Source organism: Streptomyces sp. 7N604, from assembly GCF_052245475.1.
Classification (GTDB): domain Bacteria; phylum Actinomycetota; class Actinomycetes; order Streptomycetales; family Streptomycetaceae; genus Streptomyces.
On record NZ_JBQQBX010000002.1, the window covers coordinates 115344 to 230686 of the forward strand.

Annotated in this window: 92 protein-coding genes and 6 pseudogenes (2 of these 98 cut by a window edge); 33 read left to right on the top strand and 65 right to left on the bottom strand. The window is 71.3% G+C overall.

What is annotated here, in order from left to right; all coding sequences use genetic code 11:
• Positions 1–638: the final stretch of a helix-turn-helix domain-containing protein gene (locus ACTWP8_RS02755; protein WP_443320539.1), read on the top strand. It extends 892 nt beyond the left edge of the window; 638 of the gene's 1530 nt are visible here — the last part of the coding sequence; the start codon falls outside the window, past its left edge; its stop codon occupies positions 636–638.
• A gap of 170 nt (positions 639–808) precedes the next feature.
• Positions 809–1009 carry a type II toxin-antitoxin system VapB family antitoxin gene (locus ACTWP8_RS02760; protein WP_443320540.1) on the top strand — a complete coding sequence of 67 codons (201 nt, stop codon included), beginning with the start codon at positions 809–811 and terminating at the stop codon, positions 1007–1009.
• 73 nt (positions 1010–1082) lie between these two features.
• Here the strand turns inward: ACTWP8_RS02760 and ACTWP8_RS02765 are convergent, their stop codons facing one another.
• Positions 1083–1844, bottom strand: coding sequence for a class I SAM-dependent methyltransferase (locus ACTWP8_RS02765; RefSeq protein WP_443320541.1), 762 nt, complete (start codon positions 1842–1844; stop codon positions 1083–1085).
• A gap of 133 nt (positions 1845–1977) precedes the next feature.
• Between ACTWP8_RS02765 and ACTWP8_RS02770 the strand changes: the two genes are divergently transcribed.
• Positions 1978–2577: a TetR/AcrR family transcriptional regulator gene (locus tag ACTWP8_RS02770; protein WP_443320542.1), complete on the top strand. Its 600-nt coding sequence runs from the start codon at positions 1978–1980 to the stop codon at positions 2575–2577.
• Between the two features lie 78 nt (positions 2578–2655).
• Here ACTWP8_RS02770 and ACTWP8_RS02775 read toward each other — a convergent pair.
• Positions 2656–2874 (bottom strand): annotated as a pseudogene (locus tag ACTWP8_RS02775) (polysaccharide deacetylase family protein); the annotation flags it as partial.
• Here ACTWP8_RS02775 and ACTWP8_RS02780 point away from each other — a divergent pair.
• Positions 2864–2995: a hypothetical protein gene (locus ACTWP8_RS02780; protein ID WP_443320714.1), complete on the top strand. Its 132-nt coding sequence runs from the start codon at positions 2864–2866 to the stop codon at positions 2993–2995. The pseudogene ACTWP8_RS02775 and the gene ACTWP8_RS02780 overlap by 11 nt on opposite strands.
• 20 nt (positions 2996–3015) lie before the next feature.
• On the opposite strand, the gene ACTWP8_RS02785 is transcribed toward ACTWP8_RS02780, so the two are convergent.
• Positions 3016–4293: an ABC transporter substrate-binding protein gene (locus ACTWP8_RS02785; RefSeq protein WP_443320544.1), complete on the bottom strand. Its 1278-nt coding sequence runs from the start codon at positions 4291–4293 to the stop codon at positions 3016–3018.
• Positions 4294–4464: 171 nt separating this feature from the next.
• On the opposite strand from ACTWP8_RS02785, the gene ACTWP8_RS02790 reads away from it, so the two are divergent.
• Genes ACTWP8_RS02790 through ACTWP8_RS02800 form a run of 3 tightly spaced genes read left to right on the top strand, consistent with a single transcriptional unit; the run spans position 4465 to position 8080 of the window.
• Positions 4465–4965: a PadR family transcriptional regulator gene (locus tag ACTWP8_RS02790; RefSeq protein ID WP_443314506.1), complete on the top strand. Its 501-nt coding sequence runs from the start codon at positions 4465–4467 to the stop codon at positions 4963–4965.
• Entirely contained in the window at positions 4962–5750 is a 789-nt protein-coding gene (locus ACTWP8_RS02795) for an ABC transporter ATP-binding protein (RefSeq protein WP_443320545.1), read from the top strand. The genes ACTWP8_RS02790 and ACTWP8_RS02795 overlap by 4 nt, the downstream gene beginning before the upstream one ends.
• A gap of 5 nt (positions 5751–5755) precedes the next feature.
• Positions 5756–8080 carry an ABC transporter permease gene (locus tag ACTWP8_RS02800; RefSeq protein ID WP_443320546.1) on the top strand — a complete coding sequence of 775 codons (2325 nt, stop codon included), beginning with the start codon at positions 5756–5758 and terminating at the stop codon, positions 8078–8080.
• Between the two features lie 50 nt (positions 8081–8130).
• Here ACTWP8_RS02800 and ACTWP8_RS02805 read toward each other — a convergent pair whose 3' ends face one another.
• The 3 genes from ACTWP8_RS02805 to ACTWP8_RS02815 form a co-directional block, all read right to left on the bottom strand.
• A complete protein-coding gene (locus tag ACTWP8_RS02805; RefSeq protein ID WP_443320547.1) occupies positions 8131–8640 on the bottom strand; it encodes an ATP-binding protein in 510 nt (169 codons plus the stop codon).
• A gap of 290 nt (positions 8641–8930) precedes the next feature.
• The gene (locus ACTWP8_RS02810) at positions 8931–9344 is read right to left on the bottom strand and encodes a RidA family protein (RefSeq protein ID WP_443320548.1); all 414 of its coding nucleotides are present in this window, start codon (positions 9342–9344) and stop codon (positions 8931–8933) included.
• A complete protein-coding gene (locus ACTWP8_RS02815; protein ID WP_443320549.1) occupies positions 9341–10594 on the bottom strand; it encodes an acyl-CoA dehydrogenase family protein in 1254 nt (417 codons plus the stop codon). Before ACTWP8_RS02815 ends, ACTWP8_RS02810 begins: the two co-directional genes overlap by 4 nt.
• A gap of 133 nt (positions 10595–10727) precedes the next feature.
• Here ACTWP8_RS02815 and ACTWP8_RS02820 point away from each other — a divergent pair, with 133 nt between their 5' ends.
• Together ACTWP8_RS02820 and ACTWP8_RS02825 are read left to right on the top strand one after the other, a co-directional pair.
• Entirely contained in the window at positions 10728–12401 is a 1674-nt protein-coding gene (locus ACTWP8_RS02820) for an AMP-binding protein (RefSeq protein WP_443320550.1), read from the top strand.
• 4 nt (positions 12402–12405) lie between these two features.
• The gene (locus ACTWP8_RS02825) at positions 12406–13242 is read left to right on the top strand and encodes a PaaX family transcriptional regulator (protein WP_443320551.1); all 837 of its coding nucleotides are present in this window, start codon (positions 12406–12408) and stop codon (positions 13240–13242) included.
• 7 nt (positions 13243–13249) lie between these two features.
• On the opposite strand, the gene ACTWP8_RS02830 is transcribed toward ACTWP8_RS02825, so the two are convergent.
• The 9 genes from ACTWP8_RS02830 to ACTWP8_RS02870 all read right to left on the bottom strand — a co-directional run bounded on the left by ACTWP8_RS02830 (position 13250) and on the right by ACTWP8_RS02870 (position 26099).
• On the bottom strand, positions 13250–15532 hold the full coding sequence (locus tag ACTWP8_RS02830; protein WP_443320706.1) for a bifunctional salicylyl-CoA 5-hydroxylase/oxidoreductase: 2283 nt from the start codon (positions 15530–15532) through the stop codon (positions 13250–13252).
• A 32-nt stretch (positions 15533–15564) separates the two neighbouring features.
• Entirely contained in the window at positions 15565–16392 is an 828-nt protein-coding gene (locus ACTWP8_RS02835; RefSeq protein ID WP_443320552.1) for an enoyl-CoA hydratase family protein, read from the bottom strand.
• Between the two features lie 135 nt (positions 16393–16527).
• The gene (argF, locus tag ACTWP8_RS02840) at positions 16528–17547 is read right to left on the bottom strand and encodes an ornithine carbamoyltransferase (protein WP_443320553.1); all 1020 of its coding nucleotides are present in this window, start codon (positions 17545–17547) and stop codon (positions 16528–16530) included.
• 177 nt (positions 17548–17724) lie between these two features.
• Positions 17725–18957: an arginine deiminase gene (locus ACTWP8_RS02845; RefSeq protein WP_443314496.1), complete on the bottom strand. Its 1233-nt coding sequence runs from the start codon at positions 18955–18957 to the stop codon at positions 17725–17727.
• Positions 18958–19260: 303 nt separating this feature from the next.
• Positions 19261–21357: an ATP-binding protein gene (locus tag ACTWP8_RS02850; protein WP_443320554.1), complete on the bottom strand. Its 2097-nt coding sequence runs from the start codon at positions 21355–21357 to the stop codon at positions 19261–19263.
• Between the two features lie 110 nt (positions 21358–21467).
• A complete protein-coding gene (locus tag ACTWP8_RS02855; protein WP_443320555.1) occupies positions 21468–22805 on the bottom strand; it encodes a cytochrome P450 family protein in 1338 nt (445 codons plus the stop codon).
• A 334-nt stretch (positions 22806–23139) separates the two neighbouring features.
• A complete protein-coding gene (locus tag ACTWP8_RS02860) occupies positions 23140–24546 on the bottom strand; it encodes an NAD(P)/FAD-dependent oxidoreductase (RefSeq protein WP_443320556.1) in 1407 nt (468 codons plus the stop codon).
• Positions 24547–24924: 378 nt separating this feature from the next.
• Positions 24925–25134: a hypothetical protein gene (locus tag ACTWP8_RS02865; RefSeq protein ID WP_443320557.1), complete on the bottom strand. Its 210-nt coding sequence runs from the start codon at positions 25132–25134 to the stop codon at positions 24925–24927.
• Positions 25135–25226: 92 nt separating this feature from the next.
• Positions 25227–26099, bottom strand: a complete 873-nt coding sequence (locus ACTWP8_RS02870) for a helix-turn-helix transcriptional regulator (RefSeq protein ID WP_443320558.1) — start codon at positions 26097–26099, stop codon at positions 25227–25229.
• Between the two features lie 256 nt (positions 26100–26355).
• On the opposite strand from ACTWP8_RS02870, the gene ACTWP8_RS02875 reads away from it, so the two are divergent.
• Both ACTWP8_RS02875 and ACTWP8_RS02880 read left to right on the top strand, forming a co-directional pair.
• The gene (locus ACTWP8_RS02875) at positions 26356–27195 is read left to right on the top strand and encodes an SDR family NAD(P)-dependent oxidoreductase (RefSeq protein WP_443320559.1); all 840 of its coding nucleotides are present in this window, start codon (positions 26356–26358) and stop codon (positions 27193–27195) included.
• Positions 27196–27328: 133 nt separating this feature from the next.
• A pseudogene (locus tag ACTWP8_RS02880) lies at positions 27329–27463 on the top strand (short-chain dehydrogenase); the annotation flags it as partial.
• Positions 27464–27675: 212 nt separating this feature from the next.
• Here ACTWP8_RS02880 and ACTWP8_RS02885 read toward each other — a convergent pair.
• Together ACTWP8_RS02885 and ACTWP8_RS02890 are read right to left on the bottom strand one after the other, a co-directional pair.
• The gene (locus tag ACTWP8_RS02885; RefSeq protein WP_443320561.1) at positions 27676–28416 is read right to left on the bottom strand and encodes an SDR family oxidoreductase; all 741 of its coding nucleotides are present in this window, start codon (positions 28414–28416) and stop codon (positions 27676–27678) included.
• Positions 28417–28771: 355 nt separating this feature from the next.
• On the bottom strand, positions 28772–29479 hold the full coding sequence (locus ACTWP8_RS02890; RefSeq protein ID WP_443320562.1) for an SDR family NAD(P)-dependent oxidoreductase: 708 nt from the start codon (positions 29477–29479) through the stop codon (positions 28772–28774).
• 100 nt (positions 29480–29579) lie between these two features.
• Here ACTWP8_RS02890 and ACTWP8_RS02895 point away from each other — a divergent pair, with 100 nt between their 5' ends.
• Positions 29580–30455, top strand: a complete 876-nt coding sequence (locus tag ACTWP8_RS02895) for a helix-turn-helix transcriptional regulator (RefSeq protein WP_443320563.1) — start codon at positions 29580–29582, stop codon at positions 30453–30455.
• Positions 30456–30674: 219 nt separating this feature from the next.
• Positions 30675–31544, top strand: a complete 870-nt coding sequence (locus ACTWP8_RS02900; RefSeq protein ID WP_443320564.1) for a helix-turn-helix transcriptional regulator — start codon at positions 30675–30677, stop codon at positions 31542–31544.
• A 45-nt stretch (positions 31545–31589) separates the two neighbouring features.
• On the opposite strand, the gene ACTWP8_RS02905 is transcribed toward ACTWP8_RS02900, so the two are convergent.
• Together ACTWP8_RS02905 and ACTWP8_RS02910 are read right to left on the bottom strand one after the other, a co-directional pair.
• Entirely contained in the window at positions 31590–32999 is a 1410-nt protein-coding gene (locus tag ACTWP8_RS02905; RefSeq protein ID WP_443320565.1) for an amidohydrolase family protein, read from the bottom strand.
• A gap of 220 nt (positions 33000–33219) precedes the next feature.
• Positions 33220–36687, bottom strand: coding sequence for an NACHT domain-containing protein (locus ACTWP8_RS02910; protein WP_443320566.1), 3468 nt, complete (start codon positions 36685–36687; stop codon positions 33220–33222).
• A 538-nt stretch (positions 36688–37225) separates the two neighbouring features.
• Between ACTWP8_RS02910 and ACTWP8_RS02915 the strand changes: the two are divergent.
• Positions 37226–37627: pseudogene (locus tag ACTWP8_RS02915) on the top strand (helix-turn-helix transcriptional regulator); the annotation flags it as partial.
• 175 nt (positions 37628–37802) lie between these two features.
• Here the strand turns inward: ACTWP8_RS02915 and mmuM are convergent.
• The 21 genes from mmuM to ACTWP8_RS03020 all read right to left on the bottom strand — a co-directional run bounded on the left by mmuM (position 37803) and on the right by ACTWP8_RS03020 (position 75486).
• Positions 37803–38714: a homocysteine S-methyltransferase gene (mmuM, locus tag ACTWP8_RS02920; RefSeq protein WP_443320567.1), complete on the bottom strand. Its 912-nt coding sequence runs from the start codon at positions 38712–38714 to the stop codon at positions 37803–37805.
• Between the two features lie 87 nt (positions 38715–38801).
• A complete protein-coding gene (locus ACTWP8_RS02925; RefSeq protein WP_443314480.1) occupies positions 38802–39725 on the bottom strand; it encodes an LLM class F420-dependent oxidoreductase in 924 nt (307 codons plus the stop codon).
• Between the two features lie 19 nt (positions 39726–39744).
• The gene (locus tag ACTWP8_RS02930; RefSeq protein ID WP_443320568.1) at positions 39745–40215 is read right to left on the bottom strand and encodes a DUF6099 family protein; all 471 of its coding nucleotides are present in this window, start codon (positions 40213–40215) and stop codon (positions 39745–39747) included.
• A gap of 139 nt (positions 40216–40354) precedes the next feature.
• On the bottom strand, positions 40355–40696 hold the full coding sequence (locus ACTWP8_RS02935) for a nucleotide pyrophosphohydrolase (protein ID WP_443320707.1): 342 nt from the start codon (positions 40694–40696) through the stop codon (positions 40355–40357).
• A gap of 157 nt (positions 40697–40853) precedes the next feature.
• A complete protein-coding gene (locus ACTWP8_RS02940) occupies positions 40854–42107 on the bottom strand; it encodes an AAA family ATPase (protein WP_443320569.1) in 1254 nt (417 codons plus the stop codon).
• Positions 42108–42181: 74 nt separating this feature from the next.
• Entirely contained in the window at positions 42182–42592 is a 411-nt protein-coding gene (locus tag ACTWP8_RS02945) for a cell division protein SepF (protein WP_443320570.1), read from the bottom strand.
• Between the two features lie 181 nt (positions 42593–42773).
• Entirely contained in the window at positions 42774–43424 is a 651-nt protein-coding gene (locus tag ACTWP8_RS02950) for a hypothetical protein (RefSeq protein ID WP_443320571.1), read from the bottom strand.
• A gap of 306 nt (positions 43425–43730) precedes the next feature.
• Positions 43731–46133 (bottom strand): phenylalanine--tRNA ligase subunit beta, encoded by a 2403-nt coding sequence (gene pheT / locus ACTWP8_RS02955; RefSeq protein WP_443320572.1) that lies wholly within the window; start codon positions 46131–46133, stop codon positions 43731–43733.
• A gap of 48 nt (positions 46134–46181) precedes the next feature.
• On the bottom strand, positions 46182–47216 hold the full coding sequence (gene pheS, locus ACTWP8_RS02960; RefSeq protein ID WP_443314474.1) for a phenylalanine--tRNA ligase subunit alpha: 1035 nt from the start codon (positions 47214–47216) through the stop codon (positions 46182–46184).
• A gap of 153 nt (positions 47217–47369) precedes the next feature.
• Positions 47370–48842: a DHA2 family efflux MFS transporter permease subunit gene (locus tag ACTWP8_RS02965; RefSeq protein ID WP_443320573.1), complete on the bottom strand. Its 1473-nt coding sequence runs from the start codon at positions 48840–48842 to the stop codon at positions 47370–47372.
• A gap of 99 nt (positions 48843–48941) precedes the next feature.
• Complete coding sequence (locus ACTWP8_RS02970; protein WP_443320574.1) at positions 48942–55301, bottom strand: SDR family NAD(P)-dependent oxidoreductase; 6360 nt, start codon at positions 55299–55301, stop codon at positions 48942–48944.
• Positions 55302–55321: 20 nt separating this feature from the next.
• Positions 55322–56164 (bottom strand): homoserine O-acetyltransferase/O-succinyltransferase family protein, encoded by an 843-nt coding sequence (locus tag ACTWP8_RS02975; RefSeq protein WP_443320575.1) that lies wholly within the window; start codon positions 56162–56164, stop codon positions 55322–55324.
• Entirely contained in the window at positions 56161–60144 is a 3984-nt protein-coding gene (locus ACTWP8_RS02980; RefSeq protein WP_443320576.1) for a non-ribosomal peptide synthetase, read from the bottom strand. Before ACTWP8_RS02980 ends, ACTWP8_RS02975 begins: the two co-directional genes overlap by 4 nt.
• A 10-nt stretch (positions 60145–60154) precedes the next feature.
• Positions 60155–61510 carry a serine hydroxymethyltransferase gene (glyA, locus tag ACTWP8_RS02985; RefSeq protein ID WP_443320577.1) on the bottom strand — a complete coding sequence of 452 codons (1356 nt, stop codon included), beginning with the start codon at positions 61508–61510 and terminating at the stop codon, positions 60155–60157.
• Positions 61511–61533: 23 nt separating this feature from the next.
• A complete protein-coding gene (locus ACTWP8_RS02990) occupies positions 61534–65421 on the bottom strand; it encodes a condensation domain-containing protein (protein ID WP_443320578.1) in 3888 nt (1295 codons plus the stop codon).
• A 10-nt stretch (positions 65422–65431) separates the two neighbouring features.
• The gene (locus tag ACTWP8_RS02995; RefSeq protein WP_443320579.1) at positions 65432–71719 is read right to left on the bottom strand and encodes an amino acid adenylation domain-containing protein; all 6288 of its coding nucleotides are present in this window, start codon (positions 71717–71719) and stop codon (positions 65432–65434) included.
• A gap of 38 nt (positions 71720–71757) precedes the next feature.
• Positions 71758–72465: a thioesterase II family protein gene (locus ACTWP8_RS03000; protein ID WP_443320580.1), complete on the bottom strand. Its 708-nt coding sequence runs from the start codon at positions 72463–72465 to the stop codon at positions 71758–71760.
• On the bottom strand, positions 72462–72689 hold the full coding sequence (locus tag ACTWP8_RS03005) for an MbtH family protein (RefSeq protein ID WP_443320581.1): 228 nt from the start codon (positions 72687–72689) through the stop codon (positions 72462–72464). The genes ACTWP8_RS03000 and ACTWP8_RS03005 overlap by 4 nt, the downstream gene beginning before the upstream one ends.
• Before the next feature lie 12 nt (positions 72690–72701).
• Positions 72702–73829, bottom strand: coding sequence for a branched-chain amino acid aminotransferase (locus tag ACTWP8_RS03010; protein WP_443320582.1), 1128 nt, complete (start codon positions 73827–73829; stop codon positions 72702–72704).
• A 4-nt stretch (positions 73830–73833) separates the two neighbouring features.
• Complete coding sequence (locus ACTWP8_RS03015; RefSeq protein ID WP_443320583.1) at positions 73834–74598, bottom strand: 2OG-Fe(II) oxygenase; 765 nt, start codon at positions 74596–74598, stop codon at positions 73834–73836.
• Positions 74599–74790: 192 nt separating this feature from the next.
• Positions 74791–75486 carry a formyltransferase family protein gene (locus tag ACTWP8_RS03020; RefSeq protein ID WP_443320584.1) on the bottom strand — a complete coding sequence of 232 codons (696 nt, stop codon included), beginning with the start codon at positions 75484–75486 and terminating at the stop codon, positions 74791–74793.
• Between the two features lie 780 nt (positions 75487–76266).
• Here ACTWP8_RS03020 and ACTWP8_RS03025 point away from each other — a divergent pair.
• Positions 76267–76677, top strand: coding sequence for a response regulator transcription factor (locus ACTWP8_RS03025; RefSeq protein ID WP_443320585.1), 411 nt, complete (start codon positions 76267–76269; stop codon positions 76675–76677).
• A 150-nt stretch (positions 76678–76827) separates the two neighbouring features.
• Positions 76828–77934 (top strand): NAD(P)/FAD-dependent oxidoreductase, encoded by a 1107-nt coding sequence (locus ACTWP8_RS03030; RefSeq protein ID WP_443320586.1) that lies wholly within the window; start codon positions 76828–76830, stop codon positions 77932–77934.
• 94 nt (positions 77935–78028) lie between these two features.
• On the opposite strand, the gene ACTWP8_RS03035 is transcribed toward ACTWP8_RS03030, so the two are convergent.
• Complete coding sequence (locus ACTWP8_RS03035; RefSeq protein ID WP_443320587.1) at positions 78029–78178, bottom strand: hypothetical protein; 150 nt, start codon at positions 78176–78178, stop codon at positions 78029–78031.
• A gap of 130 nt (positions 78179–78308) precedes the next feature.
• Here ACTWP8_RS03035 and ACTWP8_RS03040 point away from each other — a divergent pair, with 130 nt between their 5' ends.
• A complete protein-coding gene (locus ACTWP8_RS03040; protein ID WP_443320588.1) occupies positions 78309–78776 on the top strand; it encodes a hypothetical protein in 468 nt (155 codons plus the stop codon).
• A gap of 49 nt (positions 78777–78825) precedes the next feature.
• On the opposite strand, the gene ACTWP8_RS03045 is transcribed toward ACTWP8_RS03040, so the two are convergent.
• The 4 genes and pseudogenes from ACTWP8_RS03045 to dhaM form a co-directional block, all read right to left on the bottom strand.
• Positions 78826–79653, bottom strand: a complete 828-nt coding sequence (locus ACTWP8_RS03045; protein ID WP_443320589.1) for an alpha/beta fold hydrolase — start codon at positions 79651–79653, stop codon at positions 78826–78828.
• 446 nt (positions 79654–80099) lie between these two features.
• Positions 80100–80274: pseudogene (locus tag ACTWP8_RS03050) on the bottom strand (IS5 family transposase); the annotation flags it as partial.
• A gap of 6 nt (positions 80275–80280) precedes the next feature.
• The gene (locus ACTWP8_RS03055; protein ID WP_443320590.1) at positions 80281–80595 is read right to left on the bottom strand and encodes an HPr family phosphocarrier protein; all 315 of its coding nucleotides are present in this window, start codon (positions 80593–80595) and stop codon (positions 80281–80283) included.
• Positions 80579–80971 (bottom strand): dihydroxyacetone kinase phosphoryl donor subunit DhaM, encoded by a 393-nt coding sequence (gene dhaM, locus ACTWP8_RS03060; protein WP_443320591.1) that lies wholly within the window; start codon positions 80969–80971, stop codon positions 80579–80581. Before dhaM ends, ACTWP8_RS03055 begins: the two co-directional genes overlap by 17 nt.
• Before the next feature lie 61 nt (positions 80972–81032).
• On the opposite strand from dhaM, the gene ACTWP8_RS03065 reads away from it, so the two are divergent.
• From ACTWP8_RS03065 to ACTWP8_RS03095, 7 genes and pseudogenes are all read left to right on the top strand, one after another.
• Positions 81033–81809, top strand: coding sequence for an IclR family transcriptional regulator (locus ACTWP8_RS03065; RefSeq protein ID WP_443320592.1), 777 nt, complete (start codon positions 81033–81035; stop codon positions 81807–81809).
• A gap of 345 nt (positions 81810–82154) precedes the next feature.
• Positions 82155–82931 carry an MIP/aquaporin family protein gene (locus tag ACTWP8_RS03070; protein ID WP_443320593.1) on the top strand — a complete coding sequence of 259 codons (777 nt, stop codon included), beginning with the start codon at positions 82155–82157 and terminating at the stop codon, positions 82929–82931.
• Positions 82928–83926 carry a dihydroxyacetone kinase subunit DhaK gene (gene dhaK, locus ACTWP8_RS03075; protein WP_443320594.1) on the top strand — a complete coding sequence of 333 codons (999 nt, stop codon included), beginning with the start codon at positions 82928–82930 and terminating at the stop codon, positions 83924–83926. The genes ACTWP8_RS03070 and dhaK overlap by 4 nt, the downstream gene beginning before the upstream one ends.
• 131 nt (positions 83927–84057) lie before the next feature.
• Positions 84058–84699 (top strand): dihydroxyacetone kinase subunit DhaL, encoded by a 642-nt coding sequence (dhaL, locus tag ACTWP8_RS03080; protein ID WP_443320595.1) that lies wholly within the window; start codon positions 84058–84060, stop codon positions 84697–84699.
• On the top strand, positions 84696–86384 hold the full coding sequence (locus ACTWP8_RS03085) for a putative PEP-binding protein (protein WP_443320596.1): 1689 nt from the start codon (positions 84696–84698) through the stop codon (positions 86382–86384). Before dhaL ends, ACTWP8_RS03085 begins: the two co-directional genes overlap by 4 nt.
• A gap of 29 nt (positions 86385–86413) precedes the next feature.
• Positions 86414–86587, top strand: a complete 174-nt coding sequence (locus tag ACTWP8_RS03090) for a hypothetical protein (RefSeq protein ID WP_443320597.1) — start codon at positions 86414–86416, stop codon at positions 86585–86587.
• Positions 86530–86817 (top strand): annotated as a pseudogene (locus ACTWP8_RS03095) (aldo/keto reductase); the annotation flags it as partial. The gene ACTWP8_RS03090 and the pseudogene ACTWP8_RS03095, both read left to right, overlap by 58 nt.
• On the opposite strand, the gene ACTWP8_RS03100 reads toward ACTWP8_RS03095, so the two are convergent.
• Positions 86814–87569 (bottom strand): TetR/AcrR family transcriptional regulator, encoded by a 756-nt coding sequence (locus ACTWP8_RS03100; RefSeq protein ID WP_443320598.1) that lies wholly within the window; start codon positions 87567–87569, stop codon positions 86814–86816. The pseudogene ACTWP8_RS03095 and the gene ACTWP8_RS03100 overlap by 4 nt on opposite strands.
• A gap of 138 nt (positions 87570–87707) precedes the next feature.
• Here ACTWP8_RS03100 and ACTWP8_RS03105 point away from each other — a divergent pair, with 138 nt between their 5' ends.
• On the top strand, positions 87708–88760 hold the full coding sequence (locus tag ACTWP8_RS03105) for an alcohol dehydrogenase catalytic domain-containing protein (RefSeq protein WP_443320599.1): 1053 nt from the start codon (positions 87708–87710) through the stop codon (positions 88758–88760).
• A gap of 93 nt (positions 88761–88853) precedes the next feature.
• Here ACTWP8_RS03105 and ACTWP8_RS03110 read toward each other — a convergent pair whose 3' ends face one another.
• Together ACTWP8_RS03110 and ACTWP8_RS03115 are read right to left on the bottom strand one after the other, a co-directional pair.
• A complete protein-coding gene (locus ACTWP8_RS03110) occupies positions 88854–90182 on the bottom strand; it encodes a class I SAM-dependent RNA methyltransferase (protein WP_443320600.1) in 1329 nt (442 codons plus the stop codon).
• A gap of 136 nt (positions 90183–90318) precedes the next feature.
• Complete coding sequence (locus ACTWP8_RS03115; RefSeq protein ID WP_443320601.1) at positions 90319–92463, bottom strand: APC family permease; 2145 nt, start codon at positions 92461–92463, stop codon at positions 90319–90321.
• A gap of 185 nt (positions 92464–92648) precedes the next feature.
• Here ACTWP8_RS03115 and ACTWP8_RS03120 point away from each other — a divergent pair, with 185 nt between their 5' ends.
• Positions 92649–93317 carry a potassium channel family protein gene (locus ACTWP8_RS03120; protein ID WP_443315468.1) on the top strand — a complete coding sequence of 223 codons (669 nt, stop codon included), beginning with the start codon at positions 92649–92651 and terminating at the stop codon, positions 93315–93317.
• Positions 93314–93985 carry a potassium channel family protein gene (locus ACTWP8_RS03125; RefSeq protein ID WP_443315469.1) on the top strand — a complete coding sequence of 224 codons (672 nt, stop codon included), beginning with the start codon at positions 93314–93316 and terminating at the stop codon, positions 93983–93985. Before ACTWP8_RS03120 ends, ACTWP8_RS03125 begins: the two co-directional genes overlap by 4 nt.
• A gap of 95 nt (positions 93986–94080) precedes the next feature.
• Here ACTWP8_RS03125 and ACTWP8_RS03130 read toward each other — a convergent pair whose 3' ends face one another.
• The 3 genes and pseudogenes from ACTWP8_RS03130 to ACTWP8_RS03140 form a co-directional block, all read right to left on the bottom strand.
• On the bottom strand, positions 94081–94839 hold the full coding sequence (locus tag ACTWP8_RS03130) for a DUF3159 domain-containing protein (protein ID WP_443320602.1): 759 nt from the start codon (positions 94837–94839) through the stop codon (positions 94081–94083).
• Between the two features lie 3 nt (positions 94840–94842).
• Positions 94843–95241: an OB-fold nucleic acid binding domain-containing protein gene (locus tag ACTWP8_RS03135; protein ID WP_443320603.1), complete on the bottom strand. Its 399-nt coding sequence runs from the start codon at positions 95239–95241 to the stop codon at positions 94843–94845.
• Between the two features lie 74 nt (positions 95242–95315).
• Positions 95316–95445: pseudogene (locus tag ACTWP8_RS03140) on the bottom strand (DNA-binding response regulator); the annotation flags it as partial.
• Positions 95446–95558: 113 nt separating this feature from the next.
• Between ACTWP8_RS03140 and ACTWP8_RS03145 the strand changes: the two are divergent.
• On the top strand, positions 95559–96101 hold the full coding sequence (locus tag ACTWP8_RS03145; RefSeq protein WP_443320604.1) for a GNAT family N-acetyltransferase: 543 nt from the start codon (positions 95559–95561) through the stop codon (positions 96099–96101).
• A gap of 177 nt (positions 96102–96278) precedes the next feature.
• Here the strand turns inward: ACTWP8_RS03145 and ACTWP8_RS03150 are convergent, their stop codons facing one another.
• From ACTWP8_RS03150 to ACTWP8_RS03160, 3 genes are read right to left on the bottom strand one after another with little or no spacing between them, the layout of a single operon-like run.
• Entirely contained in the window at positions 96279–97067 is a 789-nt protein-coding gene (locus ACTWP8_RS03150) for a DUF3710 domain-containing protein (protein WP_443320605.1), read from the bottom strand.
• Between the two features lies 1 nt (position 97068).
• Positions 97069–97584, bottom strand: coding sequence for a dUTP diphosphatase (gene dut / locus ACTWP8_RS03155; RefSeq protein ID WP_443315474.1), 516 nt, complete (start codon positions 97582–97584; stop codon positions 97069–97071).
• Positions 97581–98165 (bottom strand): PaaI family thioesterase, encoded by a 585-nt coding sequence (locus tag ACTWP8_RS03160; RefSeq protein ID WP_443320606.1) that lies wholly within the window; start codon positions 98163–98165, stop codon positions 97581–97583. The genes dut and ACTWP8_RS03160 overlap by 4 nt, the downstream gene beginning before the upstream one ends.
• Before the next feature lie 59 nt (positions 98166–98224).
• Between ACTWP8_RS03160 and ACTWP8_RS03165 the strand changes: the two genes are divergently transcribed.
• Positions 98225–98668, top strand: coding sequence for a DUF3093 domain-containing protein (locus tag ACTWP8_RS03165; protein ID WP_443320607.1), 444 nt, complete (start codon positions 98225–98227; stop codon positions 98666–98668).
• A gap of 57 nt (positions 98669–98725) precedes the next feature.
• Here the strand turns inward: ACTWP8_RS03165 and ACTWP8_RS03170 are convergent, their stop codons facing one another.
• From ACTWP8_RS03170 to ACTWP8_RS03185, 4 genes are all read right to left on the bottom strand, one after another.
• Entirely contained in the window at positions 98726–99628 is a 903-nt protein-coding gene (locus ACTWP8_RS03170; RefSeq protein ID WP_443320708.1) for a hypothetical protein, read from the bottom strand.
• Complete coding sequence (locus ACTWP8_RS03175; protein WP_360852194.1) at positions 99550–99849, bottom strand: DUF4193 domain-containing protein; 300 nt, start codon at positions 99847–99849, stop codon at positions 99550–99552. The genes ACTWP8_RS03170 and ACTWP8_RS03175 overlap by 79 nt, the downstream gene beginning before the upstream one ends.
• A 397-nt stretch (positions 99850–100246) precedes the next feature.
• Positions 100247–101491 (bottom strand): sensor histidine kinase, encoded by a 1245-nt coding sequence (locus ACTWP8_RS03180; RefSeq protein ID WP_443320608.1) that lies wholly within the window; start codon positions 101489–101491, stop codon positions 100247–100249.
• A gap of 4 nt (positions 101492–101495) precedes the next feature.
• A complete protein-coding gene (locus ACTWP8_RS03185) occupies positions 101496–102149 on the bottom strand; it encodes a response regulator transcription factor (protein WP_443315479.1) in 654 nt (217 codons plus the stop codon).
• A 322-nt stretch (positions 102150–102471) separates the two neighbouring features.
• Here ACTWP8_RS03185 and ACTWP8_RS03190 point away from each other — a divergent pair, with 322 nt between their 5' ends.
• Entirely contained in the window at positions 102472–102645 is a 174-nt protein-coding gene (locus ACTWP8_RS03190) for a hypothetical protein (protein WP_443315480.1), read from the top strand.
• Positions 102646–102821: 176 nt separating this feature from the next.
• Here the strand turns inward: ACTWP8_RS03190 and ACTWP8_RS03195 are convergent, their stop codons facing one another.
• Entirely contained in the window at positions 102822–103622 is an 801-nt protein-coding gene (locus ACTWP8_RS03195; protein WP_443320609.1) for an inositol monophosphatase family protein, read from the bottom strand.
• Positions 103619–104770, bottom strand: a complete 1152-nt coding sequence (locus ACTWP8_RS03200) for a ferrochelatase (RefSeq protein ID WP_443320610.1) — start codon at positions 104768–104770, stop codon at positions 103619–103621. Before ACTWP8_RS03200 ends, ACTWP8_RS03195 begins: the two co-directional genes overlap by 4 nt.
• 493 nt (positions 104771–105263) lie before the next feature.
• On the opposite strand from ACTWP8_RS03200, the gene ACTWP8_RS03205 reads away from it, so the two are divergent.
• Entirely contained in the window at positions 105264–106571 is a 1308-nt protein-coding gene (locus ACTWP8_RS03205; RefSeq protein ID WP_443320611.1) for a D-arabinono-1,4-lactone oxidase, read from the top strand.
• Between the two features lie 446 nt (positions 106572–107017).
• Positions 107018–108085, top strand: a complete 1068-nt coding sequence (sepH, locus tag ACTWP8_RS03210) for a septation protein SepH (RefSeq protein WP_443320612.1) — start codon at positions 107018–107020, stop codon at positions 108083–108085.
• A 512-nt stretch (positions 108086–108597) separates the two neighbouring features.
• On the opposite strand, the gene ACTWP8_RS03215 is transcribed toward sepH, so the two are convergent.
• Positions 108598–109437, bottom strand: coding sequence for a sulfurtransferase (locus ACTWP8_RS03215; RefSeq protein ID WP_443320613.1), 840 nt, complete (start codon positions 109435–109437; stop codon positions 108598–108600).
• A 314-nt stretch (positions 109438–109751) separates the two neighbouring features.
• Between ACTWP8_RS03215 and ACTWP8_RS03220 the strand changes: the two genes are divergently transcribed.
• Positions 109752–110525 carry a VOC family protein gene (locus ACTWP8_RS03220; RefSeq protein WP_443320614.1) on the top strand — a complete coding sequence of 258 codons (774 nt, stop codon included), beginning with the start codon at positions 109752–109754 and terminating at the stop codon, positions 110523–110525.
• 57 nt (positions 110526–110582) lie between these two features.
• Here ACTWP8_RS03220 and ACTWP8_RS03225 read toward each other — a convergent pair whose 3' ends face one another.
• From ACTWP8_RS03225 to ACTWP8_RS03240, 4 genes are all read right to left on the bottom strand, one after another.
• Positions 110583–111248, bottom strand: coding sequence for a thymidine kinase (locus tag ACTWP8_RS03225; protein ID WP_443320615.1), 666 nt, complete (start codon positions 111246–111248; stop codon positions 110583–110585).
• Positions 111249–111312: 64 nt separating this feature from the next.
• Entirely contained in the window at positions 111313–112524 is a 1212-nt protein-coding gene (locus tag ACTWP8_RS03230; RefSeq protein WP_443320616.1) for an alkaline phosphatase family protein, read from the bottom strand.
• Positions 112524–113117, bottom strand: a complete 594-nt coding sequence (locus tag ACTWP8_RS03235) for a DUF5998 family protein (protein WP_443315500.1) — start codon at positions 113115–113117, stop codon at positions 112524–112526. The genes ACTWP8_RS03230 and ACTWP8_RS03235 overlap by 1 nt, the downstream gene beginning before the upstream one ends.
• A 274-nt stretch (positions 113118–113391) precedes the next feature.
• A protein-coding gene (locus ACTWP8_RS03240; protein ID WP_443320617.1) for a bifunctional acetate--CoA ligase family protein/GNAT family N-acetyltransferase crosses the window boundary here: on the bottom strand, positions 113392–115343 show its 3' portion. It continues 922 nt past the right edge of the window; the window shows 1952 of its 2874 coding nt (coding positions 923–2874); its start codon lies beyond the right edge, outside the window; its stop codon occupies positions 113392–113394.

The following is a 115343-nucleotide window of genomic DNA, read 5'->3' on the forward strand; positions in this document are numbered from 1 at the left end:
ACCGCGATGTGGACTACGCGCCCTCCGAGGACCCGGTGGAGGCCATGAGCCTGCTCGCCGCCGCCGTCGTCACGGAGTCGGAGCTGACGATCCGGCGGGTGCCGGTGGAGTTCATGGAGATCGAGCTGGCGGTCCTGGAGGAGATGGGCCTCGACACCGAGCGCAGCCCCGAGTACCCGGCGAACAACGGCCGTACGCGACTGATCGACCTGACCGTACGGCCGTCCAAGCTGCGCGGACCGATCGACAAGATCCACCCGATGCCGTTCCCCGGGCTCAACATCGACAATGTGCCGTTCTTCGCGGCCATCGCCGCCACGGCCCAGGGCTCGACGCTGATCCACGACTGGGTCTACGACAACCGCGCGATCTACCTGACCGATCTCAACCGGCTGGGCGCGGACGTCAAACTCCTCGACCCGCACCGGCTGCTGGTCGAGGGCCCTACGCGCTGGCGCGCCGCCGAGATGATGTGCCCGCCCGCGCTGCGTCCCGCGGTGGTCGTGCTGCTGGCGATGATGGCCGCGGAGGGCACGTCCGTGCTGCGCAACGTGTATGTGATCAACCGGGGTTACGAGGACCTGGCGGAGCGCCTGAACTCGGTCGGCGCGCAGATCGAGATCTTCCGGGACATCTGAACGCCTCCGTTCTCCTTGCCGTAGCGGACGCATGTGCCTGCCGCAGATGAACTCCCAGCGTGCTCCGCCCTGTTGCTGTCCCGTGTCATTGCACCGCAGCGGGGACGAGTCGTCGCCGTGAGTGCGATGCTGTGGCTGTTAGAGTCCCTGTCCGGCTAAGGGGGGCGCTCGTGGCCAAGGTCAACATCAGTCTCGATGCCGAACTGGTGGTGGAAGTGATGGTCCTGGCCGGGGTCGGCTCGCCCCAGGACGCCGTCGAAGCGGTCATGCGTGACTACATCGCCCGGGGGCACCGCACCGAGGCACACACCGAGCTCAAAGACCAGAGCCTGCGCGAGGTCGAGGTCAAACCGCAGGAGCCTCAAGGCTGATGAACGCATCGGCGCCCGCGGGCCGCCTGGTCACGTACTGACCGTGTGCGTGCCGACGCGCCGTGAAGCCGGGTCAGGCTGCGTCGGTTCGCGCCGCAGTGACCGCCACCGCGGTGTACCGCATCGTGAAGCTGCCCCCCATCGCGTCGATCGCTGCCCCGATGCCCGCCAGCAGCTCTTCCAGCTTGGCCGGCGGCAACTGGCCGGCATCGCCACCGGTAGGCAGCTGGTCCAGCCACTCCTCCCGGGTGTAGGCCCGCTCCCAGTCGAACCGCCACTGCTCCGGGTCGCCGAACGCGCCCACCTGTCGTATCCCGTCGGCCGCCCTGGTGAACAGCACCGAGTACCCGTCGAGGGCAGGCATCGCCCAGGGATTGCGCGGCACGTCGGGCATGACCCGGCGGTAGACCCCGGAGAAGGCGTCCGACACCTCGGGCGAAGGCTGGAACACATTCCAGAACACGGCCAGCCGGCCACCGGGCCGTAACACCTGCGCAGCCTTGGCCGCGCCGGCAACCGGGTCAATCCAGTGCCAGGTCTGCCCGGCCAGGACCGCATCGAATGCCCGGTCGGCGGGGTCCCAGGCTTCGAAGGCCGCCACCTCGACCTCAAGCCCGCTTCGGCGCGCGAACTCGGCCATCCGCGCGTCGACGTCGACGCCCAGCACCCTGCAGCCGGCCGCTTGGAACTGCCGGGCTGCTATGCCGGTACCGCAGCCGACGTCGAGAACGTCGGGCCCGGGGCCGGCGGCGACGATCGCGTCCACCATCGCGTCGGGGTAGCGGGGCCGGGCTCGGTCGTAGCGTTCGGGGTCCGAGCCGAACGACTCCGCCATCTGTCGGGCTTGATGAGGCTCGGGTTCGGAATGAAGCGCTCGCTCCGGCGGTATAGTGGGCATGCGCCCACTATGGTGGGCATGTGCCCACTCGTCAACGGGCGGGCCGGCCGGGGAAGGAGGGATGCGCGGTATGCCGACAGGGGTGGCCATGCGCGACGCGCGCGAGCAGCTGTTCGACGCCGCCGAGCGCCTTCTGCTCCGGGACGGGCCGAGTGCGCTGACCAGCCGGGCGGTCACCACGGAGGCGGGCTGCGCCAAGGGGGTCCTGCACCGGCACTTCGCCGACTTCGACGCCTTCCTCGCCGAACTCGTACTGGACCGCATCGGCCGGATCGGCCACCAGACCGCCGCCCTGCGCGAGTCCGCCGGGACGGGCACCGTCGCCGGCAACCTCACCGGCGCGCTGATGGCCCTGTTCGGGTCGGTCGCGGTGGCGATCGTCGGCCTCGTCATCTCCCGGGATGAGCTGCGCGCTCGGCTGCGCCAGGCCGGGTCGGCCGGCGTCCCCGTCCTGACGGAAGCAACGGCCATGATCGCCTCCTACCTGACCGCAGAGCGCGAACTGGGCCGCATCGCGGCGGACGCCGACGTCGACACGCTCGCTCCCACGCTGATCGGGGCCGTGCACCTGCTGTTCGCCGACCGGGAAGGCACCCCGCCGGAGGCTGGAGCCGTCGGCAAGGTCGTGACCACGGTCATCGCAGGCGTTGTGCAAGAACCGCTGCTGTGAACCGCCCAGCAGCAAGCCGCACCCCAGCAGGGGAAGTACGGCTGAACCGACCCAGCTCGCGGCGGAGCCGCTGATCTACGCCACCTTCGCGTCGGTGCGGCCCTGCGGCGGGCGCATCGGCGTGGGCCTGCGCCCGGTGATCTTCTCGATGGCCCGCTGGGGACGGGCGAGTTCCTCGCGTATCCGGTCGTGCGTCACCTCCGTCAGGCGCGGATGCGACCAGGTGTGGTTGGCCACGTCGTGGCCTTCGGCCGAGATCCGGCGGACGGTGTCGGGGTACCGCTCGATGTGCCGTTTCCTCGCGGCCGAGCAGCGTCCGGACGTCGCGCTGCTCGACATCCGGATGCCGAAGATGAACGGCATCGAGGCCGCCTGCGCCTACGAGTTGCGTCTGGTGGTCCCCGGCGGTGCCGACTGACCGCCCGCGAAGTCCGGTTTTCAGTCCTGGTGGACGATCGTCTCGAGCTCACGCGCCAGACGCTCGACGGCGCGCTCCGGTGTCTCCCGCTGCGCCATCGCGTCGTGCACGACCGCCTGGATGGCCAGGTTCACCTGCTCGTACCGTGGGCTCTTCGGGCGTGGTCTGGCCGCGAGCACGCTCTCCCGGAGGGTGGGCAGATACGGGAACTGGCGCACGAGCGCGGGATCGCCGTACAGATCGGCCCACACAGGTGGCAGCGCTCCCTCGGTCAGCACGCGGCGCTGGACCTTCTCGCTCGTCAGATAGCTCAGCAGATCCGCGGCCGACTCCTTGTGCCGCGAGTTCGCGTTGATCGCGAGATTCGAGCCTCCGAGGATGCCCGCGGCGGGCCCGTCCGGCCCGGGCAGCGGGACCACGCCGAACTTCCCCGCCACCTTCGAGTCCCCGCGGCTCGCCAGCCCGTGGACGTACGGCCAGTTGCGCAGGAAGAGCAACCGCCCATCCTGGAAGGACTTCCGGGACTCCTCCTCCTTGTACGTGAGCGCCTTCTCCGGGATCCATCCGTCCCGCACACCCCCGGCCAGGAAGGCCACGCCCTTCCGCGCGGCCGCGGAGTCCACGGTGACCCGGGCACCCTCGTCGGCGAGGACCGAGCCGCCGGCCGACTGCACGGCCTCGGCGGCGTTCACCGTCAGCCCCTCGTACGGAAGGAACTGCCCCGCGTAACCGTCGAGGCCGTACTTCGGCGCGACCGTCTTGGCCAGTCCCTCCAGCTCCGCCCAGGTGCGCGGTGGCTTCTCGCCCTCCCGGTCCAGGATGTCCTTGCGGTAGTACAGCAGGCCCGCGTTCGTCACATAGGGCAGCGCGTGCAGCCGCCCGCCGAAGGTGGCGGTGTCCACCACCGGCGGCAGGAAGCGCTTCGTCGGGAAGCGGTCGGCGTTCAGCGGGGAGAGCCAGCCCGCGGCGGCGAATTCGGATGTCCAGGCCACATCGATGTTGAGGACGTCATAGCGGTCGCTGCCGGACCGCAGGCTCGTGGACATCTGTGCGCGGACCTCGTCCGCGGCCTCCGGCAGCTCGACCAGCGTCACCTTCTCGGCCGGCCGCGCCCGGTTCCAGTCGTCGAGGACACTGCGCAGATAGCCGGTGATGTCCCCGCCCGTCACCAGAGTCAGCTGACCGCGGCCATCGGAGTCATGCGTTTCTCCCCCGGTCGAGGAACACGCGACCGACGACCCCGCGAAGATCAGCGCAGCTGCCAGGAGCCCCCGGCCGGCGGCACACGTCCACCGCATAGGTCCCTCGGTCCCTCCTGGCGCAGCGGTGCCGGTGATTCGCCCGGCGTGAGCACCTGTATACCCGTTATGCATGCGGGATACTGGATGTCGCGGATGTCCACGGGCGGTCCGGCGCACAGCCCGAAACACCCACCGCACGAGAACGTATGTCGGGAAGGAGGCGGCACTGTGCGTCTGCCCCTCCTGGCGCTTCTCTCGAAGGGCCCCGCCCATGGATACGAGCTCAAGCAGACCCTTGAGAGCCTCCTCGGTGCAGCGTACCCCCAGCCGAACATCGGACAGATCTACGTCACCCTCGGTAGGCTGGAGAAAACCGGGCTGATCGAGGGACAGGACGTCGCCCAGTCGGCCCGGCCGAACAAGCGCATCTACCAGCTGACCCCTGCGGGGCGTGAAGCGGTGGCCGCATGGTTCGAGGAGCCGAGCGACGAACCGCGGGTACGGGACGAGTTCTTCATGAAACTCGCCCTCACACCGGACTCGGGTGATCAGATCGCTCTGATCAACAAGCAGCGCCGACACTATCTCAACACCATGCGTGACTTGTCGAAGCTGGCCGCGACCGAGGACCGGGACAACCAGGTCGCGCAGCTGCTGATCGAGGGCGCGATGCTCCACCTGCAGGCGGACCTCGACTGGCTGGAGCGTTGTCAGGAGGAGCTGGAATGAGCCGTGAGGCCCCTCCCGCCGCAGCCGGCGGAACCACGGCTGCCGATACCGGACCCATCGTGCGGGCAGAGGGCCTGGTCAAGACCCACCAGGCCGACGGCAGCCCCGTCAAGGCCGTACGCGGTGTCGACCTGAACGTCGAGCGCGGTGAGTTCCTCGCCATCACCGGACCATCGGGGGCCGGCAAGTCCACCCTGCTCCACCTGCTCGGGGGGCTCGACCGGCCGGACAGCGGCCGGATCTGGCTCGGGGGTCATGAGGTCGACTCCTACAGCGAGGCCCGCTGGGCCGTGCTGCGGCGGCGCAGCATCGGCATCGTCTTCCAGTTCTTCAACCTGATCTCGACCCTGACCGTGGCCGACAATGTCGAGCTGCCCGCGTTGCTCACCGGGACCTCCCCCCGGCAGGCCCGGGAGGGCCGTGCCGAGCTCCTCGCCGACCTCGGCCTGGAGGGCAAGGAACACAGCATGCCGGGCGAGCTCTCCGGTGGTGAGCAGCAGCGGGTGGCGCTCGCCCGCGCACTGGTCAACCACCCCGCCCTGCTGCTCGCGGACGAACCCGCGGGAAGCCTCGACAGCAAGGGCACCCGGGAAGTGCTGCGGCTGCTCTCCCGCTTCCACCAGCGCGGCCAGACCATCGTGCTGGTGACCCATGACGCCCGGATGGCCAGCGCCGCGGACCGGGTGATCAACCTGTTCGACGGCCGGATCGTGGACGAGGCCACGCTCGGCGAGGGGACCCGGCGAGCCGGTGGCGTGTCCGGCACGATCGAGCTGAAGGGCTGAGCAGGATGAGGGCCACGGTGCGCTGGGTGCGCGCCGACCTTCGGGTGCAGCGCGGCGAAGCGCTGTTCCTCGTCCTCGCGACGGCCGGGATCATCGTCTCTCTGCTGCTCGCCGGAGCGTTCCTCGCCTATGCGGCGAACCCCTGGCAGCGGGTCTTCACCCAGTCCTCCGGCGCCCATGTGTGGATCCACACCACGGCGACCGCTGACGCCAGGGCGCTGACCAAGCTCGACGGCGTCGCGGCCGCGGCAGGGCCGTTCCGTACGGCAGCGGCCACCGCCGAGCTCGGGGGGAGCAGCACCGGGGGAGGCAACGCGACACTGGAGCTGCGCGCCACCGCGCCCCAGCCGCCCGACGTGGCCCGGCCGCTCGTCGCCTCCGGTCACTGGCTCACCCGTGACGCCCGGGACGGCATCGTGCTGGAGAGCTCGGTCGCCCGGGCGCTGTGGGCCGAGCCCGGCGACTCCCTGAACGTCCGCGGCTCCGGCGGAACCGTCAGCTCCCTGCGCGTCGCAGGCATCGCCGACACCGCGGAACCGCGCTATCGAGCGGGGGAGACCCCCGGCGTGGGATGGGTACTGCCGGAGACCCTCCGCCAGGTCGCGCCCGACCGCGAGCACCAGGGCCAGACCATCGGGCTGCGGCTCGACGATCCCGAGGACACCGACTTCGCCGTCCAGCGGGCGGTCACCGAGCTCGGCGCCGACCAGGTCACCGAGGTCTCCACCTGGCAGCAGGCCCGGGCCGACGCCGAGGGCGGCGACCGCCTCCTCGGGCTGCTGCTCGGGGTGTTCGGGCTCGGGGCGCTGCTGGCCGCGGCCCTGGCCGTGGCAGGCGCCATCAGCACGCGGATCCGAGGTCATCTGCGGGACATCTCGGTGCTGAAGGCCATCGGATTCACTCCCGGGCACCTCGTCCGGATGTACCTGGTGGAACACCTCGCCCTCGCGCTGGTCGGCGTCGCCTTCGGGGCGGTCCTCACCGAGGTGCTCGGCCCGCGTCTGCCCGGCCGGGTGGGCGAGGCCATGGACCTGTGGCAGGCGCTTCCCGAGCACGCCTGGGTGCCGGCGGCCATCTCGGCGGGCGCGCTGCTTCTCATCGCCGCGATGACGGGGGCGGCCGCCTGGCGGGCCGGGCGTGTTCCGCCGGTGCCCGTCGCCCGGGCCGCGACCCCGGTCAGCCGCCGGATATCCGGAACCGTACGGCGCGCTCTCGGTCTGCACCTGCCTCCCGCTCTGGTGCTCGGCTGGCGCGGTGCCTTCAACCGCTCGGCGCGCTCCATAGCCGCCGTCGGCCGGCTGGCCGTCCCCCTGCTGCTGATCACCGTGGCCCTGGGCGCCTGGACCACCCTCGACGGCTTCGAGCACCGGCCGCAGAAGGTGGGGCTCTCCGCCGCCCTCACCGCGCGCGGCGACGGTCTCGACGAGGCGTCCATGCGTCGCCTGCTGACCGATCACCCCGAGGTGGCGGCGGCCTATCCGGGTTCCGAGGTCGCGGCCCTGGTCCCGGGACAGACCGGAACCATCAGGCTTCGGGGCCTCGGCACGGAGAGCGACCCGTATCCGTTCGTGGCCGCCGAGGGACATGCGCCGCGCGGCCCTGACGAGGCAGTGGCAGGCCAGGGGCTGCTCGATCTGCTCGATGCCGAGGTCGGTGACTGGGTCCGCATGACGGTGCAGGGAAGCCCCCAGGTCCTGCACATCGTGGGGCGCAGCATCGAGCCGGAGGACGGCGGCCGGGTGATCTCCACATCCCTGGACACCCTGCGCGAGCGCGACGCCTCGCTGCGGCCCGACTTCTATCAGCTGGTGCTCGATGACGACGCCGATCCCGGCGCGGTGCGGGGCGATCTGGCCGGGACCGTGGACGGCCGGCTCGACATACGCGAGATCGGCAATCCGTCCGACGCGCTCTCGTCGGTGCGTGGGGTGATCGTCGGGCTGATCTTCGTGCTTGCTCTGATCGGTCTCGCGGAGCTGTCGACGACTATCGCCGCAGGTGTACGGGACCGTCGCCGCGACCTTCTCGCCCTCAAGGCGATCGGGCTCACCCCACGCCAGATCATGGCCGTGATCGTGGCCGGCACCGGCTTCATCGCTCTCGGCGCCAGCGTGGTGGGAATGGCCGCCGGAGTCCTGGCCTCGGACTGGCTGATCGATCTCCAGGGCCGCTCCAGTGGCATCGGCTCGGGTATCGCTCAGCAGCCCTCGCCCGCGCTTCTGCTCACGATCAGCGCGACTGCGGTGGCCGGGGCGGTCGCCGTTTCGGTGCTGCCCGCCGCTCGAGCCGTACGGCAGCGCCTCGCGGACACCTTGAGCGACTCGCTGTGACCGGAAGCAGTCTGTGAGGAAACGCGTCCCCTGGATGAGAGCTGGAACCGCTAAGCCGCGGCGCTGCCTGCCGGTGCGACGCGCAGACCCGCCCGGCTCCGCCAGCCGTCCCGTTCGGCGCGGAAGTCGGTCCAGTTGGCCAGGTGATCGACGATCCCCAGACCGCGGCCGTGCTCGTCCTCGGCCTCGCTGCAATGCGCGCGTGGGGGGCGACCCGATGGGCCGGTGTCCACGACGTCGATGCACAGATCCCGGTCGGTCAAGGACAGGCTCACGGTCATGTCGGTGCCGCCGTGTCGCGCCGCGTTGCCGGCCAGTTCGCCGACGATGAGGACCACGCAGTCCCGGTCCTGCTCGGTCAGCCCCCAGCAGGACAGGTGGGCAGCGGCGAAGCGGCGCACCATACGAACCTGGCGTTCCTCGGCCAGGAGGGCGATCACCGCGCGGTGGGACGCCGCTTCCCGGGGCCCGTACCGGGCCGAAGGCAGAGCCGTGGCGCGCCTGAGGCCGGGACGGTGTCCGCGCGATGCGATGGGGTAGCTGGTCGGTGCCGGAGCCATGAGGTGCCTCGCTGATCTCGGCAGCAGCCCGGAGCGAAGGGTCGACTCCGGTGATGCTCCGAGTCGCCGTGCCGGGTGGTACGTGTCACGAGCGCCCGCTGCAGAACTCCCGTGACGTTGTCCGACGGGATAGCGTTGGCGCATCCCGTGGCCCTGTTGTGCATACATGTTATGTATCGCCGGGATGACGCGTCAACGGGTAGAGGAGAAAAATGGGCGCCTGGAAGTAAATATGTCGTTTCCTGCGACGTTGCACGGGTCGGTGGCTACCGCACACGTAGGTAGTGGCGTCAGGGCAGGACCGCGATGCCGTCCAGCTCCACCATCGCCTGCTCGTCCCAGAGCCTGACCGCGCCGATCACCGCCATCGCCGGGTAGTCGCGGCCCGCCAGACGGCGCCAGATACGGCCGAGTTCGGCGGCGTGCGTACGGTACGCGGCGACGTCCGTGGCGTAGACGGTGACGCGGGCCAGCTGCTCCGGCGCTCCGCCCGCCGCGGCCAGGGCGGTGAGGAGGTTGGTGAGCGCGGTCTCGAACTGAGCGGGGAGGGTGTCTCCTGTGACCTTGCCCTCCCCGTCGAGGGCCGTCTGGCCGGCGAGGAAGACCAGCCGGCCGCCGGTGGCTGTCACGGCGTGGCTGAAACCCGTCGGCGGGGACAGCTCGGGCGGGTTGACGCGCTCCAGGTGCCGCGGTCGCTCGCTCACCGGTACAGCTCCTTCGCGATGATGGTCCGCTGGACCTCGGTCGCGCCCTCGTAGATCCGCGGGGCCCGCACCTCACGGTAGAGGTGTTCGAGCAGGTGCCCCTGCCGTAGCGCGCGGGCGCCGTGGATCTGGACGGCCGCGTCGACGACGTACTGCGCCGTCTCCGTGGCGAGCAGTTTCGCCATGGCCGAGCGCTTGGCGACGTCCGGGGCACCGCTGTCGTACGCGGCCGCGGCGGCGAGGACGAGCAGCCGGGCGGCCTCGGTGCGGGTGGCCATCTCGGCCAGCTGGTGGGAGACGGACTGGAGGTCCTTCAAGGGGGCGCCGAAGGCCGTACGGCGTGCGGCGTGCGCCAGGGCGGCGTCCAGCGCCGCCTGCGCCATGCCGACGGCGAAGGCACCGACGCTGGGCCGGAAGAGGTTGAGGGTCCGCATGGCGACGCCGAAACCCCGGCCGGGCTGGCCGAGCAGGTCGGCCGAGGTGACCGGGACGCCGTCGAAGCGCAGGGTGCCGATGGGGTGCGGGCTGAGCATGTCGAGGTGCTCGCCCGAGAGGCCGGGGCGGTCGGCGGGGACGAGGAAGGCCGTGATGCCCCGGGCCCCCGCCGCTCCGCCCGTACGAGCGAACACGGCGTAGAAGTCGGCCTCGGGGGCGTTGGAGATCCAGCACTTCTCGCCGCTGAGGCGCCAGCCGTGCCCGCCGTCGGGCTCGGCCGCCAGCGCGAGTGCCGCCGCGTCGGAGCCCGCGCCCGGCTCGCTCAGCGCGAAGGCGGCGACGGCCCGGCCCGCGGTGACCTCGGGGATCCAGCGCGCGCGCTGCTCCCGGCTGCCCGACTGGACCACCGGGTACGTGCCGAGGCCCTGGAGGGCGAGCGCCGTCTCCGCCTCCGTGCACTCGGTGGCCAGGGACTCGCGCAGCAGACAGAGGTCCAGAGCGGAGACCCGGCCCGGCCCGCACGCCCCCGGGCCCCCACCCGGACCGGCAACCGCGCCCGGCCTGACGCCCGTACCCCGACCGGCACTGGCCCCCGGGCCGACGCCCGTACCCGGACCGGCGCCCGTACCCGGGCCCGCGCCCGCGTCCGGGAAGATCCGCTGCAGGATGCCGAGTTCGCCGAGCGCCGCGACCATGGGCCGGTTGACCCGGCCGGGCTCGCCCTTCTCCGCCAGCGGCCGCAGCCGCTCCGCCGCCAGCTCGCGCACCTGCGCGCACCACTCCAGCTGCTCCGCCTCCAGCGCGAATGCGGCCATCGACAGCACCTCCTTCTCGGCAGTCTTATCGCGATCTGTTGACTGTCGTCACCATCACGTTACGCTCGTGGACAACCGCACGGCCCTGAAACCACCCCATTCCAGGACCGGCGACCGAGGGGGCGCAACCGCGATGGAGCTCACGCCGCTCAAGCCGTCAGCCCACGAGGACACCTTCGCCCGCGACCATCTGCCGCCGCGGGACCAGTGGCCCGAGCTGCTCTTCGAGCTGCCGGGGCTGCGCTATCCGGACCGGCTCAACTGCGCCGCCGAGCTGCTGGACCGCACGGTGGAGCGGTTCGGGCCCGGCCGGCCCGCGTTCGTCGACGGCTCGGGCGGCGTCTGGTCGTACGGCGAGCTGCGCGGCCGGGTCGACCGGATCGCGCACGTCCTCACCTCGGACCTCGGCGTGGTGCCCGGCAACCGGGTCCTGCTGCGCGGCCCCACCAGCCCCTGGCTCGCCGCCTGCTGGCTCGCGGTGATGAAGGCGGGAGCGGTGGCCGTCACGGTGCTCGCCTCGCAGCGGCCGCCGGAGCTCGCGGGCATCTGCGAGATGGCCAGGGTCCGGCACGCGCTGTGCGACATCCGGTCGGTCGACGACCTGGTGAAGGCGGAGGTGTCCGGTCTGCGCATCGCCACCTACGGCGGGGACGGACCGGAGGATCTCACGTCCCGGTGCGCGGCCAAGCCCGATGTCTACCCGGCGGTCGCCACGTCCGCGGACGACGTGGCGCTGATCGCCTTCACCTCGGGAACCACGGGGCGCCCTAAGGGCTGCATGCACTTCCACCGCGATGTGCTGGCGATCGCCGACACCTTCTCGGAGCACGTGCTGCAGCCGCGCGCCGACGACCTGTTCGCGGGCAGCCCGCCGCTCGGCTTCACCTTCGGGCTCGGCGGCCTCGTGGTCTTCCCGATGCGGGCCGGGGCGGCCGCGCTGCTGCTGGAGCAGGCAGGACCGCGGCAGTTGCCTGCCGCGATCGGCCGGCACAAGGTGTCCGTGCTCTTCACCGCCCCCACGGCGTACCGGGCGATGCTCGAGCAGGTCGACTCGCACGACCTGGCGTCGCTGCGCCGCTGCGTCTCGGCCGGGGAAAACCTCCCTGAAGGCACCTGGACCGCCTGGCACGAGCGCACCGGTCTCCGGCTCATCAACGGCATCGGAGCGACCGAGCTGCTGCACATCTTCATCTCCGCCGCCGACGGCGCGATCCGGCCGGGCACGACCGGAGTTCCCGTGCCCGGCTTCCACGCGCGCGTGGTCGGGGACGACGGGCGGCCCGTACCGGACGGCGAGCCGGGGCTGCTGGCGGTCCGCGGGCCGACCGGCTGCCGCTATCTCGCGGACGAGCGGCAGCGCGAGTACGTCCGGGACGGCTGGAACATGACCGGCGACACGTATGTGCGGGAGCCGGACGGCTGGTTCCGCTACGTGGCCCGCGCCGACGACATGATCATTTCCGCCGGGTACAACATCGCGGGCCCCGAGGTCGAGGACGCCCTGCTGCGCCACCCCGAGGTGCTCGAGGCGGCCGTGGTGGGTCGTCCCGACGAGCGGCGCGGGCAGATCGTGGTGGCGTACGCGGTGCTGCGCGACGGCGCGCGCCGGGACGAGCTCGCGGTCGCGGCCCTCCGGGACTTCGTCCGGGACCGGATCGCGCCGTACAAGTGCCCTCGCGAGATCGTCTTCCTCGACGCCCTGCCCCGTACCGCGACGGGCAAGCTGCAGCGCTTCCGGCTGCGCGGCCTGGAGACCGGGCGCACCGGGCGGACCGGGCGAGCCGGGACAGCAAGCGCTCTAGAGTGATCGCGTGGCAGAGCAGCACACTCCGCGGTCCCTGATCGTCACGTTCTTCGGCGCCCACGGGCGCGGGCGCCGGGCCGAGGAGGGTCCGGACGGACCGGTGCCGATCGCGGCGCTGATCCGGCTCCTGGGCGCCGTGGACGTGGACCCGCCCTCGGTGCGCTCGGCGGTCTCCCGGCTGAAACGGCGCGGGCTGCTGCTCCCCGCCCGCACGGGGAGCGGCGCGGCCGGCTACGTGCTCTCCGGCAGCGCCCGGCAGCTTCTGGACGACGGAGACCGGCGCATCTACGGCCGGCAGCCCGTGCGCCTCGCCGACGGCTGGGTGCTGGCCGTCTTCTCGGTCCCCGAGCAGGAGCGGAACAAGCGCCATCTGCTGCGCTCCCGCCTGGCGCGGCTCGGGTTCGGCACGGCCGCGCCCGGCGTGTGGATCGCCCCGGCCCATCTGCTGGAGGAGACCCGGCACACCCTGGAGCGGCTCGGACTCGACGCGTACGTCGACCTGTTCACAGGACGGCACACCGGCTTCGAGCCGACGGCCCGCTCGGTGGCGCGCTGGTGGGACCTGGACGCGATCGCGAAGCTGCACCGCGCCTTCCTGGAGGAGCACGAGCCGATGCTGCGGCGCTGGGCGGGGCGGCGCACCGTGGACCGCGCGGAGGCGTACCGGGACCACCTGCTGATGCTGGACTCCTGGCGCCACGTGCCGTACGCGGACCCGGGGCTCCCGGCGGAACTGCTGCCCCGCGACTGGCCGGGCGGGCGCAGCGCGGAGGTGTTCGCGGCGCTGCACGCCCGACTGCGCGACGCGGGAGCCGCGTTCGCGGCGGAAGTGGTGTCGGGCTGAGCGGCCCTCACCTCTGTGCGCCCGAGCCGAGGCTGAGCCTGGGCTTGGGCGCGTCCGTGCGGCCGGCCGGGGGCTTGCGGCTGCCCGCGCGGTACGGGAGCGGCCAGGGGGCGCCGGGGCCGGTGTAATCCTGCTCGGCGGCCGCGTGCAGGGTCCAGTGCGGGTCGTAGAGGTGCGGCCGGGCGAGGGCGCACAGGTCCGCGCGGCCCGCGAGCAGCAGCGAGTTGACGTCGTCCCAGGAGGAGATGGCGCCGACCGCGATGACCGGGACGCCGAGGGTGTTACGGATCCGGTCGGCGTACGGCGTCTGATACGAGCGCCCGTACTCCGGCCTTTCGTCGGGGACGACCTGCCCGCTGGACACATCGATGGCGTCCGCGCCGTGGGCGGTGAACGCGCGGGCGATCTCGACGGCCTCGTCCGCCGTCGTGCCTCCGTCGGCCCAGTCGGTGGCGGAGATCCGGACGGTCATGGGCCGGTCGTCCGGCCACACCGACCGTACGGTGTCGAAGACTTCGAGCGGGTAGCGGAGCCGGGCGGCGAGGTCGCCGCCGTAGGCATCGGTGCGCTGGTTGGTCAGCGGCGACAGGAAGCTCGACAGGAGATAGCCGTGGGCGCAGTGGAGTTCGAGGAGGTCGAATCCGGCGCGGGCCGCGCGGCGGGCGGACTGCGCGAACTCCTCGCGGATCCCGGCGAGTCCGGCCGCGTCGAGCACGTGCGGGACCTGGTTGACGCCCGGCCGGTACGGCAGCGGCGAGGGGGCCACCACCGGCCAGTTCCCGTGCGGCAGCGGCTGGTCGATGCCCTCCCACATCAGGCGGGTCGACCCCTTGCGGCCGGAGTGCCCGAGCTGCACGCCGATCGCCGTGCCGGGCGACTGCGCGTGCACGAAGTCGGTGACGCGCCGCCACGCCGCTTCGTGGCCGGGTGCGTACAGCCCGGCGCAGCCCGGGGTGATCCGCCCTTCCGGGCTCACGCACACCATCTCCGTCATCACCAGCCCGGCGCCGCCGAGCGCGCGTGCGCCGAGGTGGACGAGGTGGAAGTCGCCGGGGGTGCCGTCCTCGGACGAGTACATGTCCATCGGGGAGACGACGACGCGGTTGCGCAGGGTGAGACCGCGCAGCCGGAAGGGGGTGAACATCGGGGGCGTGCCGGGCGGAACCCCCTCGTCGCGCTCCACGGCAGCGACGAATCCGGGGTCGCGCAGCCGCAGGTTGTCGTGCGTGATGCGGCGGCTGCGGGTGAGGAGGTTGAACGCGAACTGGCGGGGCGGCTGGCCGAGATACGCGCCGATGTTCTCGAACCATTCGAGGCTGGCGCGGGCAGCGCGCTGTGTCGACTCGACGACTGGACGGCGCTCGGCCTCGTACGCGGCGAGTGCGGCGGGCAGATCGGGCTGCTCGTCCAGGCAGGCGGCCAGCGCGAGGGCGTCCTCGACGGCGAGCTTGGTGCCGGAGCCGATGGAGAAGTGGGCGGTGTGCGCCGCGTCGCCGAGCAGCACCGTACGGCCGTGCGACCAGCGCTCGTTGACGACGGTGCGGAAGGCGGTCCAGCTGGAGCTGTTTCCGCGCAGCTGGCGGCCGCCGAGCGCGTCGGCGAAGATCTTCGCGCACCGCTCGGTCGACTCGGTCTCGTCGCACCGGTCCAGGCCCGCGCTCCGCCACACCTCCTCGCGCATCTCGACGATGACGGTGCTGGCGCCGGCCGCATACGGATAGCCGTGCAACTGCATGACACCGTGCTCGGTTTCGGCGATCTCGAAGCGGAAGGCGTCGAAGGCGAAGTCGGCGGCGAGCCAGATGTAGCGGCAGCGGTGGGTGGTGAGCCGGGTCCGGAAGCTGTCGCGGTGCGCTTCACGCGTCAGGCTGTGCACGCCGTCGGCGGCGACCACCAGGTCGTACGCGGCGGCGAGTCGGGCGGCGGACGGGGCCTCCGTACGGAAGCGAAGCTCCACGCCGAGCGAACGGCAGCGCTCGTGAAGGATCTCCAGCAGCCTGCGGCGGCCCAGGGCCGCGAAGCCGTGGCCGCCGGAGGTGAGCGTGCGCCCGCGGTGCACGACGTCGATGGCGTCCCAGCGGACGAACTCGGCCTGCAGCGCGCGGTGGACGGCCGGGTCGGCGTGTTCGATGCCGCCCAGGGTCTCGTCGGAGAGGACGACGCCGAAGCCGAAGGTGTCGTCGGGCGCGTTGCGCTCCCAGACGGTGATCTCCCGGGCGGGGTCGAGCCGTTTGAGGAGCGCCGCCGCGTACAGCCCGCCGGGCCCGCCGCCGATGACGGCGACCCGCATCGGCCCGGCAGCCGCTCCCCGCCCCGGCACCGCTACCTGCCCTGCCACTTGGGCGGCCGCTTCTCGCTGAACGCGGCGTGGAACTCGGCGTAGTCGGCGCCGTTCATCAGCAGCGCCTGCGTGGCCGCGTCCATTTCGACGGCGGCGGCCAGCGGCATGTCGAGCTCGGCGGTGAGCAGGGCCTTGGTCTGGGCGTGGGCGAGGGCCGGTCCTTCGGCGAGCCGCCGGGCGAGCGCGGCGGCCTCCGCACCGGCCTGGCCCTTCTCCGCGAGGGTGCTGATCAGGCCGATCCGCTCGGCCTCGGGGGCCCGCACCGGCTCGCCGAGCATCAGCAGCCGGGTCGCGTGCCCGAGGCCGACCACGCGCGGCAGCAGATAGGCCGCGCCCATGTCGCCGCCCGAAAGCCCCACTCTGGTGAAGAGGAACGCGAAGCGGGCTTCAGGGTCGGCGACCCGGAAGTCGGCGGCCAGGGCGAGGACGGCGCCCGCGCCCGCGGCGACCCCGTGCACCGCGGCGACCACGGGGAAGGGGCACTCGCGCAGCGCGCGGACGACCTGCCCGGTCATCCGGTTGAAGTCCAGCAGCTGCCCGGTGTCCATGGCCAGGGTGGCGCCGATGATCTCGTCGACGTCCCCGCCTGAGCAGAAGCCGCGGCCCTCGCCGCCGAGCACCAGCGCCCGTACGGAACCGTCCCTGGCGAGCTCGGCGAGCAGGTCGCGCAGGTCGGCGTAGGCGCCGAAGGTCAGGGCGTTGAGCTTCTCGGGGCGGGCGAGGGTGACGGTGGCGACCCCCGCGTCCCTGGTGAGCCGGAGATGCCGCCACTCCTCGGTCGTCCGGGCGGAACCGGTGAACGGGCTCATGGCGTAGGGCCTCCTTCAGCCGGACGGCTGGTGCCTGCCCTCCGAAGTTATCACCCATCCATGACTGTCGTCACGAGTACGCGATACGGGCTTCCGGGAGGCGGCCGCCCCATAACCATGGGTGGGCTTCGCCCTTCATGCTCCCGGCGCCGCCGGACCGGCGAGGGTGGCGACCAGGACCGCCTTGATGGTGTGCATCCGGTTCTCGGCCTCGTCGAAGACGACCGAGTGCTCCGACTCGAAGACCTCGTCGGTGACCTCGAGCGAGGTCAGGCCGTGCCGCTCGTAGATCTCCCGGCCGACCTGGGTGCCGAGGTCGTGGAAGGCCGGCAGGCAGTGCAGAAACTTCACGTCCGGGCGGCCCGTGGCGCGCAGCACGTCCATCGTCACCGCGTACGGCCGCAGGACCTCGATCCGTTCGTCCCAGACCTCCTTCGGCTCTCCCATCGACACCCACACGTCTGTGGCGACGAAGCCGGCCCCCCGCACGCCCTCGGCGACGTCTTCGGTGAGGGTGACCCGTCCGCCGCTGGTGGCCGCCAGCTCGCGGGCCCGCGTCACGATCTCCTCGGCGGGCCAGAGCTGCTCCGGCGCCACGATCCGTACGTCCATGCCGAGGAGGGCGCCGGTGACGAGGTAGGAGTTGCCCATGTTGGAGCGCGCGTCACCGAGGTAGGCGAAGGCGAGCGACTCCAGCGGCTCGTCGCTGTGCTCGGTCATGGTGAGCACGTCGGCCAGCATCTGGGTGGGGTGCCATTCGTCGGTGAGGCCGTTGAAGACCGGGACCCCGGCGTGCGCGGCGAGCTCCTCGACGACCTCCTGGCCGTGGCCGCGGTACTCGATGGCGTCGAACATCCGGCCAAGGACCCGGGCGGTGTCCTTCACCGACTCCTTGTGCCCGATCTGTGAGCCGCTGGGGTCGAGATACGTCGTCGAGGCCCCCTGGTCGGCGGCCGCGACCTCGAAGGCACAGCGGGTGCGGGTCGAGGTCTTCTCGAAGACCAGGGCGATGTTCCTGCCGCGCAGCCGCCGGACCTCGGTGCCCGCGCGCTTGGCGGCCTTCAGCTCGGCGGCCAGCTCGACGAGGTGGCGGAACTCCTCGGCGGTGAAGTCCAGCTCCTTGAGGAAGTGGCGGCCCGTGAGGTCTGTCGCCATCGGGTGGGCTCCTCGGTCACGACTGCGGGTGAACGGCTGGAAGTCTATACGATTCTCTGTATCCCTATACAGGGAGGTCCTGCATAGCGACAGCTGGGTGGAGACACAGGGACCTGCGGGCCATGCGCGACCCAGGGCCCATGGTTCCCGCGGCCGCCGCCTCGCCCTCTGGATTCCCTACGGCTTCACGGGCTCCCGCTCCACCGGACAGCTCATGCAGCGCGGCCCGCCCCGCCCGCGCCCCAGCTCGCCGCCCGGGATCTCTATCACCTCGATGCCGTGCTTCCGCAGAAAGGTGTTGGTGGTGGCGTTGCGGTCGTAGGCCACGACCACCCCCGGCTCGACGGCGAGCACATTGCACCCGTCGTCCCACTGCTCCCGCTCCGCCGAGTGCACGTCCTGCGTGGCGGTGAGGACGCGGATGCCGTCGAGGCCGAGCGCGGCCGCGATGGCGTGGTGCATGTGCTCCGGCGGGTGGTCGGTCACCTTCAGCTCCCGCTCTCCCGAGCCCGGCTCGATGGTGTAGGAGCGCAGCATCCCCAGACCCGCGTACTGCGTGAAGGTGTCTCCGTCGATCATCGTCAGCACCGTGTCGAGGTGCATGAACGCCCGCCCCTTGGGCATGTCGAGCGCCACGATCGACCGCGCGGAGCCCGCCGCGAACAGGCCGCGGGCCAGCATCTCCACGGCCTGCGGGGTGGTCCGCTCGCTCATCCCGATGAGCACCGCGCCATTGCCGATGACGAGCACGTCGCCGCCCTCGATCGTCGACGGATAGGCGCTCTGCCCCTCGGACCAGACATGGAAGGCGCCGGACTGGGTGAAGAGCGGGTGGTACCGGTAGATCGCCTCGAAGTGCATCGTCTCGCGCTGCCGGGCGGGCCAGCGCATGGCGTTGATCGACACCCCGTCGTAGACCCAGGCCGAGGTGTCACGGGTGAAGAGGTGGTTGGGCAGCGGGGCGAGCAGGAAGTCGTCCAGATCCATGACGTGGAACCGGACGGAGACCGGCTCGGGGTGCCGCTCCAGGAACTCCCGCTTGGTCATGCCGCCCACCAGGGCCTCGACCAGCTCGGGAATCGGCAGTTCGTCGAAGGCGGCCCGCAGGTGGTCGGTGGCCAGCGGGCCGTACTCCTTCTCCTGGAAGACCCGGTCCAGCACGAGCCTCCGCGCCTCGGGGATCTCCAGGCTGTCGGCCAGCAGCTCACCGAAGAGGTGCACCTCGACACCGAGCTCGCGCAGTACGTCCGCGAAGCCGTCGTGCTCCTGGCGGGCCCGGCGGACCCACAGCAGATCGTCGAAGAGCAGTGCGTCCTTGTTGCTCGGGGTGAGCCGCTTCAGCTCCAGGTCCGGGCGGTGCAGGATGACGCGGCGCAGCCGCCCGGCCTCGGAATCCACATGGAATGCCATCTCTCCATCCTCGCCGAGGCGGGCGGCCTGCGCGCCGAAAATCTTCTCCGCCGTGACGGCGGAAGCCCGGCGACGGAGTCCGGCGGTGCCGGGCGAGCCGCAATCACGCGCCCCGCCCGCGCCGCGCGGCGACTCGGCTACAGCCGGGGGGCCACCGGCTCGGACTCCAGGGCCGAGCCTTCGCCCGCGCGCATGTCTGTCGACCGGTGCCATGACGCTCGCGCCGGGCACCGCTCAGCCTTCTGGATGGGCGGTGTTCAGGCCCTTCGGCTGCTGGAGGAACGCGGCATGAACCGGTCCGCGTCATGGATGGGGCCGGCTACCGACCGCGTCGTTGATGTCGGGTCGCTTCTGATGCAGGCGGTGCCAGAGCAGGTCACCGACGCGCTGGACGCCGGCGGTGAGGTGCCTTCGGTAGGTGCTCAGCGGCAGGCCAAGCCGTTCGGCCGCAGTTTCCCGCGTCGGCGCGCCACGGAGGAAGGTCATCTCGACGGCTCGGTGCAGTTTCATCGCCTGCGGATCCTCACGCAGGGATTGAATCGTCTGGGTCATGATGGTGTGCAGAGCCTCGGCAGGATCATCGGCCGCCGCATCCCTCACGAGTTCGCTCCGTGCCAGAGGATTGGCGGACAGGTCGTCGGCGCGGTTCAGGGACTGCAGGGCACGGCGAATGTGGCCGTCGAATTCCGGGCGGGACATCATCGCCGGGGCATTTCCGGGTTTCGGCCGACTCCGCCGAGGTCCTGAGATCTCGACCTTTCTGCTGAAATCGAGCCACCGCTCCGCCGGGACGATCCGCCAATCGTGTGCGAACACCGAGTAAAGACGGTTGTCGACACATTCCCGCGTCGGCAGGAGGTGCTGGTCGATATAGCCCATGAGCGGCTCCCAGAAGGCATTCTCGGGCAGCACCACGTACGAGCGGGCCAGCCCTCGCACGTGGATGAACTCGGACACCATGCGGTGCAGGAAGAAATCCATGACCGGGGAGGCTCCCGTGGAGAACTCCTGCCGTGTGATCACCCGGGCGATCAGGAGGTGTTCACGAGGACGCGGTGGCGCTGTGCTCCGGGCATCGTTCCATGCGGCGGCCGTGACGGGATCCGCCGCATTCTCCTCCTCATCCTCCTGAGCGAGGCGGAGAAAGGTGAGGACGGCGACCAGTTCCCCGGTGTCCGAGCGCCGGCAGACCCGGAACGCCTCACGTCGGCGCCGTAACCAGAACTCCATGATCGCGGCTGTCTCCGGCCCCGCGCACGCACGGGCCAGTTCGGTCACCGCCGAGGTGTCGTCCGGCTGCACGCCGTCTTCGTAGATCTCGCCGTCGTCCCGCCAGGTCAGATAGCGGGACAGGAAGCCGTTCCTGCGGTGCAGATGGGTCAGAGCCGAGATGGCCGGCAGGACAAGCGGCCCTTCCGCCTCGTGGGCGCGGTCGACCAGGTGCTGCCGCACCCGGTGATGCATGTCCCGATACCCCTCCGGGTCGCGCCATCGGAGGTCGGCGTCGAGGGCTTCGCGTACGACGTCATGCGGGAAGAGACCGAACGGGCCGGCCTCGACGAACGGCAGCTCGCGCAGCCACGCGAACAGCGCGCCGCTGTCGTGCCCGGGCAGGGCGGCACGCAGAAGCCCCTCGGTGGTGAAGAGAGCATGCGCACAGATCTCCAATACGCTCCGGTGTACGGCCGACGGCACATCACCGACGAGCTGGGCAAGGAGAGTTCCCACCACATCGTGGGCCGGTTCCCACGAGGGCGCCGCCGCCCCGGGCCTGCCGTCGGCCACCGTGGCGGCCAGGCACAGCGCCAAGGGGTGGCCGCCCGCGAAGGCCACAACCGACGGATGCAGCGACGGCGGTACGCCTTGGGCCGTGAGCAACGCGGAGGCCTCCTCGCCGGAGAGGTCCCGCAGACCGACGACCTTCAACGTCCCGCGCCACCGCGGATCCGCCTGCCACATGGGGCCCGGTTTCCGCCGCCCGGCCAGGACGGCCAAGGCGCCCTCAGGCAGCTGGGGAAGGAACTCATCGCGGAGCCATGCTTCGAGACCCTGGCACCGTTCGAAGGTGTCGATCAGCAGCACTGCCCGTGGGTCCCGGAGGGCGGGTGCCGCGTGGGCCAGGAACGCCGCCGGTGAGGCGGCGATCGTACGGCAGTCGATACGCATGACGCGCCGGCCCGCAGCCCATGCCTCATCCTCATACCGCCGCAGAAGGGTCGTCTTGCCCACACCGCCGACACCGTGTAGGTACAGCACGCGGTAAGCGTCCGAGGAGCCCGAGGAGTTCCTGACAAAAGACCGAAACAGGGACAGCTCGCTCGCCCGGCCCACGAAGCCACGCGCCGCCGAGGCGCGCAGGCGGCTGGACAGACGCGGCACCGGCCAGTCCTGCGAAGGCATGACGTCCACTGTACGTTTGCGATCGACGAGCGCATGCCGTGGGGCGCCGCAGGCGCACCGCGTCCGCGGCTCGCACCGACCGGTTCCGCAAACTTCCTCACCGCGTGGCGTCATGCTCCCTTCGAAGCCCCGGACAGCGATGGCTGTGGTGTGTAACGCACCTTCAGGGAAAGCGGACCACGGGTGATTCCTTCCCGTATCCAGGGCAGCGGCTCCTCCGGTGCGTCCCAGGCGAGATCGGGCAGGCGCTCCAGCAGCGCGCCCAGGGCGACGGCACCTTCCATGCGTGCGAGGGGCGCGCCCAGGCAGTGGTGGATGCCGTGGCCGAACGCCAGGTGCTTCACCTGGCTCCGTGTGACGTCCAGTTCCTCCGGACGTTCACCCGCCCCCATGGGAGCGTCCCGGCCGGCGGAGGTGAGGGCTATCGTCACCACGCCACCGCGGGGGATGACCTCACCGCCCAGCACCACGTCCTCGGTCGCGAACCGGGTCGGTGTGTTCTCCAGCGGGGGGTCGTAGCGAAGAAACTCCTCGACCGCGCCAGGTAGCAGTTCAGGATGCTCCCGCAACAACCGTGCCTGCTCGGGGTGTTCGAGCAGGGCGACCACGGCATTTCCCAGCAGATTGACCGTCGTCTCATGACCGGCGGCCATCAGGATCACTGCCGTTCCCAGAAGTTCGGTGTCGGAGAGGCCGTCCTCTCCTTCGTCGTGAACATGGATCAGTTCACTGAGCAGGTCACGCCCAGGATTGCGGCGCTTCTCCTCGAGGAGTCCACGGAGAAAGGTATTGAGCGACAACAGACTTGTGCGCTGAGCATCGGAAGGGTTGCCGATGGCCGTGCGTGTCCAGCTGCGAACGTCGTCCCTGGACTCGGCGGGAATACCGAGGAGCTCCGCTATGACGGCCATGGGCAGGGGGCCGGTGTAGGTCTCGACCAGATCGCTCTTTCCGAGCGGCACAATGCCGTCCAGCAGCTCGTCGGCGATGGCCCGGATCCTCGGCGCGAAGTCCTCGGCCCGGGCAGGAGTGAAGGCACCCGCTACGAGGCGCCGGAGCCGGGTGTGCTCCGGCGGATCGGACATCAGCATGTTGCCGCCCAGACCTGTGCCTGCGAGCAGGATGTGCTGACCCACCGACTTGAGGCGTTCCGCGAAGGGGGCGGGGTCTTTGCCCAGCAGTGGATGCGCCAGAGCTTCGCGGCCCAATTCGTATCCGACGACGAGCCAGCCCTGAAAGCCGTCGGCCCGCCGGACCCGGTGGATCGGGCCGGCAGCCCGCAGCTCGCCATACCGCGTGTGGGCTTCGGCTTTGAATTCAGGGGTGCCGACCAGCGGAAGAGAATCCTTTTTCACGGGCTTCGGGGAGGCATCACGCCTTGTCTCAACCATTGTCAACTTCCGGTAGTCATGAGTACGTTCGCAGGGCTGCTGCCGCTCGGTCGCCACGATCACACCGCGGAACCGGCCATGGGGTGCAGCCCCTGGACTTACCGAAATGATGTGCCAGTCGGGCGGGGGGCCGCCAGACCATTCAATGCCCACTATCCGCTCATTACCGGCTCACTGCGTGTCCGCGCTCACTCAGCGGCGGATGCCAATGCCGCCGCCGTCAGTCCTTTCGCGATACCCCCGGGGCAATGGCTGCCTCGGGAGTGCTGGGTGTACGGCACCCAGGAACGCCGCGCATCACCAGAGACGGGAAACGGAACCCATGGATTACCTGGCTCTGGCGGGCGGCCCGTCATGGGGCTCCGTCGAGGCCCCGGGGCGAGCGTCGTCGTCAGGCCCCTGCCGTATGACCCGTGACCTTCTCCCATTCCTCACGGGAGGGCCCGTTGGAGTAAGGGGCGAAATCCGGGTGTCTACGGAGCCAGTGTTCGACGCGGGCTTGTACCTCGGGCGTACCGAACGCTTCGGCGGGCGTACGCACCAAGTGGCGCGCCTGAGCCCAGGCCCGCATGACCACCGGGTCTTCAAGGCCGCAGGGGAAGCGGGCCGCCGCCAGAGCCGCTGAGGAAGTGGGGGCGTCCGGCGCGAGGGCGAGGCGCTCCGCACCCGCCCGGTCGGCCTCGACTTGCTGGTCGAACCAGGGCTTGAGGGTTCGTACAGCCCACTCATGATGGCCCTGGGCGAAGGCGACGCGGTCACCGGCCTGATGCGCTGTCTGCGCGATGCGCTGAGCCGTGAGCAGCGCCAGCGCGATGCCCTGAGTGAGTGTCGGATTGGTGACGACGGCCGCGTCTCCGACCGCGACGATGCCGGTGGCCACGGGGCCGAGGCTGTCGACGAGCGCGGTCCATCGGTTGTCGAGGCCCGCCATGATCATGACGTCGGTGAGCGGATCCGGGTCGAGGGCGAGCCAGGGACCGGTGGAGGGGAAGCAGCGGGCGAGTTCGTCGAAGACCAGGGGATCGCGCAGGGCCGGCAGAGTCGGATCTGAGACTGACGCCGCTATGGCCACGGCGAGCGTGGCGTTGTCGGAGGGAAAGGCGATGCTGAGGGCATAGGGACTGCTCGACGTGTAGGGCACGCGGCCCGGGTCGGTGGCGCCAGCGGTCTTCATCCGGTACCAGCGGCAGAAGTAGGAGATGCCCACGCGGTGCCTTTCGACCACCGGCGCACGGCATCCAGCAGCCACAAGGCGGCGTGCCAGACGGGAACGCCGTCCGCCGGCGTCGATGACGAGGTCCGCGTGATAAGCGCCCATCGCGGTACGGACGCCCAGCACGTGCGGGACACGGGCGCCATGGTCGATGATGACGTCCTGCACGCGCTCGCCGGTCCGGAAGACGATCCCTCTCTCGCACCGCACCGCCTGCGCCAGGGCGTGTTCCATGACGATGCGGCGCGTCCGGATGAGCACCAGTTCCTCGTCGCCGTCCCGGTACGGGGGACGCTCAGTGAACCAGTCGAACTCGTGCTGCTCCCACGCCCCCAGGTCGAGCATGGACCGGTACGCGTCCCCAGCTTCGGCGTTGAGCACTTTCCGGACCGGGCTGAGGAGCCCGTGAGGCTGGATGGCTTGAGGGATATGGGGGCGGTGCCAGTCGAGGAAGTCCTTCTCAAGGTCACCGCTCGCCCCCTGAGAGTCTTGCTCCAGCACGGTGACCCGGTGGCCACGACGGCTCAGAAACAAAGCCGTGGACAGCCCGGCGATGCCGGCTCCGCTCACCAGGATATGAGCCATGCTCCACCACCCCTTGGCTTCACGTCCTCTGCGCGCACACGGAAGCGGCACGGCCCGCCACGGTCCTGGTCGGGGCGGCTCGCCAGGAGCGTCCGCCCTGGACATCTCGTCTCCGACTCCGCGCGGCGTTCGGGGCGGGCGCCGTGGCGGCGGCCTGAGCCGGGAGAGGCCAGGCGGCAAGGGGGCCAGGAGGGTGCCGGTGAGCACGGTGCTCGCCGCAACTGTCGCATGGGGGGTCTCGATCTTCCGATGACGATGGGGGTTCGGAGCGCTTCGCCTGGACGACTATTCCTGCCGGAGCGGAACGTCCGCATCGGCAAGTCCTGCCTATGCGCAGAGCTCTCACGGACCGGCGTACGCCCAGGGCGCTGGAGACGGTCACCAGGGCACGCAAAGCGTCGAGGAGTAGCCTCCGGCGACGCCCAGCGCTTCGTCCCGCAGCTGCGCGAAGGTGACGGTCCGCTCGCCACCGTCCCCCCGCACATGCACCAGCACCTGGTCGGGGGCGTCCTCGGCCGCGTCCAGCAAGACCCGCAGCAACGTCGTCTCGCCGTTCGGTCCCCCAGGCGCTTTGAACCGCGGTGACATGGCAGCTGCCTGGCTGAAGCCGAGCGTGAGGGGACGGGGCAGGGGCCGCTGCAGGAGCCGGGTGGCAGCGTGGCGCGGGACTGACCAGCCTGTCAGTCGAAAGTGATTGCCGAGTCCGGCGCGATCGGGGCTGCGCTCAGGGAGCCGAGCAGTGCCAGCGCGTCGGCGGACGGGCTGCCGGGTTCGGCTTGGTAGACGACGAGTTGCTGCCCGGGGGCGCTGTTGAGGGTGAACGCTTCGTAGTGCAGGTCCAGGTCGCCGACCGCGGGGTGGCGGAAGAGTTTGGCCTCACGGGTCTTGCCGCGTACATCGTGGCGTGCCCACAGGGTGCGGAAGTCATCGCTTTTCATGGACAGTTCCCCGACGAGTTCGATGAGCCGCGGATCGTCCGGATCGGTGCCGGCAGCCTGCCGCAGGGTGGCGACACACGATGCGGCGGCGTGGTCCCAGTCGCGGTAGAAGTCGTGCGCGGCAGGGTCGAGGAACGTCATGCGCAGCAGATTGTCGCGGTATGCGAATCCCGCGTGCAAGGTGGTGGCGAGCTGATTGCGGGCCAGCACGTCCAAGGCATGGCCCAGGACGAAGGCAGGTGTGTCGCTCCAGTTGTCGATCAGTCGGTGCAGTTGCGGGCTGACGCGTTCCTCCCGGGGCGAGCGGCGCATACGGCGTGCTGTCGGCGTGGCGATCCGGTGCAGGTGCGCCATCGCGTCTTCGTCCAGGCGCAGGGCCTTCGCCACGGCTTCGAGCACCTGCTGCGAGGGGTTCCGTTCCCGCCCCTGTTCCAGGCGCATGTAGTAGTCCGTGCTCACCCCGGCGAGGGTGGCGACCTCCTCACGGCGCAGACCGGGCACCCTGCGCCGGCCGGACGTGGCGAGACCGGCGTCCTCGGGGCGTAGCTGGGCGCGCCGGGCTCGGAGGAAACCTCCCAGCACGTTCTCGACGGCGGGGTGCTTGTCGTTGTCCATGGCGTCGAGGCTAAGGCGGGATGCGGCCCCACGGGTGAGGCGAGCGTGGGTGCCCTGCACCCAGGAATCACACCCCCCTGAAACCCGCGGCCCGGTACCCGGCGGGCCACTGACCACACCGAGATCCGCAGCCTGGGTGTGGTTCTCCCAGGAAACTCTTGGCCTTCCTGTCACTCGGCGCCGTGGACAGACTCGCATTCACCGGCGGACGGACCGCCGGTAAAGCGAAAGAGCAATCTCAGGAAAGAGGCCATTCATGGCTACGTGGTTTGTAACCGGTGCGTCGCGTGGGCTGGGTGCGGAGATCGCCCGGGCCGCGGCCGCGGGCGGGAACAATGTCGTGTTAGCGGTCCGCAACCCGGACCGGATCCCGGAAGACTTCAAGAACGCGGACAACGTCCTGGCCGTCGCGCTGGACGTGACCGACAACGACAGCATCCCGGTCGCCGTCCAGGCCGCTGTGGACCGTTTCGGCGGCATCGACGTCCTGGTGAACAACGCCGGCCGTGGCCTGCTGGGCGCGCTGGAGGAGATCAGCGACGCCGAGGCTCGCTCGCTGTTCGACCTGAACGTCTTCGGCCTGATCAACGTCACCCGCGCCGTCCTGCCCGTGATGCGCAAGCAGGGCTCCGGCAAGCTCGTCCACATCGGCTCCCGCGCCGGCTTCGAGGGCGAGCCGGGTGTGAGCCTGTACTCCGCCTCGAAGTTCGCCGTCGCCGGCATAAGCGAGGCCCTGGCGGTGGAGTTGGTCCCCTTCGGCATCCAGTCGATGGTCGTCGAGCCCGGTGTGTTCCGCACCGACTTCCTGGACACCAGCTCCCTGTCCCTGGCCGCCGAGCGGATCGCCGACTACGACGACACCCCCGCCCACGTGACCCTGGACTGGATCGACAAGGCCAACCACGCCCAGCTCGGCGACCCGGTCAAGGGCGCGGCCCTCATCGTCGAGGTCACCGGCGGCGAGAAACTGCCCACCCACCTCTACTTGGGCCGCGACACTCTGGAGCGCCTGGAGGTCAAGCTCCAGCAGATTCAGACCGACCTCGCCCCCTGGCGCGAGAAGTCCGCCGCCACCGCGCACGACGACGCCGCCTGAGCTCACCGCGCCACCGGGCTGCACCCCGCCCGCGCGCAGGGCTCCTTAAGACAGCCCGGCCGGACCGTCCACTCCCCCTCGCCGGCCCGGCCGGGCCCCGGCCACCACACCCCACCCCCCTTCTGCCGAGGTCGCCGTCCTGGCCCGCCGCAAGGACAAGCTCGACCACATCGTGAAGAACATCGAAGCCGCTGGCGGTACCGCCCTCGCCCTGGCCGTCGATGTCACCGACCGCGAGGGCGCCCAGGCGGCCGCGCAGCAGATCGTGAGCGAACTGGGCACCGCTTGCCATACGCCATCTGGCCTCCACCGCCCTCGCGGAGATGCCCGCGCTCGCCCATCGCTTCGATACGCCGGACGCCGCCACAGCTCTGATCGCCAACCCCGATCACCTCGGTGGACAGGTCGCAGGCAGGGGGGCACCGGCCGGCCCCTGAGCCGCCGTGAGCGGCGGGCCGGGGCCGGTGCCGGTACGCGGCCTCAGGCCGCGCTGGCGGTGGGCCGGACGATGATCTCGCTGACGTCGACGCCGGCGGGCTGGTCGATGGCGAACGCGATGGCCGCGGAGACCGACGAGGCCGGGATGGCCACGCGACGGTAGGTGCGCATCTCTTCACGGCCCACGGGGTCCGAGATGGACTCGGCGAGTTCGGACTCGGTGACTCCGGGAGAGATGGTCGTGACCCGGATGTCGCCGCCGACCTCCTGGCGCAGTCCTTCGGAGATGGCCCAGGCGGCGAACTTGGTGGCGCAGTAGACCGCGGCCGTGGGGGACACGGCGTGGGCGCCGATCGAAGCGACATTGATGATCTGGCCGTGGTGCTGAGTCTGCATGATCGGCAGGGCCGCGGCGATGCCGTGCAGGACACCGCGGATGTTCACGTCGATCATGCGGTTCCACTCATCGAGCTTGAGGGCCTCCAGCTTCGACAGCGGCATCACGCCCGCGTTGTTGATCAGCACATCGATACGGCCATGCTTGCTGTAGGCGGCGTCGGCGAAGGCCCGTACCTGTTCGGCGTCGGTCACATCCAGAGGGTGGTACTCGGCACTGTGGCCGGCCGTATGGAGGTCCTCGGTGAGCTCCTTGAGCCGCTCGGTGCGGCGGGCGCCCAACACGACATGGTGACCTCGCGCGGCGAGCAGCCGGGCGGTTGCCTCCCCGATACCGCTGCTGGCGCCGCTGATGAGAACGATTTTCCGAGCGGTTGATACGGCCATGAATGAGACTCCTTGAAGCGGAAGCGGAAGCGGCGACGCGCCGGGACGGCTCGTCCTGCGTTTACGGTCGCCTCACTGGCGCGAGGTAACCAGGCCGCCGTTCGTCCAGGTGCGGCGATCCTGGGTGCGCCGCACCTCTCCTCATGGCAGGAGGGGACCCGGCCGCCACGCGGCACGTCCGCCGCCCCGTCAAAGGCGGCGGCCTCCCGATGGCGCCTATCGGGCCCGATCGTGGGGTGCGGGAGTGATCGTGCTTCCGGCTCGGTGTCGGTCCCTGCGTGGGGCGGCCCGGAGGGCCGAATGGGGCTGATGAGGTGGTGCCGGGTGGCCGGCGGTGCAGCGGCTGCCGGGAAGCTCACCAGGGCACGGGTCCCGAGGCTCCGAGGAAGGTGCCGGTCGGCGCGTCCGGGCCGGCGGTGGCCGCGGCGGCGATCACTGCGGCTCCCTCCTCGACGCTTTGCGTGCCCTGGTGACCGTTGAGGTCTGTTGCGGTGAACCCGGGATCGACGGCAGTAAGCCGGATTTGGGGGTATTTCTGCGCATACAGCACGGTCAACATGTTCAGGGCCGCTTTGGAGGAGTTGTAGGCGAGAAGCGGGGCCCAAGCCGGAAGGATGGCGGTGTAAGCGGCCGGATCGGCGTTGATGGCGAGCGATCCGAGGCCACTGCTGACATTGACGATGGCCGGGCTGTTCGCGACCTCGAGCAGGGGCAGGAAGGCGCGAACGGTACGCACTGCTCCGAAGACGTTGGTGTCGTACACCTGCTGAAGATCTGCGGCCGTCAGTTCGCCGGTCGGCGAGGCCGGACCGGCGATGCCGGCGTTGTTGATGAGAACGTCGACGTGTCCGGCCTCGGCCCGCACGGCTTCGGCCGCCGCGGTGACGGACTGGTCATCGGTGATGTCGATCAGCAGCGGGCGGGCCCCCAGGGCCCTCGCGGCCTCCTCGCCCCGGCGGGCGTCACGCGCGCCCACGTATACGGTGTGTCCCTGCTCGATGAGCCGACGGGCGGTCTCAAAACCGAGCCCTTTGTTCGCTCCGGTGATTACGGTGACTGTCATGTCCTTCAGCGTGCGCGCCGTGCACGTGCACAGACAGAGCCCTGACCAGCGGGGGGTCCGGCAGTACCAGGCTACGGCGGGATGCCGGGCGGATAATGGCATGGTGAGCGAAGACCACGCGGCCCTGGGCACAGCATTGCGCCAATGGCGCGACCGGACCAGTCCCCAGGACATCGGACTCCCGACGGGCGGTGTCCGGCGCGCGCCCGGACTGCGGCGAGAAGAGCTGGCCCAGCTGGCCGGCCTCTCCGTCGACTACGTCGTCCGTCTGGAGCGAGGCCGCGCCACCTCGCCCTCCGCCCAGGTCCTCGCCTCCCTCTCCCGCGCCCTGCGCCTCTCGGAGTCCGAGCGCGACCACCTCTTCCGGCTCGCCGGTCAGGCCCCGCCTGCCGCCGGACACATCTCCCCGTACATCCCGCCCAGCGTCCAGCGGCTGCTCGACCAACTGCGGCACACCCCGCTCAGCGTCCACGACGCCTCCTGGAACCTCATTTCCTGGAACCCCCTGTGGGCCGCCCTCGTCGGCGACCCGTCCGCCTGGCGAGGAAAGGAACGGAACATCGCCTGGCGGCACTTCACCGGCCTGCCCAGCCGCGCCACACACACCCACGAGCAGCAGGTCCGGTTCGAAATAGCTCTCGTCTCCGATCTCCGCTCCGCCACCGCCCGCTACCCCCGGGACAAGCCACTGCGATCACTGATCGCCGACCTGCGACGCGAAAGCGACCGCTTCGGCGAGCTGTGGGCCTCCCACACCGTGGGCTTCCACACCACCGACAGCAAGACCGTCCACCACCCGGACCTCGGAGCCGTCACCGTGGACTGCGACACCCTCACTGTGCCCGGCAGCGACCTGCGCATCGCCGCCTACTCGGCACCGCCGGGCACCGCGACGTCGGAGCAGTTCGCGCTCCTGGCGACCATCGGCACCCAGGCCATGCCACAACCCGCCGACGATTCCAGCCGGAGACGGTAGACGGTAAGGGAGAACGACGGCCGGCCGCGCCTCCAAGTCAAAGCACGCTGGCGCCGGGAGCGAGCAGGCTGGTGAGCTCGGCGCGGTCTCCGACGCCGTGCCGGACTGGGTCGCGTACTTCGACGCCGCCGAGCACGCCGGCGCCCGTGCCGTCTCCGCCACCCCGTTATTCGCTGATCGCGGCGCCCGGCCGCAATCCCGATCGCCTAGCCTGGTGCCATGAGCGACGCATCGCCATTGGGCCAGTTCCTCAGAGCGCGGCGCGAAGCCCTCAGCCCGGACGATGTGGGGCTGCCCGCGGGCGGTCGCCGCCGTGTGCGAGGGCTGCGACGGGAGGAGGTGGCCCTGCGGGCCGGCGTGAGTTCGGACTACTACATGCGGCTCGAGCAGGGGCGGGAGGCCAGCCCCTCGTCACAGGTCCTCGACGCCCTTGCCCAGGCACTGCAACTGGACGACGAAGCCGCCGACCACCTGCGCAGGCTCACCCTCGGCGGTTCATGGCGGCGCCGCCACGGCCAGGCGGACGTCAGTCCCCAGCTTCTGCGGCTCATGGACGGCTGGTCCCGGACCCCGGCCTTCGCCCTTGGCCCCGCCCTGGATGTTCTGGCGTGCAATGCCCTCGCCATCGCGCTGCACAGCGGCTTCGAGCGCTTCGACAATCTCGCCCGTATGGTGTTCGTCGACCCGGCGGGCCGCGATTTCTACCGGGACTGGGACCGGGCCGCACACTCCTGCGTCGCGGAACTCCGCGCGGCGTACGGATATGATCCCGAGTCGCCCCGGATCGTTGAGGTCGTGGAGGCTCTGTCAGAGCAGAGCGGCGAGTTCGCTGAGCTGTGGGCCAGGCACGAGGTGAAGAGCAAGGCCCAGGAGGGCAAGAACCTCAGGCATCCGCAGGTGGGGGACCTGGAGATCCAGTTCTCCGCCTTCACCGTCAACGGTGCCCCCCACCAGCAGCTCGTCGTCTACCAGGCGGAACCGGCCGGCCCGACCGCCGAGGCGTTCACACTGCTGCGCTCGTCGGCGGGAGAGCCCACGCCGGCGGACGAGGACGTGGCCCGACAGAACCTCGCGCCGACGGAGAAGTAGACCCGCCCCGGCTTCCCGCCCCGGCCCGGTGTCCGGTGAGTAACATCAGGCGGTCGTTCCGGGGGCGGCCTGGGCGAGGAGGTGGTCGCGGGAGGCGGTCACCTCGGCGCGCAGCGCGGCCAGATCGACGTCCAGCACCCGGCCATCGAACTTGCGGACCTGGCCGGCGATGAGCACGGTGTCGATGTTGCGGGCGTCGGAGCCCAGGACGACGGTGCCGACCGGGTTGTTGAGGGGCATGTTGTTGAGCTCCTCGGCTGTGATCACTAGCAGATCGGCCTGCTTGCCCGGCGTGAGTGAGCCGGTGACGTGGGCCAGGCCGTTGGTCCGGGCCCCTTGCAGGGTGGCGAAATCCAGTACATCGGCGGTGCCGATGCGGACCGGCTCGCGGTCGGTCCCGTAGGCGCCGTTGACGGCGCGCATTCGTTGGATGGCGTGCAGGGCCCTCATCTGGGTGAACATGTCGCTGGCCAGGGCGACTTCGACGTCGATGCTCAGCCCAGGGCGTACGCCGACGGACAGGGCCTCGTCCACGGCGGGGATCGCGCTCTCCAGGCCGATCTGTGCATCGGAGGTCGGGGCCAGGGCGATGGTGGTGCCGCTGGCGCCGATCGCGCGCCAGGCCTCGGAGGTCAGCCCGGTGGAGTGGATCAGAGTGAGGTCAGGTCCCAGCAGACCTTCGCGTTCCCAGGCCAGGACGGCCTGCGAGGACGGGGCGCCGAAGACCGCGTCCACGCTGACGCCGATCCCCAGCTCGCGGGCGAAGCGGGCGAGGGCGGGCCCGTAGGCGAGATCGGGTCCGGCGATCTCATCGGTGGCGAGGGTGGCCAGACGGAACGTCAGCAGTTCGCTCCCGTACTGCTCCCGCAGACGGGCCACGTCGGCCGGCCACTGGTGGTCCCATGAGCCGAAGTGCGGGCCCATGGCGGCGTGGACGCCGCGGATGCCGGTGTCCAGCAGGGCGCGGACGGCGGCGTCGGAGTGGGCGGCGGTGCGGGAGTTGTGGGAGAAGTCCAGCATGGTGGTGATGCCGGAGTCGATAGCGGTGAGCGCCGCCAGCTTCGTCCCGATGTACATGTCCTCGGGCCGGTAGGCCGGAGCGTAGCCGAGGAGGGTCGTGGTGACGTAGGCACCGAGGTCGTCCACGTCCGGCATGATGCGGCGCAGCTGGGCCTCCCAGGCGTGACGGTGGGTGTCCACGAAGCCGGGGGTGAGGATGGTGCCGGCGGCGTCGACGACGACGGCGCCCTCAGCGGCCCCCTGGGCGCGCAGGTCATGGCCGACGGCGGCGATGGTGGCACCCTCGACGAGCACATCGCCCGAGGACAGGACGCGGAGAGCCGGGTCCATGGTGACCACGGTGGCGCCGGTGAACAGGATGCGGCGGTCCGGGTCGCCCGCGGTGCGGCGCAGCTGGTCGAGGACGGACCGGCGCGGGGTGTGGTCGTGATGCATGTCTGCGTCCTTACAAGGGCCGGGATGAGGCGCGCCTCCGGTGGGCGCGTCCTGGCATCAGCTTCCGGCGCATCGGCAGTGGCAGCCAGGCCGCCGTTCACCAGGGTGTGCCGCACCCCCCAGGAGCCGGAGGCCCGCCGTGCGGCGGTCCCGTGCCGCCCCAGCGCCGGCCGGGCGGCAGGAGCGGTGTTGTAGACCATCGGGACTGGCCGGACGGCCGTCATGTGGCAGGCTGCCCTCGCTTTCCCATGAGCTCCCAAAACTCCCTCAGTTCCATGACATCCGTCTTTCTCTGCCACTTCGCCCTGCGAGCGAACAGAGATCGTGACAGCTGTGTTGCCTGCGCCCGGCAGAAGGCCGCGTTCAGTTCCACCCGGTGGCCCTCGAGGCCGGCGGGGGGATAGGGACATAGCTCGAAGGAGCAGTCGTCCCTGCAGTTCGACCCCGGTTGCGAGGTAGCTGTGCGGACCACCGTCCGGCTCGGGGCCAGAGGGCTGCGATCATGAGTGAGGCACGGTGGCAGATCCGGGCGGTCCGTGTGGTGCAGGCGCCGGAGCCGGTCTTTGGGCCAATCACCTCTCTCAGCGAGGTTGAGTAGCAGGAGCACGTCAGCCAGGAGCTGCCGGGCGCTCGGATGCAACGCGCTCCACCCCGTGGACGGCGGGATCCACAAGTGGTGTTTCCGTGATTCGCCCTGCGGGGCCGTCTCGGAGCCGACGTGAGCGACGACGCCACTCTCGTCGATCCACATGAACCGTTCGGGCCGTCGGGTTTCAAGGGTCCAGACCGAGAGCTCGGCGGCCGCCTCGACAAAGGGGTGCTGTCGCTCCCCGTCCGGCAGTGCGAGCCATTGCCGTACCTGTTCCGCCGGATCCGAACCGTGCCCACGCTCGGGTGGTGGCACGTGAGGACCGTCCGGCAGCGCCCAAAGGGTCAGGGCATGCAGGAGCGTGAGCCGGGAGAACCAGAACCGCGTGCGCTTGAGCATTTCCCATGCCTGCTCGGTGAGGTACTCCCGTGCCGCCGGACGGGCGTGCGGGTGGCGGTGCCGTCGGTTGGCCGCGTACTTGAAACCCTGTGCGAGGGCCACTTCCACGGTCAGGTCCAGGCTCCCCCCATGGTTCTCTCCGCCTGCGCCCACTCGTTGCACCCAGCTTTCGAGGAACGCGAATGGCGTGTCGTGGTGACGTTTGGTGGTGACCGAGCCCACGAGCAGCGGGATGAGCCAGGCGCAGAGGATATTGTTGCGGAATGTCCGCTCCTCGGCGTCGCGCTCTTCACACTCACGTCTAAGTTCTTCGTCCCGCTTCTCCTCCTGTTCCTTCAGCTCCCTCTTCTGGCGCACGATCCTTCCCTCCACCCGGGAAGGGTTTTCGCTGCGCATCTCTGCCTCGATGTCCTGCTGCTGCTCTTCCCAGAGCGTCCCTTGCCAGTCTTTCTCGCGCTTCACCGGCTGATCGTCGGCTTCCTCAGGCCCGCGGAGGCAGGGATGCAGCGCGGCAAAGGCGACGTCACCGCCGGCTCCGATCTCCTGCGCGATGGCCACCCGGATCGCGTACGACGGTTCAAGGCTGGCGATCGTGAAGAGCTCCTTATAGGCGGGATTGCTGGTTCCCCTTCGGGCGAGACCGCGCAGCGCGTCCCCGAAACGTCTCACCAACAGCGCTTTGGCCGTCTGCAAGGTGTGCGTATCCCGAGCTCGCAGGTCCGGCCAGCACTCGAGTAGCTCCCATGCGATCGCCTTTTGCTTCGACTGCACGTCCACGCTGTCGATCTCCAGCGCAGCCGTGTACAGCTCAAGGGCCTTGCTGTGGTGGCTCTGGCTCAGGCGGAGTGGGTTGTCGGAGCCGTGCGGTTCTTGCCCATCCGTCTGCCGTTTCCCCGCCTTCCGCGCCCGGCTGGCGGCGTTGACGAGAATGTCCCGTGCACCGGAGACCGGGCACCACGCTTCCCCACCGCCGAGTGTCCCTTCGCCCGTGGGTGTCTGCTCGTGGGTGCACGACCCATTGAGGGTTCGGGAGTAGAGAACCATGGCGATCAGCAGTTCACGCCCCGGGTCCTCGAGCGCTCCCGGGAAGTACGTGCCGTGCTCTGCCCTTTCCGGCACATTCTGGTGGATCACGGCATTCATGAACCGCGCTCCGAGGTGTGCCTGCATGATGCTGTGCTGGAAGCGGACACGGTCACCGCGGATCTCCACCAGCCCCATCTGGGCGCCCCAGGTCGCGGCGAGGCGAATGTCGAGCTTGCTTCCTTTGAGTCTGCTTTTGAGTTCTCGGCAGATCTCCGCGTAGGGCGGCTTCTGAGGCTCGTCGTATTCCGTCGGCTGCGTTGGCTTCTTCGACGGACTGTATCCATCCACGAGGTCGGCGAACTTGACCTCCGACGCGTCGTTTGCGAGTCCGACACACGCCAATGCCGAGAGGTATTCGATCGTCACCCGCCGTTCCTCCTGGCTCAGCGTGAGCTCCGGGTGGAAGCGGCCGATGATGAGTGCTTTGATCCAGGTGTCGAGCAGGTTGAATCTCAGCGCTGCCTGATCGCCACCACGTGTCTCCACCGCCTCGTCCGCGGATCCGGGCAAGGCATGTTCCAGTAGCCTTTCTCGATGGAGGTCGCTGGCGATCTGTAGATACATGGGTGCCTCGGCGATGCCGGCCGTCTCGACGATCCAGTCCAGTCGCTGCCGGTCCTCCCAGCCGACGCCGTATGCGATGTAGCTGAGCGCCGCCTCTTCGCTCAGCGGTTCGAGATCGGTGACAGACGCTTCCATCCCCCTGAGGGAATCGTGCGGCCGTGATGCAATGATCAGCGGGAGCTCTTCATCGTTGGCCCGGCGGATGGCAAGCCGGATGACAGTGGCGCGTTCCTCAGCCAGGTCTCCGTCGGTCATTGCCTCCTCGAGACCATCGGCCAGCACGACAATCCGCCCTTGCTGGCATAGTCGCCGCCACACCTTCTCTCCTTCGCTACTCGAGCGCAGGTCGGCCTGCACCTCTCTGCAGAAGCGGTCGAAGGCCAGTTGATGGAAGTCAAGATCTGTTCCGGCGTCGCGCAAGCGGAGTGGAATGGGAACGGCGTGGTGCGCGGCGAGCTTCTCCGTGAGTAGGACCATCAGTGCCGTCTTGCCGGTACCGACTCCGCCGACGACCACGTGTGTCCGCCGGAACTGGCGATCCCGCAGATCTTCCATGAGGACAGAACACAGTTGGTCGCGGCCGACCACGTTCCCGAAGATGCTGCCCGCTGTCTCTACGAGTTCGTGCGGCTTCCGATGCGCCTTGCGTAGATAGGACTTTCGCACCCGAGTGAAGCGAAAGATCAGATACGTGACGGTGGCCAGTGCGAGGGTGAGGAGCGGCATAAAGATCGTTGAGAGAATTCCACAGGACAGGCCGTGGTTCTGACATCGATCCTCCGCATCGGAAAGGATCGACCAGAGTCCCGTCTCGGGTTCGTCAATGACCGTGACCAGGGCCACGCCTGCCAGGGCAAGCAGAATGACGGCACCGCAGATCGTCAGGACGACGGCGGGGACGCGCAAGCCTCTCTTGGGTACCCGCCACTTTCGCGACTGGTCGAAGCCCTTCCCCATCACCCGACGGGTGTGGAGGTCCCTGCGGATACGGGTCAGCCACCGCAGGAGACGTGGCTTACCAGCGGCACCAGAATATTCGGAAGCGGCCATGCCGACGATCACCTGGGGTCTTCGATGAATTTTAGCGGCGCTCTGGAGACCTCCTGTCACTGCTTCCTCAACGTCGCATCCCTTACTTCAAACCTCTTGCAATTCACTCCGAAGATTGACCCCGAATGACCCACCTTGGGCACAAGGAGTCGGCACGGTGGCCGGATCCGCAGGCCCGGATGAGCCCGAGGGCACCGGTAGAGGAGAGATGAGGGATGTCTCATGGGGCCATAAGGCCATGCGCCAGCCTCGGTGTGGCGAGCGGCCTGTAGTGATGACCCATCCGAAGACGATGGAGGCGATCGAGCGGGCGGCGGGCCACGGGCTGTCCGTCGGGCTCGTGACCAACGGCTCCCGGGTGTTCCCAGAACTCGGAGCCCGGCTGAAGCAGGCCGCCCCCTATGTCCGCTTCAGCCTCGACGCGTCCAACCCGGAACTGCACGTCCAGATGCACCAGCGCGACGACCACCACAAGATCATGGCGAACTTGCACGCGCTCGCCGAGGCGCCGGGGGACTGCACCGTCGGAACGGGCCCGCTGCTGCTGTACATCCTGCGCGCCTGGTGGCTGCGCGAGCGGCTCGGCGGCGGCCCTCCTACGGGCTGGTCGGCGGCATTGTCGGACCCGGCGTTCGGCGCCGCGCTGCGCGCGATCCATGGCGATCCGGAGCACCCGTGGACGGTTCAGTCGCTGGGGGCGCGCGGCGGCCTGTCGCGGGCGCCGTTCGCCCGGCGGTTCACCGCACTGGTGGGCCGCTCCCCGCTCGTGTACCTGACGTGGTGGCGCATGACGATCGCGGGCCGCCTGCTGCGCGAGGAGGACCTGCCGATGCGCACGGTCGCCCAACGCGCGGGCCACGCCTCGGAGTTCGCTTTCGCCAAGGCGTTCAAAAGGGAATACGGGGTGGCCCCGGGCCAGCACCGGCGCCGGGCCGGGTAGGGCTTCTCGTCAAGGGTGAGGTCGTTCGCCCGAAGGGCGGGCCGCGCGGGGTCTGGTGCATGCGACAGCGACGCGGGCACCGGAATGTCCTCGTACGTGGCTACGAGGACATTCAGCAAGCGGCATGGGGTGCGTACCAGGCATCGCCCGCAGGCGGCACGTTTGACGACAGGCCCTAACCCCTGAGCTGCCGCACCAGTTCGGCGATCCGGTCCGGGCCCACGCGGCAGCAGCCGCCGATGAGGCGGGCGCCCGCGGCTCGCCAGTCCCGTGCCCGGGACGGGTCGTATGTGGACCCGCCACGCCAGCAACGGGCCCGCTCGTCCCACGTTTCCCCGCCGTTGGGGTAGACGACGACCGGCCTGCCGGTGATCTCCGCGGCGATCTCCACCGCGCGGTCCGCGTCGCGCGGGTCGCAGCAGTTGACGCCCGCCGCGATCACCTGGTCGTGGTCCGCGGCGAGTGCGAGGGCCTGCTCCAGCGGCTGTCCCGCGCGGGTGGCCTCGCCCGCGATGGTGTACGACAGCCAGACCGGCACCCCGGTTCCCTCGACCGCGCGCAGCAGCGCCTCCGCCTCGTCCGCATCCGGCACGGTCTCCAGGGCGAGCACATCCGGCTCCGCGCCGCAGAGCGCCTCGATCCGCGGGCGGTGGAAGCGCTCCAGCTCGCGCACGCTCAGCCCGTAACGGCCGCGGTACTCGCTGCCGTCGGCGAGCATCGCGCCGTAGGGGCCGACGGAGGCCGCCACCCATACGTCGTCCGGCACGGCCTCCGCGGCCTGCCGGGCCAGCTCGACGCTGCGCCGCAGCAGCGCGGTTGTCTGCTCCCGCCCCAGTCCCCGCCGGGCGAAGCCCTCGTACGTCGCCTGGTAACCGGCCGTGATGAGCACCCGCGCGCCCGCCCGCACATACGCCGTGTGCGCCGCCTCGATCTGCTCGGGGGCGTCGGCCAGCAGCCGTGCCGACCAGAGCGCGTCGGACAGGTCGCACCCCTGGTCGGCAAGCTGGTTGGACAGCCCGCCGTCCAGCACGACCGGCCCTTCGCCGAGGGCGGAGGCCAGCGGCACGGCGGGGGTGTGGACGGGCATCTCGGTGCTCCTCAGACGCTTTTCAGGTGCTCCTCGGGTTCCTCTCCGCAGACGAACCGGTGCGTCGGGCGAGTTCGCCGCGGTGCGTCAGCCGAGCTGGGTCTGCACCTGGGAGGAGATCAGCTCCAGGTGATCCAGGTCGTCGAGGTCCAGGACCTGGAGGTAGATCCGGGAGGAGCCTGTCCCGGCGTAGCGGCCGATCTTGTCGACGACCTCCGCCGGTGAGCCCGCGAGCCCGTGCTCCTTCAGCTCGTCCACGTCGCGGCCGATGGCCGCGGCCCGGCGTGCGACCTCGGCGTCGTCCTTGCCGACGCAGACGACCAGCGCGTTGGAGTACACGAGGTCATCGCCGCTGCGGCCGATCGCCTCGGCGGCGGCCCGTACCCGCCCGAACTGCTGCTCGCTGTCCTCCACGGACGCGAACGGCATGTTGAACTCGTCGGCGTACCGCGCGGTCAGCCGCGGCGTACGGGTCGCGCCCTGCCCGCCTATCAGCACCGGCACCTTGGACTGCGCGGGCTTCGGCAGCGCCGGGGAGTTCTCGAGCTGGTAGTACTCGCCGTCGAAGGTGAAGGTCTTGCCCACCTCCGTCTCCCACAGACCGGTGACGATCGCCAGTTGCTCCTCCAGCCGCGCGAACTTCTCCTTGGGGAAGGGAATGCCGTACGCACGGTGCTCCTCCTGGAACCAACCCGCGCCCAGGCCCAGTTCGACCCGGCCTCCGGACATCTGGTCGACCTGGGCGACCTGGATGGCCAGGACGCCGGGCAGCCGGAAGGTCGCCGCGGTCATCAGCGTGCCCAGCCGGATCCGGCGCGTCTCCCGGGCGAGCCCGGCCAGCGTGATCCAGGCGTCGGTGGGCCCCGGGAGACCCTCGGCCGATCCCATGTGCAGGTAGTGATCGGAGCGGAAGAAGGCGTCGAACCCGAGGTCCTCGGTGGCCTTGGCGACCGCGAGCAGGGTGTCGTAGCCCGCCCCTTGCTGGGGCTCGGTGAAGATTCGAAGATCCATGGCTCCATCCTGCACCTCCTCACGACGACTCCGCCGCGGAGTCCGGCTGCAGGCGCTCGCGGGCCGCCAGCTGCCGCAGCAGCCCGCGCACCCGGTCGCTGGACTCGTCGGCGGCGTCGATGGCCTCGATGCACTGCCAGTAGAGCGTCTCCTCGTCCGCCGCGCAGGCCACCCCGACCAGCGCTATGCCCACTTCTCCGAGCAGCCCGCCGAGCACGATCAGCACGCTCCGCGGATCCTGCACCGCGGACAGCTGCGCCGCCCGCGCGCGGGCGGACCCGTGCCGGTGCAGCGCCCCGCACGCTCTGCCACCCGCCTCGCTCAGCCCGCGCGCCTCCGACCGCAGCTCGAGTGGGCCGTTGGCCGCGAGGTGGCTGCCCACGGCCTGGGCAAGCGCCTGTGCCTGCCACGCCTCGGCCACGATCTCCTCGGCCGCCAGCGAATGGGCCAGGGCATGCCGAGTGGCCCCGATCAACCGAACCGCATCCATCCGCGCGTCCCCCTTACGCTCTGTGCGGCTACCGGCCGGGAGCTGTCACCCGACCACTACCCAGCGTGATGGACAACGGCCAGAAAAGCTAGGGGGATTCCGAATTTTGTGGACAACTGTGCCTCAGCCGACGCCTCGCTCACTCCAAAGAGTGACGACCGGGGCGCTTACTCTCCGGAATCGGAAAGCGCCGCTCGTTCCGGTCGATCTTCTCCGACAGGGCCGCGAGCGCGTCGACCCCCAACACCTCGCAGAACTGCAGCAGATACGCCAGCACGTCCGCGACCTCGTCGGTCACCCGGTGCGCCGTCCCCGGATCCTCCATCACCCGCGCCGACTCCTCGGGCGTCAGCCACTGGAAGATCTCCACCAGTTCCGACGCCTCGACGCTCAGCGCCGCGGCCAGGTTCTTCGGGGTGTGGTACGGCTGCCAGTCGCGCGCCGCCGCGAACGCGGCCAGCCTGCGCTGCAGCGACAGCACGTCATCGGGTCCTGTCTCATGGACCGGCTCACAGGCCGTCTCATGGGCGGTCTCGCGGACGGTCTCCTGGGAGGAGTCGGCGGAGTCGGCGGAGTCGGCGGAGTCGGCGGAGCCGGACGAATCAGCGGAGTCAGCGGAATCAGGGGAGTCAGGGGAGTCAGCGGCCTCGTTCACACCCAAGGTCTACCACCGACACCCCCTCCACCCCCGCGGCGCTGCCCCCGTCCTGCACCGCCCCGACCAGCCGCACATGCCCCCGCTCCCCCATCTGTACGGCCAGCGTGAGCAGTTCCCGCGCCTGCCGCCGGTCCAGGCAGCGGTCCAGGCCGTCCGCGAGGACCGTGAGCGCCTGACGGGCGGGCAGCACCTCGGCGGCCGGGTCCATCTCCAGTACACCGGGCCCGGTCAGCAGCACCAGCGCCAGGGCCAGATACCGCAACTCCCCGTCCCCCAGCCGCCCGACGGGCGTGACACCGAGCGCTCCCCGGTCCAGCACAGCCCGTACGGTCCCGTCGCCCAGTTCCTCGGCCGCCAGGTCCTCCACCGCTCCCGCGCACGCCGTACGGCACGCCGCGACCAGGGCGGCGTGCCGGGTCGTGCACTCCGCGCGGGTCCGCCGCAGCACCTCCGCCAGATTGCCGCAGCCGGCCTGCAGCCTCCCCTCCCCCACCGGGACAGGCGCCCGCATCCGGTCCGGCCGCGGGTCGCAGACGAAGGCCGAGCGGAGCGCCACGACGGCCTGTTCCGCGGCGTCCAGCACCATGCGCTGGCCGGCGGTCTTGCCCGCGACCCGCAGCGGCAGCAGCGCCGTACCCAGCCGGTCGTCCGGCAGCGGCGCCCGCGTCACCGGAACGGAGCCCGCGGTGTGCCAGGCGGCCTGCACGGTACGCCGCCCGGGGTCGCGCAGCGCGGTGGACAGCAGCACCTGCCCGTTGCCCGTCAACCGCTCGCCCACCACGCGGAGTTCGGGTTCGACCTGGACGGCGACATCGAGACGTACCTCGCCCGCAGGCCCTTCCACCGTGCAGCCGATCCGGATCCCGCGCCGCCCCTGGGCATCCGGCCGCGCCCGCTCGGGTACGCATGCCGCGGCGTCCGGGAACACCTCGCCGAGGGACGCGCCGCCGCCGAGCCGCGAGAGTGCCGCGTACGCCTCCAGTGCGCTGGACTTGCCACTGCCGCTGGGCCCGGCGAGGACGGTCAGCGGGGTGAGCGGGAAGGCGGCGCCACGGTGCGACTTGTAGGAGGAGAGCCGCAGTTCGGTCACCGCAGGGCGGTCCCCCGCGACCGCGGGGGTTCCGGGAACACCAACCGCGGCGGTTCCGGGAACGGCGGGCGTGGCGACGGTGGTGGTCGTGGTGCAGGCGGCGGGGGCTGTGGCCGTCCCTGCGCCCAGGCGGGTTGCGTCCATGAGCGGACCGTACGCAGCCGCCGGTCAGCCGAACCGTTCCACCGCCCCGGTCTTCCTACGATCGGGCTACCCGATCAGTCGACAGCTCCCGCCGCCGCCCCCAGCCGGGGCTGCTCGACCTCGGTACCGGCCGGGGTCAGCAGGAAGACGTTCGTGTCGACGCGGTGCATCCGCGCGCTCAGGCCGAAGGTGACACCGCTGGAGAAGTCCAGGACGCGCTTGGCGACGTCCGCCTCCGCGCCCGTGAGGTCCAGCAGCACCGGCACCTGCCCCATCAGATACTCGGCGACCTGCCGGGCGTCGGAAAAGCACTGCACCCTGAGAACGACGAAGCGCCGCGCATCCCGCTCGTTCCCCTCGTCCGGCCGCCCCCGGCCGGGGAGCGTGGGCTCGCCCGGCCAGGACGGCCAGGCGTCGCCGCCGCGCAGCGGTACGACATCGGCAAGCCCCTCCCACTGCTCATCGGTGACGTCATGCCTGCTCACCAGACCTCCCCGCGGATGAGCTCGCTGAGTATCCCCATCCACCCAACCCTAGTGACAGCCCCCCGGAGATCGGGCGGAGCGACACAAGTCGCGCACCCAGGTGTGACATTGGCCATCCAGCGGCGGTGGGGGCGGGCGGCGTGGCCGTCCCGCCCCCACATACGAGGTCCTTCTCCGGTGCCTACTCCTCGCAGTTCGTGAGGGACTTGGCCTTGACCTGTACCTTGCCCGACTCGGCCTTCTTGAGTTCGAGCTCGACGTCCTCGATGTCGACATCCTCGATGTCGATGGCGTTGTTCACCGCTATCTGGCCGAAGGCCGCCTGAAGGTTCTCCAGGCCCCCCGAGCCGCCGAGAAGCGCGGCCAGGCCCTCGCCTGCCGAGGCCAGCTGCGAGTTGAACGGCTGGAGGTCGACGTTCGGGTTGGCCTTCGCCCATGCCTCGGGCGTCTTCCCGTCGAGCGACTTGAGCGTGACCTTCGGCGCCTCGTCACCGCCCAACTCGATGTCCTCGATCCCCACCGCGGCCTTGTCGGACGGGAGCGCGCGCAGGGCGTCGTCGAGGTTCTGCAAACTGTCCGGCTCAGCCCCGACCAGTGCCATCAGCCCGGCCAACTGCCCGTCCAGCTGTGCGGGGTCCACGACGCCGCCCTTCTGCGCCTTGGCGGCCACCTCGGACGACTTCGCGTCCAGGGGCGAGCACGCGCTGGAGGACGACTCGCCGTCCTGCCCTGCCATGGCCGCACCGGTGGCGACGACTCCTGTGATCAGAGCCGCGCCCGCCAGTCCGGTGACCATGAAACGACGCTTGTTGGTCCGCCTTGCTCGAGACATGCGTACACCTCGCAGATGAAGGAAAACAGGACGCGGGAGCCGTCCTTCGGCCAGCGGGCCACGGCCGTTGCGCGCCGAGGCATCCCGCTGTCCCCCACAAGATGACCTCACCCGTCCGTCGGTCTCTCCCGGTTGCGATACCGAGCGGCCTCGGGACCCTGGAGGATGCTCGCCGCGGTGTCGCGCCGGTAAGTACGGAACTGACGCGGATATGACTCAGCGCTCGTCGTACTCATCCGCAAAGATGGCGCTTTTCCCGTCCGGTCGTTGGTACCGGCAGGCCCGCGCCGCGGTCCCGGTACGCGTCTACCGCAGGCTGAGTTCCCGGCTGTCGAGGAAGCGGAGGAAGCCTGCGCGGAACTCCTCGAGGTCCTCGCCGGACAGGGTGCGCTCGGGGTGGGCCAGCCAGTAGCGGAACGTGTAGCTGCCGATCCCCGGTTCCAGCCCCTTGCCCTTGTAGCTCAGCAGGAACTCGCGCCGCTGCACGAGCGGGTGGCCGAACTCGTCCAGGGTCCGCTCCAGACCGGCGTACGTCCCGGCCACCGGCCAGAGCACGGAGAAGTCCTGGCGGGAATCCGGGTACACCGAGAACGGCCGGTACTGCTCCGTGGCGTAGAGCGGTCCGGTCAGCCGGTCGATGTCGAGCTCGAACCAGACGGCCTGCCGCTGCGGGGTCACCGTGTCCAGGATCGGGCCGTACAGCACACCGGCCGTACCGACCGGCCCGGAGTCGTCGCTGAGCACCGCGGTGAGGTCCGGCACCCGCCAGGGCGCCTCGCCCTCGCCCACCTTGTCCGGCTCGGCGCGCAGCGTGCCCCGGCCGATGGTGCGCACCACCGCCTCCAGCGCTCCCTTGACCTCGCGGTAGTGGTCCTCCAGCGCCACGCCCCGGCTCGGCCGCACGCTGACCCCGGCGAGCCGGCTGACCTCCTCGTGCCGCCCGTCCCCGACCAGGATCACCCGGCCGATCTCGAACACGGCGTACTCGTCGCTGTTGCCGAGGTTGTCCTGGGCGACCTTGAAAAGATTGGGCAGCAGGGTGGTGCGCAGCCGGGCCTTCTCGGGTGCGATCGGGTTGCGCAGCCGCAGCACCTCGCCCGGATCGAAGCCGATCCGGCTCAGCCAGTCGTCATCGGTCCACAGATACGTCTGCATCTCGGCGAAGCCATGGGCGCCGGCGAGGATGCGCCGTGCCTTGTGTTCCCGCCGGATGGCCGGGTTGGGGTCGACCGGCTCCAGCCGTGCCTCCGGCAGCCGTGGCTCGATCTCGCCGTAGCCGTAGACCCGGAGCACCTCCTCGACGACATCGGCCGGGATCGCGATGTCCTGCTCGCCGCGGAACGCCGGTACGCCGACGACCAGCCGGCCGTCCTTCCTGCTCGTGGTGAAGTCGAGCGCGGTGAGGATCGCGTCGACCTGGGCGTCGGAGATGTCCGCCCCTGCGCAGCGCTGTACGTGCCCGGCGTCCATCTCGACGGTGCGGACGCGGTCCCGCAGGTCCCCGCGGACCGTGAACCGGCTCGTCGCTTCCGGGCGGGCGCCCGCCTCGTCGAGCAGTCGCACGATCCGGCCGGTCGCCAGGCGGGTCACGGACGGCGGCTGGTTCTTCTCGAAGCGCTGGCCGGCGTCGGTGCGCAGGCCGAGACGCATCGACGTACGCCGCACCCGGGCAGCCCGGAAGTTGGCGCTTTCGAGAAGGACCCGCCGGGTGCCGGGGCTGACGCCGGAGTCCAGGCCGCCCATGATCCCGGCGAGGCCCACCGGACCCGCATCACCCCAGATGAGCAGGTCATCCGCGACCAGGCTGCGCTCCTGGTCGTCCAGGGTCCGGAAGGTGGCGGCCCCGTGGGCCGGCGCGACACGCAGCGAGCCGACCCGGTCCCGGTCGTACGCGTGGGTGGGCTGGCCCAGTTCCAGCATCACGTAGTTGGTGAGGTCGACCAGCACGTTGAAGGTGCGCTGCCCGAGCACGTGCAGCCGGGCCTGGATTTCCAGCGGGGACGCGGCGTTGTCGGCCACGTCCACCGCGAGCGCCGTGACGACCGGGCAGTCCTCGCCGCCCTCGTTGGTGACCGGGAACTCCGGCAGCGCGTCGTAGGCGGCCAGGTCCGTGACGTCGAGCCGGCGCAGCGGCTGGTGCAGGATCGCGGCCAGTTCCCGGGCGAAGCCGTAGTGGCCCCACAGGTCGGGCCGGTGGGTGAGGCTCTTGTTGTCGATCTCCACGAGCACGTCGCGCAGCGGGATCCACTTCGACAGCGGCGTGCCGGGCTCGCTGCCCGGCGGGCACCGGAGCACGGTGTCGGACGCGGTGCCCAGGCCGATGTCGGAGGGCGAGCAGAGCATCCCCTCGCTCGTACGGCCGCCGACCCGGGCGGCTTCGAGCCGTCCGGCGGGCAGTTCTGCGCCCACCGGCGCGTAGGCCGCGAGCATGCCCTCGGCGACGTCGACGGCCGAAGTGACCGTGGTGTGCGGGCCGGTGCCGGTGCCGGTGTCGACGGTGACGGCACGCAGACCCGGCGAGCCGTCAGTGGCGGGTGCGATCTGCTCCACGGCGGTGATGCGGGCGACCACGGCACTGTCGGCCCGGTTCGTCACCACGTCGAAACCCTCGACCTCCGCCGTGGCGAGGGTGAGCCGGTCGGCGACGGCCTCGGGCGTCAGCCCGCCCAGGTCGACGTAGTCGGAGAGCCAGTTCAGGGAGATCTTCATGCGTCCGGTTCACTCGTCTCGGTTCGGCGCGGTGGAGCAGGCGGCTGGTCAGACGGTCGCGGGGAACTGCTCGTAGAAGCGGATGTCGCCCGCCCCGAACAGCCGGATGTCCGGGATGCCGAACTTCATCATCGCCAGTCGGGTGAGCCCGAGGCCGAACGCGAAACCGCTGTGCACCTCGGGATCGATCCCGCCGGCCTTCAGCACGTTGGGGTGCACCATGCCGCAGGGCATCAGCTCCACCCAGCCGGTGCGCTTGCAGACGCGGCAGCCGGAGCCTTCACAGATCAGGCAGCCGAGGTCCAGCTCGAAGCCGGGCTCCACGAACGGGAAGTAACCGGGCCTCAGCCGCACGGTGACGTCCCGCTCGAACACCTTGGCCAGCAGCGCCTTCATGACGCCGAGCACCGTCGCCACCGTCACATCGGTGTCCACCATGAGTCCCTCGCACTGGTGGAACGTGGTCTCGTGGGAGGCGTCGGTGGACTCGTACCGGAAACAGCGTCCGGGGAAGATCGCCCGGAGCGGCGCGCCGTAGCGGCGCATCGAACGCACCTGGGTCGCGGAGGTGTGGGTGCGCAGCAGCGACCCGTTGTCCAGCCAGAACGTGTCGTGCATGTCCCGGGCCGGGTGGTCGGCGGGGGTGTTCAGCGCGTCGAAGTTGTAGAACTCCTCCTCGACTTCGTAGCCCGCCTCGACCATGAATCCCATGCCGCGGAAGATGTCCTCGAGGAACATCTGGATGAACGCCACCGGGTGGACGCTGCCGGTGCGGTCGGTGGTGCCCGGCATGGTGAGGTCGACCAGACCACGGCGGCGCTCGCGGGCGGCCTGCGTCTCGGCGCGTTTGCGCGCGGCGCTGATCTCCGCTTCCGCGAACGACTTCAGACTGCCGATGGTCTGCCCCACCGAGCGCCGCTCCTCGGCGGACAGGGCGCTGAAGTCGGTTCCCCGCATGACACCGGTGATCAGGCCCTTCTGCCCGAGGTACTTGACCCGGACGTCCTCGACCTGCGGCGGGGAGCCTGCGGATGCCAGGTCATCGACTAATTCACGCCGCAGCGCGTCCGCATCTACAGTCATCGGCCCTTCCCGATCGAGCAGCGCTGTTCATGTGTGAGGACTTCATGCTCTCGCAACGAGGCGAAGCCGACGCATACTTTACCGGCGGCCCCGGAGCGCCACCGAGCGACCCCGGTCCGTGTCGGTCCGGGGTCGCGGGGCGCCGATGCGGCGTCAGTCCGCTTCGGCATACGTCTGGTTGGTCTCCGCCGCACCTTCCGCCGCGGCGTCGTCCTGCTGCGGGGTCTTCCGCAGAACGGCGAGGGTGACCGGGATCGCGAGGACGACGAGGGCCGCGGCGACCAGGTGGGCGAGGTGATAGCCCGAGTTGAGTGCCGCGTCGGCCGATTCGCCCGCGGCGGTACGGCCGGAGGTGCGCCCGGTGGCGATGCTGGTCAGCACCGCGAGGCCGACCGCTCCGCCCACCTGGTAGCTGGTGGCGAGCAGCCCCGAGGTCAGGCCCGAGTCGCTCTCGGTCGCATCGGACATGGCCATGGCCATCAGACTGGGGAAGCCCAGCCCGCCGCCGAGCCCGAACAGGATCATGGCGGGCAGGACGTCGACCGCGTAGCTGCCGTCCGCCGGGGTCCGGGCGTAGAGCAGCAGGCAGAGGGTGATCAGGCCGAGGCTCGTCACGAGCGTGGTGCGCAGGCCGAAGCGCAGGGAGAACGGGCCGGACAGCCGCAGCGCGGTCACCCCCATGGTGAGGGCCGCGGGCAGGAAGCCGAGGCCGACCTGGAACGGGTCGAATTCCAGGACCTGTTGCAGGTACAAGGCGCCGAAGAAGAACACCCCGAACATCCCGGCCACCAGCAGCAGCTCGATGATGTTCGCCCCGCTGACGTTCCGGGAGCGGAAGAGCCGCAGCGGCATCAGCGGGTTGGCGATGAGCCGCTGGCGCACCAGGAATCCGGCCACCAGGGCGATGGCCGCCGCGCCCAGACCCAGCGTCCGCGCCGACAGCCAGCCCCACGTGCCGACCTCGAGGATGGTGTGGACGCCGAGCATCAGACCGGCGGTGAGCAGCGCGGCGCCGAGGACGTCGGCGCGCTGCCCCCGACCGATGCCCTCGGGGTTGGCGACATAGCGCACGGCCAGCGCCGCGGTCGCCACGCCGACCGGCAGGTTGATCAGGAAGACCCAGTGCCAGTTCAGGGCGGAGGTCAGGGAACCACCGGCGAGCAGGCCGATGGAACCGCCCGATGCGGTGATGAACCCGTAGACGCCGATCGCCTTGGCCTGTTCCCGGGGCTCGGGGAACAGCGTCACGATCATGCCGAGGATCACCGCGGAGGTCAGCGCACCGCCCACGCCCTGGGCGAACCGGGAGGCGATCAGCATGAGCTGGTTCTGCGCGACGGCGCACAGCAGCGACGCGACCGTGAACACGGTCAGCCCGGTGAGGAAGATGCGCCGTTTGCCGATCAGGTCACCGAGCCGGCCCGCCAGCAGCAGCAGGCCGCCGAAGGCGATCAGGTACGCGTTGACGATCCAGGCGAGGTCGCTCTGGGAGAAGTCCAGGTCCTGCCGGATCGAGGGCAGCGCGACGTTCACGATCGTCGCGTCGAGCAGGATCATGAGCTCGCCCACGCAGAGCACGTACAGCGCGGTCCAGCGTGAACGGTCGGTTCCAGCCTGGTCGGTCATGCAGATGTCTCCTAGGTATACGCGGAGCGTGTCGCATGCGGCGGGCTGCTCCCGTGACCCGTGAGGGGCGGGGCCGGGGGGAGAGCCGCAGCACACGCGCTAGCTCTCGGTGCCGAAGCCGACTTCCTCAAGGGCCAGCAGCAGTTCGTCCTGGTCGATGTCGGCCACGTCGGCGTCCGCGTCACCGGTCAGCAGTTGGCGCAGGGTGGTCTCACAGCGGTCGAGCCAGCGTTCGACGTCCGCCGTCGCGTGCACCTCGGGCGAGTATTTGACGGCGAATTCCAGCTGCCCGCCGCTCACCTGTGCCGCGATGTCGATCAGGTAGTGACGCTCCGCGTCCGGGCTCTGTTCCGCCCCGAGCGAGCCGGGCACGGTCGTCAGCAGCGCATCCGTCTCCTCGGAACTGTCGAAGACCCCGAGGTAGTTGAAGCTCACCTGCCTCTCCGGCAGCGACCGCAACGGGTGGCCGGGCGGGCAGGCGTCCAGGTAGCGCAGCATGCCCCATTCCAGGTCGCGCCCGCGCAGCTCGTTCGTCGCCCGGCGTACGCGCTGCAGCGCCTCGGCGGGAGCGGCGCAGCCGGCCATGTCCAGGCACAGCGGGGCGATCGAGGTGAACCAGCCGACCGTACGGGAGAGGTCCACCGGCATGTCCCGCTGCAGCCGTCCGTGCCCTTCCACGTCGAGCGTCACCGCGTCGGCGCCCATCCACTCGGCGAGACTCCAGCCGACCGCCGTCAGCAGCACCTCGTTCACGCTGGCGTCGGCCAGTCGGCCGAGGGTGTCGGACGGCACCGTGCGGTTCAGAATCTCCGTATCCGCCTCGCGCAGCGGCTCGGCCGGTGCCGGTGTGCCGGGCAGCGTGCCCGAGGGCCGGTCCAGCCGGGCGAGCCAGGCGTCGGCCAGGGCACGGCCGTCGACCTGCTGGGCCCGCCGGGCCACCCTGCGGGCCCAGTCCATGAACCCAAGGGTCCTGGCCGGGAGTGTCGTTCCGGCGCCATCGGACGCACCTCGCTGTGCGTCGAGCAGGAGACGCAGATCCTCCTCGATGATCCGCCAGGACACCCCGTCGACGGCCGCGTGGTGGATCACCACCACCAGGTGTGCGTACGGCCGGTCGGTGAAACGCAGGAGGGCCGCGCGCACCACAGGCCCTTGACCGGGGTTCACCCCGCGGTGCAGCCCGCTCTCGATCCCGTCGGCCCGCGGACCTTCCTTGCAGCTGTCGGCGCTCAGGTCGTGGACCTCGAACCGCAGGCTGTCCGCGGCCGCCTCCCCGGTGGTCAGCCGCAGGCCCTCCGGCTCCTCGACCAGGCGCAGCCGCAGCGCGTCGTGGTGCCCGACCAGCTCGGCCAACGCGGCTTCCACCTGGGCCGGTTCGAGGCCGCCGTCCAGCTGATAGCGCATGCTCATGGTGAGGTGGTCGCGCACCGCGGGCTGCTCGGCCTTCTCCAGCCACCAGGCGAAGACCGGCGGCAGCGGGACCGGCGTCGTCGAGTCCCCGGCCTCGTCGTCCAGCGGGACCTCGTCCAGCCGGTCGTGGTCGGCGAGGTGCGTGAGCAGGGCGCCGACCGTCTTGTGCTCGAACAGGTCGAGCGGGCTGAACGTGAAGCCGCGCTCGGCGGCGCGGGCGACCACCTGGATGGCCCGGATGGAATCGCCGCCGCTGGCGAAGAAGTTGTCCTCCTCGCTCAGTTCCGGGCGCGCCAGCACATCGCGGAAGACCGCCAGCAGCGACGCGGTGTGCGATACGGAGACGGCGGAGGTACGGCGGGCGGCGGTGCGTACGCAGCGCACGCTCGCCGGGGGCAGGTCGAGCAGCTCCGCGACCTCCGCGGGGTCGTCCACGCTGTCGGCCTCCACCGCGTACCGGACGGTGTCGAAGGGCAGCAGCCCGGCCACCGCGTCGCCCGCGGCGGACAGACCGATCAGCGTGCGCTGTTCCTCGGAGTCGAGGGCCAGGTGCAGCGAGGCCAGGCCCTGTGCGGGCGTCAGGGCGGCGAAGCCGCGCCGCTCGGCGAGCCCGACCAGGGTGGACGGGGCGCCTGCCGCCATGCCCACCTGCTTCCACATGCTCCAGTCGAGGCAGATGTTCTCGCGGCCGCCGCGCCGGCCGCTCCACGCCGAATATGCCGCCTGATACGCGCAGGCACCGGCGTAGTCGGTGAATCCGGCACCGCCGAAGAAGCCGTTGACCGAACTGAACGTCACCAGCGAGGTGCTGCGGTCCCGCAGGACCGCGTCCAGCGTGTGGCACAGCCGGATCCGGTCGGCCGCACGGCGGCGCAGCCGGTCCGAATCCGCCTGCCCCGGCGAGGTCAGCGCATCGAGCTGTTCCGCCACCGAGCCCTCACCGACCAGGTTGAACACCGCGTCGAGCGGGCCGCCCCACTCCTTCTCCGCGGCCTCCACCGCGGCACGCAGCGCGTCCGGATCCGTGGCGTCGAGTGCCTCGTAACGGATCTCGCTCCCCCCGCCGGACCCGGCCTGATCGGACAGGTAGGCCAGGGTCTGCGCGCGGGGATCGCCGTCCTCGGCCGGGCTGCGCCCGACCACCAGCAGCCTGGCGCCGAACTGCCGCAGGAGGTGCCGGCACAGGTGGGCACCGACGCCACCGAGACCGCCGACCACCAGGTACGACGCGCCTTCGCGCAGCACGCGTCGCGGCGTGGCCGGGATCGAGGGCGCGGGCAGCGGCCGCAGGGCGCGGACGAGGCGAACACCGTCGCGGTAGGCGACCTGGGTGTGGCCCCGTACGGCGCTCTCGGTGAGCAGCGCGTCGTCCGGCGCACCGTCCACCAGCGCGATCCGCAGCTGCGGATGGGACTGGCCCAGGCTCTCCGCCACGCCCGGCAGCGCGGCGTACGCGATGCTCGGCTCGGTGCCGGTGACCACGGCCGCGGCGCGGGTGGCGAAGGTGATGGCGGGTGGTGCGGGCAGTTGGGCCGCGGCCCGGCAGAGCGCGTCCCATGCGGTGTGGGCCTCGGACAGCGCGCGGACGGCGCTGTCCGCGTCCTCGCGGGTCGCCGCCGTACGCCAACTCGCCTCGACCACCGCGTCCAGCCCGCCCAGCCGCTCCGTGGCGGCGGCCAGCAGGGCGGCCGTATCGCCGTCGTGACCGGCGCGGTAGCGGGCGCGGCCGCCGGCGTCGAAGCCGTCGAACGGGGCACCGCTGGTGGCGGCCAGGGCCGCCCCGGCGGGAGCCTGTTCGCCCAGCCACAGCACGCGCGCGGCGCCGGCCGGTGCCGCCGCGGCGGGCTCCCAGTGCGGTACGAAGTGCCAGGCGGGCACCGACACGCGCTCGCCCAGGCCGCTGTCGCGCCGCAGGGCGATCCGCTCGGCGAACTCCCCCGCCAGGAAGCCCTGGGCCAGCGGCTGACGGCGGATCTTGCCGATCGCGGTGCGCGGCCACTGCTCCGGGTCCAGCTCGACCAGTGCGACCGGACGGAGGTTGTGCTCGGAGATCAGTGCCGCTTCGACCGCGGCGGCGTCGGCGCTCGCACCCGCGGCCGAGCTGTAGAAGACGACCAGGTCGTCGGTGACCGCGTCGGCCGGTCGGACCGAGACGGCCGCGCAGCACCCCTGGCGGATGCCGGGAACGGCCTCGATGGTGTTCTCCAGCGCCCGCGCCGCGTAGTTCAGGCCGTTGACGATGATGACGTCCTTCTCGCGGCCCGTCACCACGAGGCTGCCGTCCACCATGAAGCCGCAGTCGCCCATGCGCAGCCAGCCGTCGTCGGTGAACGTCTCGGCGTCGGCCTTCGGGTTGCGGTAGTAGCCGTCCATGATCTGCGGTCCGCGGACCTCGATCCGGCCGCTCACACCCTCCGGGCAGACCCGCCCACCGGCGTCCACGACGCGCATCGAGATCCCGGCCATGGGCCCGCCGACCTCCGCGAACGGGCTGCCCTCGCCCGGCAGGGCACGCTCCACCGGGGAGTCCAGCGCGGTGTCGCTCAGCCAGTGCACGTAGTCCTGCCGTCCGGCGACCAGGTTGTGGGCGCCGATGATGGCCGAACTGGTCTCCGTCATGCCGAACACCGGCTTGATGACGTCCGGGCGCAGGCCGTGCGGCGCCAGCAGCGCCAGGAAGCGCTGGTTGCCTTCGTGGGTGACCGCCTCGCCGCCGTTCTCCCACACCTTGATCGCGCTGAGGTCCCAGCTGCCCTGCGCGATCTTCTCGGCCTGCTCGTTGATGAGGTTGAAGCCGAAGTTGGCCATCCAGGTGATGGTGACCCGGTGCTTGTCGCACAGGTCGAGCAGACGGGTCGGCTCGGCCAGCGCGTAGCCGGTGTCCACGTGAATCTGGTCGTGGGCGAGGCAGAGGTCCCGCATGTGGTGCTGCACCAGGCCGCCGACGTGGTCGACCGCCAGCCAGTTCAGTGAGGTCTCGCCGTCGAGGCCGAACTCGCCCCGGATCGCCTCGGCCAGGGATACGAGGTTGCGGTGCGAGAGCGCGACGCCCTTGGGGGCTCCGGTGCTTCCGGAGGTCAGCAGCATGAGTGCGGGCGGGCGCGGGGTCCAGTCCGCCGCGGGGAGCGGATCGTACGCCTGCGCGGCCTCCAGCGTCAGCATTCCGGCGCTCAGCCCGCGCTTGTCCAATACCGGTGCGGTGGCGTCCCGTTGGGCCTCGGTCGTGAGGATGGCCCGGCCGGTCAGCATCGTGTCAGGTCCGAGCAGGTGCCACAGGGGGTTGCTCGCGGCGTCGTACGGGGTGGCAGGAGTGAGCGGCACCGGCAGCACGCCGAGCAGGATGCAGGCCCAGATACCGGTGAACAGGTCCGCGGGGCGCGGGCAGTGGACGATCAGCTCGCTGCCCGGTGCGACGCCCTGCTCGCGCAGGTACGCGGCGACCCGGGCCGCCCCGGTCAGCAGTGCGCGGTACGACAGCGGCTGCTCGTCGCCCTCGGCGTCGATCAGCAGCAGGCCGCGGCCGGTCCCGGCCGCCCGCTGCAGCCGGGCGATGAGGTCGCCGGGCGGGGGCGCGAGTTCGGGACCCGTCGCTTCGGCGAGCCGGGTGCCCGGGTAATGGCCGCCGCCCGCGGCGAACCCGTCCGGCAGCGGCAGGCCGTCGGTCTCGGCCCGGACCGGTACGGCGCGCAGGCGTACGGGGGTGTCGCGGTCACCGGTCAGGGCGCGCTCGGTGTGCTCGAGCAGCCAGTCGTCCGGCGGCGCCGCGGCGGAAAGGCGGGCCAGGTCCACCTCGCCGTCAGCGTCGCGCGGCAGTGCGGGCAGGGTGGTCACGCCGAGCGGCGCGGCCCAGGCGGGCAGCGCGGCGGTGAGCCGTTCGACCGTGTCGGGGCCGGTGGCACTGCCAGGGGCGCTGCCCGCTGCGCACAGCACCAGGCGGGCACGGTCGCTGTCCGGATCGCGGGCCAGGAGTGCGGCGTTGGTGAGGCCCGCCGTGGCCAGCAGGCGTGCGACCGGCGCCGGTGCCAGGCGGCGGCCGGCGAAGCGGAGCGGATCCAGCTCGCGCAGGTCGAACTCGATGCTGCCGTCACTGCGCTTACGGGCACGGTAGTCGGTCACCCAGGTCCGCTCGCCGGGCTCGGTCCGCACCGCCTCGGCAACGGAGTCCACCGTGTCGCCGATGACCGGCAGCCGGCCGGCCAGGGCCAGCCGGCCCCAGGCGTTGGCCGGCAGCGGCCGGCCGGCCGGGTTGCAGATGCGGTGCCGTCCGTACACCCTTCCGCGCACGCTGCGTTCGCCGCCGGACGGCTGCGGGCGGGTGGCGGCGAGCACGAAGTGGTCGCCGAAGCCGTGGTGGTGCTGCTCGGCCGGTGGCAGCCGGTCCGGGCAGCCGCTGCCCCAGCTCAGCCAGGCGGCGTAGGCGCCGGGCCCGGTCAGCGCCGGGGCACCGGTGAACCGTACGGCCGGGCAGGCCAGCAGGGCGCTGGGATCGGCGGCGGCTGTGGTGTCCGCCGCGCGCAGCGAAAGCCGGTCCACCCCTGCCAGCCAGGCGCCCACGACCAGCGGCAGCCAGGCGTCCACCCGCCAGTCGGCGAGCAACTGCACCGCGGCCGGTGTCTCGGCCGGCAGTGCCAGCCGGCCGAGGCTGCCGAGCGGATGGGCCACGCAGCCCACCAGCGTCTCCGAGACCACGAGCGCGGTGTCCACGCAGGTCGCCTCGTACGGATGCACCCGCACACTGCCGTGCGCCGCGAGCAGTTCAAGACGTGCGGGCGCATCAGCAGGACCCACCCACGGCGTCGCCCCGGCCAGCCAGGCGGCCAGGCAGCCGATCACGGTGTGGACGGGCTCCGCGGCAGCCACCGTGACCAGTTCGCCCGGCCGGACCTCGCGGTCCCCCAAGTCCGCGGCGAGACCGGCGATCCGGTCGGCCAGCGCGTCACCGCTGTGCTCGTCGACGACCGGGGCGTCACCACGGGTACGCAACCGGGCCAGGACTCGTCCGGCCAGTTCAGCGGCGTCGGTGACCTCTTCGAACGGGTTGGGCTGCACGGCAGTGCACACTCCTCGGATCAGACCTGCGACGGTGCGGCGGTGGCTGACGCGGCGTGGCCGTGGCCCGCGCGCTTGCGCTCGGCGGCGAGCTGCAGCCACGCGGCGAAGAACGCCCGGTTGTTGGCGCGCCAGCGGTTCACCGGGCGGTCGGGGTCGTAGTTGACCGGCACGGGCGGTGAATCGCCCCGCTTCAGGGCGCTGTGGTACTCCTGCGCCAGCCGTTCGGTCGGGTAGTCCTGATGTCCTTGCAGCATCAGGTGCGCGCCGTCCGCGGACACGACGGTGGTGTGGCCGCTCTCCCGGCACCAGTCGAGCGGAATCAGCCGGCCCTCTTTCACCGCCTCGGCGAAGGGCTCCGGCTCCAGTTGGGCGTACCGGCTCTGCGGCAGCCAGTAGCGGTCGTCGAGACCGCGCATGAGCGGGTGCTCGGGGGCCAGGTTCGTCATCTCGAAGACCCCGGACACCTTGGCCGGGAAGTGGAGCTTCTCGATGCCGTAGAACACCTTCCCCACCACCTGCGCGCCCCAGCAGACACCGGCGAGCGAGCCGACCCGGCCGTCGGCGTCGCGCAGGGTCTCCACGACCTCGTCCCAGTAGGTGGCCGCGGTGAAGTCCGGGTTGAGGTCCATCGCCGCGCCGGTGAGCAGGAGCGCGTCGCAGTCGTCGAGGTCGGTCTCGTCGTAGAAGCGGTGAGTGGCCTCCAGGATCTCCTGGTTGCTGCTGCGGTACGGGTGGTTGCGGACGCGGATCCACCGCACATCGGTGCCGGGCGGCAGCACACCGGCCATGTAGTCGAGGTAGATCTCGGCCTGCGGCATCAGGTTGATCACCGCGAGGCGGGGGCTGGAGGTCGTGCTCATGCGGTCACCTCGGACTGCGACGGGACGGTCGGATCGGTCGGGTCAGTTGGGTCGGTCGAAGCGATGGGGCTGGTGGGGTCGAGCGCGGCGAGCAGGCGGTCGGCCACGTCCCGCGGATGTTCACGGACGAAGTAGTGGTCGCCGGTGAGCACCACGAGTTCGTGCCGCGGGGCGATCAGGCCCCAGTTCCGCCAGCCGTCCGCGTAGTCCTCCGTGAGCGGGTCGCTGTCGCCGATCAGGCAGGTCAGCGGGGTGCGCAGCCGGTCGTCCGGCCGGGCGAGCGCCTGCCGGAAGTAGCGCCGCGCCTCGCCGCCGTCGTGCCGCAGCAGCCGGCCGATGACGCGCGCCTCGCCCTCGCTCAGGTCGCTGAAGCCGCCCAGCCGGGCGAAGCTCTCGGCCAGTTCCACATCGCTCAGCGCGGCGAACGGGTCCTCCTCGAGCTCCGCGACGCCTCCCGGCGGGTAGGAGGCGGCCACGACGAGACCGCGCAGGTCCAGGCCCTCCCCCTCCAGCCGGCGGGCGATCTCGGTGGCCAGCGCGACGCCACCGCAGTGCCCGTACACCAGCAGCGGACGGTCCTTCAGCTCACGCGCCGAGCCGATCACCGCGTCCGCGACCGCCTCGATCGGCTGCGGCGCCTCGTCGGTCCCGTCGTGCTCATGGCCGGGCAGCCGCACGGCGTACACCGCGAGCCGGTCCTCCAGGGCGTCGGCCAGCGGCTGGTACACGCCCGCGTGCCCGCCGCCGTACGGCACACAGATGACCGCGGGCGCCGGATCGGTCGTGCTGAGCCGGACCAGCGCCTCCCGGTCGCGCTGCCCCTGGCCGAGGTGCTCGGCCAGGGCCCGCACGCTGCGGTACTGGTAGAGCGCGGTGATGGGAACGGCGTGGCCGGGCACGCGGCAGGCGCGCAGCGCCTTGAGCGAGTTGCCGCCCATGTCGAAGAAGCTGGTCTCCACGTCGAGTTCGGCGGCGTCGATGCCCAGTACTCCGGCCCAGTGCCCGGCCAGCGCGGTCTCCAGCTCGGTGGCCGGCGCGGCGCGGTCCTTCGTCGTGGCCGCGAACTGGGGGGCGGGCAGTTCGCGGCGGTTCACTTTGCCGTTCGAGCTGAGCGGCAGCCGCTCCAGCCGGACGAACGCCTCGGGGACCAGGTGCTCGGGCACCCGCCCGCGCAGCCAGGTGCGCAGCTCCGCCTGCAGCGCGTCGTCCGCACCCTGCTCGTCGGTCACCACGTAGGCCGCCAGCCTGCGGTCGCCCGACGGGTCGGTCGGCGCGGCCACCAGGCAGGTGTCCACCCGCGGGTGCTCGCGCAGCACCGCCTCGATCTCGCCCAGCTCGATACGGATACCGCGGATCTTCACCTGGAAGTCGATCCGGCCGAGCAGTTCGATCGTGCCGTCCGGACCGAACCGGGCCAGGTCACCGGTGCGGTAGAGCCGTTCGCCCGGCCGCGTGGGCCACGGGTGCGGCACGAACTTCTCGGCCGTCAGCTCCGGCCTGCGCAGGTACCCGGCGGCCATGCCGACGCCGCCGAGGTGGAGCTCACCGGGCACGCCGACCGGTGCCGGCTCCATCCGGCTGTCCAGGATGTACGCCGTCTGGTTCGCCATCGGCGTGCCGTACGGGATGCTGCGCCAGGCCGGGTCGACCGCGCCGACCGGATACGTCACCGAGTCCACCGACAGCTCGGTGGCCCCGCCCGCGCTGACGAACTGCACCGAGGGGAAGGCGGCGCGGACCCGGTCGGGCTGGGTCAGCGGAATCCAGTCGCCGTCCAGCACCGCCAGCCGCAAGGTGTCCCGCTGGTACGGGAGTTCCGCGGTGACGTCGAGCAGCGCGTCCATCAGCGCGGGGGCCGAGTGCCACAGGGTGATGGACTCCCGGCCGATCAGCTCCAGCCAGTGCTCGGGGTCCTTGTCCCGGCCGGCGTCGGGGAACACCAGGCAGCCGCCCGCGTTGAGGCTGCAGAACAGGTCGCACACCGAGATGTCGAAGCTGAGGGAGGACACGCACAGCGTGCGGTCCTCAGGCCCCATGCCGAAGCGCCTGCAGTAGTCCTCGACGTTGTTGATCCGCCCGCGGTGGTCGAGCATCACTCCCTTCGGCTGCCCTGAGGAGCCGGAGGTGTAGATGACGTACGCGAACGCGTCGGGCGACACGGTCGGGTCGAGCGGTGTGGTGGGCTGCGCGGCGATGGCGGGCCAGTCGGTGTCCAGCGCGCGCAGCGGCAGTGCGAGCTCGCTCGCCACTCCGCTCGCCACCTCGGCGCCGCGCCCCCAGGTCAGCAGGGCGCGCAGCCGGGAGTCCTCGACCATGTAGCGGATGCGACCCGCCGGATAGGACGGGTCCAGCGGTACGTACGCGGCCCCGGCCTTCATCACGCCGAGCATGCCGACCACGGTGGCGGTGGACTTCTCGGTGCACAGGCCGACCCGGTCGCCCGGCCGCACCCCCAGCTCGACGAGCTGCCGGGCCAGCTGGTTGGCGCGCGCGTCCAGTTCGGCGTACGTGAGGCGGCCGTCTCCTGCGATCACCGCGGGCTGGTCGGGCCGGATCGCGGCCTGCCGCTCGGCGAGCCCGTGCAGCGTGCGGTCCAGGTCGAACGGCTGGGCGGTCGCGTTCCACTCCTGCAGAATCCGTTCGGCGTGCGGACCGGCGACCGTCTCGATCTCCCACAGGAACCGGTCGGGTTCGCTGCCGAGGCGCTCCAGCAGCAGCCGGAGCTGGTCGAGCATCGCGCGGGCGATCTCGTCGTCCAGCCGGTGCTGGTAGTAGGTGAGCACCAGCATCACCTGGTCGCCGGGGAAGGCCCGTACCGCGACCGGGTAGTTGGTCGGGCCGCTCCAGTCGTAGTCGGTCAGCCGGATGCCGCCCCAGCTCTCGGTGTGGCCGTCGTCGAGCGGGTAGTTCTGGAAGCTCAGCAGGGTCTCGAACAGCGGCTTGCCGCGCTCGATCCCGGACAGCTCCTGGACTCGGGCCAGTCCGGTGAACTGGTGCGACTGCAGGCGGAACAGGTCGCGCTGGATCTCGGTCAGCCAGTCCGACACCCGGCGCCGCGGGTCGATGCGCACCCGCAGCGGCACCGCGTTGATGAACAGGCCGACCATCTGCTCCACGCCGGTCAGCTCCGGCGGGCGGCCGGCGGTGGTGGAGCCGAACAGCACCTCCTCCTCACCGCTGTACGCACCGAGCAGCCGGGCCCAGGCGGCGTGCGCCAGCGCGCTGAGCGAGACGCCCAGGCGCGAGCACTGCTCCTGTACGGTCGCGCTGGTGTCCCGGTCGAGCGTGACCGACAGGGTGACCTCGTTGCCGCTGCCGCCCTCGTGGACGCCCTGACCGCGGTCCACCGTGAGCCGGGTCGGTGCGGAGAAGCCGCGCAGATAGTCCTGCCAGAACCGCTCGTCGGCCTCCTTGTCGCGCTCGCCCAGGTAGCGGATGAAGTCGCCGAAGGGGCGCGCCGGTTCGAGCGAGAGCGGCCTGCCGTCGCGCACCAGCGAGGCGTAGCACTCCAGCGCCTCGTGCAGCACCAGGCCGAAACTCCACCCGTCGAGCAGGATGTGGTGGTGGCTCCAGACGAACTGGTGGGTCTCGTCGTCGACCTGGCGCGCGATCAGCCGCATCAGCGGCGCCCGCGCCATGTCGAAGCCGCGCTGCTGGTCGTCGAGGAGGAGCTGCCGCCAGTCGCTCTCGGGGTCCGGCCGGCCACGCCAGTCCGCCCAGTCCAGCGGTACGTGGACCGACCGGCCGACGACCTGGACCGGTTCCTTCAGCTGCTTCCAGGCAAAGGCGGTGCGCAGTACGGGGTGGCGTGCCACGACCCAGTTCCAGGCCTGTTCGAAGGCAGCCCGGTCGAGCGGACCCTTGATACGGCACCGGATCTGCTCGAAGTAGGTCGGCTCGCCGGGCCGGCTCAGCGTGTGGAACAGCAGGCCCTGCTGCAAGGGGGAAAGCGGATAGGCCGCTTCGACGTTCTTCGCCATGCCCAGCTCCCTAACGGTCCTCGGTCTGCGGTGCCGTGGCGTACGGCAGCGGGAAGCCGCGGCAGAGTTCCCGTACGGCAGTCGTCACCTTCTCGCGTACGCCGTCGGGCAGTTCGAAGCCGCCGTCGGGCAGGGCGCGGGTGTTGGTGAGCACCGTGTCGATCAATTCGGCGCACCGCGCCATTTCGGCCGGGCCCATCCGGCGCAGCGCAACGGTGTTGCTGCCCAGGCGCACGCCGCTGGCGGTCGTGGCCCCGCGGGTGTCGCCGGGGATCTTGTTCTTGTTGACGAGGATGTCGCAGGCCTCCAGCGCCCGTTCCGCGACGACGCCGTTGAGCCCGGACGGCACCCGGAACAGCACGATGTGGTTGTCGGTGCCGCCGCCTATCACCTCGTAGCCGCGCTGTATCAGCCCGTCGGCGAGCGCGTCGGCATTGGTGCGGATGCGCTGGGCCAGCTCGCGGAAGCCCGGTTCCAGCAGCCGGCCGAGGGCACGCGCCTTGGCGGCGATGGTGTGGACCTCAGGGGATCCCTGCATCATCGGGAACACCGCGCTCTGAATGCGCTGCGACAGCGTGCGGCTGCCGTCGTCGCTCAGCGCGTCGGCGTCGCTGCCCATCATGATCAGCCCGCCGCGCGGACCGTAGAGCTGCTTGAAGGTGCAGGTGGTGGTGAAGTGCGCGTGGTCGATGGAGCTCGGGTGCAGACCGGCGGCGATCAGTCCCGCGATATGGGTGACGTCGGCCAGCACGTACGCGTCCACCTCGTCGGCGATGGCGCGGATGCGCTCGAAGTCGATCACCCGGGTGTAGGAGGTGGTGCCGCAGACGATCAGCCGGGGGCGGTGCGCCTGCGCGAGCTCGCTCAGCTGCCGGTAGTCGATCAGGCCCTGGTCGTCGAGCCCGTAGCTGTGCACCTTGAACAGCTTGCCGCTCAGGTTGACCGGGGAGCCGTGGGTCAGATGGCCGCCCTGGTCCAGCGCCATGCCCAGGATGGTTTCGCCGGGCTGGAGCAACGACTGCATCACCGTGTGGTTGGCGAAACTGGCGCAGTGCGGCTGCACGTTGACGTAGCGGGCCCCGAAGACCCGCTTGGCCCGGTCGATCGCCAGTTGCTCGGCCTGGTCGACGTAGTGGCAGCCGGCGTGGTAGCGCTTGCCCGGATACCCCTCGGCCGTGACGTTGACGATGCTCGATCCGGCCACCGCCATCACCGAGGAGTCGGTGCCGCCACTGGACGCGACGAGCGACAGCGACTCGGTCTGCCGCTGGTGTTCGCGCTCGAGCAGCTCGAACATCTCCGGGTCATCGCGGCGCAGCGTATCGATGCCCTGGCTCAGGTAGTGCCCGATAGTGCTGGATTGCATGGCTGTCTCCTTGCGGTCCCGGCTCACCATGCGTCGTCGTCATGGAGGAGGGTGTGGATGGATTCGTGGGGGTTGGTGAGACCGGCCTCGACCAGGGCCGTCCAGTCCTGACAGAAGCTGCGGATCGTCGCTTCCTCGAACAGCGCGGTGCGGTAGGCGAAGATCCCGGAAAGCCCGCCGTCGCCGGTTTCCCAGAGGACGGCCGACAGGTCGAACCAGGACACCGAGCCCTCGGTCCGGAACGGCCGCAGGGGTGTCCCGCCCAGCCGGTGTTCGGCGTTCTGCCCCGGACCGCCGCCCTGCAGGGACAGCAGGGTCTGCACCAGCGGGGGCCGGGAGGCGTCTCCCGCGGCGCCGAGCTGTTCCACCATCAGGTCGAACGGGTAGCGCTGGTGGGCGAAGGCACCGGACAGCGCCGCCCGCACCCGCTCGAACAGGGTGCCGAAACCGGGGTCGCCGCTCGCGTCGATGCGCACCGGCAGGGTGTTGATGAAGCACCCCGGCAGTTGCTCGGCCTCGGCGTGATGGCGGCCGGCCACCGGCACGCCGATCAGGAAGTCCTCGGCCTGGCTCACCCGTGCCAGCCAGGCGGCGTAGCCGGTCAGCAGCCAGGTGAAGAGCGTGCCGCCCGCGCCACGGGCGGCCTCGCGCACCCGCGTCACCAGCTCGGCCGGCATGCTCAGCGTGAGCCAGGCGCCGCGGTAGTCCTGCTGCGCCCCGTGCGGGAAGTCGGTGGGCAGCGGCAGTTCCGTCGCCACTCCGGCGAGCTTTTCCTGCCAGTAGCGGGCGTCCTCCGCGTGGGCGGGGCTCTCGTCGAGCCGGCGCTCCCAGGCGGCCCAGTCGGTGAACTGCAGGGCCGGCGCGGGGACCGGCGACGCCTCGCCTCGGCTCAGCGCTTCGTAGTCCCGGGTCAGTTCGGTCAGCAGCAGGTTCATCGACCACTCGTCACAGATGGCGTGGTGCAGGACGAGCTGGAACCAGCCGCGAGCGGGGTCGGTGCGGTCGGTCAGCAGGAGTGCGCGCGCGGCCCCGGCCTCGGCCAGGTCGAACGGCTCGGCCGCGTGCTCCCGCAGGTGCGCTGCGACGTCCTCCTGTGCGCTGTCCACGGCTGTCGCGGTGAAGTCGAAGGTGCCGGCGGGTTCGACGTGCTGGGTCAGCTCGCCGTCGACCAGCACCAGCCGGGTGCGCAGGATGCCGTGCCGCGCCACCAGCCCGTCCAGTGCCTGCCGCAGCGCCCCGGCGTCGACCGGCCCGTCCAGGACGAAGGTGTTGCCGACGTTGTAGGCACCGGCCTTCGGGTCGAGTTGCTGCAGCAGCCACATGCGGCGCTGGGAGTGGGTGGCCGGGGCGTGGGTGCGCGACGGCTCGGCCTTCGGCCCCACGTCGGGCTTCGGCCCCGGGCCGGCCTCCTGCGCCCGCGCCGGCGACTCCAGGTGCGCGGCCAGCTGGTGCAGGCGCGGATAGTCGTAGACCGCATCGAACGGCAGCGTGACACCGAAGTCCCGCTCGACGGCGTTGTCCATCTGGGTCTGCATCAGCGAGTCGCCGCCGAGGTCGAAGAAGTCGTCCTCCCGGCTGACGGTCTCGGTGTCGAGCAGGGCGCACCAGATCGCCGCGAGCTTGCGTTCGGCCTCGGTGCCACCGCCCTCCGTCAGCCGGTTGACCTGCTCCGGCTCCGCTTCGGGCGACTCCACAGGTGTGCTCGGCGGCCGGCCTGCCGCGTACGGCTGCTCGACCCAGCAGCGGGTCGGTTCGAACAGCGCGGTCGGCACCCAGGTGCGGCGGCCGTACCCGCCGAGGAACCGGACGCAGCGCGCCCAGTCGACCGTCACACCGGCACGGTGCAGCGCGGCCAGAAGGTCCAGCAGCTGTTCACGCGGGTCCCCCTGCGCGGTCGTACCGGGTTCGATGAGTACGCCCCGGTAGCGCGGCGCCAGTTCACCGGCCAGCTTCGAAAGCTGTCCCGGCCAGGGCGCGACGAACACCGGGTCGCCCTGCGCGCTGATGGTGGCGAAGGCGGCCTCGGTACGCGCGGCGTCCGGTGGCGCCACGGTGCCGAGCCCGGCCGGCGCGCCCGCGGCCGTGCGCAGGTCCGACTCCCCGCGCAGGACGTCCACCAGCAGGTTGCCGCTGCCGTGGCCGATCAGGATGCGGTCGGAGAGGCCCGCTTCGAGCAGCGCCTGGACCAACGTGAGCTTGGCGAGGAGAAGTTCGGCGCCTGCCTTCTCGGCCGGTGTGGCGTCCGCGAGGGACGTGCGGTGCCGCTCCTGCCAGGTCTTCAGCGCCGGGAAGGCGTCCAGCCAGGCCCGCACCGCCTCCGCGCCGGGCTCGCCCTCGTGCGGCAGCAGCAGGATCGGTGCGGTGGAGTCCGGTGCGTGGGTGACCCCTTCACCGCCCCCGGCCAGCTGCTCCAGCGCCTCGATCGCCTCTTGGGCGTTCCCTGCCGGTACGGCCGCGCGCCACCGCTCGTGGTCGCGCCCGGCCGCCTGCACCCAGGCCAGGTCGGCCAGCGCCGACGGATCTGCACGCCTCCGAAGGTGCGCGGCCAGCCGTCCCGCGTGCCGGCGCAGCGCGCTCTCGCTGCGCGCGGACACCGGCACCAGCACCGTACGGCCCGGCTCCGGAGCGCTGTCCCGGCGGCCCTGCGGTGCCTGCTCCACGACCAGGTGCACGTTGGTGCCGGTGAGGCCGAACGCGCTGACCCCGGCGCGGCGCTGCGCGGGCGCGTCCCACGGCTCGGTGCGCGAGGACAGGCGCAGCGCGGACTTCTCCGTCTCCAGCAGCGGGTTGGGCTCGGTGAAGTGGGCCGAGGCGTACCGCCGCCCGGTCTTGACCGCCACCACCGCCTTGAGCAGGCCTGCCGCACCGGCCGCCGAGTCGAGATGGCCGAGGTTGGACTTGACCGAACTGAGCACGCAGAACTGCGTGCGGTCGGTCCGCCGGGCGAAGGCGGACGACAGCGCCTGGAACTCGATGGGGTCGCCCAGCCGGGTTCCGGTGCCGTGCGCCTCGATCAGGCCCAGGGAGTTCGGGTGCACGCCCGCGGTGCGCCAGGCCTCGAGCAGCAGCTCCTCCTGCGCCTGGGCGCTGGGCGCGGCGAAGCCGTTGCTGCGGCCGCCGTCGTGGTTGCTCGCCCCGCCCAGGATCACCGCGTGGATCGGGTCGTCGTCCTCCTGCGCCCTGGCCAGGGGCTTGAGCAGGAACACGGCGCCGCCCTCGCCGAGCCCCGTGCCGTCCGCCGCGGCGTCGAAGCTGCGGGCCCGCCCGCCCGGCGACACGATGGACTCGTTGCCGGGTACGACGGCGGTCGGCGGACTGGACATCAGCCGTACGCCACCGGCCACGGCCCAGTCGGCGTCCCCCGCGGCGAGCCTGCGGCAGGCTTCGAGGACGGCGGCCAGCGAGGAGGAGCAGGCGGTGTCGACGGTCAGCGCCGGTCCGCGCAGGTCCAGCGTGTGCGCGACGCGGCCGGCCTGCGCGGCCGGCAGCAGCCCTGTGACCAGGGGTGCGGCGGCCGGATCGAGCAGCGCCGAATAGCTTTCGCTCGCGGCGCCGAAGACCACGGCGGTACGGCTGCCCTTCAGCTGCTCGAGCGCGTAACCGGAGTCCCAGATCGCCTGGCAGCTCAGTTGGAGCAGCAGGCGCTGCTGCGGGTCCATCTGCCGCGCCTCGCGCAGGGACAGGCCGAAGAAGGCGTGGTCGAAGGTGTCGATGCGCTCCAGCAGCGCGCATTCCGACAGCGGGACTTCGGCGTCGAGCCCGGCGTCGAGCCTGCGTGCGTCCGGCACCGGGCCGACCAGGTCGCGACCGGTGTCGAGCAGCTCGGCGAAGCCGGCCAGGTCGTCGCCGCTGCCCGGCAGCGCGGCCGCGATGCCGACGATGGCGATGGGTTGGGCTGGGGAACTGTGCATGGGACGGCCTCTACAGTCGGAAGCTGAGGTCGGTGGCGGGTGCCTGCGTGACGGCTCCGGTGTCCTCCAGGGCGGTGGCGATGGCGGCCACGGTGTTCAGGCGGAACAGGTCGACCAGCTTGAGCGCGCCGGAGTAGCGAGCGTCGAGCCGCTCGTACAGCCGGGTCAGGGTCAGCGAGGTGCCGCCGATGGCGAAGAAGCTGTCCTTGCGCCCGACGTCGGCGTGGGGCAGCAACTCCCGCCAGATCGCTGCGACCTCCTGCTCCAGCGGTCCGCGCGGCGGCTCGGTCACCCGGTCCGGTGGCCGGCGGTCCGCCGCCCGCCGGGTGAACGCCTTGCGGTCGAGCTTGCCGTTGCCGGTGAGCGGGAAGCTGTCGAGGCGCTCCAGCCAGGCGGGCACCATGTAGCCCGGCAGCCGGGCGGCGAGCGCGTCGCGCAGCGCCGCCGGGTCGATGCCCGCGGGCCCTGCGACGAAGCCGATCAGGTGCTGGTCCCCGCCGCTGCCGGACACCACGACGGCGGCGTCGGCGATCCGCGGGTCGAGTCCGGCCAGCACCCGCTCGACCTCGCCCAGTTCGATGCGGATGCCGCGCAGCTTGATCTGGTCGTCGATGCGGCCGAGGAACTCGATCTCCCCGGTGCCGGTCAGCCGGGCCAGATCGCCGGTGCGGTACAGCCGTTCGCCCGGTGTCGTGGCGTACGGGTGCGGTACGAACGTCGAGGCGGTCAGCTCGGGACGGTCCAGGTAGCCGCGGGCCAGGCCCTGTCCGCCCAGGTACAGCTCGCCGGGGACGCCGGGCGGCAGCACGTTCATCCCGGCGTCGAGGACGTAGGCCTGTGCCCCGGGGAAGGCCGTGCCGATGCTGGGCGCCTGTCCGGCGGGCAGGCCTTCGCAGTCCTGGATGCTGGAGCAGACGGTCGCCTCGCTCGGGCCGTACGCGTTCCACAGGTGGACCTGGCGCCCCACGCGCTGCACCAGCTCGGCCGGCAGGGCCTCACCGGCCAGGACCAGGTGCCGCAGGCTGCCGGGAAGCGTGTCCAGCATCGCAAGGTTGGACGGCGGCATGGTCAGGTGCGTGATGCCGCGTTCCTTCAGCGTGCCGGCCAGCGGGGCGCCGGGCAGCAGCGCGTCGGGGTGGGTCAGGTGCAGACAGGCCCCGGACAGCAGGCCCATCACGCACTCCCACACCGAGGCGTCGAACGAGTACGGCGCGTACTGCAGCACCTGCGCACCCGGGCCGACCGCGAAGCGGTCGCGGTGCAGGGCCTGGAGCTGCGCCAGGCCCCGGTGCGCCAGCAGCACTCCCTTCGGCCTGCCGGTCGAACCGGAGGTGTAGATCACGTAGGCCAGGTGCTCGGGCGTGAGGCCCGCGGGCGGCAGCGCACCCCCGGCGTCCGCCGCCGTGTTCGCGGACTCGTCGACCCGCAGGGCCGGTACGACGGCGGGGTCGAGCCGGCCGGCGAGGCGTGCGTCGGTCAGCTGCAACCGCACCCCGGCGTCCCGGGCGATCCAGGTCATGCGCTCGGCGGGCAGCCCGGGGTCGAGGCAGAGGAAGGCGCCACCGGCCTTGGCGACCGCCAGCATCGCGATCACCGAAGCCCGGGACCGCGGCAGGACGATGGCCACCCGGTCGTCCGGGCGTACGCCGTGCGCGAGCAGGCGCAGGGCCAGCCGGCCGGCCGCGGAGTCCAGCTCCCGGTAGCTCAGGGCCCCTTCGTCGTCGCGCAGCGCGGGCGCGTCCGGGTGGGCGGCGACCTGCGCGGCGAACAGGTCGGGCAGGGTGGCCGGTACGGGCGTCGCCTCGGGGCGTGCCTGCGCCAGCAGGGCCTGTTCCCGCGCGGGATCGCACAGCGGCAGGTGCCCCAGCGGCCGTTCGGGATGGCCGGCGGCCTGCGCGAGCAGCGCGTCGAAGCAGTCGGCGTAGCGCGCGACGGTGTCCTGCTCGAACAGGTCGGTGCGGTAGTCCCAGGTGGCGTGCCAGCCGTGCTCGTCGCGGCCGACCATGAGCGTCAGGTCGTACTGGGTGGCGACGGGCGGTACGTCGAGCGGGGTGCAGGTGAGCCCGGGCGGGTGGACCTGGGAGTCCTCCGCGTCGTCGAGCACGAACATGGTCTGGAACACCGGGGTGTGCTCGATGGTGCGCTCCGCCTCCAGCGCTGACACCACGAGTTCGAACGGCGTCTGCTGGTGGTCGAACGCCTCCAGGCAGCGCTGCCGGGTCTGCCCGAGCAGCTCGCCGAACGACGGCTCACCGCTCAGGTCGGCGCGCAGCGCCAGCGTGTTGAGCAGGCAGCCGACCAGCTCTTCCGTGCCTGACTGGTCGCGGCCTGCGATGGGCGTGCCCACCACGATGTCGTCCTGTCCCGACAGTCGTGCCATCAGGCCCTGATAGAGCGTCAGCATGGTGCTGAACGCGGTGGCTCCCGCGGTGCGGCCGACGGCGAGCAGCGCGTCCACCGCCTCGTCGGGCAGCCGCCGCATGAGCCGCGCGCCGCGGAACGACACGGCCTCTGCCGGGGGGTGGTCGAAGGCCAGTTGCAGCCGGTCCGGCAGTGCGGCCAGGCGGTCCTGCCAGTAGGCGAGGTCGCGCCGGATGGTCGCCGAGTGGTCCAGATGGTCGCGCTGCCACTCGCCGTAGTCGAGTACCGACAGGCTCGGTGCGGTGGAGACCGGGGAGCGGTCGAGCGCGGCCGCGTAGTCGGCGAACAGCTCGTTGAACAGCAACCGCAGCGACCAGGCGTCGGCCACGACGTGGTGGATCACCAATCCCAGTACCGAGCACGGCTTTCCGTCCGCGGTGGACGGTTCCTCGACCAGCAGCCAGCGCGCCGGCGGCTCGGTGGCCAGGTCGAAGGGGGTGGCGGCGGCGTCGCGCAGGACTCGCGTGGTGGTGGCCTCGTCGGTGGAGGTGAGCTCGTGCAGAAGCACCGGCTGGTTCGCCGCGGCCTGCTGGACGAGCCGGCCGTCGGGCCCGCGGTCGATACGCAGCCGCAGCGCGTCGTGCCGGTCGGTCAGCGCCTGCAGCGCGCGGCGCAGCGCGTCCCGGGAGAGCTCGCCCTCGATACGGACCGCCACGCCGATGTTCAGCATCGCGCTGCCCGGCCGCAGTTGCTCGACCAGCCACATGCGTTCCTGGGCGAAGGCGAGCGGTGCCGGTCCCGTACTCCTGCGGCGGCGCAGCGGCGGCAGTGCCGTCTCGTGTGCCAGCACCTGGTCGATCCGCGCCGCAAGCGCCCGCACCGAGCGGTTGTTGAAGATGTCGGACAGCGTGATCTCCGCGCCGAGCCGGTCCCGTACGGCCAGCATCAGCTGCATCGCCAGCAGCGAGTGCCCGCCCAGGGCGAAGAAGTCGGCGTCGGCGCCGAGCGGGCCGCTCCTGGTGAGCTGGGCCATCAGACCGGCCAGTTCGCGCTCGGTCCCCGTGGTCAGTGCCGCCTCGCCGCCGGTGTCGCGGGCCGGCTCCGGCAGCGCGGCGCGGTCGATCTTCCCGTTGGCGTTCAGCGGGAATTCGGGCAGCGGCATCCAGTACCGCGGCACCATGTAGTCGGGCAGCTCGGCCGCCAGTGCGGTGCGCAGCGCCTCGGCCTCGGCACCGCCGGTCCAGTAGCAGACCAGGTGGGGGGTGTCGGCGACCGTCCGCAGGGTCACCACCGCGTGCGTGACGCCGGGGACGGCCCGCGCGCGGCTCTCGATCTCTCCGGTCTCGATACGGAAGCCGCGCAGCTTGATCTGGTGGTCGTACCTGCCCAGGTAGCGCAGCTCGCCCGTCTCGGTCAGCCGTACGCGGTCGCCGGTGCGGTACATGCGCGCGCCGGGCCGGTCCGTGAACGGGTCGGGCAGGAAGCGTTCCGCCGTCAGGTCCGGCCGGTCCAGATAGCCCTGCGCCAGGCCCAGCCCGCCGAGGAACAGCTCGCCGTCGACGCCGACCGGTACCGGCATCAGCCGGTCGTCCAGCACGTACGCGTTGCTGCCCTCGACCGGCCGGCCGATAGACGGCTCCTCAGGCCGACCGCGGGGCACCTCGCACCAGGTCGAGTAGGTGGTGTCCTCGGAGGGGCCGTACAGGTTGTGCACGCGGACCGTCTCCGACTGCGCGTGCACGGAGTCGACCAGGGCGCGGGTGAGTGCCTCGCCCGCGAGGTTGACCACGCGGGTGGCCTCCGGCAGGGCACCGGCCCGCAGCAGCTCGGTCATCGCCGAGGGCACGGTGTTGATCAGGGTGGGCGGCGTGCCGGGCTGCTCGGTCAGCTGCAGGGCGTTGTCCACCAGCCGCAGCGAGCCGCCGACCGACAGCGGCAGGAACAGTTCGAACACCGACAGGTCGAAGCAGACCGAGGTGCCGGCCAGCACGACCGCCAGGTCCTCGGGGGCGAAGGAGCCGCGGGCCCAGCCGAGGAACGCGTGGAACGCGCGGTGCGTGATCGCCACACCCTTCGGCCGGCCGGTGGAGCCGGAGGTGTAGATCAGGTACGCGATCCGCTCGGGCGCCGAGGGCACGGCGGGCGGCAGTTCTGCGGTGGCGGGCACGGTCCGTATGTCCAGCGTGGGGCCCGCGTCCGCGGGAAGGACGTCCTGGGTGTCCGGCTCGGTGAGAATGAGCTTGCAGCGCGCGTCCTGGGCGATGAACAGCAGCCGGTCGCGCGGGTACGTCGCGTCCAGGGGTACGTACGCGGCGCCGCAGCGCAGGATCGCCTGCAGGGCGGCCACCAGGTCCGGTGTGCGGCGCAGGCAGACCCCGACGAAGTCGCCGGGCCGGACACCGGCCTGCTGCAGGGCGGTCTGGATCGCTCCGGTCCGTGCCGCCAGCGCGCCGTAGCCGATCGCCTGCTCGCCCGACCAGACGGCCGGTGCGTCCGGTTGCGCGACGGCCAGCTCCTGGAAGGCGGTCAGGGGGTCGAGCGAGGGCGGGGCCGCGCCGAACCGGCGGTGCTGCCGACGCAGTTCGCGTTCGGCCGGAGTGTGCAGGTCGAGGTCGGCCACCCGCCCGGTGGGCGCCTCGGTCATGGCCGTGAGAATCTGCTGCCAGTGCGTCAGCATGCGCGAGGCCTGCGACTCCCGGAGGCTCTCGGCCCGGAATTCCAGCGCCGCGAAGCAGCCGTGCTCCGGCTCGTCCGCGCCGGGCCGCAGGGCGTACGCCTTGTCGATCTGCAACAGCAGGTCGAACTTGGTGTGGTGGTGCTCCACGAACCACCGCGCCGCTTCCACGCCCGGGAGTTCCGGCAGTGGCTCCTCGTCCGGCTGGACGACCAGCATGGCCTGCAACGGCATTCCGCCCAGCCGCGCGGCCAGCTGGTCCAGCGGCACGTCGGCGTAGGTGTAGGCCTCCAGCGCCGCGTCCCGGACGCGGGCGATCAGGTCGGCCCAGCTGTCCTCGCGCGCCGTCCGGATGCGCAGCGGCAGCGTGTTGACGAACAGGCCGTACGTACTTCTCGCCGACGGGTGTTCGCGGCCGGCCGCGGGCAGTCCGATGACCAGGTCGTCCTGGCCGGTGTAGCGGGAGAGCAGCACCGCGTACGCCGCGGCGTAGAGCATGAAGGGCGTGGCGCCGTGTTCGACCGCGCGGCTTTCCAGCCGGGTGACGAGGGAAGCCGGGAGGGATACGCGAACGGTGCCGGCCGGCGCGGGTTCCGTAGCGGACGCACCGTCGGTCGGCAGGTCGAGGGCGAAGGACGCGCCGTCCAGCGCGGCGGCCGCGGAGTCGAGCTTGGCGGCGAAGCCGGGCGCATCGAGCCGCTTCCGCTCCTCGGCCACCGCCTCGCGGTAGTCCGCGGGCACAGTCTCCCAGTGCAGGGCGGTCCCGTCGCACTCAGCGCGGTACGCGGTGCCGAGATCGGCGAAGAACAGCCCGGCGGACCAGCCGTCGGTCACGATGTGGTGGGCGCAGAACGCCAGCACTCGTTCGTTCTCGCCCAGTTCCAGCAGGGTGATGCGGTGGACGGGACCCTGCGCCAGGTCGAAGCCGCGGGCGGTCTCCCCGGCGAGCCAGCGGGGGAGGTCGGCGCGGGCCACGGTCTGCCGGGCCAGCCGGAACGGCTGCGCGCCGGCCGGCAGGATGCGCTGCACCAGTCCGTCGTCGCGGTAGTCGAAGACGGCGCGCAGCTGGTCGTGCCGCTCGATCAGCGCGGCGAGCGCCCGCTCCAGCGCGTCGGCGTCGACCGGGCCGCGCAGCCAGATCGCCTCGGTTTCGGTGTAGGCGCGGCTGTCCGGATGCCGGTGCTGCAGGAACCACAGTCGCTGCTGTGCCGACGAGGCGGGAAAGGCGTCGCTGGGAGCGGGCTGGTTCTGTTCAGGATTCATCGCGCTACGTCCTCGAGTGGCTGGCGAGTCGGCTTCGGTCAGGACGCCGCGTTCAGTGCGTCGAGCATCAGGTCGGCGCGCACCGCACGGCAGATACGGGCGCGTTCGGAGTGGACGACGAAGTGGCCGCCGTCGTAGATGCGCACCTCGGTGTCGTCCGTGCCGCCCAGCTGGGCCCAGGCGGACAGATCCTCGGTGGACACGAACTGGTCGCGGCTCGCGCCGAACACGGTCAGCGGGCAGTGCACGCGTTCCCTGACCGGCTGGTAGGTCTCCACCACCTTGAAGTCGGCGCGCAGGATCGGCAGATACATCGACATCAGATCCGGGCTGGCGAGCACCTCGGGGGCGGTGCCGTTCAGCGCACCCAGTTCCGCGACCAGCTCCGCATCCGCCATCAGATGGCGGATGGGCTCCAGCCGCGGCAGGAACGGGGCCCGGGATCCGCCGACGAACAGCCGGCGCGGAGTCCGCCGGCGCTGCTGGAGGTGCAGGGTCAGCGCATAGGCCGCGGTGGAACCGAAGCTGTAGCCGAGCACGGCGAAGGTGTCTTCCGACAGGTCCTCGCACTGCTCGGCCAGTTCGGCGACCAGCGTCGGCATGTCCTCGATCAGCCGCTCGCCGAAGCGCGCACCCCGGCCCGGCAGCTCCGCGACGCGGACGTCGGCAGTCGGGGCGAGGGCTTCCTGCCAGCCCGCGAAAGCCTCGGTGCCGCCGCCCGCGTACGGAATGCAGAACAGGATCACGGCCGGTGACCGTCCGCCTCGGCGGATGCGGCCTGCTCGCGCAGGCTGCGCGGCCGCATGTCCGTCCAGTGCTCCCGGATGTGGTCGAGGCAGGCCTGCTTGCCGGTGGCCGGGGTACGGGCCTGCCAGCCCGCCGGGAGCTCCCGGTACGCCGGCCAGATCGAGTACTGCTCCTCGTCGTTGGTGACCACCAGGTACAACACGTCGTTCGTTTCCTGACTCATGTGCGCCGCGCCTTAGGAGTCGGAGCCGTTGGGGCTGGTGATGACGGGCCATTGCCAGTCGTCGGGTGCCGGGTCGATGCCGTGCTGGATGTCGAGCAGGCGCCGGCGCAGATCCGCCGCCGTCGACTGCGACGGCAGCTTCAGGCGCAGACCGGACTCGTCGCCGAGGAGCTCGACCGGTGCGACCACCGCGCCGGTGCCGCAGCCGAACAGCTCGATGTCCTCGCCGGAGCGGATGGCGTCGAGCAGCGCCTCGATCTCGATCTGCCGCTCCTCCATCGCGAGGCCGAAGGGCTTGGCGAGCTGGAGCAGGCTGTCGCGGGTGATCCCGGCCAGGATGGTGTCCGAGAGCGGCGGGGTCACCAGCTTGTCGCCCCAGCGCACGAAGACGTTCATCGCGGTGAACTCTTCGAGGTGGGTGTGGTTCACCGCGTCCAGCCACAGCAGTTGATGGAATCCGTGCTCGCGCAGCGGTGCGGCGGCCGCGAAGCTCGCCGCGTAGTTGCCGGCCGCCTTCACGCAGCCGGTGCCGCCCGCTCCGGCCCGGCTGTAGTGGCGTTCGATCCATGCCGAGATGGGCGCGGTGAAGAACGCGTCCGACGGCGTGGCCAGAATCAGGAAGCAGAATTCGGTGGAGGGTACGACCGACAGGTCCGCCGTGGCCCCGAACATGGTGGGGCGCAGGTAGAGCGACTGCCCGTGCCGGTCGGGCACCAGCGTGTCCAGGGTCCCCACCAGCTGTTCGAGCGCGCCGACGAACAGGCTCTCGTCGATCTCCGGCATGCCGAGGCGCAGCGCGGAGCGGTTGAACCGCCTGGCGTGCTCGTACGGCCGGAACAGCAGCGTGTTGCTGCCGGGGAAGGACGGGCCCAGGTTCCGGTAGGCCTTCATGCCCTCGAAGATGGCCTGCCCGTAGTGCAGTGCCTGGGTGTGCGGGGCCAGGTCCAGCGGGTCCAGGCCGGTCAGGCGCGGGGTTTCCCAGGCACCGTCGCGGTAGTACGCGATGGCCATGACCGGCGCCATCAGCCGCCCGAATCCCAGTGGGTCGGGCAGCTCCGTCCCCTTCAGCCGGTCCGCCAGTTCGGGCGGGAGCGCGGCGGACGGAGTGGATTGAGCCGGAAGGTTGGTTGCCGTTGACATTTCCTCAACTCCAGCAGCGCAGCGGCTGATCGGTTCCCGAATTACCCACGAATCCGGAAACGGTCATCCGGCGGCCACGCGTGATCTTGCGCACCGCGTGGGCGCACGTGGTGTTGACCATGACCAGATCGCCGACCTCCGGCGAAATCAGCAGTGACTCCTCGGGCAGCATGCTGCGCGGATATCCGTAGCTGCCCTCGTACTCGTCACGCAGGTCCTCATAGGCCTCGTCCGTGATGACGTGGTCCCAGGTTTCCAGCTCACCGCCTTCATCCGCGGTGTCCAGGTAAATGTTGACGCCGAGCTGGCTCACCAGGCGTACGGTGTCGTCTTCCTCCCCGATTTCGCGGTGCAGCACATCCTGGTGCGGCAGGGCTTCACTTCCGGTCCGCCACAACCGGGTGATGCCGAAAGGCATTTTGCGGCCCGACATCTTCATCAGGCCCGCACCACCGGGCCAGGCTTCGTCCAGGGCCAGCCGCAGCAGATCGACCGGAGAGGGGTAGGGCGCACTGAGGCGGCGCAGGCGCTGTTGCAGCGGCAGTGCCACATTGAAGTAGCGCTCCCGGCGTTCCTTGTCCTTCATGACGTTCCAGAAGGAGTCGATGTTGCTCTCGTAGATGCCGCCGCTGGCGGAGTCGTCAATCTCCTGGTACAGCAGTCCCGACAGGGACTTGGAATACATCGGGTCGTAGAAGCCCGGCACCCGGACGGCGATGTACTTGAGGTCGAAGAGATCTGCCAGGACCTGTTGGTCGAGGGATTCCACCGTGGCGAGTTTGTTGCTCAGAGACATGCGGAGACCTTCTGTCAAGATCGTTGCTGATTGATCGAGCGACCGGGTGCCGTGACCGATGAAAAGGGCAGCGCCAATTCGCGGTTCCGTGCTGGAAGTACTGGGAGGCACTAGGAGGCACTGGGAAGTACGCTGAACACCTTCAGCCCGCGGCCCCGGCGGGTGTCACCGGTCGATCAGGGCCCACTTGCTGCCGTTGCTGGACACCGTTCCGGAGAGCGCGATGAGCTCGGGCTTGAACAGCGGCGCCGTGTCCATCGCCGGCTCCCAGGTGGCCAGTTCCTCGTCCTGCTCCACCTCGATCCGGCGGTCGTTCGCCAGATCGTTCACCACGCGCAGCAGCAGGTGCACGCCAAGCGGAGCGAGGTGTTCGCGCCAGAGGCTTTCGGGTGTGGAACCCGGCGGAACCAGAATGTGTTCCTGGGCGGCGATGGGGCCGCCGTCAGTGCGTTCGGTCAGGTGATAGACGGTTCCGCCGGTCACCTTGTCGCCGTCCCGGATAGTCCAGCGGATTGCGTCCCGGCCGCGGTGGAGCGGCAGGAGGCTGGGGTGGTAGCCGATGGCGGCCATGCCGGCGCGCGCTCGCGTCCGGCGGCCGATAAAGGCGTGGGAATGGGCCGCGACAATGATGTCGACCTTGTCGGGTATGTGATTCGCCCGCAGCTCCGCCGCTTCCGTCCAGGGAATGCTGCGTGGGAATGACCACGACCGGAGGCGGTCCCATGACATGGGCTGACTGTCATCCGTGTGCCCTTTACGCAGTCCGGGAGATGCCGCGCCCAGGATGCGATGCCCGTCTTCTTGGAGAGCCTCCGCCACCTGCACCGCGAAGGCGCCGCGTCCGGAGATGTAGATGTTCACACGTTCTCCAACTTGCCGTTGACTGGTCACTTTCGGCGTCGTTTCGTGCGGGTGTTTTCCGGCGCACGTGAGTCGACCCCACTCACTGCCGGCTTCACCATTCCGCTGGTGAGCCGTGATCAGGCTTCGAAGCCGGTCAGTTACCGGAAGCCGATGAGAGCGAGACGCGTGTGAACAGGGCCCAACTTCCCATTTAATCCCCCGTGCGTAGTCGGACGGCAGCGCAGGAGCCCTCACAGGATTTCGGTCATGGGCCGGTCCTGGAGCCGCGGCGACCTGCGCGTGCAATCGGTGGGCCAAAGCGGCCAGCACCAGGCAAGCATGGGCGCTTCTCGCCGAGCAAGGCTTTGTCATAAAGCTGACAGCACACTGCGCGCGCCTGCTTGCCAAGCCCGCGATCCAGGCCCGACCAAAGGTGGACGGGGCGCCAACACCCCTCCCCTGGCTGGCCGATGACGTGTGGCCATGTGGGCAAAACTCCGGTCAGTCGAGTCCGGATCGAGGGGACTTGACGCAGAGCGCACCCCCGCTCGTAACATCTGGCGCATGCGAACGCCTCAGCACGGGACGCGGTGTTCGAGGGCGTGGGCCGCGGGTACGCCACTCACTCCGAGCAGACCGGACGGCTGGCCGCGCTCGGCTGAACTCACCGGCGTCGATGCTTCCGCGGGCGCCGCCTCTCCTCACTGGGGTACCGTCGATCGTGTGACCGACCTACGTTCTTAGTTTCAAATTCAACGGAATTCAGAAACAGCCAAACAACTGCTCAACGGGGGAACTGTGCCTGAGCGGGAGAACGCGCAATACCTGCTGTCTGAGGATGACCGTCAACTTCTCGCCCTGTTAGTGGCGTGCGCCAACGACGAGCCGATCGCCCGTCACCTCAACGTCAGCGTCCGGACGGTGCGCCGCCGGATCGCCAGAATCATGGACCTTCTCGATGTCCGCAGCCGCTTCGCCGCCGGCGTGGCCGCCGCCTCGCTTGGCTGGGTCACCTATTCTCCCCCGTCGCCGCTCCCGGCTCCCGACCGCCGCGACATGATGGTTCCCATCCCCGCGCAGCGTTCGTTGCGAGGTACCGCCACTCTGCGAGCCCCGATCCGCGAGCAGCACGCCACCGCCCATCACGGTGCCGGGGCCCGGGGCGCACATCCCGCCGGAGACCGCGACCACGTCGACCGCGTGAGCTGAACTCGGGCTCTCGAGGCGCGGCGACACAAGCGGACGGGCTCGGGGGCCTGGCGTTCCGTACACCGGGAACAGCGCTTCGACGCTCAGCCTTCGTTGCTGAAACGGCAACGAAGATTGCCATCCCAGCCTGCGGGCGCGCAGCGTGTCGGCATGACTGAGATGGACAAGCGGGACATCGCTGAACTGGACGTCGTGGTGGTCGGAGGCGGCGCGGCCGGGCTGTCGGCCGCCCTGACTCTGGCCAGGGCCCGGCGTTCGGTGCTGGTGGTCGACTCCGGGGAGCCGCGCAACGCTCCCGCTTCCGGGGTTCACGGGTTCCTGTCCCGGGACGGCCTCGCGCCGGGCGAGCTGTTGCGGGCCGGCAGGGAGGAGGTCGCCGGTTACGGCGGGCGGATCGTGTCGGACTTCGTCACCAGCGCCCGCCGCACCGGCGAACGCCTCGTCGTGGACACCGCCAGCGGCCGGAGCTACCACGCGCGGCGCCTGCTGGTGACCACGGGGCTGGTCGACGAACTCCCCGAGGTCCCGGGTGTACGTGACCGGTGGGGCCGTGACGTACTGCACTGCCCGTACTGCCACGGCTGGGAGGTGCGCGACGCGCCGATCGGTGTGCTGGCGACCGGCCCGGGGGCGGTGCACCAGGCACTGCTGTTCCGGCAGTGGTCGCCGGACGTGACCGTGTTCCTGCACACCGCGGGCGGCCTGACCGAGGAACAGCGGGAGCAGCTGGCCGCACGCGGCATCGCCCTGGTCGCCGGAGAGGTGGTCGGTCTCGACATCGACGACGACCACCTCTCCGGGGTACGGCTGGCGTCGGGTGCGCGTGTCCCGGTGCGGGCGCTGGCCGTCGGGCCGCGCTTCGAAGCGCGCGGTGAGGTGCTCGCGGGTCTCGGCCTGACGACCGTCGAACACCCCCTGGGCGTGGGCAGTTACGTGGAGTCGGACGCGAGCGGGTTCACCGGAGTCGCGGGGGTGTGGGTGGCGGGCAACGTCACCGACCTCATGGCCGGCGTCGCGGTGGCCGCAGCCTCCGGAGTACAGGCCGCGGTAGCGATCAACGCCGACCTCGTGGCCGCCGACCTCGTGGCGGCGGTGGCCCGCCGCGCGGCTGCTCAGGCCCAGCAGGCCTTCGGCCCGGCCGCGGAGGCCGCCAACTGCGAGCGCGTCGTCGCCGAACGCCGCCACGGCATCGAGACCGTGCTCCAACCCGGGCACCGCTCGGCCGAGCCGCTCCGCGGTGGGGCCTGCGAGCCGTGACGGGGGTGGTTCGCATAACTCACTGACCTGGCTGAACACCAGCGTGGTGACGGTGCTGGCACAGCTTAGGAGCAGTGCTGGGCACAGCGATTTGTCAGTTGCGGCCGAGCGCGAGGCCGGGGCCGAGGCCGATGCTGTTTCCGGTCTGGCAGCGGTCGCCGATGAGTCCGCCGAACTGTGATGTCCCGCATCGGTAGAGCCCGTCTGGAGTGCGCATGATGATCTCCCGTTCGGGCTTGGTCATGTGGTCGCTCCACATGCTGATGGCTGCAACCGTCAGGTTTGCGGACAGGTGGGCGTCGGCCCGGACATGGTGCGGTTGATGCCGACAGTTGGCCGCCGACCGCACCACGAACGAGACGGAGCGGCTGTCTGTGCAGGGGAACCTGCTTGCCACGGCTGCCTACACCGCTGCCAAGATGGGCGATAGGCACACCGCTCACGAACTGATCGCCGAGGCGCAGGCCACGGCCGGTCAGCTCGGTCACGACGAACTGCTGCGCGGAACGATCTTCGGGCCCAGCCAGGTCCTCCTTCATCAGATCTCGATCAGTCACCTGCTCGGCGATGCCGGGCAGGCCATCGAGCATGCCCGGCGCGTCGCCGTCGCGACCCTTCCCACCACCGAGCGGCAGGCCCGCTACTGGATCGACGTCGCCCGAGCCTTCGACCAGTGGGGCAAGCCCGAGCGGTGCTACCGCGCGCTGCTGGCCGCCGAGCAGGCCGCACCACAGGAAGTCCGCCGCAACTCCGTACGGACCATGGCCGTCGGCCTGATGCGGCATGACCGCGCCCTGCCCGGCGCGCGGTCCTTCGCCACCCGCGTCGGCGCACTCACCTGACATTCCCGCGGCTGACGCCAAGCCGTGGTCGTCCCACGTTCCAAGGCCTTCACTTCCAGTGGTTCTCCAGCGCTGCGACGAGTTCCTCGGCTCGTTCGTCCACATAGAACAGACGACCGCCGGGCACCTCGACGATGTCGGTAGCACCCGGGATCAGGCGCTGCAGCCAACGCGCCCACTCAAGCTTGAAGAAGAAGTCACCGGTGCCCCACACGAGCAGCGTAGGGACCTCGCACGCGCTGAGCTGTTCTCGGATATCGGAGAGCTGGTCCGGCGCCATGGACGCCAGCAGCCGCTCCATGAACAGGGTCCCCGCACGGTTGCCGAAGATCGGCCGGACGTAGTCGGTGACCACGTCGTCCGGGAGGGACATGGGCTTCTGGTACCCGGTGCGGTAGAGCTGCTTGGCAAGGAAAGGGACGCGGGCGACCGGACCCGCTGCCCGCAGCAGCCGGACCTTGGCCGCCCACACGGCCGGTTTGAACATCGGCGGTGGGAAGTTGCCCTCGGTGTCGCAGTTAGTCAGTGTGAAGGACGCGAACCGGTCGACGTTTCGCGCGAGCACCACCTGCGCGACCGCACCGCCGGTGTCGTTGCCGACCAGGTGGACCTCACGCAGGTCCAGCTCCCGGATCACCGTGTCCACTGCGTCCGCGAGCCCCCACACCGACGGCTCCCCCATCGGCGGGGTGTGCCCGTGGCCAGGGAGGTCGACGCAGATGCAACGGCGGCGGTCGGAGAGCAGGCGGACGGCGTTGCGCCACAGCCGCCCGTTGGTGAAGACGCCGTGCACGAACAGCGTCACCGGCCCCTCGCCTACATCGGTGAGGCTGATACCGCCCACGGTGCGGCGGTGGTCTGCGTACTCGTCGGGCACGCGTGCGTCCTCTCCTGGATGTCATTCGGTGAAACCGTGGCGAGCGTGCCAGCACCACAGGGGCGCCGGGGCCCACCAGTTGACCGAGTCCGCGAGCCGCATCACCGACCTCAGCCGGACGCCACAAGCCCGACATTGCCTCTCCCCCGGCCCGTCCAGTGTCCTCGGACACCACGCCAGCGCAAAGCCCAAGGCTACTCAGAACCGGGGATCGGAAACATTCACTCCCGATGTCGCCGAGCGATACACGCGGTCGGGATGCCGACGCTGAAGGACCCCTCCTGGCGCACGCGCCGGGAAACAGACGACGGGAGTCCGCACCCGCGCAGCGTTGGTGCTGCTCGCGGGCGGGCTCGGAGCAGGGCTGTGACCCGGCGAACACCTGATCATCACGGGCTCCGCGGCAGGAATCCGCATCTCACAGGAAGGAAGGGGTGTGGCCTGGTGCTCGGCTCGGCCTCCGCACGCTCACGCACTTGGCGCCGGAGTGGACTGTTGAGCTGGGCGAGGATGCCTTCCTTCTCCCACCGGGCGAAGTACGCGTACACGGTGGGCCAAGGCGGGTAGTCGGGCGGCAGGCCCGCGGCCGCGGCGCTCGGCACGCCAGGCGGAAAGGACAGGGCCGGGTTATTCGGCGGTGGCGAGGATGCCGGCCAGCGCGGCGACGGCCTCGTCGGCGTCGGGGCCTTCGGCGCGGACGGTCACGGTGGCGCCGGCGGTTGCTCCCAGGCCCATCACGGAGAGGACGCCGGTGGGGTTGACGGTCCTGCCCGCGTATTCCAGCTGTATCGCGCTGGTGTATCCGGCTGCCGCGCGGGCGAGTTGGCCTGCCGGGCGGGCGTGCAGATGGGCGGGCAGGATGACGGCGACTTCGTGGTTCACCGTGACTTCGTGGTTCACCGTGGTCGTGGTCGTGGCGCTGGACTCAGAGCTTGAGGACATTGCGGGCCTCCTTGGCGGCTTTGGCGACGGTGTTCAGGTCGGCGCCGGATGCGGCGGTGACGACGGCTGCGACGGCTCCTTCGACGAAGGGTGCGTCGATGATGGTGACGTCGGTGCGGGGATGGTCTTCCAGGACGGTGCGGGCGGTCAGCACGGAGCTGCCGAGGTCGGGAAGGACGACGACGCCGGCTCCGCGGTCGGCGTGCCGGATGGCGGCGAGGACGAGGTCGTAGCTGGTGCCGATCCGGCCGTCGTCGGTTCCTCCGGCGGTGGCGAGAGGGACTGTGTCGGAGCCGATCTGCTCCACCAGCAGGCGAAGGCCTGCGGCGAGCTCGGCGCTGTGGGACACGAGTACGATGCCGACAGGTGCGCTCATGAACAGTTACGTTAAATCTCAGAACGCTGTTCATCAATACTGAACCAAGGAGAAATTTTCGATGGTGCAGGCGGTACAGCGGGCGGTGCAGATCTTGCGGGAGCTCGCATCCACTGGGCCCCGGCTGGGTGTGACCGAGCTGGCCGACCGCCTGGGCGTGGCCAAACCCACCGTCCATGCACTGCTGCGCACGCTGGAGGCCGAGGGTCTCGTGGTACAGGACCGGGACAGCTCGAAGTACCAGCTCGGGCCGGACCTGGTGCAGTTGGGCAACGCCTACCTGGACACCCAGGAGCTGCGGACCCGCTCGCTGACCTGGGCGGACCAGCTCGCCACGCGGGCGAACGAGGCGGTGTGGGTGGCCGTGCCCACCGGCGACCACGTACTGGTGGTGCACCACGCCTTCCGGCCGGAGGGGGCGGTGCAGATCCTCGAGGTGGGTGCGAGCATCCCGTGGAGCACCTGCGCGCTGGGCAAGGCCATCGTGGCGTCGCTTCCGGCCGCTGAGCGCGAGCGGCTGCTCGCGGGCGAGCCGGCCGTGCTCACCGGCGCCAGCATCACCGACCCGGAGGAGCTGGCCGGCCAGCTGAAGGAGATTCTCCGTACGGGTTATGCGATCGAGGACCAGGAGTCCGCCATCGGGGACGCGGGCATCGCATCCCCGGTCTTCGACCGCTCCGGCGACGTGGTCGGCGCCATCGGCATCGTCGGCCCTGTTGAGCGCTTGCTCGCCGAATCAGCACGTCAGGAGCTCGCAGTCGCTGTCCGGGAGACCGCCCGCAACCTCTCGCGCGACCTGGGCGCCCCCCGCGGTGCCGCCCGCATCGCCAGCACCTGATCCGCCCACCCCGCACCCCGCGCGCAGCCCCGGCAACGGCGTCCGCCGTTCCGGCACCCTGCCCCTTTACCCAGGCCCGTCGGCACCCGCCGATGGGACCTTCCCCAGTCTCCGCAGCGCCCGATCGTCGCCGAACCTCTTGACAGGGGTGAAACGCGGGCCTAACTTCCGGAACAACGTTCATCCATAGTGAACACCTTGCCGGAAGATGCGAGCTATCCGGCCCCCTGAGCCGGCCGCCAGGTTGCCCGACCCCTGACCACCTGGCAGCCACCTCCCTTCACAGCCCGCTCCACGCGGAGGAGGTGAGACGCCCAAGCCGCCGCTCCGCGCTGGGCGCCGTCCATGGAAGAAAACGCCTATCCACAGAAGCTTCTCGCCGAGATGCTGGGCACCGCGGTGCTCGTGTTCATCGGCGTCGGCTCGGTCCCCGCCACGCTCATCCTCGGCGGCGACGCCCCGTTCACCATGGCGCAGCTGGGAATGATCTCGCTCGCCTTCGCCACCGCCGTCATCGCCATGGTCTACGCGATCGGCCATGTCTCCGGCTGCCAGATCAACCCGGCCATCACCCTTGCGCTGGCCGCCACGAAGAAGATGCCCTGGCGGGACGTCCCCGGCTACATCGCGGCCCAGCTGGCCGGGGCGGTGCTGGGAGCGCTTGCGATCGTCGGAGTGCTGGGGAAGAAGGCGGTCGACGTCGGCCTCGGTATCGCCGCCTACGGCACCGGCGTCGGCGCCGGGCAGGCCTTCTTCGCCGAGGCGGTGGGCACGTTCATCCTCGCGTTCGTCGTCTTCGGGGCCATCGACCGGCGCGCGGCCGGCGGCTTCGCCGGCCTGGCCATCGGCCTGGGTGTGTTCGCGATCATCATTCCGGTGGCGCCCGCCACCGGGGCGTCCATCAACCCGGCCAGGACGCTCGGCCCGATGCTCACCGGCGAGCTTTTCGGCGGCACGGTCCACTGGGACCAACTGCCTGTCTACCTGGCCGCCGAGGTGATCGGCGCGGTCGCCGCCGGCGTCCTCTGCACCGCTCTCAACGCCCACCGCAAAGCAGCCGCCGCAACCGCAGCCGGGAACCGGGTCGTTGAACCCGCCGCTGCCGAAGGAGCCCTGTCGTGAAGAAGCTCATCAACGCTCCCGAGACGATGCTGGACGAGGCCCTGGCCGGTATCGCCGCCGCCCACCGGGATCTGAAGGTCGACGCGGAGACCAAGGTGATCGCCCGCGCGGGCGGCACCCGCCCGGGCAAGGTGGCCCTCATATCCGGCGGCGGCTCCGGACACGAGCCGCTGCACGGCGGCTTCGTGGGACGCGGCATGCTGGACGCCGCCTGTCCCGGGGAGGTGTTCACCTCTCCCGTCCCCGGCCAGATGCTGGCCGCCGCACAGGCCGTCGACGGCGGCGCGGGCGTGCTGTTCATCGTGAAGAACTACACCGGCGACGTCCTCAACTTCCGGATGGCCGCAGAACTGGCGACCGAGGAGGACATCGCGGTGGAGACCGTGCTGGTCGACGACGATGTCGCCGTCCAGGACTCCACCTGGACCGCGGGCCGCCGGGGCACCGGCGCCACCGTCTTCGTCGAGAAGATCGCCGGCGCTCTCGCCGAGGAGGGCGCCGACCTCGCCGCGGTGGCGGAGATGGGCAAGCGGGTCAACGCCGCCTCCCGGTCCTTCGCCGTGGCGCTGACCGCCTGCACCACCCCCGCTTCGGGCAAGCCGGGCTTCGACCTGCCCGAGGATGAGATGGAGGTCGGCGTCGGCATCCACGGCGAGCCCGGCCGCCGACGCGAGAAGTTCCGCCCGGCCAAGGAGATCGTGGCCACCGCCCTGGACGCGATCCTGGCCGACCAGCCCCTCACCGCAGGGGACGAGACCATCGTCATGGTCAACGGCCTGGGCGGTACGCCGCTCATCGAGCTGTATGTGGTCTTCAACGAGGTAGCGGCCGCACTCGCGGACAAGGGCGTGGTCATAGCCCGCAACCTCGTGGGGAACTACGTGACCAGCCTGGACATGGCCGGTGTTTCCGTCACCGTGTGCAAGGCCGATGCCGAAATGCTCCCCCTGTGGGACGCACCCGTGAACACCCCGGCCCTGCGCTGGGGTACCTGAAACCGAGCCGGGGGCGGGGCCGCGCCTACGTGAGGGACGACCGGGCCCTTCCCGCGCCGCTTTCCCGGCAGGCCCTGCGGATTCGCCCCCGCCCCCGGCTCATCCAACCGTGAACCGGCCATGCACCGACCATGAACGGAGACACCGTGGACATCGACCTCGCCCGCACCTGGGTGCAGGCCATTGCCGCCGCCGTGGACAAGCACAAGGACCACCTCACCCAGCTCGACTCGGCCATCGGCGACGCCGACCACGGCACCAACATGCACCGCGGCTTCTCCGCCGCCACCACGGCCCTCGCCGACTTCGCACCGGACACCGTCGGGGCGGTGCTGGTCAAGACGGGCACCACGCTCATCTCCAGCGTCGGGGGCGCCTCCGGCCCGCTCTACGGCGGTGCCTTCCGCGCCATGGGCAAGGCCCTGGACACCCCCACCACCGACACACAGCGGTTCGCCGCGGCACTCGCCGCCGGCCTGGAGAGCATCCAGAAGCTCGGCGCGGCCGCACCCGGCGACAAGACCATGATCGACGCCTACGCCCCCGCGCTGGCCGCCTTCCAGCAGCAGGCCGGTGCCGGAGGCGACTTGGCCGCCGCGGCCCTGGCCGCCGCCGACGCCGCTGAGGACGGCATGCGCGCGACCACCCCCCTGCAGGCGCGCAAGGGCCGAGCCTCCTACCTCGGTGCCCGTAGCATCGGCCACCAGGACCCTGGCGCCACCTCCACCGCCCTGGTCTTCCGTGCCCTCGCCGAGACGGTGGGGGCCAGATGACCTACCGCCGCACCTACACCGGGCGTACCGCCGCACCCGGCATAGCCCTGGGCTTCATCCACCGCACCGACCGCCCGCCCGTGAGAACAGCGCTCCCCCAGCGCACCAGCGGCGACCCCGCACAGCAGATCACCGACGCCTTCGACGCCATCGCCACCCGCCTGCTCGACCTGTCCGCCTCGCTGCGTGAACAGGGCAAAGACGAACAGGCCGACATCATGGAGGTCAACAGCTACATCGCGCAGGACCACGATCTGCGCGACCAGGCGATCAAGCGAGCGCACCAAGGGCAGCCGGTGCCTGTCGCCGTCCGGCAGGCCGTCGACACCTATGCCGGAGTCATCGCTGCCCTGGACGACCCGACCCTGGCCGAACGCGCCGCCGACGTACGGCAGGTCGGCCGCCGCGTCCTGGCTCACTTGCACGGCGACACCGGCCCCGCACCCGACCAGCCCCTCGTACTGGTCGCCCACGAGATCGGCGCGGCAGACCTGCTGGAGCCCGGCCAGACGGTCACCGCCGCCGTCTCCGTCACCGGCGGCCCGAACTCCCACGCCGCGATCGTCGCCCGCTCACAGGGCATCCCCCTCCTCCTGGCCGTCGACCCCCAGCTGCTCGACCTGCCGGACGGTCAGGAGATCCTGCTCGACACCGACCGGGCCGCTGCGGTCGCCCACCCCGACGACGACGAACGCGCAACCGCGATCCACGCCATGGATGCCGCCCGCACCCGCAGGCTCGCGCTCGCCGAAGAGCGCCACCTGCCCGCCCACACCCTCGACCACCACCCCATGGTGCTCCGGGCCAACGTGGCCACCCCGGCCGAAGCCCGCGCAGCCCTCGCGGCCAACGCCGAAGGCGTCGGCCTGCTCCGCACCGAACTACCCTTCCTCAACCACCCCGCCTGGCCCACCCGCAACCAGCACGCCACCGCCCTCGTCCCCGTCCTGCGCGCGCTCACCGGACAGACCGTCATCGCCCGCACCCTGGACTTCGCCGACGACAAACTCCCGCCCTTCCTCGCCAAGGGCCGCCAAGACGGGCGCCTCGGCCGTGGCCTGCCGCTCATGCTGGCCCAACCCGACGCCTTCGCCGACCAGTTCCGCAGCATGCTCCGCGCCGGCGCCGACACCGACCTGCGCATCATGATCCCCATGGTCGCGAGCGTCGACGAACTCCGCGCCTGCCGACGCCTCCTCCGTGCCGCGGCTGCCGAAGCCGGTGTTCCTCCCCCGCCCCTGGGCATCATGGTCGAACTCCCCGAAGCCGTCGCCGCGGTCGACGACCTCGCCGGCGAGGCGTCCTTCCTCTCCATCGGCAGCAACGACCTGACCTGCCAGATCCTGGGCCTGGACCGGCGCGACCCCGCCGCAACCCCCGCCATGGCCGCGCACCCCGCCGTACTCGACGCCATGGCCCGGGTCGTGAACGCTGCACACCGCCACAACCGCCAGGTCTCCGTCTGCGGCGACGCCGCCGCACACCCCTTCGTCACCCCTCTCCTCATCGGCCTCGGCTGCGACAGCCTTTCCGTAGCCCCGGCCGCCCTCGACGAAGTGCGCGCCCGCATCCGCCGACTCCGCCACGACACCTGCGCTTCCACGGCAGCCACCGCCCTCACCCTCGAAACCCCCGAGGATGTATGGCAACTCGTACAACAGCACTGCCAACTGTCGCTGCCATGACGCGTATCGGAGCCCGGAGGACACCTCGCATGCCCCCTGAACGCCCTACCGCCTCGCCGGTCTCACGCTCCGGCCTGGGCCTGGCCGCCGCCGGGCGTCCCGGCTACATCGATCTGGGCCGCGACGCGGACGTGCCCGCCGACCGCTGGAACCGTCGGCGGGCCGGGCGCTCGCCGAGGCGCACGCCACCGGGCGCACAGTGATCGTCAAAGAGGCCATGGCCAACGGCCGCCTGGCGGATCGCCACGCCACAGGGCCGGATACGACCGCGCTGCGCGAGATCGCGCAGGAGGCGGACGTCTCGTGCGATGCCGTAGCACTGGCGGCCGTCGCCGCGCAGCCCTGGGCGGACATCGTCCTTTCCGGAGCGGCCACGGTCGAGCAACTCGCCAGCGATGTCACGGCGGCGGATCTCCACCTCGACCCCGGTCAGCGAGCCGGGGCCTGCTGACCGGTCGGGTCCTTCAGGTCTCGCTCGCGCAGCAGTCGTGCGGTCTGCTCGGACACCGGTGCGGCCAGCAGTGCGGTGACCAGATCGACCAGCCGGCTCGTGAACAGCCGGTCGTCCCTGCGAGGGCGGGCGGCGGCACGGGCGGCGAGTTCGGCGTGGCAGAAGCGCAGGGCGGTGAAGCGGGTGTGGAGCACTGTGGTCGACTCGGGAGTCAGCAAAGGCTCCACCAGGCGCCGCCAGGCGTAGATGCTCGACCCCTCGTTCGGCACGACGAGCTCAACCCGGGGTTCGGGCCGGTTGAGCAGTTCGGCCACGATCTGCAGGAACGCGCGGCCGCCGTCGGGATCGGAGAGTTTCGCGGCGGCCGGCAGCACCAAGGCGGCGGCGAGGGAGCGAAGATCGACGGTGCCGCTGTCCTCGCACTGCTGCAGCAGCACCTCCCGGCGGGCGTCCACCGCCGGGAGGTGCTTGTCGAGTACGGCCCGCAGCAGACCCGCCCGGTCGCCGAAGTGGTACTGCAGGGCCATCGCGTTGCGCTGGCCGGCGGCCCGTTTGATCTCGCTGAGCGAGACACCGTCGACGCCCTTCACCGCGAACAGCTGCTCGGCGGCGCGGATGAGTGTGCCACGGGTGTCACGGGTCCGGCTCCCGGGCGGCGTGGCCGGTTCGGGCGTCTCATGTGCTGTCACGGATGCCCATCGTAGCGTCGTCATGCGCGAGTGATACGGTCGCATTAAATGTTAATTCAAGAACCTTGATGCGCGTGGGAGCCCATCCATGTCCTTGGACTTCGAGACCGACCCCGACTTCCAGCGGCGACTCGACCGGATCGATGCCACCGGCGCCACCCTGCGTATGGATGGAGGAGTCCAGTGAAGGCACTGACTTTCCACGGCCGCCACGACATCCGCTACGGGGACGTTCCCGACCCGGCCGTCACCAGCCCCACCGACGCGGTCGTCCAGGTCACCACGGCCGGTATCTGCGGCAGCGATCTGCACATCTACGGCGGCAACCCCTTCAGCCCGGAGCTGGGCTACACGCCGGGACACGAGTGCGTCGGCGTGGTCGTCGACACCGGCGACCAGGTCACCAGCTTCAAGCCCGGCGACCGGGTCCTGGTTCCCGCCTCGGCCGGCTGCACCCTGTGCAAAACCTGCGCGACCGGGCTCACCGCAAGGTGCGAGCGCGCCCGCTCCTCGACGGACCTCTGCTACGGAGTGAGCCCGCAACTCCAGGGCAGTCAGGCCCAGGCTCTGGCGGTGCCCCACGCCGAGGTCAACCTGGTGCGCCTGCCCGAGGGCATCTCCGACGAGGCCGCCGTCGTCCTGACGGACAACGCCCCTACGGCCTGGTACGGCTGCCGCCGCGCCCGCATCCGGCCCGGCGAAACGGTCCTGGTCATCGGCCTCGGGCCGGTCGGCCTCATGGCCGCGCAATCCGCCTTCGCCATGGGCGCCGCCCGTGTGCTGGGCGCGGACCTGGTCGCGGAGCGCCGCGCCTTCGCCGCCACCCTGGGCGTCGAGCCGGTCGAGGGCGAGGACGCACGGACGGCCGTACGGGAGATGACCGCGGGACGCGGACCGGACGCCGTGGTAGAGGCTGTGGGCTCGGACGCCACCATCCAGCTCGCCCTCAAAGCCGTCCGGCAGGCCGGCCGGGTCAGCGTCATCGGGGTCAGCCAGAACAAGGCGTTTCCGTTCCACATGGGACTGGCCCAGATCAAGGAGCTGGAGTTCGCCATCGGACTGTGCTCGATCCACTACGAACTCCCCGCCCTGATCGCCCTCGCCCAGGCCGGACGGATCACGCCGGAGGTCGTGGTCTCCCACCGCTTCGCCCTCTCCGAGGGCCCCGCGGCGTACGAACTCTTCGACAGCCGCTCCGACGGTGTCCGCAAGGTCCTTCTCGACCCTGCCCGCTGATCCACCTCGGTGCTGCCGCCGCGTCACGCACCTCCGTGCCGGCGGCAGGACCACACCCCCGACCGCCGGTCACACGCCGGGAAGCGCGGGGGGTCAAAGGTCCTTTGCCGCCCGCTCCAGAATCACCACGCACTCCACGTGATGCGTCATCGGGAAGAGGTCGAACGCCCGCAGCCTGCGCGGGACATAGCCCGCGGCGTGGAAGTACGTCAGGTCGCGGGCGAGCGCCGCCGGGTCGCAGGCCACGTACGCGATCCGGCGCGCGCCCAGGCCCGCGAGGTGGGTGACGGTCTGCCGGCCCGCGCCCGCCCGCGGAGGATCCAGGACGATCAGGTCCGCCTCGGTGATGCCCGTGCGCGGCAGGACCTGTTCGACCTTGCCCTGTTCGATGCGGACCCGGTCCAGGTCGGCCAGGTTGTGCCGGGCGTCCTCGACCGCGCGCTTGCCGGACTCGATGCCGAGCACCGCGCCCTTCTCACCGACCCGTTCGGCGAGCGCGCCCGCGAACAGCCCGACGCCGCAGTACAGATCCAGAGCCATGTCGCCCTTGCGCGGCATCAGCCCCTGCATCACGGCCTCGACGAGCAGTCCGGCTGCCATCGGATGGACCTGCCAGAAGCCGCCGGAGCCGACCCGCCAGGTGCGGTCGATGGCGCGTTCCCGTACGAACGGGCGCCCGTGCACGCGGTGCACGCCCCCCGTCTTCTCGTCGACCCGCATCACCGAGACCGGCCTGTCCAGCTCGACGATCGGCAGCCGCCCGCCCGGCCTGGGGGTGAGGATGACCTGGCGGTCGTGTGAGCCGGTGGCGGCGATGGCCTCGATCGCCGCGATCTGCGGCCACTCCCGCTTCTCGACGCCCAGTTCGCTGACCCCGGGCGCCGCGATCAGGCAGTGGTCGATCGGCTGCACCTCGTGCGAGCGGTGCTTGCGCAGGCCCGCGTGCCCCTCGTCGTCCACCGCGTACTGCACGCGCGTGCGCCACGCCGGGACTTCGCCCTTGGCGACCTTGTCGCCGGGCGCGGGCTCGACCGTGCTGTCCCAGCCCGCCTCCTCCGGGGTGAGCCCGGCGAGCCGGCTCAGCTGTTCGGTGATGACCGAGACCTTGAGGCGGCGCTGAGCGCCCGGCGCCGCGTGCTGCCAGTCGCAGCCGCCGCACTTGCCGGGTCCGGCGAAGGGGCACGGCGCCTCGACCCGGTCCGGCGACGCCTCCAGCACCTCGACCGCGTCCGCGCGCAGGAAGCGGGAGTCCTCCCGGCCCTCGGTGACGCGCGCGACGACCCGCTCGCCGGGCAGCGTGTGCCGGACGAAGAGCACCCGGCCCCCGGGCGTACGGGCGATGCAGTGCCCGCCGTGCGCGACGGGCCCGACCTCGACCTCGTACTCCTCGCCGACCAGCGACGCGGTGGAATCTGTGGACACGGCGGAGGCGCTCCTGAGCTGGTGGGATACGGGGACCGGGGCGCACGGCGGCGGCCCGGACAGCAGCCGTCCAGTCTACGTCCCCGGGCCGCCCCCACGGTCCGGGGCCGCCCCGCCCCGCTTCCGGACGGGCCCGCTACTTCCGGGCGCCCGCCCTGCCCCCGGACCCCGACGTGCCTCCGGACCCCGACGTGCCCCCGGACCCCGACGTGCCTCCAGACCCCGACGTGCCTCCGGACGCCGCCTTGTCCCGCTGCGCGGGCGGACCCACAGGACCGCGCCGCACCGACCCCGGCGCGTTCCACGCCTCCCGCTTGCGCGCCCGCTGCTTGGCCAGTTCGGAGGACTCCAGCTGGTACGGCACCGAGGTCACCATGACGCCCGGCGTGAACAGCAGCCGCCCCTTGAGGCGCAGGGCGCTCTGGTTGTGCAGCAGGTGCTCGTACCAGTGGCCGACCACGTACTCGGGGATGTAGACGCTGACCACATCCCGCGGGCTCTCCCGCCGCAGCCGCTTCACATAGTCGATCACCGGCCGGGTGACCTCGCGGTACGGCGAGTCGAGGACCTTCAGCGGCACGTCGATCGCGCGCCGCTCCCACTCCTCCTGAAGCGCCTTCGTCTCGACCGCATCGACGTTGATGGTGAGCGCCTCCAGCTGCCCCGAGCGCATCAGCTTCGCGTACGCGAGGGCGCGCAGCGTCGGCCGGTGCACCTTGGACACCAGGACGATGGAGTGCACGCGGGACGGGCGCACGGCCTCGTCGCCGGGCTCGTCGGGCGCGGCGATCTCCTCCGTGACCCGGTCGTAGTGGCGCCGGATCGCGGTCATGGTGACGTAGAAGATGACCATGCCGAGCAGAGCGACCCACGCGCCGTGGCTGAACTTGGTGACCAGCACCACGACCAGCACCAGGCCGGTGAAGAAGGCGCCGAACGCGTTGATCGCGCGGGAGCGGATCATGTGACGGCGCCTGGCGCGGTCGGTCTCGGTCAGCAGGTGCCGGTTCCAGTGCCGCACCATGCCGGTCTGGCTGAGCGTGAAGGACACGAACACGCCGACGATGTAGAGCTGGATCAGCTTGGTCGAGTCGGCGCCGTAGACCCAGACGAGCAGCACGGCCGCGGCGGCCAGCAGCACGATGCCGTTGGAGAAGGCGAGCCGGTCGCCGCGGGTGTGCAGCTGGCGCGGCAGGTAGCGGTCCTGGGCGAGGATCGAGCCGAGCAGCGGGAAGCCGTTGTACGCGGTGTTGGCCGCCAGGAACAGCACCAGCGCGGTGGCAGCGGCGAGCAGGATGAAGAAGAACGTGCCGTCGCCGAAGACCGCGGCCGCGACCTGCGAGATGACCGGGTTCTGGACGTAGCCGGAGCCGACCGGGCTGCCGTTGTTCAGCAGGTCCTGCGCCGGGTTCTCGGACATCTTGACGTCGGTCGCCATGGCCAGGCCGATGATGCCGCAGAACATGGTGACCGCGAGACCGCCCATGAGCAGCAGCGTCGTGGCCGCGTTCCGGCTCTTGGGCTTGCGGAAGGCGGGCACGCCGTTGCTGATCGCCTCGACGCCGGTGAGCGCGGCACAGCCGGAGGAGAAGGCGCGCAGCAGCAGGAAGACGAGGGCGAAGCCGGCGAGCCCGGTGTGCTCGGCCTTGATCTCGAAGCCCGCGGTGGGGGCGTTCATGTCGTCGCCGAGGACGAGACCGCGGTACACGCCCCAGGCGATCATGGCGAAGACGCTCGCGACGAAGACATAGGTGGGGATCGCGAAGAGCTTCCCGGACTCCCTGACCCCGCGCAGGTTCATCAGCGTCAGCAGCACGATGATGCCGATCGCGCACGGCACCTTGTTCTCGACGACGAACGGGATCGCGGAGCCGAGGTTCTCCACGCCCGAGGCGATCGACACGGCGACGGTCAGGACGTAGTCGACCAGCAGCGCGCTGGCGACGGTCAGCCCGGCCTTGGGGCCGAGGTTGGTGGTGGCGACCTCGTAGTCGCCGCCCCCGCTCGGGTACGCCCGCACGTTCTGCCGGTACGAGGCGACGACCGTGAACATCAGGACGACGACGGCGACGGCGATCCACGGGCTGAAGCTGTACGCCGACACACCCGCGACGGAGAGGACGAGCAGCACCTCGCCCGGCGCGTAGGCCACGGACGAGAGTGGGTCGGACGCGAAGACGGGCAGTGCGATCCGCTTGGGAAGAAGGGTCTCCCCCAACTGCGTGCTGCGCAGAGCCCTGCCGATCAGAATCCGTTTGGGCAGGTCGGTCAGTTTGGACACGCTGAGGATCGTAAGCGCTCGGTCCCGCGGTCGCCCACCCGCCCATGGGGCGCAGTTCCGGCGATCGCGGGTAGCGTTACCGGCGACGGTTGGGACGAACAGTTGCCTACCCCGGGGCGTGGAAGGATGATGGACGGTGTTTGCGCAGGTCACGGCACTAGGGGAAGGTGCAGGGTAGAGACCTCATGCACATCGTGATCATGGGTTGCGGCCGAGTGGGATCTGCCCTGGCGCAGACACTCGAGCAGCAGGGGCACACGGTCGCGGTCGTCGACCAGGACCCCACGGCCTTCCGCCGCCTCGGCTCGGGATTCGGCGGCCGCCGGGTCACCGGCGTCGGCTTCGACCAGGACACTCTGCGCGAGGCGGGCATCGAGGAGGCCGGTGCGTTCGCCGCGGTCAGCAGCGGCGACAACTCCAACATCATCGCCGCCCGGGTGGCCCGCGAGATGTTCGGGGTCGAGAACGTGGCGGCGCGTATCTACGACCCGCGCCGCGCCGAGGTCTACCAGCGCCTCGGCATCCCCACGGTGGCCACCGTGCGGTGGACCGCCGACCAGATGCTGCGGCGGCTGCTGCCGTCCGGCGCCGAGCCGCTGTGGCGCGACCCGAGCGGTGCCGTACAGCTCGCCGAGGTGCACGCCTCGCCGGCCTGGGTCGGCGAGAAGATCAGCAAGCTGCAGGAGGAGACCGGCGTGCGCGTCGCGTTCCTCACCCGGCTGGGCGAGGCGATGCTGCCGACGTCGCAGACCGTCCTGCAGGAAGGCGACCTCGTGCACGTGATGATGCGCAGCGACGAGGTCGAGAAGGTCGAGGCGGCATTCGCCGAGGGCCCGGAGGAGGCGCAGCAATGAGAGTCGCCATCGCGGGCGCGGGCGCCGTGGGGCGCTCGATCGCCGGGGAGCTGCTGGAGAACGGGCACGAGGTGCTGCTGGTCGACAAGGCGCCGACCGCGATCTCGGTCGAGCGGGTGCCGCAGGCCGAGTGGCTGCTTGCGGACGCCTGCGAGATCACCTCGCTGGACGAGGCGGCGCTGCAGCGCTGCAACGTGGTCATCGCGGCGACGGGTGACGACAAGGTGAACCTGGTCGTCTCGCTGCTGGCGAAGACGGAGTACGGGGTGCCGCGTGTCGTGGCCCGGGTGAACAACCCGAAGAACGAGTGGCTGTTCAACGAGTCCTGGGGCGTGGACGTCGCGGTGTCCACGCCGCGCCTGATGTCGGCGCTGGTGGAGGAGGCGGTGAGCGTCGGCGACCTCGTACGGCTGCTGCGCTTCAGCCATGGCGACGCGAACCTGGTCGAGCTGACCCTGCCGCCGGAGTCGGCACTGGCCGGGACCCGGGTCGGCGATGTGGACTGGCCCGAGGACACTTCGCTGGTCACGATCATCCGCGGCAACCGGGTGCTCACGCCGAACCGCGAGGACTCGCTGGAGGCCGGGGACGAGCTGCTGTTCGTGGCGGCGCAGGCGCGGGAGGAGCAGCTGGAGGACCTGCTCTCGGTGCGGCAGGAAGTTCCGTAATTCACGGTCCATGAACTGGGTAACTCACGGTCCATGAAAGGCGAGGGGCCCGGGAACCAGCTGGTTCCCGGGCCCCTCGCACGACGGCTGCCGGATCAGTCGCTCGCGGCGGCCCGGGCGCGCTCCTGCTCGGCGCGCTCCTGCTCCGCCCGCTCCGCCTTCTCCTCTGCCTCCATCTCGGCGAACACGTCGATCGGCGGCGGCGCCTTGGCCAGGAAGACCCAGGTCAGGTAGAGGGCCAGCAGCATGGGCGGGATCTTGAGCGCGACGATCACCCAGCCGAACTGCGTCGTGTCCGCCCACCAGTAGAGCGGGAAGAGGATCGCGACCTTGGTGAGGAAGATCAGCCCCCAGGCCCAGCTGGCTTTGGCGTACGCCTTCTTCCGCCCCGGGTTGCGGGTGCGCCAGGACAGGTTCTCCTTGAAGACCGGTCCGAGGATCAGCCCCATCAGCGGGACGCCCGCAAGCGTGGTCACGACGAAGGCGAGGCCCATGCCGAGGGCGTAGAGCAGGCCCGGCAGGTAGAAGTCCTTGGCATTGCCGGTCAGCATCGCAAAGGCGACACCGAAGGCGACACCGAAGACACCGCTGAAGGCGTGCTTGACCGTGTCCCTGCGGACCAGCCGCGCGACACCGAGCATCAGCGCCAGGGCGAGGGCGGCGATGGCAGAGAAGTGGATGTCCTTGTTGACGGTGTAGACGGCGATGAACACCAGGCCCGGCACGGTGGTCTCCACCATGCCTCGCACGCCGCCGAACGCCTCGAAGAGGGCCGCCTCCGTGGCGGCCCGCCCGTCGTGGCCGGGGGACGCGGCGTCCTGGTCCTGCGCGGGCTGCTTGTCCGGAGAGGTCACCGGCTACTCCTGTCCGAGCGGTCGGAGTTCGTACTTCGGATTGAACAGCACCCGGCGGCCGTGGCTCATGGAGATCCGGCCCGATGCGATGAGTTTGCGGCCCGGCTCTATGCCGACGATGGACCGGCGCCCGAGCCATACGACGTCGAGCGCGGCCGAGCCGTCGAACAGCTCGGCCTCGAGCGCGGGCACACCGGCCCGCGGCCGCAGCGTGACCGTCCGCAGGGTGCCGGTGACCTTGACGATCTGGCGGTCGCCGCAGTCGCTGATCCGCGTGCACCCCTCGGCCTCGGCGGCCTGCTGCAGCTCGTCTGCGTGCAGCTCCTCCTGGGTGGAGGACAGCCGGTCGAGCATGCGCCGGAACCGGCCGGCCGGCTTCTGGGAACGGGGGACGGCACTCATACCGGAAGCGTACCGGTGCCGGGCCCGCCGGATCACGGGCCGAGGGAGCACGTCTCGCGCCATCACCGCTCGAGCCCGCCGGGCTCGGCGCGCCGCACGGCGGCCCGCAGCCGGGCGAGCGGCTCGTCCAGCCCTAAGGGCTTGGTGACGTAGTCGTCGGCACCGGCGTCGAGCGCCCTCGGCCTTCTCGTCGGAGATCTGGCGACGCGGGCCGATGGATCGGACAAATCAGGCGGGAGGCGCGCTTACGCTGCGTATTGACGCAACCCACACGGGCTTCGCACCGGGCCTCGTGCGGGAGTGCCGAGGCTGCGAGGATGACCCGCATGACAGACGTACGGGCCGCGCACACCGCGGAGTTGGGCGACGGCGAGCTCAAAGCCATCCGGACGCTTCTCGACGCAGCCTTCGACGGCGACTTCTCCGAAACGGACTGGGACCACACCCTCGGCGGCGTCCACGCGACGGTGTGGGACGGCGACGAGCTGATCGGGCACGGCGCCGTGGTGCAGCGGCGCCTGCTGCACGGCGGCAGGGCGCTGCGCACCGGCTACGTGGAGGGCGTCGCGGTTCGCGCCGACCGGCGCGGGCAGGGGCACGGCACGGCCGTGATGACGGCGCTGGAGCGGGTCGTGCGCCGGGCGTACGACCTGGGGGCGCTGTCCGCGGCGGGGGGCACGGCCGGCTTCTACGCGGCCCGGGGCTGGCAGCGCTGGCAGGGCCCGACATGCGTGCTGGCTCCGTCGGGTATCGAGCGCACCGAGGAGGACGACGGCAGCACGTACGTACTCCCGGCCGGCGCGAGGCTCGACCCGAAGGGGGTCCTGGTGTGCGACTGGCGGGACGGCGACGTCTGGTAGGCCCTGGACAGTCCCGCATACGCGGAACCGGCCCGCTCCCGTCGGAGGGGCGGGCCCGCCGAGCTCGCCGGTACGGGAGCGGGCGAAGCCGCGTACGAGCGCGAAAAGCCGGTGGGCCGCACTCCCTGTGAAGGAGTGCGGCCCACCGGCATGGGCATGGGCTCGATCAAGCCGCCGTCAGCGCACCTCGCTGATCTCGGGACCGCGCTGGAGCCGGTCCACGCCGCCCGCGAACCGCGAGCCCTCGGCCTGCTCCTGCTGGACGCCCTCGGGCACCATCTGGGCGTCGTCCGGCAGCTTGAGCACGATCGGGTCGCGCGGAGCCATCGGCCCTTCGCCGCGCACCACGACCGTGTCCCTGAAGATCTGCTCCAGCAGCCCCGCGGCCTGCGGCTGCACCGCGCCCTGCCCGGAGATCACACCGCGCAGGAACCAGCGCGGCCCGTCGACACCGATGAAGCGCACCAGCTGCACGCCGTTGGTGCCGTCCGGGAGCTGTACGGGTACCTGGGCGCGCAGCTCCCAGCCGAGCGGGCCCTCGACCTCGTCGACCACACCGCCCTGCTGGGTGATGCCCCCGGCGATCTCCGCACGGATCTCGCCCCAGATGCCTTCCTTCTTGGGCGCGGCGAACGCCTGCAGCTGCACGGCGCTGTCCCGCAGCACCACGGTCGCGGCGACGATCGAGTCCCCTGCGACCTCGACCCGCAGCTCCATGCCCTCGACTCCGGGCACGAAGATCCCGCCCAGGTCCACTCGGCCTTCGCCGGGGTTACCGACCTCGGAGATGTCCCAGGGGCCATCGGGGCGCGGGGCCGGCGGCAGGCTCACCCGGCGGTGCCCGCCGGTGTCCTCCGCGGCGCTGTCCGGCTCGAACTCGTCCGAGCCGACGCCGTCGGCCAGCCGGTCGGCTGCGCCCGCAGTATTCTCAGCGTCTGCGCGTCCCTTGCGACGACGTCCGAACACGTCACTGTCCTTCCCGGTCGGCAACGACCGCTGCGTAATCATTTCCCCCGGCGGAGCCGCCCACCGCGGCATGGCCGCCGGTGGACCCGAAGCCTCCATCGGCCCGTGCGGAGCCGGGAAGCTCCGCCACTTCGTGGAAGCGCACCTTCTCGACCTGCTGGACGACCAGTTGGGCAACCCGGTCGAACCGCTCGAACCGTACGGTCTCCCGCGGGTCCAGATTGACCACGATCACCTTGATCTCTCCACGGTACCCGGCATCGACCGTCCCGGGTGCATTCACGAGGGCCACACCGCAGCGGGCGGCGAGGCCAGAGCGCGGATGCACGAAGGCCGCGTACCCGTCGGGGAGCGCGACGGACACACCGGTCGGCAGGACGGCCCGCTCGCCGGGGGCCAGCTCGGCGGGCTCCGTGGTCACGAGGTCGGCGCCCGCGTCGCCGGGATGACCGTACGCGGGGATGGGCACCTGCGGATCCAGCCGCCGGATCAGGACGTCGACAGGGGGACGGCTCACGGGTTCACCTCGAATGCGCGCGCGACCTTCACGTGGTCCGGATCGGCGAGCGCGGCCTTGATCTCCGCGTCCCGGCCGTGCTCGATGAAGTGGTCGACCTTGACCTCTATGAAGAGCGCGTCGGCGCGCACGGCGACCAGCCCGTCGGGGCCGTCGATCCGGCCGACGGCCGATGAGTAGATCTTGCGGCCGTGCACCGCGGTGACCCGCGCGTCCAGGTGCAGCACGGTGTCCACGGGCACGGGCCGGACGAAATCGGTCTCCAGCCGCCCGGTCACCGCGACCACGCGCAGCAGCCAGTTCAGCGAGCCCAGCGTCTCGTCCAGGGCCGTGGCCAGGACGCCGCCGTGCGCGAGGCCGGGCGCGCCCTGGTGCGCGGGCCTGACGGTGAACTCGGCGGTCACGCTGACGTCCTCGCCCGCGCGCGCTGCCAGCTGCAGACCGTGCGGCTGCTCTCCGCCGCATCCGAAGCACTGACCATAGTGGGAGCCGAGGAGCTCGCCGGGCGGAGGCGCTTCGGGGTGCCGTACGGGCGGCCTGGCACCTGCCGGCGGCCTCAGCGATGCAGTTGGTCCACTCACGAGTGCTGACCCTACCCGCGCACGCGGGGCGCGAGCGCGCGCGTGCCAAGCTTGTGCGCATGCAGTCCTACGAAGAACGCCTGACCGCGCCGCGGTCGTGGTGGGCCGTCGCGGTCCTCGCGGGGCTCTCCCTGGCGCTGATCCTGCTCCCCTTCGGCACGCTGCCGATGCTGGGCGGGCTGATCGGCGGGGTGGCGCTGGCGGCGGTCGCGGTGAGCTCGTACGGCTCCGCGCGGATCCGGGTGGTGGCGGGCTCGCTGGTCGCCGGGGGCGCGCGCATCCCGGTCGAGGCACTTGGAGAGGCCGAGGTGCTGGACGCGGACGAGGCGGCCGCCTGGCGGACGTACAAGGCCGACCCGCGGGCGTATCTGCTGCTGCGCAGCTACATCCCCACCGCGCTGCGGGTGGAGGTCACGGACCCGGCGGACCCGACGCCGTACGTCTATCTGTCGACCCGGGATCCCGAGGGGCTGGCCGCCGCGCTGGCGGCCGTACGGGCCTGAGGCGGCACCGGGGCATCATCGGGGGCCGGAGAGGCCCGGAGGGGAGAGCCTGGGTGGTCAGCTCCCGGGCTTCCTGAGGTGGTCGTGGTGCTGGATCGCCTTGGGGCTGCCCGGCTCCTCGATCTCGTGGGGCAGCCCGGCGGACGGCAGGGCGTCCCAGGGGACCTGGCGCTTGCGCAGGTCCTTGCGGATCTTCTCGGCGACCCTTCTGGTGTCCCGCCGGTTCATCGCGGCGCCGACGGCGGCGCCGATCATGAACGGCAGGAGGTTCGGCAGATTGCGCATCGTGCGCTTGAGGACCTGCTGCCGCAGCTCCCGCCTCATCTGGACGCCCAGGGCCGCGTTGACGGTCAGCGGTCTGGTGACGTCGATGCCGCGCTCGTCCGCCCAGGATCCGAGATACGCGGTCGCGCGGTGTTTGAAGGTGCCCGGAACCCTGATCCCGTAGACCTCGTGCAGCTCGGCGATGAGCTTGAGCTCCACCGACGCGACGCCGACGATCTCGGCCGCGAGTTCCGCCGGCATCGCGGGCGGCACGGGCATCATCGCGGCGGCGCCGACGCTCGCCCCGACGGCCGAAGAACCCTTGGCGGCCCCGGCAATCAGCTTGTCCGCGATCTCCTCGGGACCGAGTCCCGGGAACTGGCGGCGCAGCGTGGCGAGGTCGCGCACCGGAATGCGCGGCGCGGTCTCGATGATCCGGTCGGCGACCATCGAGAGTCCGTTGCGGGCGCCCCGTCGGCCCTTGCTCACGCCACGGCCGGCCGCTGCTGCGAGCGAGGCCGCCCGGCCTCGCTCGCCGCGTGCGCCCGGAGAGGACCGCCGCCGCCCGAAGGGACCTCTGCGGAGCGGCGTGGAGCCTGTCACGGCCGGCCTGTCCCTCAGGCCGCGCAGTCGCGGCAGATCGGCTGGCCGTTCTTCTCCGCTGCCAGCTGGCTGCGGTGGTGCACGAGGAAGCAGCTCATGCACGTGAACTCGTCGGCCTGGCGGGGCAGCACCCGCACGGACAGCTCCTCGTTGGAGAGGTCCGCACCGGGCAGCTCCAGGCCCTCGGCCTGCTCGAACTCATCGACGTCTACGGTCGAAGTCGACTTGTCGTTCCGCCGGGCCTTCAGTTCCTCGATGCTGTCCTCATTGAGGTCGTCATCGGTCTTGCGTGGGGTGTCGTAATCCGTTGCCATGTCGCTCTCCCCCTCTGGGTGTCTGCGGTGTCTCCAGCGCACGTAACGCGTGAGAGGCCGGACTTGTGCCCGACCCGAGGCGGAGATTTTGCCTCACATCAAGGTCTGTTACTCAATCGACACCCAACCGCACCCCTGAAGAGGTGATCGGCTTGGATGGCGATCGGGACCGTACACCGTCCTGTTGTCGCACTACACACGGCCTCCCCGTGTACTTCCCGTGATCAGGACCCCCGGAAACCAGGATCTTCCCGGCTTCTGGAACCGCTTATGACCACGGAGAGTAGATGGCCGAAAATTCGCCCATGTGATCGATCACACACGGTCGCCCGCGGAGATTTCCGAGCATAACTCGGGAAATTCCGCTCAAAGCGAACCACCCCCTCTCCCGGCCACCTCAGACGGGAAGGATGACGCGCAGGACGAGCCCGCCACCCTCGCGCGGCTCCGCCGTGACGCTGCCGCCGTGCGCCCGTGCCACGGACCGGACGATCGAGAGACCCAGACCCACCCCCCTGTCGCTGCCGGTCCGTTCCGTCGTACGGAGCCTGCGGAACGGCTCGAAGATGTTGTCCAGCTCGTACGCCGGGACCACGGGTCCCGTGTTCGAGACCACCAGCAGTGCCTGGCCCGGCCGGGTCTCGGTGGTGACCTCGACCCAGCCCCCGGGGTGGTTGTAGCGCACGGCATTCTGCACCAGGTTCAGCGCGACCCGCTCCAGCAGCACGCCGTTGCCCTGGACAACGGCCGGTACCCGCTCCCCGCGCAGCCCCACCCCCTTGGACTGGGCCTCCTCGCGGGTCTGCTCCACCACCTGCGAGGCGACCTCGGACAGGTCCACGGGCTTGCGGTCGACGATCTCGTTGTCGCTCCTGGCCAGCAGCAGCAGACCGTCCACCAGCTGTTCGCTGCGCTCGTTGGTGGCCAGCAGCGTCTTGCCGAGCTGGGTCAGCTCGGGGGAAGCGGCGGGGTCGGAGAGCTGGACCTCGAGCAGCGTGCGGTTGATCGCCAGCGGCGTGCGCAGCTCGTGCGAAGCGTTCGCCACGAAGCGGCGCTGGGCATCGAAGGCCCGCGCCAGCCGGTCGAGCATCCCGTCGAAGGTGTCGGCCAGCTCCTTGAACTCGTCGTCGGGACCGTCGAGTTCGATCCGCCGCGACAGGTCGGTGCCGACCACCTGGCGGGCCGTACGGGTGATCCGGCCGAGCGGCGAGAGCACCCGTCCGGCCATCGCGTAGCCGAAGGCGAAGGCGACGACGCTGAGGCCGAGGAGGGCGAGCAGCGAGCGGCGCAGGAGGTCGTCGAGCGCGACCTGCTTCTGGTGGTCCATGCAGGCGTCGAGGACGACGTTGGCCTCGTCGGCCGACATCCCGGGCCTGAGATCGGGACACGCGTTGCTGGTCAGCTGCACCTTGCTGCCCGGGAGCAGTTTGAACAGCGGCTCGTTCCCGACGTTGAGCGCCTGCGCGGCCAGCAGGTAGATGATCGAGAGCAGCAGGATGCCCGCGATCAGGAACATGCCGCCGTAGAGCAGCGTGAGCCGTATCCGGATGGTCGGGCGCAGCCAGGGGAAGGGACGGGAGGGGTGGCGCGGGTCCCAGGTGGGCTTGGGCGGCGCCGCGGGGGGCGCCGGGGTCTGGGTCATCGCGTCAGATCCGGTAGCCGGAGCCGGGGACGGTGACGATCACGGGCGGCTCTCCGAGCTTGCGGCGCAGGGTCATCACGGTCACCCGGACAACGTTGGTGAAGGGGTCGGTGTTCTCGTCCCAGGCCTTCTCGAGAAGCTGCTCCGCGGAGACCACGGCGCCCTCGCCGCGCATCAGCACCTCGAGCACCGCGAACTCCTTCGGCGCGAGCGGCACCTCCTTGCCGTTCCGGAACACCTCCCGCCGGTTCGGGTCCAGCTTGATCCCGGCGCGTTCCAGGACGGGCGGGAGAGCCACGGTCGTACGGCGCCCCAGAGCCCGTACGCGCGCGGTGAGCTCGGTGAAGGCGAAGGGCTTGGGGAGGTAGTCGTCCGCGCCGATCTCCAGGCCCTCCACGCGGTCGCTGACGTCGCCGGACGCGGTGAGCATCAGGACGCGGGTCGGCAGGCCGAGTTCGACGATCTTGCGGCACACGTCGTCGCCGTGCACCAGCGGGAGGTCACGGTCGAGGACGACCACGTCGTAGTCGTTGACCTCGATGCGCTCCAGGGCGGCGGCGCCGTCATACACGACGTCGACGGCCATGGCCTCCCGGCGCAGTCCGGTGGCCACCGCATCGGCGAGCAGTTGCTCGTCCTCGACGACGAGTACGCGCACGGCGCATTTCCTTCCCTACGGGCCTGTGGGCAGGCCGGATATCCAACGGTCGAAGCCCCTCCATCCTGCCTCGAAGGCTCATAAACCGGAGGTAAGGGGTTCGGGCGGAAGGGGAAATTCAGGAATCTCCGCATCTTGAGGTTTCCCTGAGGTGACGGGAGGGGAGGACGAATGCACACCCGAGATCACGCCCTGTACGCGGCATGCCACACGGCACCCTTTTTGCGGCTGCCGAGCGCGGGTCGCCCCGCGGAGTCCGGGCGCGTGATCACCCGCCGTCGGCACACCCCCAGTGCCACCGACCCACGACGAGGGGGCGCAAATGGACGCGTTCACCGCAGGACTGCTGCAGCGCATACGAACCACGGAGTCCGACCTGACGCGCGCTCGAGAGATGGGCGATGACTTCCTCGCCGAGGTGGAGCAGGGAGAGCTGGACGACCTGCACCGCCTGGCCGCCGAGCACGGCGTGGAAATCGGCGCCCTGAGCTCCTGACCCCGGTCCTGCGGAAGCGCCCCGGCACCCAAAGGTGCCGGGGCGCTTTCGCGTCCGTCGGGCCGCGGCCGCGCAAGGCGCGCGCTGTGTGCGGGGGACCCGTGGCGCGGGCCGGCGGCGCCGGAACGGCCGCGGGCACGGCAGCAGGATCCGGGACCGCCGGGAGGGTCAGTGGCTCAGTCGTGCCAGGCGCCCAGTTCGTCCAGGAGCTGCTGGAGGGGCTCGAAGAGGCCCGGGGAGGCGGCGACCGCCAGTTCGGTCGACAGGGACTCGCCCGGGCGCCCGCCGGTGCGAGCACCCGCCTCGCGGGCGATCAGCTCGCCCGCGGCGAAGTCCCACGGGTTGAGCCCGCGCTCGTAATAGCCGTCGAGCCGGCCGCAGGCCACATCGCACAGGTCGATCGCCGCGGACCCGCCGCGCCGGATGTCGCGGACCCTCGGCAGCACGTTGCGCACGATCTCGGCCTGAGCTGCGCGGCGCTCGGTCACATAGCCGAAGCCGGTGCCGACCAGGGCCTGCTCCAGGCTCGGCGCGGGGCGGGCCTCCAGGCGCCGGTCCCCGACGTACGCGCCCTCGCCGAGCACCGCCCGGAACGTCTCGCCCCGGCTCGGGATCTCGACCACGCCCACAGCCGTCTCGCCGTCGATCTCCGCGGCGATGCTGACAGCCCATGCCGGGAGCCCGTAGAGGTAGTTGACCGTGCCGTCGATGGGGTCGATGACCCAGCGCACGCCGCTGCTGCCTGCAGTACTCGAGCCCTCCTCCCCCAGGAAGCCGTCGTCGGGGCGCGCCTCGGAGAGATAGCCGGTGATCAGCTTCTCGGACGCTATGTCCATTTCGGTGACCACGTCGATGGCGCTGGTCTTGGTCGCGGCGACGCCGAGGTCGGCCGGGCGGCTGTCGCGCAGCAGCGCCCCAGCCCGGCGGGCGGCCTCCAGGGCGAGGGTCAGGAGTTCGTCCTTGAGCCGGTCGGTCACAGTGCTCCCTGGTCCTGCTGTCGGGGGTACGGGCTGTCGGCGCCCGCGGCAGCGGGGCGCGGCGCCCGGGCGGGGCAGCAGCCCACCGGGCAGAGGTCGTGGCTCGGGCCGAGCGCGCCCAGCGCGCCGCGCTCCACCGCACGCCCTCGCTCCACGGCCGCGCGCTCCACAACCAGGTCGCGGATGCCCGCCGCGAAGCGCGGGTCGGCTCCGACGGTCGCGGCCCGGGTGACCGGCAGCCCCAGCTCCTCGGCCTTGGCCGCGGCCTCCGTGTCGAGGTCGTACTTGACCTCCATGTGGTCGGAGACGAATCCGATCGGGACCATCACCACCGCCGGAGCACCCGCGCCGTGCAGCTCCTCCAGGTGGTCGCAGATGTCCGGCTCCAGCCAGGGGATGTGCGGGGCGCCGCTGCGCGACTGGTAGACGAGCTGCCAGGGGCGGTCGACCCCCGTGGCCTCCCGGACCGCACCGGCGATCTGCCGGGCCACGTCCAGGTGCTGGGCAACGTACGCGCCGCCCTCGCCGTGCGCCTCGACGGGCCCCGAGGTGTCGGCGGCGGAGGTCGGGATGGAGTGCGTGGTGAACGCCAGGTGCGCCCCGGCCCGTACGGCGGCGGGCAGCCCGTCGAGCGCTGCGAGCGTCGCGTCGATCATGGGCTGTACGAAGCCGGGGTGGTTGAAGTAGTGCCGCAGCTTGTCCACCCGCGGCAGCGGCAGCCCCTCGGCGTCCAGGGTGGCGAGCGCGTCCGCGAGGTTCTCGCGGTACTGGCGGCAGCCCGAGTACGAGGCGTACGCGCTGGTGGCGAAGACCAGGATGCGCCGCCGGCCGTGGACCGCCATCTCGCGCAGGGTGTCCGTCAGATAGGGCACCCAGTTGCGGTTGCCCCAGTACACGGGCAGCTCGACGCCGTGTTCGGCGAAGTCCTTGCGCAGCGCGTGCAGCAGCTCGCGGTTCTGGGCGTTGATCGGGCTCACGCCGCCGAAGAGGAAGTAATGCTGCCCCACCTCCTTCAGACGCTCACGGGGGATGCCGCGGCCGCGGGTGACGTTCTCCAGGAACGGCACGACATCGTCGGGGCCTTCGGGACCGCCGAAGGAGAGGAGGAGCAGAGCGTCGTACGGGGCGTGGGCGGGCTGTTCGGGCATGCCCTCGATCCTGCCACCCTCGTCTGCGCTGCGCCGGGTCCGCCCCCGCGCTCACCCCCGTAAACCGGTGGCGCCGGGCTCCCGGGCCCCTTGTAAGCCATGTCGGCCTTTGACGCTCCTCACGCCGGTTGTGGGCATTCGTTCCGCGGGGGCGGAACGGGCGGGCACAACCCGGCCACCGGCGTGCGGCCGCGCACTAGACGGATCCCCGGCGGAGGGTTGCGCGCCGTTGCCGGGTGCGGGTCGGTTGTGCCCACCCGTTCCACTCGAGGAGCAAAGGCCCACAACCCATTCGTCGCGACGCGGACCGTGAGTATGATCACCCTCCAACTGGCCGGGATCCTGCCGTTCTGGCCGTGGCGCAGTGGTGGACGCCGCCGGGCCCGCGCGGGGTACGCGGTGCCGGCCGCGGCCGGGGCGCTCGCGGCGGCGGTGGCATTCCTGGGGTACCGCCGGCCGAGGCCGGCACCCGAGCGGGGAGGGGCTGCGGCAGATGACCGACAAGAGCACCGCGTGGCGCAACTGGGCAGGGAACGTCACCGCCCGCCCGGCAGGGTCCCTGGCACCGGCCTCCGCGGAGGAGCTGGCGCGGATCGTCGCCGCCGCGGCCGAGGACGGCCAGACGGTGAAGCCCGTCGGCACAGGCCACTCCTTCACGGCGACGGCGGCCACGGACGGAGTGCTCATACGGCCGGAACGGCTCACCGGGATACGGGAGATCGACCGCGCCGCGGGAACCGTCACGGTCGGCGCCGGCACGCCCCTCAAGCAGCTCAGCCAGGCGCTCGCCGCCGAAGGCCTGTCGCTGACGAACATGGGCGACATCATGGAGCAGACGGTCGCCGGGGCCACCAGCACCGGCACACACGGCACCGGCCGCGACTCCGCCTCCATCGCCGCCCAGATCACGGCACTTGAGCTGGTCACCGCCGACGGCTCGCTGCTCCGCTGCTCCGAGAAGGAGAACCCCGAGGTCTTCGCGGCCGCCCGGATCGGTCTCGGCGCGCTGGGCGTCGTCACGTCGATCACCTTCGCCGTGGAACCGGTCTTCCTGCTGACCGCGCGCGAGGAGCCGATGCGCTTCGACCGGGTGACCGCGGAGTTCGGCCAACTCGTCGCGGAGAACGAGCACTTCGAGTTCTACTGGTTCCCGCACACCGCCAACTGCAACACCAAGCGCAACAACCGCAGCGCAGGGCCCGTCGCACCGCTCAGCCGGGTCAAGGGCTGGATCGACGACGAGCTGCTCTCCAACGGCCTCTTCCAGGCGGCCTGTTCGGTGGGCCGGGCCGTGCCCGCCGCCATCCCCGGCATCGCGCGGATCTCGAGCCGCGCCATCTCGGCCCGCACCTACACCGACATTCCTTACAAGGTCTTCACCAGTCCCCGCAGGGTCCGTTTCATCGAGATGGAGTACGCCGTCCCGCGCGAGGCCGCGGTCGATGCGCTGCGCGAGCTCAAAGCCATGGTCGACCGCTCGGATCTGCGGGTCGGCTTTCCGGTGGAGGTACGGGTCGCCCCGGCCGACGACATCGCTCTGTCCACCGCGTCGGGGCGGGAATCCGCGTACATCGCCGTTCACATGTACCGGGGCGCCCCGCACCAGGCGTATTTCACCGCGGTCGAGCGGATCATGACGGCTTATGACGGGCGGCCGCACTGGGGCAAGCTGCACAGCCGCGACGCGGAGTACCTGGCCGGGGTGTATCCGCGCTTCGGCGAATTCACGGCGCTGCGCGACCGGTTGGACCCCCAGCGGGTGTTCGGCAACGCGTATCTGCGGCGCGTGCTGGGGGACTGAACCGGCCGAACTGCCGCCCGAGGCGCCCCCCGTGCCGGTGGCCCCTTGAGCGGAGTAATCCGTTCCGATTCGGTGGGTTCTGTGAAAACCCCACGTGGTCTCCGCGGCCACGACGGCCAACTCCCTTTCGGGCGACAAGTTCGGCGGCGCGGCGGGTCCACCCAGGTGGCCCGAATGGAGTACTGTGGCGAGCCCTGGCTCCGGCATCCCATCCTGCCGTCCGGACCTACCGGGGGGCCGGAGGCGGCACTCGGATCGGTGGAGCCGCGGCGGAACACGGGTAACGGCGTGCAGAAACGATCGACACGGTCACTGAGAGTTGCAAATAGGTAACCGTGTCATAACGGCTGATCCGGGCGCATGCCCGACACGCCGGGCAACTCGGCAATGTTGTGGCAGGCTGCACCCGGGCAGGCCACACTCGTCTAGCGGAAGCAGCGACGCACGTGACGTCGGCAGGCACCACCCGGGAGGTCCCCATGCCCGAACTGCGTGTCGTGGCCGTCAGCAACGACGGCACACGGCTGGTGCTGAAGGCTGCGGACAGCACGGAGTACACGCTTCCGATCGACGAGCGGCTCCGCGCCGCCGTGCGCAACGACCGCGCCCGGCTCGGGCAGATCGAGATCGAAGTCGAGAGCCACCTCCGGCCCCGCGACATCCAGGCGCGTATACGAGCCGGTGCCTCCGCCGAGGAGGTCGCTCAGCTCGCCGGCATCCCGGTCGACCGGGTGCGGCGCTTCGAAGGCCCGGTCCTCGCCGAGCGCGCCTTCATGGCCGAGCGGGCCAGGAAGACGCCCGTCCGCCGGCCCGGCGAGAACACCGGACCGCAGTTGGGCGAGGCGGTTTCGGAGCGGCTGCTGCTGCGCGGCGCCGACCGGGAGACCGTCCAGTGGGACTCCTGGCGGCGGGACGACGGCACTTGGGAAGTGCTGCTCGTCTACCGGGTCGCGGGCGAGCCGCACTCGGCGAGCTGGACGTACGACCCGCCACGGCGGCTCGTACAGGCCGTGGACGACGAGGCGCGGGCGCTGATCGGCGAGACGGACGACACGCCGGAGCCGAGCTTCCCGTTCGTGCCGCGGATCGCGCGGCTGCCGCGCGAGCGGACGGACGAACGGTCCGAGCGGACCGACCGGCCCGCCGACCGGTCGGCTCCGGCCCCCGCGCCGGAGCCGGAGGAGAGCGGTGACCGGGACTCGCTGACCAGCCTGTTGGAAGCGGTGCCGAGCTTCCGTGGCGACATGATCGTGCCGGAGCCTGCGGCGGCGCCGCCCGAGGAGTCGGACGAGGAGCCGGAGACCCCGGCGGAGCCGGCGGCTCCGGCCGCGGCCGGAGCGGGTTCCGCTTACGCGGACGTGCTGATGCCGCGGTCGGTGGCCGGTCACCGGGACCGGCTCACGGGCACGACGGACCGTCAGGCCGAGGCGGACGGCGTCCGCCCGGGCCGCCGCGCGGCGGTCCCGAGCTGGGACGAAATCGTCTTCGGCACGCGCCGCAAGAAGCAGGACTGACCGCCCCAAGGCGGCTCTACGAGGAACCCCCGGCCTCCGGCCGGGGGTTCCCTTTTCCCGCCGACCCGCCCCGAAGGGGGCGGGGGGGGCACGCACCCGGTCCGGAGCCGGGAGGCGCTCGCCGCGCTGCCGTCCGCTCGAGCGCGGGCACGACGAGCCGTGGTGAGCGGGCGAATCCCGGCCGGAGGCCCAGGGTTCCTTCTTCCCGCCCATCCGCCCCAAAAGGGGGCGGCCGGCGCGGACTTTGGCCCCGGGGCCGGGAAAGCGGCGGTTGAGCACGGGCTCCGGCCCGGAGCCGGGCGGCTGCTCGCCGCGGGGCCGTGCGGTCAAGCACGGGCACAACGTGGCGTGGTGAGCGCGCGAATCCCGCTTGGAGGCCGGGGGTTCCCTCCCGCCCGCTCCACAGGGGCGGAAGCGATTCCGGCCTGAGGCCCGAAAATGCCTGGGCGGGCCGGGAATCCCGAAGGGGCGGGTGGCACGGATTTCGGGCGGAGGCTCGGGGATTGGGGGAGTCAGCCCGGGTCGGCGCCGGTGGCCACCGGGCGGCTGGGGTCGGAGGACCATTCGCTCCAGGAGCCGACGTAGAGCGCGGCGGGGATGCCCGCGACGGCGAGCGCGAGGACCTCGTGCGCCCCCGAGACCCCCGAGCCGCAGTAGACGCCGACCCGCGCCTCCTCCTTCGCGCCCAGCGCCGCGAACCGCTCCCGCAACTCCGGCGCGGACCGGAAGCGCCCGTCCTCCGTGGTGTTCTCCGTCGTGGGAGCGGACACCGCACCCGGGATGTGCCCGGCGACCGGGTCGATCGGCTCGACCTCGCCCCGGTACCGCTCCCCCGCCCGCGCGTCCAGCAGCACGCCCGAGCGCGCGAGCGCCGCCGCGTCGTCCGCGGAGAGCAGCGGAAGGGCACCGGGCCGCGGGACGAAGGTGCCTTCCGCGGGCTCCGGGGCCTCGGTCGCGAGCGGCCGCCCCTCGGCGGTCCAGGCCGCGAGACCGCCGTCCAGGACACGTACGTCCTCGTGTCCCGCCCACCGCAGCAGCCACCACGCCCGCGCCGCGCCCCACCCGGGACCGCCGTCGTATGCAACGACCGGCCGGTCGGCCGAGACGCCCGCTCTGCGCATCGCGGCACCGAAGACGTCGAGGTCCGGGAGCGGGTGCCGCCCGCGGCCCGCGCCCGCGGGTCCGGCCAGCTCGGTGTCGAGGTCGATGTAGACGGCCCCCGGCAGGTGACCCTCGTCGTACACGGGCCGTCCCGGCGGGCCGCCGAGCTGCCAGCGCACGTCGAGCAGGACCGGCGGGCGCTCGCCCGCGGCCTCGCCCGCGAGTTCGGATACGGTGATGATGGCATTCATGGTGCCCATCCTCGCGCAGTCCCGCCTGCGCCGTGCCGTGCACCCGCGCACACCCGCGAGGCCCGAAACGGCCCCCTGATGGCACAGGTACGCCATGAGCAACGGCCGCCGAGACCGAACCGCAATAACGCAGAAAAGGAAGCGAAATACCAAATCGGGCATCGTCCGGCGGGAACCAGCCGATTGCGGCGCGGTCGAGGGTTACTGCGCGTGCTGGAGTGCAAGCATCTGGTGGGCGCCCGCAGCGCACAACAGGTACGGCGGCGCGCCCTGCCCCCGCACGGCCACCACGATGGTCCGAGGAGAGAGTGACGATGACCGGTGCACCGACTCGGCGCACTCCGGGCACACCCTGCTGGGTGAGCCTGATGGTTCACAGCCTGTCCACAACCCAGGACTTCTACGGCGCCCTGTTCGGCTGGACGTTCAGTCCGGGTCCCCAGCAACTGGGCCCGTACGTCCGCGCGTATCTCGACAACCGGGTCGTCGCCGGGATCGGCGAGCTGCCCCGCGGACGGCACCTGCCGGTCGCCTGGACGACCTACATGGCCTCGGACGACGCCGATGCCACGGCCGAGCAGATCCGCGCCTGCGGCGGCACCGTCGGCGTGGGCCCGCTGGACGCCGGGGAGGCCGGACGGCTGGTCATCGCCTCGGACACGACGGGCGCCGTGTTCGGCGTCTGGCAGGGCGGCGAGCACCTCAGCGCGGAGCTGTCCGGCGAGCCCGGCACACCCGTCTGGAACGAGCTGCTGACCCAGGACACTTCGACGGTCGCGAAGTTCTACGCGGCCGTCTTCGGCTACGACACCGAGTCGGTCCTCCCGGCCGGCCTCGACGATCTGACCCTGCATCTGGAGGGGCGTCCTGTGGCCGCGATCCACGGTGTGGGGAACGGGCTGCGGCGCGACCGCGGTCCGCACTGGATGACGTACTTCGCGGTTGAGGACACGGATGCGGCGGCGCGCAGAGTGGCCGAGCTGGGCGGCCGCGTGGTGCGGCCGCCGTGGGACGCTTCGATGGGGCGGCTCGCGACGGTCGAGGACCCCGAGGGCGCGGTCTTCACGATCGTCGCCGTTGCGCGCTGAACAACGGCCGGAACAGCAGGCTGAACAATGGCCTGAACAGCGGCGCCGGGTGATGCGCTAGCCGCAGCCGTCATCGGCGGTGTCGACCGGCAGCACATCGGGCGACAGCGCGGCAGCCCGCGCGGCGGCCGCGGTCATCCTGCGCCGGTGGTGGCGCCGGCACAGGACCTCGTAACCCACCTCGTCCTCGGGCCTGTTGACGTCGCCGACCACGACCTGGGCTCCCTCGACGACCATCCGCCCGCCCACCGTACGGGCGTTGTGGGTGGCGCGGGCGCCGCACCAGCACAGGGCCTCGACCTGGAGGACCTCGACTCGGTCGGCGAGTTCGACCAGCCGCTGGGAGCCGGGGAAGAGCTTGGTGCGGAAGTCGGTGGTGATCCCGAAGGCGAAGACGTCGAGCCCGAGGTCGTCGACGATCCGGGCGAGCTGGTCGATCTGCCCGGGCTCCAAGAACTGCGCCTCGTCGGCGATCACGTAGTCGGCGCGGCCGCCGGCAGAGAGGTGCCCGACGAGATGGGCGTAGAAGTCGAAGCCGGGGCCCGCCTCGGTCGCCTTCGTGACCAGACCGAGCCTGGAGGAGAGCTTGCCCTCGCCCGCCCGGTCGTCCCGGGTGAAGATCAGCCCCTCCAGGCCCCGGGCCGAGCGGTTGTGCTCGATCTGCAGAGCGAGGGTGCTCTTGCCGCAGTCCATCGTGCCGCTGAAGAACACCAGCTCGGGCATGGAGTTGTCGGGCCTTTCTTCGGGCTTCAGGCTTCAGGCGGGCTCGGGGGCGCGACTCATACGGTCAGGTGCTGCGCACTTCGAGGAGCGGGACGAGCTGTTCGATGGCCGTCATCGAGCCGTGCAGGCCGACCATGGACGACTCGTGCGGCTCGCTCTCCAGGGCGACGATCGCGACGTCGTCGCAGGCCGCGGCCACGACATCGCCGATCCGCCCGTAGACGCGCTCGTCCACCCCCGCCCCGGGCGGGCCGAACCAGCCCACCTCGATCGCCTCGTCACGGGTCGCCACCCACATCCGGTCGCCCAGCACCTCGCTCCAGACCGCGGCCACGTCGCCGGCGGCTCCCGGCACCGCGTAGACGTGCCTCGCGCGCCCCTCGCCGCCCAGCACCGCGACTCCGGCGCGCAGTTCCCAGTCCTCGTCGAAGTCGATCCGGGATTCCGGGTCGAAGGGGATGTCGATCATGCCGTGGTCGGCGGTGACATAGAGGACCGAGCGGGGCGGCAGCTGCTCGGCGAGGCGCTGCGCGAGCCGGTCGACGTACGCGAGCTGGCCGCGCCAGGCGTCGGAGTCCACGCCGAAACGGTGCCCCTTGCCGTCCACTTCGCTGTAGTAGGTGTAGACGAGCGAGCGGTCCGCTGCGGCCAGCTGCTCGGCTGCGAAGTCCATCCGCTCCTCGCCGGAGAGCCTGCCGAGGAAGCTGCCGCCGCTCAGCGCGATCTTCGTCAGCGGGGTGTGCTGGAAGTCGGGCGAGGTGACCTGGCAGGTGTGGATCCCGGCGGCTTCGGCGAGTTGGAAGACGGTGGGGTACGGCTGCCAGACGTGCGGGTCCGTCCAGGGCTTCCAGCGCAGCTGGTTCATCAGGGCGCCGGTGTCCGGGTCCAGGACGGTGTAGCCGGGCAGACCGTGCGCGCCGGGCGGGCGGCCGGTGCCCACGGAGGCCAGGGATGTCGCGGTGGTGGACGGAAAGCCGGCCGTTATCGGCGCACCGGTGCCGCCGCGCGAGCTCGCCAGAAGACCGGTGAGGAACGGCGCTTCGCCGGGATGGGCCTTCAGCAGCTCCCAGCCGAGCCCGTCGACCAGGAAGACGCAGACGCGGTCGGCCGGCTCGAGACCGAGCCCCGCGGACAGACCCGGCACGCCCTGTCCGGCGACGACGGTCGGCAGCAGATCGGCGAGCGAGCCCGTGCCGTACTCGGGCGCGGGTGCGCTGCGTGGGTCGAGGGCGGCGGGCTCGTGCCGGCCGGAGCCTTCGGTGGCGGCCTGGACCATCAGCGGCCGGACACGGAGGCCGCGGTGGCCTCGGACAGCGCCTGTGCGAAGGCCAGCGTCTGCCGGACCGAGTCGGGGCCGTCGCCTGCCTCGCTGACCCGGAGGCTGAGGTCGTCGGCGGTGGAGGAGCCGGTGTAGCCGTGGTCGGCCTCGCAGTTGGGGTCACCGCAGGCGGCGGGCTCGAGGTCGATGCGGCTGACCGCGCCCCAGCCGATGGTGAGGACGACCTCGCGGGGCAGGTTGCCGGGGGTGTACGACTCCGGGTTGGCGACGACCCGGCTGACCACGACCGAGGAGATCCGGTCGAGCTTGACGGACTCGGTGGAGGTGGTGGCGTACGGCGAGGGGGACGTGCCGTCGGCGGCCTGCTCGTCGGTGTGGCTGACGATGAAGCGGGTGCCGGTGAGGACGAGGACGGTGACGTGGCGGCGGACCTCGTTGGCGTCGAAGGTCGTCTCCTGGTGGACCAGGTAGGACGCGACCGGCTCACCGCCCACGGCGGCCTCCACCGCCTCGGCCACGAGGGCCGGGTAGTAGCCGCTGCGCTCGATCGCCGCGCGCAGCCCTTGGGTCGTCGTACCGGTCTTCGCCATGCGGCCATCCTAAGGGGCCGCGGGCCCCCCGAGCCTCCCCCGCCGTGGCCCGGGCCCGCGCGGGCCCCGGGCGCGGGGCATAGCACCCAGCAGCGGCTGGGAGAGTTCGGCACCACCGGACCCCACCGTCCCGCATCTCGCCGCCGCGGCGGCAAGCTCTCTCCGCGGCAGCGGCGAGAGGTGGGCGGTGCCGAACCGGCCCCGGCCACACCTGCGGCGCTCCCCCGGGCGGGCGTCCGCGACGGGCCAGCGGTGGGAAGGAAGGGCACTTCGCTCAGTACGCCGGGAGGCGGCGGGGGCCCAGGTCCGCGGGGGCCGGGCGGGGGGCCAGGCTGACCGATGCGCCGAGGACCGTCAGCCCCTGCGGCGCGACCACCACCGGCTCCAGCTCGACCCGGACGACCTCCGGATGGTCGTCGACGAGCCGCGAGACGCGCAGCAGCAGCTCCTCCAGGGCGGCCGTGTCGACGGGCTGGGAGCCGCGCCAGCCGAAGAGCAGGGGCGCGGTCCCGATGGACCGGATCAGCTCGGCGGCGTCACGGTCGGTGACGGGGACCAGCCGGTGGGCGGTGTCGCCGAGCAGCTCCGAGGGGGCGCCCGCGAGTCCGAAGGAGAGCACGGCTCCGGCGGCCGGGTCGATGGCGGCCCGTACGACGGTGTCCACGCCGCGCGGCGCCATGGCCTGGACGACCGGCCGCAGCTCGTCTGCCTTGCCGAGGTGGTCGGTGAACTCCTGGTGGGCGCGGCGCAGCGCGGTCTCGGTGGTCAGGTCGAGCCGGACGCCGCCGAGGTCGGCGCGGTGCCGCAGGTGGGGCGCGGTGGTCTTGAGGGCGACCGGGTAGCCGAGCCGGGCGGCGGCCGCGGCCGCGGCGTCCGGGTCGGGGGCGGGGAGCGTGGGCCGTACGGCGATGCCGTAGCGGGCGAGCAGGCGCGCCGCGTCGTCGGGGGCCAGCGGGCTGCTGCGGGGCACCGGGCCGCTGCCGGGCTCGCTCGGGGCCCGCGTGTCGCCGTCCCCCCCGACCCCGAGCAGGGCGTCGATGTCCGCCCCTGCCGCCGCCTCCTCGATGTCCTCGTACTCCGGCACCCGCCCCGGCTCGGCTGCCTGCCGCCGCCACTGCGCGTACCGCACGGCCTCGGCGAGGGCCCGCACCGCGCGCTCGGCGGCGGGGTAGGTGGGGATCCCGGGGGCGCCGAGAGCCTCGGCGAGGCCCTCGATCTCGAGGTGGACCACGGCCACCGGCTTGGCCGCCCCGCCGTCCGCGACCGCCTGCCGGAGGGCCGCGGCGAGGGCCCGCCCCTCCGCCGGCCGGTCGGCCTCCGTGGCGGCGTCCTCGCCGGCCCAAGCGGCGTCCTCGCCGACCCAGGGGATCGCGTTGACGACGACCGCGTCGCAGATGTCGTCGGCCAGGGCGGCGGCCACCGCCTTGCGGTAGTCGTCGGGGGTGGCGGCGGTGGTGAGGTCGCGCGGCCGGAGCGGGCGGAGGCGCTCGGTCAGGCACGCGTCGTACGTCAGCAGCCCGAGGGACTCGGAGTTGCCGAGGATCGCGACGCGCGGCCCCGCGGGCAGCGGCTGCCCGGCGAGCAGCAGCCCGGCGTCGGCGAGCTCGGTGACGGTGCCGACGCGGATGACGCCGGCCTGCCGGAGCAGGGCGGAAACGGTGGCGTCGGGGATACGGGTGGTGGGCACGGTGTGGCCGGTCGGCGCGCTGCCCGTGTGCCGGGCGCCCTTGACGACCACGACGGGCTTGACGGCGGCGGTGCGCCGGGCGAGCCGGGTGAACTTCCGCGGGTTGCCGATGGATTCGAGGTACATCAGGACGACGTCGGTGTCCGGGTCGTCGTGCCAGTACTGCAGGAAGTCGTTGCCGGACACATCCGCCCGGTTGCCCGCGGAGACGAACGTGGAGAGCCCGATCTGCCCGGCGCCGCGCCGGTACAGCCCGGAGAGCAGCGCGATGCCGATGGCGCCGGACTGGGTGAACAGGCCGAGCCGGCCGGCCCGGGGCAGCTCGGGCGAGAGGGAGGCGTTCAGCCGTACGGCCTCGGCCGTGTTGAGGAGACCGAAGGCGTTGGGCCCGATGATCCGCATGCCGTACGAGCGGGCCTGCCGGACGAGTTCGCGCTGCCGCTCGCGCCCCGCGGGCCCGCTCTCCGCGTAGCCGGAGGAGACCACGACCAGGCCTTGCACGCCGTGCTCTCCGCAGTCGGCGACGACCGCGGGCACAT

What these genes read in the sequence shown, in the direction of transcription:
- ACTWP8_RS02860 (WP_443320556.1), bottom strand. Translation starts at nt 24,546, where the DNA reads ATGGCTCATATCCTGGTGAGCGGAGCCGGCATCGCCGGGCTGTCCACG.
- ACTWP8_RS03215 (WP_443320613.1), bottom strand. Translation starts at nt 109,437, where the DNA reads ATGAATGCCATCATCACCGTATCCGAACTCGCGGGCGAGGCCGCGGGC.
- ACTWP8_RS02895 (WP_443320563.1), top strand. Translation starts at nt 29,580, where the DNA reads ATGGTGAGCGAAGACCACGCGGCCCTGGGCACAGCATTGCGCCAATGG.
- ACTWP8_RS02910 (WP_443320566.1), bottom strand. Translation starts at nt 36,687, where the DNA reads ATGGCCGCTTCCGAATATTCTGGTGCCGCTGGTAAGCCACGTCTCCTG.
- ACTWP8_RS03090 (WP_443320597.1), top strand. Translation starts at nt 86,414, where the DNA reads ATGCCCCCTGAACGCCCTACCGCCTCGCCGGTCTCACGCTCCGGCCTG.
- ACTWP8_RS02950 (WP_443320571.1), bottom strand. Translation starts at nt 43,424, where the DNA reads ATGTCTCGAGCAAGGCGGACCAACAAGCGTCGTTTCATGGTCACCGGA.
- ACTWP8_RS02765 (WP_443320541.1), bottom strand. Translation starts at nt 1,844, where the DNA reads ATGGCGGAGTCGTTCGGCTCGGACCCCGAACGCTACGACCGAGCCCGG.
- ACTWP8_RS02835 (WP_443320552.1), bottom strand. Translation starts at nt 16,392, where the DNA reads ATGAGCCCGTTCACCGGTTCCGCCCGGACGACCGAGGAGTGGCGGCAT.
- ACTWP8_RS02850 (WP_443320554.1), bottom strand. Translation starts at nt 21,357, where the DNA reads ATGCCTTCGCAGGACTGGCCGGTGCCGCGTCTGTCCAGCCGCCTGCGC.
- ACTWP8_RS02990 (WP_443320578.1), bottom strand. Translation starts at nt 65,421, where the DNA reads ATGCACAGTTCCCCAGCCCAACCCATCGCCATCGTCGGCATCGCGGCC.
- mmuM (WP_443320567.1), bottom strand. Translation starts at nt 38,714, where the DNA reads ATGCCCGTCCACACCCCCGCCGTGCCGCTGGCCTCCGCCCTCGGCGAA.
- ACTWP8_RS02975 (WP_443320575.1), bottom strand. Translation starts at nt 56,164, where the DNA reads ATGAGCACGACCTCCAGCCCCCGCCTCGCGGTGATCAACCTGATGCCG.
- ACTWP8_RS03175 (WP_360852194.1), bottom strand. Translation starts at nt 99,849, where the DNA reads ATGGCAACGGATTACGACACCCCACGCAAGACCGATGACGACCTCAAT.
- ACTWP8_RS03220 (WP_443320614.1), top strand. Translation starts at nt 109,752, where the DNA reads ATGACCGGTGCACCGACTCGGCGCACTCCGGGCACACCCTGCTGGGTG.
- dhaM (WP_443320591.1), bottom strand. Translation starts at nt 80,971, where the DNA reads ATGAGCGCACCTGTCGGCATCGTACTCGTGTCCCACAGCGCCGAGCTC.
- ACTWP8_RS02780 (WP_443320714.1), top strand. Translation starts at nt 2,864, where the DNA reads ATGTGCCGTTTCCTCGCGGCCGAGCAGCGTCCGGACGTCGCGCTGCTC.
- ACTWP8_RS03135 (WP_443320603.1), bottom strand. Translation starts at nt 95,241, where the DNA reads ATGAGTGCCGTCCCCCGTTCCCAGAAGCCGGCCGGCCGGTTCCGGCGC.
- ACTWP8_RS03005 (WP_443320581.1), bottom strand. Translation starts at nt 72,689, where the DNA reads ATGAGTCAGGAAACGAACGACGTGTTGTACCTGGTGGTCACCAACGAC.
- ACTWP8_RS03085 (WP_443320596.1), top strand. Translation starts at nt 84,696, where the DNA reads ATGACCTACCGCCGCACCTACACCGGGCGTACCGCCGCACCCGGCATA.
- pheT (WP_443320572.1), bottom strand. Translation starts at nt 46,133, where the DNA reads ATGAAGATCTCCCTGAACTGGCTCTCCGACTACGTCGACCTGGGCGGG.
- ACTWP8_RS02930 (WP_443320568.1), bottom strand. Translation starts at nt 40,215, where the DNA reads ATGGATGCGGTTCGGTTGATCGGGGCCACTCGGCATGCCCTGGCCCAT.
- ACTWP8_RS03200 (WP_443320610.1), bottom strand. Translation starts at nt 104,770, where the DNA reads ATGCCCGAACAGCCCGCCCACGCCCCGTACGACGCTCTGCTCCTCCTC.
- ACTWP8_RS02815 (WP_443320549.1), bottom strand. Translation starts at nt 10,594, where the DNA reads ATGGCCGCATTCGCGCTGGAGGCGGAGCAGCTGGAGTGGTGCGCGCAG.
- ACTWP8_RS03065 (WP_443320592.1), top strand. Translation starts at nt 81,033, where the DNA reads ATGGTGCAGGCGGTACAGCGGGCGGTGCAGATCTTGCGGGAGCTCGCA.
- ACTWP8_RS03205 (WP_443320611.1), top strand. Translation starts at nt 105,264, where the DNA reads ATGACCGACAAGAGCACCGCGTGGCGCAACTGGGCAGGGAACGTCACC.
- ACTWP8_RS03225 (WP_443320615.1), bottom strand. Translation starts at nt 111,248, where the DNA reads ATGCCCGAGCTGGTGTTCTTCAGCGGCACGATGGACTGCGGCAAGAGC.
- ACTWP8_RS02795 (WP_443320545.1), top strand. Translation starts at nt 4,962, where the DNA reads ATGAGCCGTGAGGCCCCTCCCGCCGCAGCCGGCGGAACCACGGCTGCC.
- ACTWP8_RS02820 (WP_443320550.1), top strand. Translation starts at nt 10,728, where the DNA reads ATGGAGCTCACGCCGCTCAAGCCGTCAGCCCACGAGGACACCTTCGCC.
- ACTWP8_RS02995 (WP_443320579.1), bottom strand. Translation starts at nt 71,719, where the DNA reads ATGAATCCTGAACAGAACCAGCCCGCTCCCAGCGACGCCTTTCCCGCC.
- ACTWP8_RS03120 (WP_443315468.1), top strand. Translation starts at nt 92,649, where the DNA reads ATGCACATCGTGATCATGGGTTGCGGCCGAGTGGGATCTGCCCTGGCG.
- ACTWP8_RS03070 (WP_443320593.1), top strand. Translation starts at nt 82,155, where the DNA reads ATGGAAGAAAACGCCTATCCACAGAAGCTTCTCGCCGAGATGCTGGGC.
- ACTWP8_RS02800 (WP_443320546.1), top strand. Translation starts at nt 5,756, where the DNA reads ATGAGGGCCACGGTGCGCTGGGTGCGCGCCGACCTTCGGGTGCAGCGC.
- ACTWP8_RS02865 (WP_443320557.1), bottom strand. Translation starts at nt 25,134, where the DNA reads ATGTCACCGCGGTTCAAAGCGCCTGGGGGACCGAACGGCGAGACGACG.
- ACTWP8_RS02905 (WP_443320565.1), bottom strand. Translation starts at nt 32,999, where the DNA reads ATGCATCACGACCACACCCCGCGCCGGTCCGTCCTCGACCAGCTGCGC.
- ACTWP8_RS02785 (WP_443320544.1), bottom strand. Translation starts at nt 4,293, where the DNA reads ATGCGGTGGACGTGTGCCGCCGGCCGGGGGCTCCTGGCAGCTGCGCTG.
- ACTWP8_RS03190 (WP_443315480.1), top strand. Translation starts at nt 102,472, where the DNA reads ATGGACGCGTTCACCGCAGGACTGCTGCAGCGCATACGAACCACGGAG.
- ACTWP8_RS02875 (WP_443320559.1), top strand. Translation starts at nt 26,356, where the DNA reads ATGGCTACGTGGTTTGTAACCGGTGCGTCGCGTGGGCTGGGTGCGGAG.
- ACTWP8_RS02770 (WP_443320542.1), top strand. Translation starts at nt 1,978, where the DNA reads ATGCCGACAGGGGTGGCCATGCGCGACGCGCGCGAGCAGCTGTTCGAC.
- ACTWP8_RS03230 (WP_443320616.1), bottom strand. Translation starts at nt 112,524, where the DNA reads ATGGTCCAGGCCGCCACCGAAGGCTCCGGCCGGCACGAGCCCGCCGCC.
- ACTWP8_RS02830 (WP_443320706.1), bottom strand. Translation starts at nt 15,532, where the DNA reads ATGCGGGTCGCCGTCATCGGCGGCGGGCCCGGCGGGCTGTACGCGGCG.
- ACTWP8_RS03030 (WP_443320586.1), top strand. Translation starts at nt 76,828, where the DNA reads ATGACTGAGATGGACAAGCGGGACATCGCTGAACTGGACGTCGTGGTG.
- ACTWP8_RS02940 (WP_443320569.1), bottom strand. Translation starts at nt 42,107, where the DNA reads ATGGACGCAACCCGCCTGGGCGCAGGGACGGCCACAGCCCCCGCCGCC.
- ACTWP8_RS03100 (WP_443320598.1), bottom strand. Translation starts at nt 87,569, where the DNA reads ATGCGACCGTATCACTCGCGCATGACGACGCTACGATGGGCATCCGTG.
- ACTWP8_RS02845 (WP_443314496.1), bottom strand. Translation starts at nt 18,957, where the DNA reads ATGGCATTCCATGTGGATTCCGAGGCCGGGCGGCTGCGCCGCGTCATC.
- ACTWP8_RS02900 (WP_443320564.1), top strand. Translation starts at nt 30,675, where the DNA reads ATGAGCGACGCATCGCCATTGGGCCAGTTCCTCAGAGCGCGGCGCGAA.
- ACTWP8_RS02965 (WP_443320573.1), bottom strand. Translation starts at nt 48,842, where the DNA reads ATGACCGACCAGGCTGGAACCGACCGTTCACGCTGGACCGCGCTGTAC.
- ACTWP8_RS03165 (WP_443320607.1), top strand. Translation starts at nt 98,225, where the DNA reads ATGCAGTCCTACGAAGAACGCCTGACCGCGCCGCGGTCGTGGTGGGCC.
- ACTWP8_RS03235 (WP_443315500.1), bottom strand. Translation starts at nt 113,117, where the DNA reads ATGGCGAAGACCGGTACGACGACCCAAGGGCTGCGCGCGGCGATCGAG.
- dhaL (WP_443320595.1), top strand. Translation starts at nt 84,058, where the DNA reads ATGAACGGAGACACCGTGGACATCGACCTCGCCCGCACCTGGGTGCAG.
- ACTWP8_RS02885 (WP_443320561.1), bottom strand. Translation starts at nt 28,416, where the DNA reads ATGGCCGTATCAACCGCTCGGAAAATCGTTCTCATCAGCGGCGCCAGC.
- ACTWP8_RS03010 (WP_443320582.1), bottom strand. Translation starts at nt 73,829, where the DNA reads ATGTCAACGGCAACCAACCTTCCGGCTCAATCCACTCCGTCCGCCGCG.
- ACTWP8_RS02980 (WP_443320576.1), bottom strand. Translation starts at nt 60,144, where the DNA reads ATGGCGAAGAACGTCGAAGCGGCCTATCCGCTTTCCCCCTTGCAGCAG.
- ACTWP8_RS02890 (WP_443320562.1), bottom strand. Translation starts at nt 29,479, where the DNA reads ATGACAGTCACCGTAATCACCGGAGCGAACAAAGGGCTCGGTTTTGAG.
- glyA (WP_443320577.1), bottom strand. Translation starts at nt 61,510, where the DNA reads ATGCAATCCAGCACTATCGGGCACTACCTGAGCCAGGGCATCGATACG.
- ACTWP8_RS03035 (WP_443320587.1), bottom strand. Translation starts at nt 78,178, where the DNA reads ATGACCAAGCCCGAACGGGAGATCATCATGCGCACTCCAGACGGGCTC.
- pheS (WP_443314474.1), bottom strand. Translation starts at nt 47,216, where the DNA reads ATGACTGTAGATGCGGACGCGCTGCGGCGTGAATTAGTCGATGACCTG.
- ACTWP8_RS02870 (WP_443320558.1), bottom strand. Translation starts at nt 26,099, where the DNA reads ATGGACAACGACAAGCACCCCGCCGTCGAGAACGTGCTGGGAGGTTTC.
- ACTWP8_RS02925 (WP_443314480.1), bottom strand. Translation starts at nt 39,725, where the DNA reads ATGGATCTTCGAATCTTCACCGAGCCCCAGCAAGGGGCGGGCTACGAC.
- ACTWP8_RS03055 (WP_443320590.1), bottom strand. Translation starts at nt 80,595, where the DNA reads ATGTCCTCAAGCTCTGAGTCCAGCGCCACGACCACGACCACGGTGAAC.
- argF (WP_443320553.1), bottom strand. Translation starts at nt 17,547, where the DNA reads ATGGCGACAGACCTCACGGGCCGCCACTTCCTCAAGGAGCTGGACTTC.
- ACTWP8_RS02805 (WP_443320547.1), bottom strand. Translation starts at nt 8,640, where the DNA reads ATGGCTCCGGCACCGACCAGCTACCCCATCGCATCGCGCGGACACCGT.
- ACTWP8_RS03125 (WP_443315469.1), top strand. Translation starts at nt 93,314, where the DNA reads ATGAGAGTCGCCATCGCGGGCGCGGGCGCCGTGGGGCGCTCGATCGCC.
- ACTWP8_RS03145 (WP_443320604.1), top strand. Translation starts at nt 95,559, where the DNA reads ATGACCCGCATGACAGACGTACGGGCCGCGCACACCGCGGAGTTGGGC.
- ACTWP8_RS03180 (WP_443320608.1), bottom strand. Translation starts at nt 101,491, where the DNA reads ATGACCCAGACCCCGGCGCCCCCCGCGGCGCCGCCCAAGCCCACCTGG.